Genomic DNA, 115,343 nt, shown 5'->3' on the forward strand with positions numbered 1-115,343 from the left:
CAACATATTTGGCGTTGACTTTTGGCACGCTGTTGAGTTCTCAAGGAACGGACGCTTCCTTCGTACTCACCCCTGCGGGCTTTCCTCCGGACGTTTTCGTTCGGTGTTTCTGTTGTTCTTGCGTCTCCGACTCTATCAGACTGTTTCCAGTGCCGATTTCCTCGGATTCTGCTCGATGCTTTCCAGGTTCTTCGCTTTCGCGTTTTCCCTTTCCGGCGGCTCCGACTCTATCAGAAGTATTTCGGCCGAGTTAATCGGCTTCGTGATTCTGAAAGGCAATCGGAAGACCCTCACGTGGAATCAATTTTCCAGGAGAGCGAGAGAGATGCTAACTGGCTGCCTCAGAGTTTGTCCAACTCGTGGCAACCGTTCGAATCTACCTCCCCCTTGAAGCCATGTCAATGACCTTGGGGCGAAGAGAAGACTAGCAGGTCAGACGGGGTGCCTGCACATCACGCGGCGGTCGGGAGCCCGGCACTGCGGTCAGCGAGTTCGACATCGCCCTGTTCGCCGGATCGGGCCGCGCGGCCTCCGCATACGTACACGTACACAAGGAAGGCCAGCTCTGCGACGACGCCGATGGTGATGCGGGCCCAGGTGGGGAGGCCCGAGGGGGTGACGAAGCCTTCGATCAGGCCGGAGACGAAGAGGACCAGGGCGAGGCCGAGGGCCATGCCCAGGGCTGCCCTGCCCTCTTCGGCCACGGCGGCGCGGCGGGTGCGGGGGCCTGGATCGATGAGGGTCCAGCCGAGGCGCAGGCCGGTGCCGGCGGCGACGAAGACGGCAGTGAGTTCCAGGAGGCCGTGCGGTGCGACCAGGCCGAGGAAGGTGTCGAGGCGTCCCGCGGAGGACATCAGGCCGATACCCACGCCGAGGTTGAGCATGTTGAGGAAGAGGACCCAGAGGACCGGAACACAGAGGAAGGCGCCCAGGACGAGACACATGGCTGCTGCCTGAGCGTTGTTCGTCCAGACCTGGGCGGCGAAGGAGGCGGCGGGGTGGCTGGAGTAGTACGTCTCGTACTGGCCGCCGGGGCGGGTCATCTCGCGGAGGTCGGCCGGTGCCCCTATCGAGGCCTGGACCTCGGGGTGGGCGGCGATCCACCAGCCGATGGCGGCGGCTACGGCTATGGAGAGCAGTGCGGTGGGGATCCACCAGCGGCGGGAGCGGTAGACGGCCGCCGGAAAGCCGTGGGTCAGGAAACGGGCCGCGTCGCGCCAGGAGGCGCGGCGGGTGCCGGTGACGGTGGAGCGGGCGCGGGCCACGAGCTGGGTGAGGCGGGCGACGAGAACGGGGTCGGGAGTCGTCGATTGGAGGAGGGAGAGGTGCGTGGCGGTGCGCTGGTAGAGGGTAACGAGCTCGTCGATCTCCGTGCCGTTCAGACGGCGGCTGCGGCCCAGGAGGCGGTCGAGGCGGTCCCACTCGGCGTGGTGGGCGGTCACGAAGACGTCGAGGTCCATGATCGGCTGCTGCTCCAGGCACTGGGTCCGGGTCCGACGGGATGGCACAGCACTGCGCGCGCTGGTTGTCAGCTTGGCAGACTGAGGATTTCAGGGGCGGGAAGGGCTGCGAGAGGTGGCACCGGTGAGCGGGTTCGTGACGGGCGATGCGGTCGTGCTGGGGGTGCGGCCCGCGCGTCTGCCGAGCCGGGCCCTGGCGCTGCTCATCGACATGGTGGTGATCTGGGCGCTGTATCTCGGCATTTCGCTGGGGCTGGTGCTGGCCACCGCGTCGCTGGACGAGGCGGCTGCGGCAGCGGTCATGGTCGGATCGTTTCTGCTGGTGCTCGTGGGGGTGCCGATCGCCGTGGAGACGCTGACCCGTGGGAAGTCCCTCGGAAAATTGGTCTGCGGGCTGCGGGTGGTCAGGGACGACGGTGGCCCGATCCGGTTCCGGCACGCGTTGGTGCGGGGAGCGGTGGGGGTCGTGGAGATCCTCGCGACGTTCGGGGTGGTGGCCTGTGTCGCGTCCCTGGTCTCCGAGCGGGGGCGGCGGATCGGGGATGTGTTCGCGGGGACGCTGGTGGTGCGGGAACGGGTGTCGGCGGGGCGGGTCGACGCGGTTCCGCCTCCTCCGCCGTGGCTGGCGGGGCGGTTCGCCTCGTTGGATCTGTCGCGGGTGCCTGACGGTCTGTGGCTTGCGGTACGTCAGTACCTGACCCGGATGCGGCAGTTGGACCCGCAGGTCGGGGCACGTATGGCGGAGCGGCTGGCCGGGGACCTCGCGGAGCGCACCGGGGTGGACATACCTCAGGGGGTGGCGCCGGCCGCGTATCTGGCGGCGGTGGTGCAGGAGCGGCAGATGAGGGACGCGCGGCGGGTGACGCGGGGGGCGGGGGCAGGTGCGGGGTTGCCGCACGCCGGTGTGGCGGCAGCGGATGTGCCGGGGGCGGCTGGTCAGGGTGGGATCGCCGGGCTGGGGGGTGCGTACGGCTCGGTGACGGATGGGGGGCCGGAGATGACCGGGCCCGGTGGGGCTCCGGGTGGCGGCTCGCCTGCTCCTGCTCCTGCTCCTGCTCCTGCTCCTGCTCCTGCTCCTGCTCCTGCTCCTGCTCCTGGAGGGTCTGTGATGGGGCGGGAGGGTGGGAAGTCTGCGGGAACGGGGTTTGTGCCGCCGGCTTAGGAGTTGGTGGGGGCCGGGTCTGTGGGCTCGGGGGGATCGGTGGGGAAGGCCGAGGGTGGGGTTTCCAGGTCCTCCAGCTCGATGCCCGGGGCGGAGAGGACGACGTCGCCCGCGATGTGGACCTGATGTTGTTCCCCGGTGTCCAGGTCGTTGACCTGGTATTCGTCCACGGTCAGGGGTCCGTTGTCAGTGGCGTGTGCTTCGCTTTTCACCAAGGACCAGGACTGGTCGAGCGTACGTGGTGCCAGGACCGGGTCCGTGAAGCAGACCAGACGGACGCGAGTGGCCGGGGAAGCGGGGGTGAGGCGCAGGAGACGGGAGAGGGCGACGAGGAACGCCGGGGAAGTGCCGGTGAAGGCGTGGGCGCGGACATTGCCTTCGGTGGCGTGAACCCCGGTCGGGTCGGTACGGACCCAGGTGACGCCGTCCAGGGCGGCGCCCCGGACCTGCCAGCTCGCGGCGTGGAGTTCGAGGCGGATGGGGCGGCCGAGGTCGTCGAGGGCGAGGTCGACGGAACCGGCGTGGTCGCCGGAAGGGGTGGTGGTCTGGGAGACGTAGCGCCAGCCGGAGGGGCCGGGTGCGCAGTGGAAATGTTCTTCGCCGAGGGGGCGGTGGTCGTGGGGATCGTGGAGCGAATATCGGCCGCGGGGCATGGGGTGTTTCGGGTCCTTCGGGTCGCTTGAGGGCCGGGCCCTGCGGGGGCGTGGGAGGGCCGGCGCGTCGGGGACGCGCGGGTCGTCGGGCGGAGAGGCGTGCGGGCCGCCGGTCGTGCGCAGTTCCGTCGGCGGGTCGCGGGGCTCCGGTGGGGGGCGGTGTGTCGGCCCGTCCGGTGCGGATCGTACGGGGAGGCGGGTCGTGGGGGCCGTGGTGCGTGCGGGGTCCGGTCCGGTGGTGGGCCGTAGGACGTGAAGGGGGTGGGGACTTCCGGTCGGCGGCGCGCGGGGTGCCCGGGGGGCGGGGGCTGGTGGGCCGGGGGCGGCCGTGGGGACGGGGCAGGCCCCCGGCACTGGGTGGCGGGGGCCTGCGGGACAGCTGGGCTGTCGGCTGCTGCTGGGGAGCGGCGTGCTGCCGGTCGGATCAGTAGCGGTAGTGGTCCGGCTTGTACGGGCCCTCGACCTTGACGCCGATGTAGTCGGCCTGCTCCGGGCGGAGGGTCGTGAGCTTGACGCCGAGGGCGTCGAGGTGGAGGCGGGCGACCTTCTCGTCGAGGTGCTTGGGGAGCACGTAGACGTCGGTCGGGTACTCCTCCGGCTTGGTGAACAGCTCGATCTGGGCCAGGGTCTGGTCCGCGAAGGAGTTGGACATCACGAAGGAGGGGTGGCCGGTGGCGTTGCCCAGGTTCAGGAGGCGGCCCTCGGAGAGGACGATGAGGACCTTGCCGTCGGGGAAGGTCCAGGTGTGGACCTGGGGCTTGACCTCGTCCTTGACGATGCCGGGGATCTTGGCCAGGCCGGCCATGTCGATCTCGTTGTCGAAGTGGCCGATGTTCCCGACGATGGCCTGGTGCTTCATCTTGGCCATGTCGGCGGCCATGATGATGTCCTTGTTGCCGGTGGTGGTGATGAAGATGTCGGCCGTCTCCACCACGTCGTCGAGGGTGGCGACCTGGTAGCCGTCCATCGCGGCCTGGAGGGCGCAGATGGGGTCGATCTCGGTGATGATGACGCGGGCGCCCTGGCCCCGGAGGGACTCGGCGCAGCCCTTGCCGACGTCGCCGTAGCCGAAGACGACCGCGACCTTGCCGCCGATGAGGACGTCGGTGGCGCGGTTGATGCCGTCGATCAAGGAGTGGCGGCAGCCGTACTTGTTGTCGAACTTCGACTTGGTGACGGCGTCGTTCACGTTGATCGCCGGGAAGAGGAGCGTCTGGTCCCGGTGCATCTCGTACAGGCGGTGGACGCCGGTGGTGGTCTCCTCGGTCACGCCGCGGATCTCGGAGGCGAGCTGGGTCCACTTCTGGGGGCTCTCACCGAGGGTGCGGTTGAGGAGCGTGAGGATGTGCGCGTACTCCTCGGAGTCCGCGGTGGACGGGTCCGGGGCGGCGCCCGCCTTCTCGAACTCGACACCCTTGTGGACGAGGAGGGTGGCGTCGCCGCCGTCGTCCAGGATCATGTTCGGGCCGCCGGTGGGGGTGTTCGGCCAGGTCAGGGCCTGCTCCGTGCACCACCAGTACTCCTCCAGGGTCTCGCCCTTCCAGGCGAAGACCGGGACGCCGCGGGGGTCCTCGGGGGTGCCTTCGGGGCCGACCGCGATGGCGGCGGCGGCGTGGTCCTGGGTGGAGAAGATGTTGCAGGAGGCCCAGCGGACCTCGGCGCCGAGGGCGACCAGGGTCTCGATGAGGACCGCGGTCTGGACGGTCATGTGGAGGGAGCCGGTGATGCGGGCGCCCGCGAGGGGCTGGGCGGCGGCGTACTCCTTGCGGATCGACATCAGGCCGGGCATCTCGTGCTCGGCGAGAGTGATCTCCTTGCGGCCGAAGGCGGCGAGGGAGAGGTCGGCGACCTTGAAGTCCTGGCCGGTGGCGTCAGTCGTCATGAAGTGCTGCTCCTCGTGAGGTCGTTCGAGGTGGTTGCGGCTGATCTGCGGCGACGGGCATGCGAACACACGAATGCCCGAGCACTCGCAGCGCAGTCCGTCGGAGGCCCTCTCTCCCTCGGCCGGTCCTGCGGACCGCCCGACCGCCATCAGCAGCGACGTCTGGCTAGGTCTACGAACTTACACCGATCGGCCCAGTCGGCCCCAGTCCGCCCCTGGGACCGGGCCCGGCGGAAGTCGCGTTGCGGGGCGGGGCATTTCGGGGTGTTCGGGGCCCGGGGGCGGGTTCGGTGCTGGTCACGAGGGGTGCGTGCCGTGGGTCGGCCGGGTGCGGGAGCGGCGTGGGGGCGGGGCCGAAAATCGTACGGTCGGACCAGGGAAAGGCCGAAGGCCCGCGCCGGGGGCGGCGGGGCCTTCGAGGGTGGGCGAGGTGCGGTCAGAGGGTCTTGTCGGGGGTGGGGCCGCCCGGCGTGCGGGCCGGGTTCCGGCCCGAGGCCGCGGCGGACTCGCTGTAGATGTCCGGCTCCAGGTAGATGACGCGGGCGATCGGGACCGCGGCGCGGATGCGGTCCTCGGCGGCGTTGATCGCGGAGGCGACCTCGGCTGCGGTGTCGTCGTGCTGGACGGCGATCTTGGCGGCGACGAGGAGTTCCTCGGGGCCGAGGTGCAGGGTGCGCATGTGGATGACGTCGGTGACGTTGTCGTCGGCGACGATCGCGGCCTTGATCTTGGCGACCTCCTCGGTGCCGGCGGCCTCGCCGAGCAGGAGGGACTTGGTCTCGGCGGCGAGGATGATCGCGATGGCGATCAGCAGGATGCCGATGCAGAGGGTGCCGATGCCGTCCCAGACGCCGTTGCCGGTGGCGAGGGCGAGGCTGACGCCGACCAGGGCGAGGACCAGGCCGACCAGGGCGCCGAGGTCTTCGAGCAGCACGACGGGGAGCTCGGGGGCCTTGGCGCGGCGGACGAAGTTCTTCCAGGACTGGTTGCCGCGGGTCTGGTTGGACTCCTTGATCGCGGTGCGGAAGGAGAAGCTCTCCGCGATGATCGCGAAGACGAGGACGCCGACCGGCCAGTACCAGGCCTCGATCTCGTGCGGGTCGTGGATCTTCTCGTAGCCCTCGTAGATGGCGAACATGCCACCGACGGTGAACAGGACGATGGAGACGAGGAAGGCGTAGATGTAACGCTCGCGGCCGTAGCCGAAGGGGTGTTCCGGGGTGGCTTCGCGCTTGGCCTTCTTGCCGCCGAGCAGGAGCAGGCCCTGGTTGCCGGAGTCGGCGAGCGAGTGGACGCTCTCCGCGAGCATCGAGGACGAACCACTGAAGAGGAACGCCACGAACTTTGCTACGGCGATCGCGAGGTTGGCTGCGAGTGCCGCCACGATTGCCTTGGTGCCGCCTGACGCGCTCATGGGTGCAGGGTTCCTTCCTGGATGTCCTGGGTGCTGCGGCCCGAGCGCCGCTGTGGGTGTGGCGGCACATTGTTGCAGCTTGGCGGGGCGAGGGGGGCCGGTGGTGCGTCAGACGGCGATGGTGGCCCGGAATACGGTGCCAGGGCCGGACAGTTCGGTCTTTTCGTCGGCCGGTACGAAGACGGACTCGCCCGGGGCCAGGGGGAGGTCGCCCGCGCGCGGGGAGCCGGCGGTGCACAGGAGGATCTGCGGGGCGCCGGCCGGGAGGCGGGCCGGGGCGGCGTCGGCGGCGAGGACGTAGCGGGAGAGCCGGAACTCGTCGATCGGGGTGTCGTACAGCTCCTCGCCGTCGGGGGCGGCTTCGGGGCGCAGGACTCCGGGGTCGGTGGCTTCGAAGCGCACGACGCGCAGGAGTTCGGGGACGTCGACGTGCTTGGGGGTGAGGCCGCAGCGCAGGACGTTGTCGGAGTTGGCCATGATCTCCACGCCGAGGCCGTCGAGGTAGGCGTGCGGGACGCCGGCGCCGAGGAAGAGGGCTTCGCCGGGCTGGAGCCGGACGTGGTTGAGGAGCATCGCGGCGAGGACGCCCGGGTCGCCGGGGAAGTGGTGGGCGAGGCCGGCGTAGGCCGCGTACGCGGCTGCTTCGGTGGGGGCGGTGGCGGGGTCGGCGGCCAGGCGGGCGGCGGCGTGGGCGGTCGCGGTGACGGTGGCGGCCATGTCGGCGGGGTCGGCGGTCAGTACGGCGGTGAGGACTTCGCGCAGGGCGGCTTCCTCGGGGTGGGCCCGCAGCAGGTCGGCGTAGGGCTTGAGGGAGTCGACGGCGAGGGCGTCGAGGAGGTCGGCCGATTCGGCGGGAACCCGGAAGCCGCACAGTCCGTTGAACCCGGTGAGCGCGCAGATGAGTTCGGGCTTGTGGTTGGCGTCCTTGTAGTTGCGGTCCGGGGCGTCGACGGGGACTCCGCGTCGTTCCTCGTCGGCGTATCCCTCCTGCGCCTGGGCGAGGTTCGGGTGGACCTGGAGCGAGAGGGGTGCCCCGGCGGCGAGCACCTTGAAGAGGAACGGCAGTCGCGGGCCGAACTTCTTCACCGCCGCCGGGCCGAGCTCGCCCTCGGGGTCGGCGGCGATGACGTCGGAGAGCGGCCGGAGCGGCCGGAGCGCCTGGGGGTCGCTGTCCGTGGGCCGGTCGACGGCGCCTGCGGCGTCGCGGGCGGCGGGTGTGCCGTGGGCGCCCCGGGTGGGGCGGGCGATGCGGGAGGGTGCGCCGGGGTGGGCGCCCATCCACAGTTCGGCCTGCGGTTCGCCGGTGGGCTCGGTGCCGAGGAGTTCCGGGATGGCGGTCACGGAACCCCAGGCGTAGGGGCGCACGGTGTTGGCGAGGCGATCCATGGTGGCTCTTTCCGGTCCGGGGCCGTGGTGCGGACTCGATCCTCGGGGACGACCGGGACGTCCCGGCGACGAGTCCGTGGAGCAGGAGAGAAGAGAGGGTTTTCTGGCGTTGCGTAAGCGGGGTCGGCGGCGGGTGCCGACGACGGGGTGCCGGTGGTCAGGCGGCGGGGGGTGCGGTGGCGGCGAGGGCGAGGTAGGCGGTCGCGAAGTCGGTGACGGCGAGGAGTTCGGCGAGGCTTTCCAGTTCGCCGCCCTCTTCGGGTTCGAGTTCGCTCAGGGGGGTGTCGTGGCCGAGGGCGAGCTCGCGGGCGGCGGGGGCGGCGGAGAGGCCTCCGGTGGGGCGGTCGCGGAGCAGGACCACGCGGGCGCGCAGGGCCTGCGGTTCGTCCACCCGGTCGCGGAAGAAGTCGTCCGGGTCGGCCCCGGCGGCGTACCCGCCGGTGAGGAGCATGCCGTGGGCGGGCAGCGCCTCGGGGAGTTCGGCGGCGAGGGCGGGGCGGCCGGCGAGTTCGGCCAGGACGGCGGCGAAGCGGCGGCCGGCCGGGGCCGCGAGGATGCCTTCGGTCCACACGAGCGGGAGGGCGTCGACGAGTTCGGAGGCGAGGGTCTTGGCGGGGTTGCTGTAGGTCACGATCGCGGGGCCGCAGCGTTCGGCGGTGCGGTCCAGGCGGTCGGCGACGCCCTGGAGGGTGTCCGGCGGGGCGGAGAGCAGGCCGACCCGGTCCAGCAGGACCAGGAGCGGGGTGAGGAGGGCCCAGAGCGGGCCGGGGCCCGCGGTCGAGCCGTCGTCGTACTCCTCCTCGTACGGGGCGACGGCCATCGGGACGAGGAGGCCGGTCGCGCCGTTGACGGACTCGCTCAGCGGGGAGCGCTGGGGGGCGACGGCGACGACGGTGCAGCCTCGGCGGTAGGCCTGCTCGGCGAGGAGGGCGAGGCCGGGTTCGGCGCCGTCCGTGGTGACGAGGAGGAGCAGGTCGACGGGGCCCGCCCAGCCGGGGAGGGACCAGCGCAGGGCGCCCGCGGCGGGGGCGACGCCGGTCGGGCGCAGGTGCGTCACCGGGCAGGTGGCGCCCGCGAGGGAGGCCAGCAGGTCGGCCACGCCGGTGGCGGCGACGCCGGGGCCCGCGATCAGTACGGCGCGGGGGCGGCCGTCGGGCTTGAGGTCGGCGAGGCCGGCTTCGGTGGCGTGCCGGACGGCGGTGCGGACCCGGGCTCCGGCTTCGGCGGCGCCGCGCAGGAGGCCGCGGTGGTCGGCGCGGGCCAGTGCTTCGGGGCTGTCGAGGAGCGAATCGTCAAGCATGGGGTGGGGCCTCCGATCGCCGTGCACGGATGAGGGCTTGGAGCTCGTGCGGAGGGGGATCGGGGTGCTGGGTCCCTGCTCCGGGTGGGCTGGGGGTGCGGGATGGGTGCCGGGTGGGCTGCGGGTGTGCTTGGGGTGTGCGCCCGATGTGCTGCGGACGGGTGGCCCGGCCGGGGCGCGCGGCGTCGGCCGGGGTCGGAGCGTGGCGGATCAGGCGGGGCGGCGGGCCTCGTCGACCAGGAGGACCGGGATGCCGTCGCGGACGGGGTAGGCGAGGCCGCAGTCCTTGCTGGTGCAGATCAGTTCCGGGGTGTCGGCGGCCGACTTGTCGCCGAGGGGGGAGTGACAGGCCGGGCAGGCGAGGATCTCCAGGAGGCCGGCTTCGAGGGGCATGGGGTGGTCCTTTCGGGGGGCGTGGGTGGGGTGGGGTCAGCTTATCGCTGGGGTGGGGTGGGGTGGGGGCCTGCCGGGGGTGAGGGGTGCGGGGTCGGGCCCGGGGCGGGGGGCGGGGCGCGGTGGGGAGGGTGCCCGGCGCAGGTGCTCGGGCAGGGGCGGCACCCGGGTGGGCCGGGAGCGGGAGGGGCCGCCCCCTTGCCCGCCCGTCCCGCCCCCTTGGGGCGGCCCCGTCGCCCAAGGGGGCTGGGGGGAGTGAGGAAGGCGGCCCGCCGCCCATAGGGGCGGGGGCAGGGCGGGCCCGTCGCCCACGTGGGGGGGGTGGCTCCCCGTCCGAAGGGGGTGGGGTTCTGGGGTCAGGTGCGGATCAGGGCGAGGACGTCGTCGCGGAGTTTGCGCATGGTGGAGTCGTCGCGGGCCTCGACGTTGAGGCGCAGCAGGGGCTCCGTGTTGGAGGCGCGGAGGTTGAACCACCAGTCGGTGCTGGAGACCGTGAGGCCGTCGAGGTGGTCGAGGGTGGTGTCCGGGAGGCCGGCGTAGGCGGCCTGCACGGCGGCGGTGCTGGCGGCCTGGTCGGCGACGGTGGAGTTGATCTCACCGGAGCCCGCGTAGCGGTCGTAGGAGGCGAGGAGCGCGGAGAGGGGGGTCTCCTGGCCGCCGAGGGCGGCGAGGACGTGCAGGGCGGCGAGCATGCCCGTGTCCGCGTTCCAGAAGTCCTTGAAGTAGTAGTGCGCGGAGTGCTCGCCGCCGAAGATGGCACCGGTGGTCGCCATCTCCTGCTTGATGAAGGAGTGGCCGACGCGGGTGCGCACCGGGGTGCCGCCGTGTTCGCGGACGACCTCGGGGACGGACCACGAGGTGATCAGGTTGTGGATGACCGTGCCCCGGCCGCCGTTGCGGGCGAGTTCACGGGCGGCGACCAGCGCGGTGACGGCGGACGGGGAGACGCCCACGCCCTTCTCGTCCACGACGAAGCAGCGGTCGGCGTCGCCGTCGAAGGCGAGGCCGAGGTCGGCGCCCTCGGCCAGGACGCGGGCCTGGAGGTCCACGATGTTCTTCGGGTCGAGCGGGTTCGCCTCGTGGTGGGGGAAGGTCCCGTCGAGTTCGAAGTACATCGGTACGAGGGTGACGGGCAGGGCGGCGAAGACGGTCGGGACCGTGTGCCCGCCCATGCCGTTGCCCGCGTCGACGACGACCTTCAGCGGGCGCATCGCGGAGAGGTCGACGAGGGACAGCAGGTGGGCCGCGTAGTCCTGCAACGTGTCGCGGGAGACGAGGGTTCCCGGGGCGTCCACCGGTGCCGGGGCTCCGGCCTGCGACCACTCCTCGACCAGGGCGCGGATCTCCGCGAGGCCGGTGTCCTGGCCGACCGGGGCGGCGCCCGCGCGGCACATCTTGATGCCGTTGTACTGCGCCGGGTTGTGCGAGGCGGTGAACATGGCGCCGGGGACGTCCAGGGTGCCCGATGCGTAGTACAGCTGGTCCGTCGAGCAGAGGCCGATCTCGGTGACGTCGGCGCCGCGGGCCGCCGCGCCGAGCGCGAAGGCGCGCGCGAGGCCGGGCGACGAGGGCCGCATGTCGTGGCCGACGGCGATCGATTCGGCGCCCGTGACCTGGACGAAGGCGGCTCCGAAGAGTTCCGCGAGGTGCTCGTCCCACTGGTCGGGCACCACCCCGCGTACGTCGTACGCCTTCACGATCTGCGACAGATCAGCAGCCACGTGCCACCCCTTGGAAAAGTCCTGTTCGGTCGCCCCAAACTACCCGTACGGGGGTTCTTCGGACCCTGCGGTGACGCATCGCGGGCGGAGCCGGCGCCTACTCGGGCGAGCGCAGGACCCGCAGGTGGCCGCGGCGGGCGGCGGAAGGGGAGGCCGGATTCACGGTGCGCGCGCCGGTGGCGTCGGGGTCGGCGGGGCGCTCGTGCGGCCGGGCGGCCTCGCGGACCGCGTTGGCCAGGGCTTCGAGGTCGTCACCGCTGGGGCGGGCCGGGGCGGAGCCGTCGGTGAGGCGCACGACCTCCCAGCCGCGGGGTGCGGTCAGGCGGTCGGAGTGCTCGGCGCACAGGTCGTAGCAGTGCGGCTCGGCGTAGGTGGCGAGCGGACCGAGGACGGCGGTCGAGTCCGCGTAGACGTACGTCAGTGTCGCGACGGCAGGACGACCGCACGCAGTGCGCGAACAGCGACGTACAGGGCTCACGACGTTGGACGGTACCGCACTCTTGAACGGGCCGCGACGACTCTCCCCCCACGTCACCCCACCGTGTCGTTCCCGGACGGCTGTGCCCGGCGTCGGCGGCGGCACCGTTGTGACCTGCGAGGAGACCGCCGCGGGCGGGAGCGGGGCGGCTTCCCGGGGGAGGCCGAGGGCGAGGAAACAGGTCGACTTCAGCGGGGCAAGAGGTCGCAGAGGTTATGAAAACGAGCCCGTGATTGGCTGAAATGATCATTCTGTTACGGCGAGGGCGGCTGAACGGAAGCCGGGCGGGTGATCGGCGGGAGCCCGGCGGAGCGCGCACGGGACGCGGACCGCCGTGCTGTGCGGAGGGCTACGCTGCGTCAGTGATGGACAGTTCCGGACCGCCCCGCTCCCCCGACCCGCACGCACCCGAGCCGTACGCCGTGGAACCGCGGCCCACGGGCCCCCGGCCGCGCAGGCGCGACCGCCACGGGCGCGGCATGCGCGGGCCCGTCGCACCGCCGCAGGTGCCGCTGTCGGCCAGCAGGGCGGAGGCCTTCGGCGATCTCGTGCAGGACTCGGTGGAGCGGCTGGAGCGGCGCTGGCCGCAGCTCGCCGAGGTCGACTTCCTGGTGCTCGACGTACCGCGCACGGCCACCGCGGACGGGCCCGAGGAGTGGTCGGACGAGCCCGTTCCGCTCGGCGGTGCGGTGCCTTCCCGGGAGGGCCGGCCGGCGTGCGTGGTGGTCTACCGGCGTCCGGTGGAGATCCGCACCAAGAGCCGTGACGAGCGGGCGATGCTGGTGCACGAGGTGGTCGTGGAGCAGGTCGCGGAGCTGCTGGGGCTGGCGCCGGAGTCGGTCGACCCGCGCTACGGGCAGGAGTGAGGGCGGTACGGGGGCGCGCCGGCGGCGGCCCCCGTGCGCAGCGGCGCGGGGACTGATCAGTCGCGTGCGCGCACGTCCAGGACCGACAGGTCGTTGCGGGCGCGCGGCACGACGACCGTGCCCTTGTCGTCCGGCATCGGCTGGACGGTGAACATCGGCACGCGGTCCTCCATGAGCGTCAGGATGCGGGCCGCGTGCACCGGGCCGCCCGAGACCGACTCCGCGGTGAGCGCGTACGAGCCCTTCAGGCCGGTCGGCACGGGGGCCGCCACCGACAGGGTCGCGCCCGCCTTGACCTTGAACGTCCTGGTGACGGGGGCTCCGCCCTGGCTGCCCGCCGAGGCCGTCACCCTGACCTCGCCGGCGGCGCCGGGCGCGGTGAGCGAGAGCACCGAGCCCTGCGCCCGGTTGTCGGCCACGCTGGAGCGCGCGCCGACGGGGGCGGTCGCGGGGACGTAGGCGACCTCCTGCTTGTCCTTCAGGCCCCGTACGACGCGCAGGGCGGCCACCACCGGGGTCCGCCTGGTGCCCTCCGAGGGGCTGAGCACCAGGGCGCCCGCCTCGCCCCGGGTGACGTTGCCCAGGTCCAGGGACGCCGTCATCCGGGACTTGACGTGCAGGGTCTCCGCCCCGGCCGGGGTGAGGGAGCCGTTGGCGCCCGCCAGTTTCACCTTGAGGTCGGCGTCGGCCTCGCCGGGGGCGAACACCACCAGGCGCACGGAGGTGGCGTCGGCGGGGACGGCCGGGAGCACGACGCCGGGCGCGGGGTCGGCGGAGGCGGTGAGCCAGTCGCCGCCGACCTTGTCCTCCAGCGCCTGCACCGCCGCCCCGACGCGGCCCGCGCGGGTGGTGACGTGCACGGTGGCGTCGTTGACCTTCGTCGCGGACAGGGTGGACAGCAGGACGGGGACGGTGGCGTGCGGCGGGACCGTGATGCCCTCCCCCGCGTCGGACTTGATGACGCCCTGCGGGCCATAGAGCTCGACGTCGGCGACCGCGGCGGAGTTGTCGGGGTTGGTGAGGTGGACGTAGTCCTGGCGGGTCTCGGCGGTGCTCACCCCCGGGAACCAGAATTCGGTGTCCGGCGCGGAGCAGCTCAGGCCGAACAGTCCGCGGCCCGCCCCCTCGCCGCTGACCTTGGTGGTCTGCTGGGCGGCCCAGCCGGGCGCGAGGGCGCCGTCCGCGGTGCCGACGAGGGCCGGGGACTCCCCGCCGTTCGCGGTGGCCGTGACGGGCCTGCCGGGCTCCTTGAGGGTGATGACGGGCTTCTTGGCGGGCTTGCCCGCGACCGTCACCGGCACCAGTTCCGCCGTGCCGGGCTTCGCGTTCGCCGCGCCGCCCCCGGGCGTGAAGGAGGTGTAGGCGGTCTCCGCGAGGTCGGAGGAGCTGGGCGCGGGGCACAGCAGGCCGGAGCGTTCCACGGGCAGCCGGGCGGCCGCCGTGCCGGTGCTCTTCGCGGTGCCGGTTCCGCCCGAGGGGGCGGTGACGGTGGCGAAGCCGGTGACGGCGGCCAGGGCGGCGACGGCGCCGAACAGGGAGAGGGTGCTGCGGTTCATCGGTTGTTGCTCCCGTCGGGGCGCTGCCGGTCGTGGTGCGGGTCGTACGGCCGTCCGTCGCCGGAGCTGATGCCGGTGCCGGTGCCGTGCGGGAAGTCGCCCTGCTCGTCGGCGTAGGGGTCGTACGGCCGGGGGCTGTGGACGGGCGGCTGCCGGAAGGCGGCGGGACCGCCGAAGTAGCCGCTGTCGCCGGCGTCGCGGCCGGCGGGCCCGTCGTCCGGGCCGGCCCGCCGGTCGCCGGGGCCGGCGCCCGCGTAGGGCTCGTACGACTGCTCCTGGCGGGGGGCGTCCTGCGCCTGCGGCTGGTAGCCGTACGGGTCGTGGTCGTATCCGGTGGTGTCGCCGTAGCCCTGCTGCTGCGGCTGCGGGTAGGGCGGCTGGGCGGCGTACTGGCCCTGCTGCCCGTACTCGGCCTCGGCGGCCGCGCCCGCGTACGCCTGGGCGTCCCATTCGCCGTACGCGCCCTGCTGGGGCACTGCCGGGTAGGGGGACTCCTGCTGGTCCGGGTACGGGGCGGCGTACGGGTCGGCCACCGGTACCGGTGCCTGCTCGCTCTCCGTCTCCGCCTCGGCGGCGGCGCGCAGGCGGCGTGCCCTGCGGCCCTCGCCCTCGACGGGGGCGGCCGGGACGTCGGGGGCGGCCGTCCGGTCGGCGTCGGGGAGGTCGTCGTCGATCTCGCGGCGGCGGCCCGGCAGGGCGAGCACCACGAGGACGACGGCGAGCGCGCCCTGGGTCCACAGCCAGGCGGTGTGGGCGAGCGGGGCCTCGTACGTCAGGTCCAGCCTGCCGCCCCCGGTGGGCAGTTCGAAGCCCTGCGCCCAGCCGTCGAGGGTCTTCCCGGTGAGTTCCCTGCCGTCCAGGGTGGCCTTCCAGCCGGGTGCGGCGGTGTCCGCGAGGCGCAGCACGCGGCCCGCTTCGCCGCCCTTGACGGTGGTGTGCGCCTCGATGCGCTGGGAGGCGACGGGGACGGGCTCGGCCCCCTCCTTCGGCGGGACGATCGTGAGGCGGGCCACCTGGCGTTCGACGCGCCACAGGGCGCTGCCGTCGAGCTGGCTGAGGCGGATGAGGCCGGGCGTGGAGTCCAGGACGCGGCTCATCTGCCGGGAGGCGGCGCCGTCGCGCACGAGGACGTAGCGCACGGCGTAGCCGCCGAGCTGTCCCGCCTGGTCGGCGCCGGAGCCCGCGACCAGGTTCGAGACGATCTTGTCGAGGCCGGGGGCGGCGCCGCCCGCCTCGGTGAGTTCGGCGTCGCCGAGGCGGCCGCCGGAGCCGCGCACCAGGGAGTACGCCACCTGGTCGGCGGAGTCGCCGCCGAGCACCAGGGTGCGCGGCTGGTCGCGGGTGGTGGACTCCTCGGCGACGAACGCGGGCACCTGCACCGGGTCGCGGCGGCCGAGGGGGTCCTGGGCGCCGACGAACATCCAGCCGACGGCGGCCAGGACCGGGCCCAGGGCGGCCGCGGCGGCGATCAGGACGGCGACGGGCTGGCGCCAGCCGAAGTTCTGTGAGGCGACGCGCTCCCGGGCGCCGTCGGCGCCGAGCACCGAGGCGGCGATCAGCGCGAGGCCGTACACGAGGGTGGCCGGTCCCGCCCAGCCGTCGCGGTTGGTCAGGACGGCGAGGACGAGGCCGAGGACGGCGACCGCCCAGGCGCTGCGGACGGCGGCCTGGCGCTCGCCGCGCAGCAGGGCGGCCAGCGCGGCCAGCACGATGCCCACCAGGAGCAGTCCGCCGGCGGTCTTGGGGCCGCCGGGGCTGATGCCCAGCAGGTCCAGCGGGGTGGCGGAGCCCGCCCCGAAGGGCCGTCCGGCCTCGCGCAGCAGGGCGGCGGGGTCGGTGAGCAGCGACAGCGACCAGGGCGCGAGCATCAGCACCGGGGTGCCGGCCGCCGCCACGAAGCGCAGGGCGTAGGCGGTGACGTCGTCGCGCCGCAGCACCAGGACCCCGATGCCCAGGAGCACCGCGAGGGGCCACACGACCGGGGTGAAGGCGGTGGCGACGGTCAGCAGGAGCGCGTACGACCACACCGAACGCCAGCTGGAACGCGCACCGGTGCGGGCGCCGCTCGCCGAGACGGCGCACCGGGCGATCAGCGGCAGCAGCACGGCGAGGACGGCGGTGCCGACCCGGCCGCCGGCGAGCGCGCCGGTGACGGCGGGCAGGAAGGCGTACGCGACGGACGCCCAGGCGCGCAGCAGCCGGGACTCCACCAGGGACCGGGAGGCGAAGTACGCGGTGAGTCCGGCCAGCGGCACGGAGCACACCAGGATCAGGGTCAGGGCGGCGTTCGTGGAGCCCAGGAGCAGGGTCGCGAGGGCGGCCAGGAGCGCCAGGTAGGGCGGGGCGGACTGGGTGCCGCCGACGCCGGTGGGGTGCCAGGAGTGGGCGTAGCGGGACCAGAGTTCGGAGGCGCCGTCGGGGGACGGCAGCAGGGCGCCGCCCGCGAGGGAGCCGCCGCCGAACAGGCCGCGGCAGGCGACCAGGGCGACCAGCAGCAGCAGCGCGAAGAGCACCGGGCCCGGCTTGCGGGCGACCTTCTTGACCCGGGCGAACTGCTCGACCTCCAGGAAGTCGGCGTCGTCGCCGCCGGGCCCGGACTCGACGGCGCCGTGCCGGGAGCCCCCGGACTCGGCCTCGCCCGCGCCGCCGAAGGAGCCGGCGACCTGTTCGACGGTGGCGCGCAGGGTGGCGCCGGGCGGCGGGAACAGGGGGCGCAGTTCGGCCGCTTCGACGTTCCCCCTGCCGCGGGCCTTGCGGGCGGCGAGGACGCGTCCGGGGCGCAGCAGGACGCCCATCAGGCCGGTGACTTCGTCGACGGCCTGTCCGGGCACCTTGCCGACGAGGTAGGCGAGGGTGCGCAGGAGGGTGCCGACGACGAGCCGCAGCAGGACGTAGGGGAGGACGGCGCCGCGGGCGTTGGCGAGCATCGTGTAGACGGCGCCGGCCTTGTCGACGCGGTGCGGGTTGGCGACGGAGCGGCCCGCGCAGTCGACGGTGCGGCGTTCGCGGGCGGCGGCCTCGGCGTGCCGGACGACGGCGTCGGGGGCGACCAGGACGCTGTGTCCCGCGGCGTGCGCGCGCCAGCACAGGTCGACGTCGTCGCGCATCAGGGGCAGGTAGCGGTCGAAGCCGCCGAGCTGGTCCCACACGTCGCGGCGGATCAGCATGCCGGCGCTGGAGACGGAGAGGACGGAGCGCACCTGGTCGTGCTGGCCCTGGTCCTGTTCGCGGCGGTCCAGGCCGGTCCAGCGGCGGCCGGAGTTGGCGATGGAGACGCCGACCTCCAGGAGCTGCTTCTTGTCGTACCAGCCGCGGAGCTTGGGGCCGACGACGGCGGCGGTGCGGTCGGAGTCGGCGACGCGCAGGAGCTCGGCGAGGGCGTCGGGGGCGGGGGCGCAGTCGTCGTGGAGCAGCCACAGCCACTGCACGGGTTCGCCGTGCGGGAGGTCGGGCAGGTCGTGGGCGTCGTCGCGCCACTGCCTGCTGACGGGGTCCCAGCCGCTGGGCTTCTTCAGGTACGGCAGTTCCTCGGGGGTGAGGACGGGCGCGGTGCGCACGGCCTCTTCGACGGCCGTGCCGAACCCGGTGCGGCGGGCGAGGTGCAGGACGCGCTCGTCGCCGAGGGCCTCGGCGACGAGGCGGGCGGAGTCGTCGGAGCTGCCGGTGTCGGCGGCGACGGCGTTCTGCACCGGGCGTTCCTGGCCGAGGAGCCCTCGCAGCGCGTCGGGGAGCCAGCGCGCACCGTCGTGGGAGACGAGTACGGCGGTGACGACGTGGCGGGGGAACTCGGGCGGGGTGGCGGCGGCCGCGTACGGGGCCGTTGGCTGACTGACGGACATCGACGTACGGGCCCTCCGGCCGGGGTCCGGGGGTCGCCCCCCGGAAGGCTGGTTAACGCTGACTGCGGCGCACGCGGGTGCCCGTGGGGCGCCGGGTGCGATCGCCGGACAGCGGCCCACACTAACGGCTGCGCATGCAGACGGTCCGCCGCCTGCGGGGAAGGGGCAGGCGGCGGACCGTTCGTTGTGTACTGCCTTGTGCTGTTTTGCTGGGGCGGTGCGGGCCGGGGCACCGCGCGGTGCGGCCGGGGCACCGTGGGCGGCGCGGCTGTTCGTCCGGGGGCCGCTCCGCGTATGCCGCTCAGACCGCGGCCTTCTTCAGTCTCCGGCGTTCACGCTCGGACAATCCGCCCCAGATTCCGAAGCGTTCGTCATTCGACAGGGCATATTCAAGGCATTCCGAGCGGACTTCGCAGGCGAGGCAGACCTTCTTTGCCTCACGGGTGGAACCACCCTTCTCGGGAAAGAAGGACTCGGGATCTGTCTGGGCGCACAATGCGCGCTCCTGCCAGCCGAGTTCCTCGTCCGCGTCCTCGACCAGCAGTTGCTGGAACAGCTCGGTCATGTGCGCCCCTCGTCTGTCTTTTGCTTCCCCGTGATGTTGCCGTCACCGAATCCGGCCGAACGACACGGGTGAAATTACAAGTGTGCAGCTCCGTGCCAGTCAAGCCGAGATCTGCTATTGGGCCCGTTATTCACTCTGCGGAACCAAGGCTATGCGGAAAGTGTTCAAATCGCCAAAAACCATGACACAAGACCTCGCCTCCTCAACGGGTACCCCCGACGGAGAGGAAGACGCGGTGAAGGTGGATCTTGTTGCGGTCCGCTCCGCGAAGCGACTCGGATCACAGTCGGATCACGGGACGGCAACGGTGCGCAGACGGTCGCGGCGCGCGGGCCGGTGACGCGGTGCGCGGGTCCCGGGACGGAACCACGGTCGGTTGCAGCGCGGTCTCTCCACGTCAGCGGCTGCACAAACCTTTCTCCGCCCGGGCTCACCGCATGAGGTGAAAGATTGCCGCCAAACCGGTCATCGAGTTGACAGCCACCGAGGCGGCCCGTCACCTTTGTTCCCATGCCAGCGACCGCAGTGCGCCCCGTACCCCACACCCGTGTGGTCCGCAGTGCTGCCCCGGCCCGCTGTCACTGTTGCTGTCACAGCTGTTGAAGCCACCCGCGCTCCAGCTCCGAGGCCCCGCCGCCGCGCTCTCGCACGCGCCGGCCGCCCGGTACGCCGCACACCCCACCCCGTGTGCACCGCGCCCGCCGCACCCCACGCCCCCGTGCGGCACCCGTTCTGCGACACCCCAGCACTGACTGCCGAGGAACCCCCGCACCATGAACAGCGACAGCGACCTCCAGATCGCCGGCGACCTCCTCGAGGTCCAGCACCTCCTGGCCCCCGCCCGCAAGCACCCCACCACCGTGGCCGGGTTCGCGGGCCTGGCCCGCTCCATCGCCGCCGACCGCTCCCAGTGGGCGCACCTCGTGCGGTACGACGCCACCACCCGCTGGTACCACCGGCTGCGCACCGGCCCCGGCTACGAGGTGTGGCTGCTGAGCTGGGTGCCCGGGCAGGGCAGCGGGGCGCACGACCACGGGGCGTCCTCGGGCGTGCTGACCGTCCTCGCGGGCGAGCTGACGGAGCGCAACGACAGGGGCGCGCGGACGCTCGGCGCCGGGGCGCAGTACGTGTCCGTGCCCGGCCACGTCCACGAGGTCGTCAACGACTCCCTGGAACCGGCCGTCAGCCTGCACGTCTATTTCCCCGGGCTCACCGAGATGCCGATGTACCCGGCGCCCTTCACGACCGCCCGACGGGATGTCAGCACCGCCTGACACACTGCTGCGTATGCGCATTGTGGTTCTTGCAGGCGGTATCGGCGGTGCCCGTTTCCTTCGCGGCCTCAAGGAGGCGGCCCCGGAGGCGGACATCACCGTCATCGGCAATACCGGTGACGACATTCATCTGTTCGGGCTGAAGGTCTGCCCCGACCTCGACACGGTGATGTACACCCTCGGCGGCGGCATCAACGAGGAACAGGGCTGGGGGCGCGCCGAGGAGACCTTCCACGTGAAGGCCGAGCTCGCCGCGTACGGCGTCGGGCCGGAATGGTTCGGCCTCGGCGACCGCGACTTCGCGACGCACATCGTGCGCACGCAGATGCTCGGCGCCGGATATCCGCTCAGCGCGGTCACCGAGGCCCTGTGCGAGCGCTGGCAGCCCGGCGTGCGGCTGATCCCGATGTCCGACGACCGCGTCGAGACGCACGTGGCGATCGAGGAGGACGGCGAGCGCCGGGCCGTGCACTTCCAGGAGTACTGGGTGAAGCTGCGCGCCTCCGTCGACGCGCAGGCCGTCGTGCCGGTCGGCGCGGAGCAGGCCAAGCCCGCGCCCGGCGTCCTGGAGGCCATCGCCTCCGCCGACGTCGTCCTCTTCCCGCCGTCCAACCCCGTCGTCAGCGTCGGCACGATCCTCGCCGTCCCCGGCATCCGCGAGGCCATCGCCAACGCGGGCGTCCCGGTGGTGGGCCTGTCCCCCATCGTCGGCGACGCGCCCGTGCGCGGCATGGCCGACAAGGTGCTCGCCGCGGTCGGCGTGGAGTCGACGGCCGCCGCCGTCGCCCGGCACTACGGCTCCGGGCTCCTCGACGGCTGGCTGGTCGACACGGTCGACGCGGACACGGTGCGGACCGTCGAGGAGGCGGGCATCCGCTGCCGCGCGGTGCCGCTGATGATGACCGACCTCGCCGCGACCGCCGCGATGGCGCGCGCCGCGCTGGAGCTGGCCGCGGAGGTGGGGGCGTGAGCGACTCCGTTACGGGTCCGGGCGCGCCGGAGTACCGCGTGTGGGCGGTGCCCGGCCTGCCGGAGGTCCGCCGGGGCGACGACCTCGCGAAGCTGATCGCGGACGCGGAGCCGGGGCTGGCCGACGGCGACGTCCTGCTCGTCACGTCGAAGATCGTCAGCAAGGCGGAGGGGCGAGTGCTGGCCGCCGACTCGCGCGAGGAGGCCATCGACGCGGAGACGGTACGGGTCGTGGCCCGCCGGGGCGCCCTGCGCATCGTGGAGAACCGGCAGGGCCTGGTGATGGCCGCCGCCGGGGTGGACGCCTCCAACACCCCCGCCGGGACGGTGCTCCTGCTGCCCGAGGACCCCGACGCCTCGGCGCGGGCGATCCGCGACGGCGTGCGGGACGCGCTGGGCGTCGAGGTCGGCGTCGTCGTCACCGACACCTTCGGGCGACCCTGGCGCAGCGGGTTGACGGATGTGGCGATCGGGGCGGCCGGCGTGCGGGTGCTCGACGACCTGCGGGGCGGGACCGACGCGTACGGCAATCCGCTGAGCGCGACGATCGTGGCGACCGCCGACGAACTGGCGGCCGCGGGCGACCTGGTGAAGGGCAAGGCGGACGGGCTGCCGGTGGCGGTCGTGCGGGGGCTCTCCCACGTGGTCTCCGCAGCGGCCGACGACGAGGGCGCGCGGGCGCTGGTACGGGGCGCGGCCGACGACATGTTCCGGCTCGGGACCTCGGAGGCGGTCCGGGAGGCGGTGACGCAGCGGCGCACCGTACGGGAGTTCACCGACGATCCGGTGGACCCCGGGGCGGTGCGGCGGGCGGTCGCGGCGGCGGTGACGGCCCCGGCGCCGCACCACACGACGCCGTGGCGGTTCGTGCTGCTGGAGTCGGAGTCCTCCCGGACCGGACTGCTGGACGCGATGAAGGACGCGTGGATCGCGGACCTGCGGGCGGACGGGAAGTCCGAGGAGTCGATCGCGAAGCGGGTGCGCCGGGGGGAGGTCCTGCGGAGGGCGCCCTACCTGGTGGTGCCGTGCCTGGTGACGGACGGCTGCCACACCTACGGGGACGCCCGGCGGGACGCCGCGGAGCGGGAGATGTTCGTGGTGGCCATGGGGGCCGGGGTGCAGAACTTCCTGGTGGCGCTGGCCGGGGAGCGGCTGGGCTCGGCGTGGGTGTCGTCGACGATGTTCTGCCGGGACGTGGTGCGGGAGGTGCTGGGGCTGCCTGCGGGGTGGGACCCGATGGGGGCGGTCGCGGTGGGACGGCCGGCGGGGACGCCGGGGGCGCGGGGGGAGCGGGAGGCGGAGGACTTCATCACGGTGCGCTGAGGCTTGCCGGGGCGGACGTCCGGCGCGGGCGCTTGCGCGAGGAGCGGCACCCGGGCGGGCCGGGAGCGGAAGGGGGCTGGGCGGGGGACGGCTGCCCGGAGGGCATGCCGTCAGGGGCGCGGGGAACTGCGCGACCAGCCACGACGCACCCGCACGGGACAGGGACCACGGACAGCCCCGCACGGGACAGAGACAAACAGCCCCGCACAGGACAGAGACAAAGGGCACACCCGCAGGAATCCCGTGCACACCTCGCGGCGCCGGCCGCCCCCGGGCACGGTCGGCCGGAGGCCCGCCACGCACCCCGTAGGGTCGAGGAGTGGCAGGAAGATTTCAGCGGCGGCTCGTCCTCGGTCCGCTGCGGCGCGGCGGGGCGGACCCCACGTACCGGGTGGCGCAGGACGGGTCCGTCTGGCGGGCCAGCCGTACCCCGGAGGGGCCCGGGACGCTGCGGGTGACCGAGACCGACGCCCGGGCGTGGGGCCCCGGCGGCGACTGGCTGCTGCGGCAGTTGCCCCTGCTGCTCGGCGAGGGCGACCGGCCGGAGGCGTTCGTGCCCCGCCACCGGGTCGTGGCCCAGTCCCGCCACCGCCACCCCGGGCTGCGGCTGTGCCGGACCGGGCTGGTGCTGGAGTCGCTGATCCCGTCCGTGCTGGAGCAGAAGGTGACGACCACCGAGGCGCACCGCTCGTGGCGGCACCTGGTGCGCACCTTCGGCGAGCCCGCGCCGGGGTCGGACTTCCCCGGCGCGCCGCCCGGCCTGTACGTGATGCCCGACCCCGGCGGCTGGGCCCGCATTCCCTCCTGGGAGTGGCACCTGGCCAACGTCGACGCCAAGCGGGCCGACACCGTCGTACGGGCGGCGCGCGTCGCGGCGCGGCTCGAAGAGGCCGCGCACATGCCGTACGAGCAGGCGAAGAAGAGGCTGGAGGCGGTGCCGGGCATCGGCCCGTGGACCTCGGCCGAGACCCTCCAGCGGAGCAACGGCGCCCCCGACGCCCTGACGGTCGGCGACCTGCACCTGCCGGGGATCGTCGGCTACGCCCTCACCGGCGAGCGGGGCGCGACCGACGCCGACATGCTGGAGCTGCTGGCCCCCTACGCGGGCCAGCGGCACAGGGCCGCCCGGTACATCCTGCTCACCGGGCTGACCCCGCCCCGGCGCGGCCCGCGCCGCGCCCCGGGGCGCTTCTCCCACCTGTGATCACTGGTCGGACGAGAAGCGGACCGAGGCGGCCGGCAGGACCGCGTCGCACCACACGCGCATGCCGTCGCGCAGCTCGTTGTCCGCTCCGACCCGCGCGCCGTCGCCGATGACCGCGCCCACCAGGTGCGTACGGGAGCCGATCCGCGCGCCCGCGCCGACCAGGGAGTCCCGGATCACCGCGCCCGGCTCGATCACCGCGCCCGCGAGGACCGTCGAGCCCTCGATGCGCGCCCCCTCACCGACGACCGCGTCCGCGCCGATCACCGTGCCGCCGGTCAGCTTGGCATCACCGGCGACGGCCGCGCCCGGCATGACCAGGCAGTCGCCGCAGCGGCCCGGGACGGCCGGGGACGGCGCACGCCCCTGGACCAGGTCGGCGGAACCGCGGACGAAGGCCTGCGGGGTGCCCAGGTCCAGCCAGTACGTGGAGTCGACCATGCCCTGGAGGTGGGCGCCGTTCGCCAGCAGGTCCGGGAAGGTCTCGCGCTCGACGGAGACCGGCCGACCGGTGGGGATGGTGTCGATGACCGAGCGGCGGAAGACGTAGGCGCCCGCGTTGATCTGGTCGGTGACGATCTCCTCGGGCGTTTGCGGCTTCTCCAGGAAGGCGGTGACCCGGCCCGTCGCGTCGGTGGGGACCAGGCCGAAGGCTCTGGGGTCCTCGACGCGGGTGAGGTGCAGGGAGACGTCCGCGCCCGACGCGGAGTGGGTGTCGACCAGGGCCTCGATGTCGAGGCCGGTGAGGATGTCGCCGTTGAAGATGAGGACCGGCTCGTCGGGGCCCGAGCGCAGGCGGTGGGCGACGTTGCGGATGGCGCCGCCGGTGCCCAGCGGCTCGTCCTCGGTGACGTACTCCAGGTGCAGGCCGAGGGAGGAGCCGTCGCCGAAGTGGGGTTCGAAGACCTCGGCGAGGTAGGAGGTGGCGAGCACGATGTGTTCGACTCCGGCGGCCCTGGCGCGGGCGAGCTGGTGGGTCAGGAAGGGCACGCCGGCTGCCGGGACCATGGGTTTGGGGGTGTTCACCGTGAGGGGGCGCAGCCGGGTTCCCTTGCCTCCGACCAGGAGGATCGCTTCAGTCACCTTGTCGTCTCTGCTTCCTGCTGGGGCCGGGCCGGATGTGGCTGGCCAGTGTATGCAGACTGTTCGATACGTCCCGGTCAGCGGCCCGCCCGAAGGGAGCGCCGGCGCCGCGGTGAACTTCCCGGCCTGCACTTCCGGCCCCGGACGGCGGGGCCCCGGGATCAGCGTCCCTGCAGGCGGGCCGCGGCCGAGCGGGTGGCGCCGAGCTTCTGGTAGAGGCGGCGGCCGGGGCATTCGGTGGCGAAGCCGTCCCGGTGGCCGGAGATGACGTTCAGCCGGACCTTCCTCCCCTTCTTGTAGAGGTTGCCTCCTCCCGAGGTGAGCTGGGTGACGCCCCGGGGGTTGGCGCCGTGCAGTCCGAGTTTCCAGGCGGTGAGCTTCGCGACGGCGTTGACCGCGGCGGCGGGCGGAGCGGTGCTGGTGTACGTCCCGAGGACGGCGATGCCCATGCTGTTGGTGTTGAAACCGAGAGTGTGCGCCCCGAGGACCGGCTTGGTCACACCTCCGGCGCGCCCTTCGTAGACGGTGCCGCACTTGTCGACGGCGAAGTTGTAGCCGAAGTCGCGCCAGCCGCTGCTCTTGACGTGGTAGCGGTAGATACCGCGCAGGACGGAGCCGGACTGCGAACACCGGTATGCGTTTCCGGACGCGCTGTGGTGGATGAAGGCGGCCTTGATGGTCCGGGTGTAGACGCTGCCCTTCTCCCTCAGCCGCTCGTCCGCGCCCCAGCCCTTGCGCAGGACGATGCGCGGCCGGGGCCCGATGCGCGGACCCCGTACCCCGGCCTGCGCTTCCGTTTCGGCCGCCCGCAGCCCGGCGGCGGCGGCCTCGGCCTCCGTCTCGGCCCGGGTCAGCTCCGGCAGTTCCCGGGACGCGGCGGACGCGCGGGAGGTGTTGCGGGGCGGTTCGGCGCCGGGGTCGACGAGGTCGAGCCGCAGGCCCTCGGGCAGGGGGCCGCCCGTGGGGCGGACCCGGGCCTGGACGGCGTCGGAGGCGCCGACCCACAGGGGCGCCGTCGAGCCGTGCGCACGGGTCTCCGCCGTGCCCGGGTCGGCCGCGTCGGCAGAGTGCGCGTCGAGCTCCTGCCAGCGCGACCACTCACCGGTGGCCACCGCTCTCGTACGCACCTGGACCTGCCCCTCCAGTACGGCACGGGGGTCGTCCCAGACCACGCCGACCAGCGAGAACGGGGCCACGTCACCGGAGTTGAGCCCGCGGGCGGCCGCCTGCGGCACGGCCCGGTCGAGGCTCCCGGCGAGCGGGGCCAGCGGCAGGGAGCGGGTCGAGCCGGGAAGCCCGGGGAGGTCCGCCGTCTGCGCGCCCGCCAACTGCCGCCGGTCCGCGGAGCCGTCCTCGGGCAGGACGAGCGGGAGCACGAGAAGGGCCGCGCAGGTGACGCCGATCGAGGAAGCAAGGAGTGCACGCATGCAGCCGATAGTGGTCATACCGGCATAAATCTGTCCATCGGTGAAAGGGCGGTCCATCCGCCGGACGGGTGGCCCCGGCCGCCCCGCCCACGCCGCCGGGGCCGCGCCGGGCGACGTACGCTCGCCAGATGAACTCCACCGACCGCACCCCTGCCGACCTGCTGCGTTCCGCGCTCGCGACGGACCCGGGCCGCCCCCTTGTCACCTTCTACGACGACGCGACGGGCGAGCGCGTCGAACTGTCCGTGGCGACCTTCGCCAATTGGGTGGCCAAGACCGCCAATCTGCTCCAGGGCGACCTGTCCGCCGGGCCCGGCGACCGGCTCGCGCTGCACCTGCCCGCGCACTGGCAGAGCGCGGTGTGGCTGCTGGCCTGCGCATCGGTGGGCGTCGAGGCGGACGTCGCGGGCGATCCGGCCGCGGCGGACGTCGTGGTCAGCGGCCCGGACACGCTGGAGGCGGCGCGCGCGTGCCAGGGTGAGCGGGTGGCGCTGGCGCTGCGGCCGCTGGGCGGACGCTTCCCGGCGGCCCCGGAGGGCTTCATGGACTACGCCGTCGAAGTCCCCTCCCAGGGCGACCGGTTCGCGCCCTTCGCCCCCGTGGACGCCGACGAGGCCGCCCTGTCCGTCGGGGGCACGTCGCTGAGCGCGGCGCAGGTCGTGGAGCGGGCGCGCGCGGACGCGGAGGCGCTCGGGCTGGGACCGGGGTCGCGCGTGCTGTCGGGGCTTCCGTACGACACGTGGGAGGGGCTGTCCTCCGGTCTGTACGCGCCGCTGGCGTCCGGCGCCTCGGTCGTCCTGGTCCGCAACATCGGCGAGCTGTCGGCGGCGGGGCTGGCCAAGCGCGTGGAGAGCGAGCGCGTCACGCACACGCGCGGGGCGTAGCGGCCGTACGCCCTCCGGCACGGCTCGGCAGGGCGGCCCAACCGGTGAACCGGGGCCCCGCTTCGCCGGCGCGCGACGGGGCACAGGACATGATCGATGGGACGCACAACCAAGCGCCGGGTTCAGCCGTCTACTCCTGCGATCGGCGGCCCAGCGCGCCGCCGACCCGTACGAGGATGGACGACGACGTGACCGAGACCGCTGGCACGCCCCCCGAACCGGACCGGCCGGCCGCGGCCCCGGAACCCGGGCCCGGAGAAGGGGCGCACCCGGCGGACGACACGCCGCGGACATCGGCACCGGCACCGGCACCGGCACTGGCAGGGGAGACAGCGGAAGCGCCGGCGCCGGACGCGGCAGGAGCCCCGGCACCGGACACGGCCTCCCCCGGCGCGCCGGACGCCCCCGCACCCGACGGCGGCGCGGGCGCCGGTGCCGGTGCCGGTGCAACTGCCGCACCCGCCGCCACCTCTGGCGCCACTGCCACCGCCGCCACCGCCGTCCCGGAGAAGGACGGCCTCCCGCACCACAAGCGGCACTGGGTGCGCCGGCTGGCCGCCGGGGCCGCGGTCGTGGTGCTCGCGGCGGCGGGGGCCGGCTGGTACTTCTACAACAAGCTCGACGGCAACATCACCACCGACACCGACGCCGCCGCCGAACTCCGCGCCTGGGACAAGGAGCGCCCCACCCAGGCCCCGGTGGCGCTCAACGCGCTGAACATCCTGCTGATCGGCTCCGACACCCGCGCGGGCGGCAACAAGAAGTACGGGCGCGACGAGGGCACCCAGCGCTCGGACACCACGATCCTGCTGCACCTGGCGGCCGACCGGAAGAGCGCGACCGGCGTCTCGCTGCCGCGCGACCTGATGGTCGACATCCCCAGTTGCACGAAGGCGGACGGCACCCGCACCCGGAAGATGTTCGCGCAGTTCAACTGGGCGTTCGAGATGGGCGGCACGGCCTGCACGATCCGTACCGTCGAGAAGCTGACCGGCATCCGGGTCGACCACCACATGGTGGTGGACTTCGAGGGCTTCAAGCACATGGTGGACGCGGTCGACGGCGTCGACGTCTGCCTGAAGGAGCCGATCGACGACAAGGACGCGCACCTGAAGCTGGCCGCGGGCCCGCAGACCCTCAACGGCGAGCAGGCGCTGGGTTATGTGCGCGCCCGCAAGTCGATCGGCGGCGGCAGCGACACCGAACGGATGGACCGCCAGCAGCAGTTCCTCGGCTCGCTCGTCAACAAGATGCAGAGCAACGGCGTGCTGCTCAACCCGACGAAGCTCTACCCGGTGCTGGACGCGGCGACGAAGTCGCTGACCACCGACCCCGGCCTGGCCTCGCTGCGCGACCTGTACGACCTGGCGTCGAGCATGCGGAACGTGCCCTCGGAGCGGGTGCAGTTCCTGACCGTGCCCAGACAGCCGTACCGCTACGACCGCAACCGGGACGAACTGGTCCGGTCCCAGGCCGAGAAGCTCTTCCGGCAGCTCCGCGAGGACGCGCCCGTCTCGGTGGCACCTCCCAAGTCGCCCGACAAACAGGGTGAATCGGGCGACGTTTCCGCGATCGATTCCCCGGGCGGGGGAACGGCCGAACCCGGGACCGAGGACGGCCGGAAGCCCGACGCCTCGGGAACGCCCACCCCCGTCCCGACCCCCACGTTCACCGGAACCAGCGCCGCCGCGGACCTGTGCGGGTAAAGCGATGTCCAAGTCCGGGGCGTCACCCGTTGCGCTTTGTGCGTATTGCCCGGTTGTAAGGGGCGTGCAATTTGTCACTGCCGTCGCTGGGCGCTGATCTGTCCCGATAGTGTGACGCGATCCAGTGCAACGAGCCGCTGCTCGGATCACGCACGCACGACTGGACCGAATGATGAGCCGCCTGGGGGGAGGCGCCTCGCGTGGGACCGACGGAGGACTCAGGCAACCGTGGACGCGCACAGCCGTGGGGCGGACGAGATCGACCCCGCCGACCAGTGGGTTCTCAACCCGCACACCGGCAACTACGAACTGCGACTGGACAATTCCGCAGGGTCCGCGCGAGGTGCGGGGCAGCCTCAGGGCAGTCCGCGCGGCCAGGTCCCGCGGAGCCGCGGCGACGGCGCCGCGCCGCGCCGTGACGTACCCGCGCAGCGGAACCGCGAAGGCGCGCCCCGCGGCGGAGCGCCCCGCGGCCGGGCGCCGCACGGCGAGGGCGCCGCCGCGCAGGCGGGCCGCCGCAAGCGCAAGCAGCCCAAGCAGGGCGGCAAGAAGGCGCTGAAGATCACCGGTGGTGTGGTCGGCGTGGTCCTGGTGGCGGGCTCGGCCGGCGCGTACGCGCTCTACCAGCACTTCAACGGCAACCTCAAGTCGGTGGAGATCTCCGGCGGTTCGGGCGGCTTCAAGAAGGACCAGGCCATCAACATCCTGGTCATCGGCACCGACAAGCGCACCGGCGACGGCAACGAGGGCTACGGCGACAAGAACAGCCCCGGCCACGCCGACACCACGATCCTCTTCCACGTCTCCAAGGACCGCACCAACGCGACGGCGGTGTCGATCCCGCGCGATCTGAAGACACGGATCCCGGACTGCCCCACCAAGCAGGAGGACGGTTCGGACAAGATCATTCCGGGCAGCGCCTTCGCCCGCTTCAACACCAGCCTCGGCCAGTCGGGCCGCGACCCGGGCTGCACGATGCGCACGGTCAAGGAGATCACCGGGCTGACCGTCGACCACTTCATGATGGTCGACTTCAACGCGGTGAAGTCGCTGACCACCGCGATCGGCGGCGTCGAGGTCTGCGTCGCCAAGGACGTGAACGACAAGAAGTCGCACCTGAAGTTGAGCAAGGGCAAGCACGTCATCGAGGGCGAGCAGGCGCTGGCCTTCGTGCGCACCCGGGGCGCGTTCGGCCTGGGCTCGGACCTCAGCCGCATCCAGACGCAGCAGCAGTTCCTGGGCGCGATGCTGCGCAAGATGAAGTCCAGCGAGACGCTGACCGACGTCGGCAAGCTCTACAGCCTGGCCGACGCCGCGACCAAGGCACTGACCGTCGACACGGGCATCGCGGGCCTCGGCAAGCTGAAGTCCCTCGCCGAGGAGGTCTCCGCCGTCGACCCGAAGAACATCACCTTCACGACCCTGCCGGTCGACGACAACCCCGACGAGCCGAAGGGCGCGAAGGCCACCGTCGTCGTCAACAAGGCCAAGGCCGACGCCCTCTTCTCGATGCTGCAGTCGGACGTCTCCCTCACCGAGGTGAAGAAGAAGGAGAAGGCCGAGCAGCAGGACCGGCAACAGGCCCTGCTCAAGGGCGAGAAGGCCGCCGCCGAGGACGTGCGGGTCAACGTCTACAACGGCAGCGGCAAGGGCGGCGCCGCCCAGGAGACCCTGACCTGGCTCCAGGTCGAGAAGGGCGCCAGGCTCGCCACCAACGGTGGCAATTCGCCGGAACCCGACGCCGCGAAAACCACTCTCACCTATGGAGAGAACCAGGCCGACCAGGCTCGCGCACTCGCCGCGATGATGGGCCTGCCCGGCTCGGCCCTCAAGCCGAACGGCAGGCAGGCCGGAGCCCGTGAGGCGATGACGCTCACGCTGGGCAAGGACTTCGGCGGCCCGGGCAAGCCGCTGGGCGCCCCGGCGAAGGCGCCCGAGGGCATCCAGCAGGCCAACGCCGGCACGTCGGTCTGCGCCCGATGACCTCGCGCCACCGGGTGCGGAACGGAAACTGAAGAGAAGTGAGTGGGGGCCCGGTGGGCAACAGCAGCGTGCAGGGGCAGGGGGCCCGGGCCCGCAACCTCGGCTGGGACGACAGTCTCTACGAGGACGCGGACCCGGACGCGGGACCGCGGTCGAACGGGGCGGCCGGCGTCGGCCACGGCGGAGGCCGCCGCGGCGGCTCGCGCCGGCGCGGCCCCGAGGGCGGCAGGGGCAAGCGGATCCTGCGCTGGGGAGCGGTGTCCCTCGCCGTGCTGATCCTCGGTACGGCCGGCGCCGGATACCTCTACTACCAGCACCTCAACAGCAACCTGCGCAGCAGCGCCCGCAGCGGCGGCGAGGGCCCGGACAAGCCGAAGGCGAACGCGGCCGGGCAGACCCCGCTGAACATCCTGCTGATAGGTTCCGACAGCCGCGCCGACCCCGAGAACGTCAAGCTGGGCGGCGGCAAGGACCTCACGAAGAACCCGCCGCTGGCCGACGTGCAGAAACTGCTGCACGTCTCCGCCGACCGCAAGCACGCCTCGGTGGTGAGCATTCCGCGCGACACCCGGGTGGACATCCCCGAGTGCAAGGACGAGAAGACCGGCAAGGTCTCCCCGCCCACGAACACCATCATCAACAGGGCACTGGCGCTCGGCGGCCCGAGCTGTGTGCTGGACACCTGGCAGAAGCTCACCAACATCTACATCGACCACTGGCTGATGATCGACTTCTCCGGTGTGGTGCAGATGGCGGACGCCGTGGGCGGCGTCGACGTCTGCCTCAACCAGGGCGTCTGGGACAAGGGGACGCGGGGCCAGAAGGGCGGCTCGGGCCTCAAGCTGGCCAAGGGCCCGCACACCATCCAGGGCGAGCAGGCCCTGCAGTGGCTGCGCACCCGGCACGCGTTCTTCAGCGACAAGGGCCGCGCGAAGGCGCAGCACATGTACATGAACTCGATGCTGCGCAAGCTCCAGGACGAGAACGCCTTCACCAACGTCGGCCGGATCACCGGACTCGCCGACACCGCGACGAAGGCCCTCACGGTGTCCACCGAGATCGGCACGCCCAAGAAGCTCTTCGACCTGGCGATGGAGCTCAAGAACGTCCCCTCGGACAGCATCACCATGACCTCGCTGCCGACCGTCGCGGACCCCCGGAACCCGCTCGCCCACTACGTCGTGGACCCCAAGGACTCCCCCAAGGTCCTCAAGCTGCTCCAGGACGACATCCCGTTCGACAAGAACGGCGGCGCGTCCGACGGCAAGGGGCAGAAGAAGCCCGCCGAGAAGCCCGCGAAGAAACCTTCGGCCGCCGTCGGCGAACTCGCGGTGACCGTGCAGAACGGCACCGGCGGCGACCCCCAGGGCCCCGCCACCGGCCGGGCGTCCGCCGTCGCGCAGATCCTCGCCGGCAAGGGCTACACCCGGGCCTCGGCCGCCAAGGGCGGCCCGAACCTCGAACGGACGAGGGTCAGCTTCCCCAGCGCCGAACTGGAGGGCGACGCCCAGGCCGTCGCCAAGGCGCTGGGCCTGCCGCCGTCCGCGGTCAGCCGCTCCACCGACGTCTCGGGCGTGACGCTGACCGTCGGCTCCGACTGGCGCAAGGGCACCAGCTACCCCAGGGCCGAGGTGCCGAAGGCGGGCGACGTCCCGCAGTCCGCCGAGGCGGTCAAGGGCAGCGACAAGGGCTGCATGGACGTGTACGGCCCGTACCAGTGGAGCGGCAGGGACTGACGCCGCGGCGCGCCTGAGCTCCGGCGCGTTACCGCGAACGGGGGACAGCCGCGCGCGGCGGCCGGGCGGGTCCGCCGGTCTGGAGATCGTATCGGCATACGGTACGAGGCGATCTGCGTCCTGTGCCCCCAGCGGAGGTGTCCCCCGTGCCCGTGCCGCCCCGACAGCCCGCCCGACGCCGCCCGCACCGCCCCCGCGACCGGCGCCGCAGGCAGGACGAGCGGCCGCACTGGGGGCTGCGGGTGGCGACCACCCTGTCCGTGCTGGTGCTGGCGGCGGGCGGGGTCGGGCACGCGGTGGTGACCGGCATGAACACCGGGATCGACCGGGTCGACCCGTTCAAGGACATGAAGAACCGGCCCGAGACGGAGCCGGGACGCGGCATGAACATCCTGCTGGTCGGCACCGACGGCCGGGACAGGATCACCCAGGAGGAGAAGGAGAAGTACCGGCTGGGCGGCGCCCCCTGCCACTGCACCGACACGGTCATGCTGGTGCACGTCTCGGAGGACCGGGAGCGGGCCAGCGTCGTCAGCCTCCCGCGCGACAGCTACGCCGAGATGCCCGAGCACACGGACGAGACCACCGGCGAGCACCACCGCGCCCACCCCGTCAAGCTCAACGCCGCGTACGCGGAGGGCGGGCCCGGCCTGACCACGCGCACCGTCGAGCACATGACCGGGGTGAAGATCGACCACTACCTGGAGGTCGACTTCACCAGCTTCATGAAGACGGTGGACGTGCTCGGCGGCGTCGACATCTGCACCACGACCACCCTCAAGGACAGCTACACGGGTCTGGACCTGGCCCCCGGCACCCACCGGCTGGGCGGCGGCCAGGCCCTCCAGTACGTGCGCTCCCGGCACGTCGACGGGGCCTCCGACCTGGGCAGGATGCAGCGCCAGCAGCGGTTCCTGGCCGCGTTCATCGCCAAGGTCACCGACAGCGGGGCGCTGCTCAACCCGGTGCGCTTCCGCGAGGTCGCCTCGACGCTGCTGGGCTCGGTGCGGGCCGACCAGGGCTTCGGGACGCGGGAGATGCTGGCCCTCGGGCAGGCGATGCGGGGCTTCACCCCGGCGTCCTCGGAGTTCACGTCGGTGCCGGTCGGCGAGATGAGCTTCCCGGTGAAGGGCATCGGCTCCACCCTGAAGTGGGACGACGCCAAGGCCGGGAAGCTCTTCCAGGCGCTGCGGGAGGACCGGCCGCTGGGCGTCCCGCGCCCCGCGAAGCACCGGGCGACCCCGGTGGACGTCTCCCCGGAGCAGATCCGGGTGCAGGTGGACAACGGGACGCGCGCCGCGGGCCTGGGCGGGCGCGTCGACGCGGCACTGCGGGCCACCGGCTTCCGCACCACGGGCACGCCCGGCAACGGGGTGCGCCGGGACCTGGCCCGCACCCTGCTGACGTTCGACCCGCGCTGGGACCGCAGCGCGCAGTCCCTGGCGGCGGCGCTGCCGGGCTGCGAGCTCAGGCCGGTCAGGGGGCAGGGCGGCCTGATGCGGGTCACGGCGGGGGCCGACTACCGGGGCGTGACGCCGGTGCGGGCGCAGGACGCGCACCAGGGCGAGTTCGGGGTGGTGACCGGGGACCAGGTGGTGTGCCCGTGACCCGGGGACCCGGCGGCACGTCCCCGGCGCCGCGGACCGGGCCTAGTCGTTCAGGCCCTCCGCCGCCCGCCGGTCCCGCAGCTCCTTGATGGCGCGGCGCCGGGCGAGCCGGTGGGTGCGCCGGATCTGGGCCTCCTGGTAGCGCCGCCGGTCGCGCTCCGTCTCGGGTATCACCGGAGGCACCGGGCGGGTCTTGCCGTCCGCGTCGACCGCGGCGAAGACCAGGTAGGCGGAGCCGACCTGCTGGGCGGGGGTGGACTCGTTCCACCGCTCGGCCAGGACCCGTACCCCGATCTCCATGGAGGAGCGGCCGGTCCAGTTGCACTGGGCCTTCACGTGCACCAGGTCGCCGACCTGCACCGGCTCCAGGAAGACCATCTCGTCCATGGAGGCGGTGACGGCGGGCCCGCCGGAGTGGCGGCCGGCGACCGCGCCCGCCGCATCGTCCACCAGCTTCATGATCACGCCGCCGTGCACCGTACCCAGCAGATTCGTTTCCGCAGCGGTCATGATGTGGCTGAGCGTGGTACGGGACGCGGAGGTGGGCTTGCCCGGAAAGAGATCTTCCGGGGCCTGGGCCTGATCTGTCATGCCCTCTACTTTATGCCGGTGCACAATGCATCAGCTCTGCAACAGCCCTGCCCCGAAATCCCACCCGCCCTGTGAGCCCGCCGCTCCCTGGCCGCACACTGAGGGCATGAGCGACTGGCCCAGTGCACGAAACGACGACCGCGACAACGGGTACGGCCGTGGTGCTGCGAGCCCGCAGCCCGAGGGCCCCCGGGTGATGCGGCATGTGCAGCGCGGCCAGGTACCGCCCCCCGCCGGCCGGCGCCCCGCGCCCCCGGCCCCGTCCGTCCCGCCGCAGCAGGCCCAGCGGTACGACGACCACGGGTACGGCCAGGACCCGGGCCCCCGCCACGACGACGGCTACAACACCGGCCAGGTCTACGGCGGCGGCCGCGGGGGCGGCGGCAACGGCGCGGGCCCCGGCGCCGCCCGCGGCCCGCGCCCCGCGCCGAACTGGGGCCGCCGCCTCAAGGTCGGCGCGATCGCCGTCGTCGCGGTCGTCGCGGTCACCTCCGTCGGCACGTACTTCTGGGCCGACTCCAAGGTCCGCCGCGAGGTCGACCTCGCCAAGGTCATCGACCGGCCGAAGGAGGGCGACTGCACGACGTACCTGGTGGTGGGCTCCGACAGCCGCGAGGGCATGACCGCCGAGGACAAGAAGCGCCTGCACACCGGCTCCGCGGAGGGCAAGCGCACCGACTCGATGATGATCCTGGCCTCCTGCTCCAGCGGCGACACCATGATCTCGCTGCCGCGCGACTCGGACGTGGAGATCCCCTCCTTCGTCGGCTCCCAGTCCGGCAAGCGCTTCGAGAACCGGCACCGCCGCGTCAAGCTGAACGCCGCCTACGCGGAGGACGGCCCCGAGCTCCTGGTGCGCACCGTCGAGCACAACACCGGCCTGCGCATCGACCACTACGCGGAGATCGGCTTCGCCGGGTTCGCCAACATCGTGGACGCGATGGGCGGCGTCGAGCTGGACATCCCCAAGGCCTTCAAGGACAAGAAGTCCGGCGCCGACTTCCAGGCCGGCAAGCAGACCCTCAACGGCGAGCAGGCCCTGGCCTTCGTCCGCACCCGGTACGCCTTCGCCGAGGCGGACCTGGCGCGCACGAAGAACCAGCAGAAGTTCCTGGCGGCCCTGGCGAGCCAGGCGGCCTCCCCCGGCACGCTGCTCAACCCCTTCTCCCTCTACCCGACGCTCGGCGCGGGCCTGGACACGCTGGTCGTGGACAAGGACATGGGCCTGTTCGACCTGGCCGGGATGTTCTTCGCGATGAAGGGCGTCAGCGGCGGCGAGGGCAAGTCCATGAACATGCCCAGCAGCGGCTTCCGCAACGGCAACGTGGTCTGGGACAAGGCGAAGGTGCGTCAGCTGGTCCAGCAGATCCAGAACGACGAGAAGGTCACGGTGACCTCGAACTGAGCGCACGCCGCTCCGCCACGGGGTGGCGGTGTCCCACGCGGGACGCCGCCACCCCGTCCGCGTGCCCCCGGACGCCGCCCCCGCCCCCGGTGGCTCAGGCCTTCGGGCGGCCCATCGCGCGGAAGGTCCAGCCCGCCTCGCGCCACGCAGCGGAGTCCAGGGCGTTGCGGCCGTCCAGGATGACGCGCTGGGCGACGGCCCGGCCCAGCTCCGCCGGGTCCAGGTCGCGGAACTCGCGCCACTCGGTGAGGTGCAGCACGATGTCCGCGCCGCGCACCGCCTCCAGGGCGGAGTCGGCGTAGCCGAGGGTGGGGAAGACCCGGCGGGCGTTGGCCATGCCCTTGGGGTCGTAGACGGTGACCTGGCCGCCCTGGAGGTGGATCTGGCCCGCGACGTTCAGGGCGGGCGAGTCGCGCACGTCGTCGGAGTCCGGCTTGAAGGTGGCGCCCAGGACCGCGACGCGCCTGCCGAGGAAGCCGGCGTCGCCCAGGGCCTCGCGGGCCAGCTCGACCATGTGGCCGCGGCGGCGCATGTTGATGGAGTCGACCTCGCGGAGGAAGGTCAGCGCCTGGTCGGCGCCCAGCTCGCCGGCCCTCGCCATGAACGCCCGGATGTCCTTGGGCAGGCAGCCGCCGCCGAAGCCGATGCCGGCGCGCAGGAACTTCGGGCCGATCCGCTCGTCGTACCCGATCGCCTCGGCCAGCTTCACCACGTCGCCGTCGGCGGCCTCGCAGACCTCGGCCATGGCGTTGATGAAGGAGATCTTCGTGGCGAGGAAGGAGTTCGCGGCGGTCTTCACCAGCTCGGCCGTGGGGAAGTCCGTCACCACGAACGGGGAGCCCTCGGCGATCGGCGTGGCGTAGACCTCGCGCAGGATCTTCTCCGCGCGCTCGCTCTCCACCCCGGCGACCAGGCGGTCGGGGTGCAGGGTGTCCTGGACGGCGAAGCCCTCGCGCAGGAACTCCGGGTTCCACGCCAGCTCGACGCCCTCGGGGGCCTGCTCGGCCAGCAGCCGCTTCAGCCGGGCCGCGGAGCCGACCGGCACGGTGGACTTGCCGACGACCAGCGCGTCGCTGCTCAGGTGCGGGGCGAGCGAGGTGAACGCGCTGTTGACGTAGCTCATGTCGCTCGCGTACTCGCCGTGCTTCTGCGGGGTGTTCGTGCACACGAAGTGCACGTCGCCGAAGGCCCCTGCCTCCGCGAAGTCCGTCGTGAAGCGCAGCCGTCCGCTCGACCCCGGCAGTCCCGCCACGTGCGCGCGCAGCAGCTCCTCGAGACCCGGCTCGTACATCGGCGCGCGCCCGGCGCCGAGCGTCTCGATCTTCTCGGGCACCACGTCGAGCCCCAGCACCTCGAACCCGAGCTCGGCCATCGCCGCGGCGTGGGTGGCGCCGAGGTAGCCGGTGCCGATCACGGTGATCCTGAGGGCCATGGGGTGCTCCTAGCGGTGCGGGCGGGACAACGCGCCCGAGCATATCCGGGCGCCCGTAAGGGGAGGTTCCGCCCGAGCTGTGCACCGGGTGCGCCCCTGTCGGGAAACTCACGTATCCAAGACCGGGCCCGCGCTCTAAAATCTTGGTTACTTAACGGTAGTTAGCAGCCGTGGATCCTTGGGGAGTGAGAAGCCTTGGCAGGTTCGCCCGATTTCGACCTGTACCGGACGTCCGAAGAGCACGACATGCTGCGGGAGTCGGTGCGCGCGCTCGCCGAGGCGAAGATCGCCCCGTACGCGGCCGAGGTGGACGAGCAGGCCCGCTTCCCCCGGGAGGCGCTGGACGCGCTGGTCGCGGCCGACCTCCAGGCGGTGCACGTGCCCGAGGCCTTCGGCGGCGCGGGCGCGGACGCCCTGGCGACGGTCATCGTGATCGAGGAGGTGGCCCGCGTCTGCGCGTCCTCCTCCCTGATCCCGGCCGTCAACAAGCTGGGCTCGCTCCCGGTGATCCTCTCCGGTTCGGAGGAGCTGAAGAAGAAGTACCTCGCCCCGCTCGCCAAGGGCGAGGCGATGTTCTCGTACTGCCTCTCCGAGCCGGACGCCGGCTCCGACGCCGCGGGCATGAAGACGCGCGCGGTCCGCGACGGCGACTTCTGGGTCCTCAACGGCGTGAAGCGCTGGATCACCAACGCGGGCGAGTCCGAGTACTACACGGTCATGGCGGTCACCGACCCGGAGAAGCGCTCGAAGGGCATCTCCGCCTTCGTGGTGGAGAAGTCCGACGCGGGCGTCTCCTTCGGCGCGCCGGAGAAGAAGCTCGGCATCAAGGGCTCGCCGACCCGCGAGGTCTACCTCGACAACGTGCGCATCCCCGCCGACCGCATGATCGGCGCGGAGGGCACCGGCTTCGCCACCGCCATGAAGACCCTCGACCACACCCGCATCACCATCGCCGCCCAGGCGCTGGGCATCGCGCAGGGCGCCCTGGACTACGCCAAGGGTTACGTCCAGGAGCGCAAGCAGTTCGGCAAGCCGATCGGCGACTTCCAGGGCGTGCAGTTCATGCTCGCCGACATGGCCATGAAGCTGGAGGCGGCCCGCCAGCTCACGTACGCGGCGGCGGCGAAGTCCGAGCGCGTCGCCGCCGGCGGCGAGAAGGAGGACCTCACCTTCTTCGGCGCGGCGGCCAAGTGCTACGCCTCCGACGCGGCCATGGAGATCACCCTGGACGCCATCCAGCTCCTCGGCGGCTACGGCTACACGCGGGACTACCCGGTGGAGCGGATGATGCGGGACGCGAAGATCTGCCAGATCTACGAAGGCACGAACCAGGTCCAGCGCATCGTGATGGCGCGCAACCTGCCGAAGTAGTCCGGCTGCGGAACAGCGGGGCGGGGGCGCCGTGCGCGGTGCCCCCGCCCCGCTTCCCGTGTCAGCCGTCCAACTGCTCCAGAGTCGCGTTGGACGGCCCCCGGCGGGTCTGGAGGTCGCGGGCGACCGATTCCGCGTCGCGCAGGGCGCGGACCGCGTTCTGCCAGGTGAGTTTGGCGAGGTCGGCGGTGGACCAGCCGCGGGTGAGGAGTTCGGCGATCAGGTTCGGGTAGCCCGTGACGTCTTCCAGGCCCGCCGGGGTGAAGGCCGTGCCGTCGTAGTCGCCGCCGATGCCGATGTGGTCGACGCCCGCGACCTCGCGCATGTGGTCGAGGTGGTCGGCGACCGTGGCGGCGGTGGCCATCGGGCGGGGGTGGGCGGCTTCGAAGGCGCGCTGGACCCTCATGCCCTCGGCGGTGGTGTCGAGGTGGTGCAGGCCGTGGGCGCGCATGTTGTCGTCGGCGCGGGCGGTCCAGGCGACCGCTTCGGGGAGGATGAACTTGGGGACGAAGGTGGCCATCGCCACGCCGCCGTTGGCGGGAAGCGCGGCCAGCACGTCGTCCGGGATGTTGCGGGGGTGGTCGCAGACCGCGCGGGCGGAGGAGTGGGAGAAGACCACCGGTGCCTCGGTGGTCTCCAGGGCCGCGCGCATCGTGCCGACGGCGACGTGCGAGAGGTCGACGAGCATGCCGACGCGGTTCATCTCGCGGACGACCTCGCGGCCGAAGGCGGTCAGGCCGCCGCAGGCGGGGGCGTCGGTGGCGCTGTCCGCCCAGGGGATGTTGTCGTTGTGGGTGAGCGTCAGGTAGCGCACGCCGAGCGTGTGCAGGGCGCGCAGGGTGGCCAGCGAGTTGTTGATGGAGTGGCCGCCCTCGGCGCCCATCAGGGAGGCGATGCGGCCGTCCTGGCGGGCCGCTTCCATGTCGTCCGCCGTCAGGGCCCGGACCAGGTGCTCCGGGTAGCGGGCGATCAGCTGCCCCACCACGTCGATCTGTTCGAGGGTGGCGCTGACCGCCTCGTCGCCGGTGAGGTCGGTGCGGACGTACACCGACCAGAACTGGGCGCCGACCCGGCCCGCACGGAGGCGGGCCAGGTCCGTGTGGAGGTGGGCGGACTGGTCGGCGGCGATGTCGAGGCGGTCCAGGTCGTAGCGGACCTGTTCGCGCAGCGCCCAGGGGAGGTCGTTGTGGCCGTCGACGACGGGGAAGTCGGCGAGGAGGGCATGGGCCCTGTCCAGCTCGTTCATGGGTGATGTCCTGCTCCCTGCCCGTCGTTGCCCGGGCGCTGTGCTGGTCTACTTCCCGAAGCCGAAGGAGTCCGGGGCGCCCATCGCCTTGGTGCGCAGGCGCTTGCCCTTCTCGGTGGCCTGGGCGTTCAGGTCCTGCTGGAACTCCCGCATGCGGGTCAGCAGGGCGGGGTCGAACGCCGCGAGCATGCGGGCCGCGAGGAGGCCCGCGTTGCGGGCGCCCGCGACGGAGACCGTCGCGACGGGCACGCCGGCCGGCATCTGGACGATGGAGAGGAGGGAGTCCATGCCGTCGAGGTACTTCAGGGGGACGGGGACGCCGATGACGGGGAGCGGGGTGACCGAGGCGAGCATGCCCGGGAGGTGGGCCGCGCCGCCCGCGCCCGCGATGATCGCCTTGAGGCCGCGGCCGGCCGCGTTCTCGCCGTACCCGATCATCTCGTGCGGCATCCGGTGCGCGGAGACGACGTCGACCTCGTAGGGGATCTCGAACTCGGCGAGCGCGGTGGCGGCGGCCTCCATGACGGGCCAGTCCGAGTCGGAGCCCATGACGATGCCGACCAGCGGAGCGGGTGCGTTACTCAACGATCGTTCCTCGGAGGTAGCCGGCGGCGTGGCGGGCCCGGTCGAGCACGTCGGCCAGGTCGTCGCCGTAGGTGTTGACGTGCCCGACCTTGCGGCCGGGGCGCACGTCCTTGCCGTACATGTGGATCTTCGCCTGCGGGTCGCGGGCCATGACGTGCAGGTACGGCTTGTACATGTCGGGGTAGTCGCCGCCCAGCACGTTGCACATGACCGTCCAGGCGGCGCGCGGGCGCGGGTCGCCGAGGGGGAGGTCGAGGACGGCGCGGACGTGGTTGGCGAACTGCGAGGTGATCGCGCCGTCCTGGGTCCAGTGGCCGGAGTTGTGCGGGCGCATCGCGAGTTCGTTGACGAGGATGCCGGGATTGCCGTCGGCGTCGCGGACCTCGAAGAGTTCGACGGCGAGGTGGCCGACGACGTCCAGTTCGGCGGCGATGCGCAGGGCGAGCTGCTGGGCCTCGCCGGAGAGGGCCTCGGAGAGGTCCGGGGCCGGGGCGATGACCGTGTCGCAGACGCCGTCGACCTGCTGGGACTCGACCACGGGGTAGGCGACGGCCTGGCCGTGCGGGGAGCGCACGATGTTGGCGGCCAGCTCGCGGACGAAGTCGACCTTCTCCTCGGCGAGGACGGGGACCCCGGCCCGGAAGGGCTCGTGGGCGTCGGCCTCGGAGCGGACGAACCAGACGCCCTTGCCGTCGTAGCCGCCGCGCACGGTCTTGAGGATGACCGGGTAGCCGTCGCCCTCTTCGGCGAAGACCGTCACGTCCGCCGGGTCGGCGACGATGCGGTGCCTCGGGCACGGGGCGCCGATCTCGGTCAGCTTCGCGCGCATCACCCCCTTGTCGTGGGCGTGGATCAGCGCGTCCGGGCCGGGGCGGACGGGGACGCCGTCGGCCTCCAGGGCCCGCAGGTGCTCGGTCGGTACGTGTTCGTGATCGAAGGTGATCACGTCGCAGCCGCGCGCGAAGGCGCGGAGCGTGTCCAGGTCGCGATAGTCGCCGACGACGACCTCGCTCACCACCTGGGCCGCCGAGTCCTGGGGGGTGTCGCTGAGCAGCTTGAACTTGATGCCGAGGGGGATGCCCGCCTCGTGGGTCATACGGGCGAGCTGGCCGCCGCCGACCATACCGACTACCGGGAACGTCACCCGTCCAGAGTATCCGTAGGCACGTACCACCCCGGACGCCCCCTCCTTCGTACGAACGCACAAGCAGGGTGGCGGGCCGTCCCGCCGGGGTGGCCGAACCGCGACCGGGCGGCGCACGCGCTCGGGCGGGGGCGCGGGGGTGATGGTTAGCATGGCCGGGTTGACGACATCAACCGAACGGGGTCGACACCGATTATGAGCGAGCCTGGCGGTACCGCGCTGCGCACACGTCTCGAACAGCTCGCGCGCGAGGTCGTCAAGTTCGGGGCGGTCGGGGGGCTCGGCCTCCTGGTCAACATGGCGGCGTTCAACGTGCTGCGGAACACCACCGACCTCCAGGTGGTGCGGGCCTCGCTGCTCGCGACGGTGATCGCGGTCCTCTTCAACTACGTCGGCTTCCGGTACTTCACCTACCGCGACCGCGACAAGAGCGGGCGGGCCAAGGAGCTGACGCTCTTCCTGCTGTTCAGCGTGGTCGGCGCGGTTATCGAGAACGGGCTGCTGTACGCGGCGACGTACGGCTTCGGCTGGAACACCCCGTTGCAGTCCAACTTCTTCAAGGTGTTCGGGATCGGGGTGGCGACCCTGTTCCGCTTCTGGTCGTACCGGACGTGGGTGTTCCGGGCGCTGCCGGCCAAGGAGGCGGTCGAGCAGGCCGAGCGGTTTCTCGACCAGGACGAGATGACCGCGGCGGGCGCGGCGCAGCCGGAACCGGAGCCCGTCGCCCCTCGCCTCACCTGATCGCCCCGCGCCGTCCCGCCCCGTTTTGCCCGGTCGCCTCGCCCGGTCGCGCCGCTCCGCCTCACCTGATCGTCTTGCGGGCCTCCTCGGTGTTCCTGCTGTCCGGCACCACCGTGCTGAGGAACAGCGCGAAGACGGCCGGTTTCTGCTGGAGGAGTTCCAGGCGGCCCCCGTCGGCCTCCGCGAGGTCGCGGGCGACGGCGAGGCCGATGCCGGTGGAGTTGCGGCCGCTGATCGTCCGCTCGAAGATCCGCGCGCCGAGGTCGACGGGGACGCCGGGGCCCTCGTCGGTGACCTCGATGACGGCCTGGTTGCCGGTGACGCGCGAGCGCAGGGCGACCGTGCCGCCGCCGTGCATGAGGGAGTTCTCGATGAGGGCGGCCAGCACCTGGGCGACCGCGCCCGGGGTGCCGACGGCGCGCAGGTCCTTCTTTCCGGAGCACACGATCGCCCGCCCGGCGCTGCGGTAGGCGGGCCGCCACTCCTCGATCTGCTGCTTGACGACCTCGTCCAGGTCGAAGGCGACGGCGGAGCCGGTGCGCGGGTCGCGGGAGTTGGTGAGCAGGCGCTCCACCACGTCGGTGAGGCGTTCGACCTGGGTGAGGGCGATGGTGGCCTCCTCCTTCACCGTGTCCAGTTCCTCCGTGAGGGTGATCTCCTCCAGCCGCATGGAGAGGGCGGTCAGGGGGGTGCGGAGCTGGTGGGAGGCGTCGGCGGCGAGCCTGCGTTCGGCCGTCAGCATCCGGGCGATGCGTTCGGCGGAGGAGTCCAGGACGTCGGCGACCCGGTCCAGTTCGGGAACTCCGTACCGCTTGTGGCGGGGGCGGGGGTCGCCGGAACCGAGGCGTTCGGCGGTCTCGGCGAGGTCGGTGAGCGGGGAGGCCAGCCGGTTGGCCTGACGCACGGCGAGCAGGACGGCGGCGATCACCGCCAGCAGGGCCACCGCGCCGATGATCAGCAGGGTGCGGCCGACCTCGCGGGTGACGGTGGACCGGGACTCCATGACGGTGACGGTCTCGCCCCGCTCGCCGGAGGCGCGGCCCTCGATGATGCCGTCGGTGGGGCGGGCGCCGATCTCGATGGGCGGCTGTCCGGGGAGGTCGATACGGGCGTACCGGTGGCCGCCGATCTGCTTGACCAGTACGTCCCGGCTCACGGTGCCCTCGCCGACGAGGCGGCCCTCGACGACGCTCACCAGCCGCAGCGCCTCGGAGTCGACGGACTCCTGGGCGCTGTTGCTGATGGTGCGGGTCTCGACGATGACGAGGGAGACCCCGAAGACGGCGATGACGACGAGCACCACGGCGAGCGTGGAATTGATCAGGCGGCGACGCATGCGTCAAGAATGCACGGTCGCCGGGTACGGCGTGCTGCTCAGCTCTTCTCGAAGCGGAAGCCGACGCCCCGCACCGTCGCGATGTAGCGGGGGTTGGCCGCGTCGTCGCCGAGCTTCTTGCGCAGCCAGGAGATGTGCATGTCCAGGGTCTTGGTGGAGGACCACCAGGTGGTGTCCCAGACCTCGCGCATCAACTGGTCGCGGGTGACGACCCGGCCCGCGTCGCGCACCAGCACGCGCAGCAGGTCGAACTCCTTGGCGGTGAGCTGGAGCTCCTCGTCGCCCATCCAGGCGCGGTGCGACTCGACGTCGATGCGGACGCCGTGGGTGGCCGGGGGCGGGGCGGGCTCGGAGGAGCCGCGCCGCAGCAGGGCCCGGACCCGGGCGAGCAGCTCGGCGAGGCGGAAGGGCTTGGTGACGTAGTCGTCGGCGCCGGCGTCGAGCCCGACGACGGTGTCGACCTCGTCGGCGCGGGCGGTGAGCACCAGGATCGGCACGGTGTGGCCGTCGGCGCGCAGCCGGCGGGCGACCTCCAGGCCGTCCATGCCGGGCAGGCCCAGGTCGAGCACGACCAGGTCGACGCCCCCCTGGAGTCCGGCGTCCAGGGCAGCGGGTCCGTCCTCGCGGACCTCGACCTCGTAACCCTCCCGACGCAGTGCGCGGGCCAGTGGCTCCGAAATGGATGCGTCGTCCTCGGCGAGCAGTACACGGGTCATGGGGGGAATGTTAGTCGGCGCGGCCGGTGCCCCGTCAGTGATCGTCCGGGAACCGACGGCGCCTGTGGCCCAAGGGCCCATTCCCATGAAGGACCTTTGAATATGGGGAATCAGTTCCATGAACGCCTGTGATCCATCTCTCAAGTCCTTCCATATGCCGCACTGTCGTGTCGTAAGGTGGCGAACACGTTTGTTGCACTAATCGGGGGCCTTTGGCGGCAATGACTGCCACGGGCCCTTTTGTGTGCATGATCGGGTCCACCGATCCTGACGGCACGTGAATGACCTAGGGCCGGGCTCCGCGCGCGACGATGCGCCGCGGGGCGTGGATCCCGGGGCGGCGACCCTCCGCTCCGGTGCCGGCTGCCCCCCACCCGGGCGCGTACCCGACAACTCCATCGCGGACGCGTCCCGAGCAAGCAAGGATCGACCATGGCGTCCAGCCTGACGAAGGAAACCCCCGGCGCACCCGCCGGGGACACGGCCTTCTTCGGCCACCCCCGCGGCTTGGCCATTCTGTTCATGACCGAGATGTGGGAGCGGTTCTCCTACTACGGCATGCGGGCCCTGCTCGTGCTGTACCTGGTCTCCGGTGGCGCCGACGCGGCGACCGGCAGCCAGGGCGGCGGCCTCGCGATGACCGCGGCCACGGCCACGGCCATCTACTCCGTCTACGTGGCCATGGTGTACCTCATGGCCATGCCCGGCGGCTGGTTCGGTGACCGCGTCTGGGGCGCTCGCAAGACCGTCCAGATCGCGAGCTTCGTGATCGTCGCGGGCCACCTGTCCCTGGCACTGCCGGGGCAGATCATGTTCTTCGTCGGTCTGTGCCTGATCGCGGTCGGCTCGGGCCTGCTGAAGGCCAACATCTCCACGATGGTCGGCCACCTCTACACCGACCCGACGGACGTCCGCCGCGACGGCGGCTTCACGATCTTCTACATGGGCATCAACCTCGGTGCCGTGCTCGCGCCGATCGCCATCGGCATGATCGGCGAGACGGTCAACTGGCACCTGGGCTTCGGTCTGGCGGCCATCGGCATGGCGATCGGCGCGATCACCTTCACGCTCGGCACCCGCGGTTTCAGCGAGCGGGACAACCGGGTCGCGAACCCGCTGTCGGCGCAGGAGAAGCGCGGCGTCGTCATCAAGGCGCTCTCGAGCGTCGCCGTGATCGCCGCCTTCTACCTGCTGGTGAACTTCACCGACGTCTTCAGGCTCACCCTGAACTGGGTGCTGGTCCCGATCATCCTGGCCGGACTGCTGATCCCGATCGCGGTACTGGTCAAGATCAAGCGCGACAAGGACCTGTCGGGCGAAGAGCAGACCAAGATGACGGCGTTCATCTACTTCTTCGTGGCCGCCGCCGTGTTCTGGATGATCTTCGACCAGGGCGCGTCGACGCTGTCGCTCTTCGGTTCCAAGCAGACCGAGCGCAACCTCTTCGGCTGGGAAATGCCGAACGTGCTCTTCCAGGTCCTCAACCCGGGCTTCATCATGCTGCTCGCCCCGGTCGCCGCCGCCATCTGGCTGGCGCTGGCCAAGCGCAACCGCGAGCCCAGCACCATCGTGAAGTTCTCCATCGCCCTGGCGGTGGCGGGCGCCTCGTTCTTCGTGTTCCTCATCCCGATGAACCTGGCCACCGACGGCACGAAGGTCACCATGTGGTGGCTGGTGCTCATCTTCCTGATGCACACCGTCGCCGAGCTGTGCCTGTCGCCGGTGGGTCTGTCGCTGACCACGAAGATGGCTCCCGCGAAGTACGCCTCGCAGATGATGGGCGTCTTCTTCCTGGCCGTCACCGCGGGTGACAGCGTGACGGGCATGCTGTCCGTCGCCGGTGTCGACCTGAACAGCCCGGGCGTCGTGGTCTTCGAGGCCGCCGCGGCCGTTGCGGCGGGCTTCCTGATCTGGATGTCGCGCAACAAGGTCCGCGCGCTGATGGGCGAGGTGCGCTGACCCGCGCGTCTCCGCTTCCGCGGTCCGTACGGAGGGCCGCCGCACCGGGATCGGTGCGGCGGCCCTCCGCCGTTTCCGCGGTCCGCGCCCGGTGGCTACCGGGTGCCCCTCAGCCGCCGCCACGGCGTGAAGGTGAAGACCGCGCCCCCGAGGAGGACGGCGGTTCCGGCGACCAGGGCCAGGGCGCGCAGGACGCCGTCCGACGAGGCGCCGGTCTCGGCGAGGTCGCCGCCGGCGGCCCCGCCGCCCGAACCCGAACCCGAACCCGAACCCGAACCCGAACCCGAGCCCGAGCCCGAGCCCGAACCGGAGCCTGCGGAGTCACCGCCCCCGGAGCCGGAGCCGGAGCCGCTGCCGCCGCTCGCGCCGCCCGGCTGGGCCGCCGTGTCGAGTTCGAGGGAGACGGGGGACGTGCCCTTGACCGCGCAGGGGATGGCGATCTTCTGGCCGCCCAGGGAGACGTCGATGGTGAGGGTGCCGGGGGAGAGCGTCGCTTTGCCGTCGGCGCCGGGCCGGTAGTTGCCGGTCATGTCGGGCAGGTCGACGGGTTTGCCCTGCTCAAGGGGGTCCTTGTTGCCGGGTCCCGTGACCTTGACGCTGCCCTTGTCGGCGCCGCCGAGGACGAGGTCCAGGGAGGGCTTGAGGGCGCCCGCGGGCAGGGCGGCGGGGCTGTTCATGACGCCCTTGGCGGTGGTGACGGTGAGGCCGTAGCCGCCGTCGTTCTTCTTGGCGTTGACGGTGACCCGGGTCTTGATGGCGGCCGGGCCCGGGGACTGGCAGGCGTACTCGACCGCGACCTCCTTGCCGGGGAAGTCGGTCCCGCCGTCGCCGCCGCCACCGGTGGTGGACGTGCCGCCGGAACCGGAGCCGCCCGTGGCGGAGCCTCCGGAGTCGCCGCCTCCGCCCGTGGTGGTCCCGCCCGTGGCGGTGGTCCCGCCGTTCGTGGACGTGCCTCCGCCCGTCGACGCACCTCCGTTGGACGACGTGCCTCCGTTGGACGACGTGCCTCCGCCCGACGACGTGCCACCGGAGCCGCCGCCCTCCGTCACCTTGATCGTCGCGGCGGGCCGGACCTCCTCCTTCGGTGTGCACTTGGTGTCCGTCGACAGCGGCTTGCTGACGTTGATGGTGTACGCGCCCGGGCTGAGCGTCACGTCGCCCGCCGCGGTCAGCCGCAGCTTGCCCTTCATCTCGGGCAGCACCATGGGGCTGTTCTTGGGGATCGGCGGGTTCTGCCGCGGGCCCTCCAGCTTCAGGTCGCCGGGCTGCGCTCCCCCGACCTCGATCGTGCCGGACGGCTTGACGGTGTCCTTGTCGAGATCGAGGACGTCGGGGTTCCTGGACGCGGCCTCGACCGTCTTCCAGACCACCTCCACCTCGTCGCCGACCTTCGCGGTCGCGGGCGCGGTCACGGACACCTTGGTGGTGCCCTGCACCGGCGGCAGGCCCGAGACGGGCGGCGGTACGCACTCGGTCCGGTACGACACCTCCGCGGCCGTCGCGGGGGGCGCGGCCAGCAGCAGTCCCGCACCGGTGAGCATCAGCGCGACGCCGGTCGCGCCCATCCTCCATTGCGTCTTCACGGATTGCCTTTCGGGGTAGGGGAGTCGGCGGTGCTCTCGTGCGGTGCGGAAACCTGTGCGTGCCCGTGCGCCGCCTGCTCGTACGTCCCCGGCGGCTGCTTGTGCGGGAAGGTCGGCGGCGGCGGTGCGGGCCGCGGCGCCGGGGCGCTGTCCGGGGTGAACCAGGGCAGCGGCAGCACGGCCGTCGGCCCACCGTCCGGCTCCTCGGCGCCCCCGGCCCCGGCCCGTGCCGACGGCCCCGGGTCCGTGGTCTTCACCGGGGCCTTCTGCCGTGCGGTCCTGTGCCGGGCCGGCGCCCGGCGCCTCCCCCCGGCGGCCCCGGCCCCCGTCCGCGGCCGCAGCCGGTCCACCACCGCCAGCCCGGCCCGGAACAGGCCCGCCGGGACCACCACCGCCGCCAGCACCCAGAACAGGACCACCCCCCACGGCCGGTCCACCCCCCAGGGCTGGGCGGCCATCACGGTCGTCCCGTACTTCACCGAGACCAGGTAGTCGCCGTACGCCCCCGCCGGCAGCGTCACGTCGAGCGCGACCTCCGCCTCCTTGCCGGGCCCGATCGTGCCCCGCCACCGGCGTTCCTCCCACAGCGGCGAGAACACCCCGTGCGAGGTGCCGACCTGGAAGACGGGGTCGACGACGGGCGCGGTCCCGAGGTTGCCCAGCTTCAGCACGACCCTGCGCGACTCCGGCGCGCCGAACCAGGTCAGCAGCGACCCCGACCCTTCGAGCCGTACGTCGGAGCGCATCACCGCGAGCCGCCCGGCGTCCGGCGCGGGTTTCGGCAGCGGCGCGACCGGATGTCCGGCGACCCTGAACTCGGCGTCCACGGCGGCCTGCCGCCCCTGCACGGTGGCGACGTGCACCACGCACGGGCAGGGCTTGGGCGGTTCGGCGACCTCCAGCACGCGGGTGAAGCGGCCCTCGGCGTCGGTGGTGACGGCCCGGCCGTCGGCGTTGGCACAGGAGTTGGTGCCGCCGGGCACACCGGCAGCCGGGGACGCCTCGCCGCAGATCAGCAGCATGAGCAGCGCCTCGGGCCGCCAGCCGCTGCCCCGGACGGTGAGCTCGCCGCCCTTGCCCGCCTCGCTCTTCGAGAGCGTGACGGCCGGTTTCTCCGCGGCCGACCCCGGACCGGCCCCGACGCCCAGCAGCAGCACCGCGGTCGCCACCGCCGCCGCCACGGCGGCCACCACACTCCGGCCGGTCCTCATCCGCGCTCCTCCTCCTGTGCCGCCCGCTTCCTGTGCCGTACGACCAGCGGCCCGCCCGCCGCCAGGAGCGCCGCCGCTCCCCCGCCGAGCCCCAGCGCCGGGCCCCAGGTCACGAAGGTCGCCGTCGCGGTGGCCTCCTCGCGGACGCCGGGGCCCGCCGTGACGGTGAGCCGGGCGCGGGCCCGGTCCAGAGCGGGGGTGTCGGTCCAGACCTCGGCGAGTTCGATGCGGCGGCCGGGCGGCAGGTCCCGCATCTCGCGGGCCCCGCGGCGCAGCAGTTCGCCGCCGAGCGCCCCGTCGGCGGCGACGGCGACGCGCGGGGTGAGGGTGGTGTTGCCCCGGTTGACCAGGGCGTAGCGGATGAGGCCGTCCTCGATCCGGACGTCCTCGACGGAGAGGGCCGCCAGGGTCGGGCCGCTGACCCGCAGCCGGACCTCGGTGCGCTGCTCGCGGCCGTCCGCCGAGGAGGCGACGAGCGCGCCGGGGTGGTCGCCGGGCTGGGCGGCGGCCGGGACGGTCACCGTGAAGGGCACGTCCGCCCGGGTGCGCGGCGGCACCCGCACCTGACGGGAGGCGAGCGCGATCCACGTCCCCTCGGCGTCCCGGGCGCGCAGCGTCACCGTGAGCGGGGCGCGGCCGGGGTTGACGACGGAGAGCCGGTCCTCGAAGACGGTGCCGGGCGCGCCCTGCAGGTAGAAGTACGGGCGTCCGCCGCTGCCGGGCCGGCTGCCGCCCCCGGCGGCGGGCGTCGCCGTCCACGCGTCGGCGGCGTGGACGGCGGGGGCGGGCCCGGTGGCGTACAGCAGTCCCAGCAGTGCGCCGGCGGCGAGGACGTGGCGGCGCACGGTCAGTGCGTCGAGCGCTGCTGGCCGCGGCGGGTGAGCCACAGGGCGCCCGCCGCCCCGGTGAGGAGGACGGTGCCGCCGAGGGTGCCGAGCGCGACGGCGGAGTCCAGCGGGCCGGTCCTGGGCAGTTCGCCGGTGCCGGACGGCGTGCCCTGCGAGGCGCTGCCGTCGGAGTCCCCCGACCCGCCGCCCGCTCCCCCGCCGGACGCCTTCACGTCCAGCTCCAGGGCCGGTCCGGGGTTGTTGGAGGGGGTGCAGGTGGTCGTCGTGCCGAGGGCCTTGATGGTGAGGACGCCCGCGGTGAAGGTGACCTTGCCGCTCTTCCTGGGGGTGTACGTACCGGACAGGTCGCTGATCTTGATGGGCGTGTTGGCGGGTATGGCCGCGGAGTTGGCGGGCCCGGCCATGGCGACCCGGCCGCTGTCCGCACCGCCCAGCTCGATCACCGCGCTCGGCTTCATGGCCCCCTTGCCCAGTTCCACCGGGCTGGAGGAGACGCCCTTCTGGAAGGACATGGTGAGGGTGTGGCCGTTGCCGCTGCTGACCGCCTTGATGTCGATCGGGGAGACCGCCCCCTTGTTCCCGATCGGCGTCCTGCACTGGTAGTTGACGTCGACGACGTCGGCCTGCGCGGCGGGGGCGGCGATGAGCACCACCGAGCTCGCGACCGCGACCGCCAGGGCGAGCGCGGCCGGCTTTCGGGTCAGCGTGCGGGTCTGCTTCTGGTACGACACCTCGTGATCCCCTCGTACGCCGGAGCACCGCGGGGCAACGGGCCGGGTACGGTCGGCCAAGTTACTGACGGCGCATCAGATTGGGCGCTCAAGGTACGCCGGTGGCCTTGTGAGGGGAAGACAAAGAGCACGCCGGTATCGACGTGCTCTCCCACTGCTGGGGCCGGCGGGGACTCGCCCGTTCCGGCGGCGGCCCCTAGGCGGGGGCCGCCAGTTCCGCCCAGACCGTCTTGCCGGGCACGCCGTCGGGCGCGCGGGAGACACCCCAGTCCAGGCAGAGGCGCTGGACGATGAACATGCCGTGGCCGCCGGGGCGGCCCGCACGGTGCGGGGTGCGCGGGGCGGGCTCGCCGCCGCTGCGGTCGGTGACCTCCAGGCGCAGCACCTTGCCGTCGCTGGCCACCCGCAGGGACTCGGGGCCCTCCGCGTGCAGGCAGGCGTTGGTGACGAGCTCGGAGACGACGAGGAGGACGTCCTCGGCGGCGGCGCGCCGGTCGGCGGTGGACGCCGGGAGCCAGCCCCAGTCGTACAGCGCCTGCCGGGTGAAGTCGCGGGCGAGCGGGACGATGCCGCTGGCCCCGTTCAGCGGGAGGGAGCGGAGCCGGCCGGAGGCCTCGGCGGCGGCGAGGGTGTCGGCGGCCTCCTCCTCCTGCGTGCGCGTGCCGCTGTCCGACGTACGCGTGTCACTGTCCGGCGCGGGCGTGCCGCTCGCGGTCGTACGCGTGTCGCCCGGGGCCTCGGACGAGCCGCCCCTGCCGGTGTGCGCCGAGCCCTGGGCGGCGGCGGGGCCGCCCGTGCCGCCCGCGGGCACGCCGAAGGAGCCGTCCGTCCCGTCGGGCCCGCCGGACCCCATGGGGTGGCCGCCCCGCACGGGGGCGTCGGCGAGGTGCGTGGCGGCATCGGCCACGCCCGGCGGACCGTCGCCCGGGACGGGCGCGGACGACAGGGGCACGGGCGGCGCTGGCGCGGCGGCCGTGCCCGTCGCCGGTGCAGCCCGCACCCCGGCAGGAACCTCGGACACGCCCTCCGCTGCCGCGGAAGCGTCGCCGGAGACATCGGAGGCGATGCCGTCCGGCTCGGGGCCGAGGTCGCCCGGCGGATGCTGCCGGGTGGTGCTCATCAGCGCTTCACCTCACCGATTCACCAAGTCGTCGTTTGCAGGGTCTGTGATTCCTCCTGCCCGACCGAACCGTGAGAACACCCACGATTCGTCACGGGCCGCACCACGCGCTTCACGCGTGGCGCCCGAGGAGGTCTGGCCGGTCAGCTTCCCGGGGTCGTGGCGAGGGCGTCCTGCAGCGTGTCGTGCACGGTGAAGACGGCCTCCGCCCCGGTGATCTCGAAGACACGCGCCACGACGGGCTGCATGCCCGCCAGGTGCACCTCGCCGCCCGCCGCCTCGGCCTTGAGCCGGGCCCCGAGCAGTACGTTCAGCCCCGTCGAGTCGCAGAACTCAAGGAGCGAGCAGTCGATCACGAGGCGTGTCCGCCCGTCGTCGAGCGCCTGCTCAAGAGGCTCCCGAAGCAGTTCGGCCGTGTGGTGGTCCAGTTCGCCTGCCGGAGTCACGATCTCGTTCCGGCCTTCGGTCCGCACTTCGACCTGAAGCCGGCCCCGGTTCGCGCTGCCGACCGTCCCGCGGTCCATGCCCGTCCCTTTTCGCCGTCGTGGTTCTGCTTGTTACGTGTCCTGCTCGATGGCGGCGGCCTTTACGCGCCCCGCCGATGTGTCCTGTCTAACTCAAGCGCACCTTAAGGCCGCGTCAAGGCTGCGCGGTATGCCCACGACAGCAGCAGAACACTACGCCTTCTTCACACGCACGGGTAGTCGAACAACGTCCTGAACTGGGCTTATTCGGACATAACGCACTTGCAACCGTCCATTGCGAGCAGGTAGGCCTAGGAGCGACACATCCGATCACCGCCCGCCCACCACCGGCTTCGGAGGCGCCGCTTCTCCGCAGGAACACGTATCGGCATCGGCAGCCATATGCCGAGAACGATGGAGGACACCATGTCACCCCGGCTCGACGAGACGCGTACCCACCTCAAGCAGGACGACGCCGCGTCGACACCCCCGCCCGAGCAGATCGAGACCGGAACCGGAAGAAGCACGGTGGCCGCCTGGGCCGCCACGGAGCGGCCCGACAGCCTCTCCGACCTTCCCGAGATTCCGCCGTACGACGAGGTGGGGCCGCTGGATGCCAGGGCCCTGTCGAAGACGCTCTTCGAGCGTCTCGAATCCCTCGAAGAGGGAACCCACGAGCACGCCTACGTCCGCAACACCCTGGTCGAGCTGAACCTGGCCCTGGTCAAGTTCGCCGCCTCCCGGTTCCGCACCCGCAGCGAGCCGATGGAGGACATCATCCAGGTCGGCACGATCGGCCTGATCAAGGCCATCGACCGCTTCGAACTCAGCCGGGGTGTGGAGTTCCCCACCTTCGCGATGCCGACCATCATCGGCGAGATCAAGCGCTTCTTCCGCGACACGTCCTGGTCGGTGCGGGTGCCGCGCCGCCTCCAGGAGCTGCGTCTGGACCTCGCCAAGGCGGGTGACGAGCTGGCCCAGCAGCTGGACCGCTCCCCGACCGTGGCGGAGCTGGCCGAGCGGCTCGACCTCAGCCGGGAAGAGGTCGTCGAGGGCATGGCCGCGAGCAACGCCTACACGGCGAGCTCGCTGGACGCCCAGCCCGAGGAGGACGACTCCGAGGGCGCGCTGGCCGACCGGATCGGTTACGAGGACCACGGCCTGGAGGGCATCGAGTACATCGAGTCCCTGAAGCCGCTGATCGCCTCGCTGCCGACCCGCGACCGCCGGATCCTCTCGCTGCGCTTCGTCGCCAACATGACGCAGTCGGAGATCGGCGACGAGCTGGGCATCTCCCAGATGCACGTCTCGCGCCTGCTCTCGCGCACGCTGGTCAAGCTGCGCAAGGCGCTGACCGTCGTCGAGTGACACCGCCGGCACGGCCGCCCGGTGCGCGTCGGGCGGGAACGTCGGGCTGCCCCAGGCCGTATCCGGGGCAGTCCGACGTTCTGTTGTGCGGGGTGCTGCACGGTCCGCCTACCCAGGACCTCACACCGCAAGCACGCCGTTCCGCCAGACGGCGCGGACCAGCGGAACACCGGGCCGGTAGGCCAGGTGCACGTGGCTGGGGGCGTCCAGCAGCGCGAGATCGGCGCGTGCGCCCGGCGTGACGCGCCCGATGTCCGTGCGCCGCAGCGCCCGGGCGCCGCCGGCCGTCGCCGACCAGACCGCCTCGTCGGGGGTCATCCCCATGTCCCGTACCGCGAGCGCGACGCAGAACGGCATGGACGAGGTGAACGACGACCCCGGATTGCAGTCCGTGGACAGCGCGACGGTGACGCCCGCGTCGAGCAGCCGCCGGGCGTCGGGCCAGGCAGCCCGGGTGGAGAACTCCGCCCCCGGCAGCAGGGTGGCGACGGTGTTCCCGGCGGCCAGCGCGTCCACGTCGGCGTCCGTGAGGTGGGTGCAGTGGTCGGCGCTGGCGGCGTCCAGCTCCACCGCGAGCTGCACGCCCGGCCCGTGGGAGAGCTGGTTGGCGTGGACGCGCGGGATCAGCCCCTCGGCCCTGCCCGCCGTCAGGACGGCGCGCGCCTGGTCGCCGTCGAAGGCGCCCTTCTCGCAGAACACGTCGATCCAGCGGGCGTACGGGGCGCACGCCCGCAGCATCTCGCCGGTGACCAGGTCGACGTAACCGGCCGGGTCGTCGGCGTAGTCGGGGCTGACGATGTGCGCGCCGAGGTAGGTGACCTCCGATGTCTGCTCGCTCGCGAGGCGCACGGCGCGGGCCTCGTCCTCGACGGTGAGCCCGTAGCCGGACTTGGTCTCGAACGTGGTCGTGCCCTGCTGGAGGGCCTCGCGGAGGTACCGGGCGAGGTTCGCGGCGAGCTCCTCGTCGCTCGCGGCGCGGGTCGCGGCGACGGTGGTGCGGATGCCGCCCGCCTCGTACGCCCGGCCGGACATGCGGGCGTTGAACTCCTGGGTGCGGTCACCGCCGAACACCAGGTGGGAGTGGGAGTCGACGAATCCGGGGAGGACCGCGCGGCCCCGGGCGTCGTGGGCGGCGTCGGCCTGCGGGGCCCTGTCGCCGGGGCCGACCCAGGCGATGTGCTCGCCCTCGATGACGACGGCGGCGTCCTCGACCAGGCCGAGGGGGCCCCGGCCGAGGGCGGGGTCGTTGGTGACCAGGGAGCGGATGTTGTGGATGAGGGTGGAGGGCATGTTCCTTGTCCGGGGTCGGGGGCGGGGCCCGGGGGCGGTCCGGGGCACGGATGGGGGGCGCGCCCCGGGTGCCGCTACCCGTGCAGGGCCGCGATGGAGGTGGCGAGGGCGTGCGCCGTGTCCGGCACGGACAGGTGGACCCCGTCGCGGACCACGTGGCGGCCGCCGACGATCGTGTGGCGGACGTCCGCGCCGGTGGCGGCGAAGACGGCCGTCTCCGCGCCCAGTATCGGAGCGGGGCCCGCCGTGCGGACGGTGTCCAGGGCGACGGTGGCGAAGTCGGCCGGCGCGCCGGGCTCGATGACGCCCGCGTCCGCCCAGCCGAGTGCCGCGTGGCCGTCGGCGCAGGCGGCGCGCAGCAGGGCCGCGGCCGTCCAGTGGCCCCGGGTGCGCGAACGCAGGCGCTCGTTCAGCTCCATGGCCCGCGCCTCCTCGAAGAGGTCGATCACGGCGTGGCTGTCGCTGCCCAGGGAGAGCGGGGAGCCCGCCCGCTGGAGGGGGCCGGCCGGCCCGATGCCGTCGGCGAGGTCGCGTTCGGTGGTGGGGCACATGCAGGTGCCGGTGCCCGAGTCGCCGAGGAGGGCGATGTCCGCGGGGGTGAGGTGCGTGTTGTGGACGCCGGTCGTGCCCGGCCCCAGCACCCCGTGGTCGGCCAGGAGCTGGGTGGGGGTGCAGCCGTGCGCGGCCCGGCAGGCGTCGTTCTCCGCCGTCTGCTCGGAGAGGTGGACGTGCAGCGGGGCCCGCCGGGCCTGCGCCCAGGCGGCGACCGTCGCCAGCTCGGCGGCGGGCACGGCCCGTACCGAGTGGATGGCCGCCCCGTGCCGGACGTACGCCGAGTCGGTCAGCGCCGACACCCGCTCCGCCCAGGCCTCGGCCGTGCCGTCGGAGAAGCGCAGTTGGTGGGAGCTGGGGGCCGCGCCGAAGCCGGAGGACAGATAGGCGGTGTCCAGCAGCGTCAGCCGGATGCCCGCGTCCTCGGCCGCGGCGACCAGGGCCTCCCCCATCGCGTTGGGCCGGGCGTACGGGATGCCGCCCGGCGCGTGGTGGACGTAGTGGAACTCGCCGACCGCGGTGATCCCGGCGAGGGCCATCTCCGCGTACACCGCCCGGGCCAGCGCGTAGTACGTGTCGGGGGTGAGCCGGGCGGCGACCCCGTACATGACCTCGCGCCAGGTCCAGAAGGTGCCGGAACCGACCTGCACGGCCCCGCGCAGCGCCCGGTGGAAGGCGTGCGAGTGGGTGTTGGCCAGGCCGGGGAGGGTGAGCCCGCGCAGGGTGACGGCGCCCGGCGGCGGGGCGGCGGCCCCCGGGCGGACGGCGGTGATCCGCCCGTCGGCCACGTCCACGGCCACGCCGGGCTCGACGTGGGTGTCGAGCCAGGCGTGTTCCATCCAGTAAGTCGTGGTGCTCGTCATGCGCAGGCGAGACCTTCCGTGACGTCGGCGAGCGCGCGGACCCCGGCGACGCAGTCGTCCTCGGCCGCGTACTCCGCCGGGGAGTGCGAGACGCCGGTGGGGTTGCGTACGAACAGCATGGCGGTCGGCACGGACGCGGAGAGGATTCCGGCGTCGTGTCCGGCGCCCGTGCCCAGGACCGGAATCCCGCCGCCGAGCAGCCGGCCGAGTTCGTCGCGCAGCGCGTGCTCGAACTCCACGACCGGGGTGAAGGACTCCCGGACGACCTTCAGGTCGATTCCGGCGCGGGCGGCCGCCTCGTGGGCGGCGGCCTCGATGCCCGCGACGACCCGGTCCAGGGTGTCCTGGTCGGCGGCGCGCGAGTCGAGCCAGCCGCGCACCAGCGAGGGGATCGCGTTGACGCCGTTCGGCTCGACGGAGATCTTGCCGAAGGTGGCGAGCGCGCCGGTGAGCCGGGCCTGGGCGCGGGCGGCGAGGACGGTCTCGGCGTACGTGAGCATGGGGTCGCGGCGGTCGGCGAGGCGGGTGGTGCCGGCGTGGTTGGCCTCGCCGTGGAAGTCGTACCGCCAGCGGCCGTGCGGCCAGATCGCGGAGGCGATGCCGACGGCGTCGCCCGACAGGTCCAGGGCGCGGCCCTGCTCGACGTGGAGTTCGACGAACGCGCCGATCCGGGCGAGGCGTTCGGGGTCGGGGCCGATGGCGGAGGGGTCGTAGCCGGCCGCCTCCATGGCCCGCGGGAGCGGGACACCGTCCCCGTCCGTCAGCTCGTACGCCTTCTCGGGGGTGAGCTGTCCGGCCGCGAGCCGGGAGCCGACGCACGCGAGCCCGAAGCGGGCGCCCTCCTCGTCGCCGAAGTTCGCGATGGCGACCGGCTTGGTGAACTCCGCTCCCCGGTGGCGGAGCTCGTCGAGCGCGGCGAAGGAGGAGACGACGCCCAGCGGCCCGTCGAAGGCGCCGCCGTCGGGCACGGAGTCCAGGTGGGAGCCGATGACGACGGCGTCCCCGGCGAGCGGATCGCCCTGCCAGGCCCACTGGTTGCCGTTGCGGTCGGTCTCGTACGTCAGACCGCGCGCCTCGGCCTGCGACCGGAACCAGGCGCGGCAGTCGGCGTCGGCGGCGGTCCAGGCGTAGCGGCGGTAGCCGCCGGAGGCGGAGCTGCGGCCGATCGGCAGCAGCTCCGCCCACAGCTCGTGGAACGAGGAGGTCACGCGCCGTCACCCGCACGCACGTCGTCGCCCTCGCGCATCGGGACGCGGACGCCCTGGGCGTCGGCGGTCCGCTCGGCGATGTCGTACCCGGCGTCGACGTGCCGGATGACGCCCATGCCGGGGTCGTTGGTGAGCACGCGGCGGATCTTCTCGCCCGCCAGCTCGGTGCCGTCGGCCACCGTCACCTGGCCGGCGTGCAGGGAGCGGCCCATGCCGACGCCGCCGCCGTGGTGGACGGAGACCCAGGACGCGCCCGATGCCACGTTCACCATCGCGTTGAGCAGCGGCCAGTCCGCGATGGCGTCGGAGCCGTCGAGCATGCCCTCGGTCTCGCGGTACGGAGAGGCCACCGAGCCGGTGTCGAGGTGGTCGCGGCCGATGGCCAGCGGGGCGGCCAGGGTGCCGTCGGCGACCATGTCGTTGAACAGCTCGCCGGCCTTGTCGCGCTCGCCCTGGCCGAGCCAGCAGATGCGGGCGGGCAGGCCCTGGAAGTGGACGCGCTCGCCGGCCATCCTGATCCAGCGGTGCAGGGACGCGTTCTGCTGGGAGTCGGCCTCCGGGAAGAGCTTGAGCAGCTCGCGGTCCGTCTTGTGGATGTCGGACGCCTCGCCGGACAGGGCGGCCCAGCGGAACGGGCCCCTGCCCTCGCAGAAGAGCGGGCGGATGTACGCGGGCACGAAGCCGGGGAAGTCGAACGCGCGCGCGTAACCGGCGAGTTTGGCCTCGCCGCGGATCGAGTTGCCGTAGTCGAAGACCTCGGCGCCGGCGTCCATGAAGCCGACCATCGCCTCGACGTGCCGGGCCATGGACTCGCGGGCGCGGGTGGTGAAGCCCGCCGGGTCCTTGGCGGCGGCGTCGGCCATGTCGTCGAAGTCGACGCCGACGGGGAGGTAGGCGAGGGGGTCGTGGGCGGAGGTCTGGTCGGTGACGATGTCGATGGGCGCGCCCTCGGCGAGCAGGCGGGGCAGCAGCTCGGCGGCGTTGCCCAGCAGGCCGATCGACAGCGGGCGGCGGGCGTCGCGGGCCTCCACGGCGAGCCGCAGGGCGTGCTCGGGCGAGTCGGCGCGCACGTCCAGGTACTTGTGCTCGATGCGGCGCTCGATGGCGCGCGGGTCGACGTCGACGCAGATCGCGACGCCGTCGTTCATGGTCACGGCGAGCGGCTGGGCGCCGCCCATGCCACCGAGGCCGGCGGTGAGGGTGATGGTCCCGGCGAGCGTGCCGTTGAACCGCTTCGCGGCGACGGCGGCGAAGGTCTCGTACGTCCCCTGGAGGATGCCCTGCGTGCCGATGTAGATCCACGACCCGGCGGTCATCTGCCCGTACATGGTGAGCCCGAGGGCCTCCAGGCGGCGGAACTCCTCCCAGTTCGCCCAGTCGCCGACCAGGTTGGAGTTGGCGATCAGGACGCGCGGGGCCCACTCGTGGGTCTGCATGACGCCGACCGGACGCCCGGACTGGACGAGCATCGTCTCGTCCTGCTTGAGCGTCCTGAGCGTGCGCACCATGGCGTCGAACGAGCGCCAGTCGCGGGCGGCCTTGCCGGTGCCGCCGTAGACGACGAGCTTGTCGGGGTGCTCGGCGACCTCGGGGTCGAGGTTGTTCTGCAGCATGCGCAGGGCGGCCTCCTGCTGCCATCCCAGGGCGCTGAGCTCCGTACCGCGGGGGGCTCGTACGGGTCGGGGTCCTGACATGGATGCCTCCTGGTCGTGACGCATGACGTTGCCATGATGTTGTTATTCACATCCTGAACTTCTGAATAGAACTAGTCAACACCCCCGTCCCGCCGACTCGCGGGCGCCGCGGGCCCCCCCGGGGGCACCGTTCAGCCGGACGCGGCAGGCACCCGAAGTGACAGATGTACATCCCGTACTCCCGGCACACTCGGCGCATGAGCGAGCCCGTCATCGAGTCCATGGCCGAAATCCGCAAGCACCTCGCCGACGCCATGGACCGCGCCCGCCGCGAGGACACCCCCACGGTCATCACACGGCGCGGCAAGGAGGAGGCCGTGCTGGTCGACATCGACGAGTACCGGCGTCTGCGCCGCATCGAGGAGCAGGCCGAGGAGGACTGGCTGAACCAGCTCGCCGACGCGGCCGAGGCCGAGGGCACGGAGGGGTCGGTCACTCTCGAAGAGATGGCCGCCCGGCTCCGGTCGCACCACGGCTGAGGCGATGGGACACGTCACGCGGTTCACTCCGCACGCCCAGCGCGATCTGCTCACGCTGCCCCAGCCCGACGCCCTGCGCGTGCTGCGCAAACTCGCCGACCTGCAGAAGGCCATGGACCGGGGCGACACCTCGGCCTTCGACATCAAGGCCTCCAGGGTCACTCCGCGCGTTGGAGACTGCGCACCGGCGACTGCCGGGCCGTCTACACGGTCGAGAACGGCCGGCTCGTCCTGTGGGTGCTGGCCGCAGCCAACCGCCGCGACGTGTACCGCGGAATGTGAACAGCCGGAGTTCTCCGCGCACAGGCTAGTGCGGAACGGCCCCCTCCGATGGAATATGCCAGAACTCCCCTCCCCCTCCCCCCAGTTGGTTAGTGTCAGCCCCACCACGCAAGCCCGGCGGGGACCCGGGAGGAGGGGAGTTCTGCGTGTCCGGAATCGACGCATGCCTGGTCGAAGCGATGGAGTTGCCCGGCGCACGCGGGGCGGCCGTCGTCGACTGGACCAGCGGACTCGCCCTCGGCACCGCCGGGGAGGCCGCCGGCGGCGACAGCGAGACCGCCGCCGCCGAATCCGCCGAGCTGGCCCGGATGGCCGCCGAGCACGGCACCTTCGCCCCCGGCCCCGGCCGGCACCGGCGCGACGACCCGGGACAGGCCGACAAGGGCCTGCCCGTCGAGGACGTCATCGTCACCACCCGCACCGACTACCACCTGCTGCGCTACGTGGAGACCTCCTTCGACAGCAGCGTCTTCCTCCACCTGTGGCTCGACCGCGAACAGGGCAACCTCGCCCTGGCCCGGCTGCGCCTGGCCGACCTCGCCGAACGGCTGGTGCTGGGATGACCGCCGCCACCCTGGTCCCGCCCCCGCCGCCGCTCTCCCCGATGCTGGCCCGCCTCGCCGACGAGCGCGCCACCGGCGCCCTGCTGCGCGACCACGGCACCCTCTACCTCGACGACGGCCAGGTGGTGCACGCCGAGAGCCCGGCCGCGCCGGGCCTGGAGGTCCTGCTGGACGGGCGGCTGCCCCGGGAGGGCTGGCAGGAGGCGTTCAACCTGGCCGGGCCCGACGGCCGGGTCGGCCGCTACCTGGTGGACAGCGGCCGCCTGGCCGACGGCGAGCTCGAACTCGCCCACCTGGGCGCCCTGTTCGACGCCGCCTACTTCGTGCTCGGCCCCGGCAGCGGACCGACCCGCTTCCGGCACGGCGTCGCGCACTGGATGGGCCCGGTGCGCCCCGTGCCGGCCCGGGCGCTGGCCCGTGAGTGCCTGCGCCGCAGGGAACTGCTGGACGCCCTGTGGCCGTACCCCGGCACCGACGACTCCCCCGTCGTGCGCACCGAGACCGACCTGCCGTACCCCGTCACCCGCCGCCAGCGGGACGTGCTCGACCTCGCCGACGGGGTGCGCACCCCCGCGGACATCGCCCGCCTGCTGGGCCGGGCCGCCTTCCACACCCTGGTCGACGTGCGGCGGCTCGCGGCGGCCGGCGCCGTGGCCACGCCGCACGAGGCCCCGGGCGCCGCCGCCGTCGCCCCGCCCCCGTGGCTGCCCCGGGTGACCGAGGACCCGGACGTCGCCCTGCTGCGCAGACTCCGCAACGCCCTGGAGGCACTGTGAAACGCGCCCTGCGCACGCGCGCGGTACGGGCCGACAAGCGCGCGGAGCGGAGGTCCGCGCCCCTGGACCGGCCCAGGCCCCCGGACCCGGAGGTCCTCGCGGAACTGGGCCGGCTGCGGGCCCGGCTGCCCCAGTTGACCGGCGCCGTCGCCGCCAGCGTGGACGGGCTCGTGCTCGCCGAGGACGCCCCCGGCGTCGAACCGGAGGGCGTCGCCGCCCTCACCGCCGCCGCCCTCGGGGTGTCCCTGCGGCTCACCGACGCCACCGGGCAGGGCGGCTTCCGGGAACTGCTGGTGCGCGGCGAGGACGGTTACGTCGCCACGTACGCGGCCGGGGCCTGCGCCGTGCTGACCCTGCTGGCCGAACCCCGGATCAACGTCGGCCGGCTGCACCTCGAAGCCCGCCGGGCGGGGGCCCGTATCGGCGAGCTCATGGACCGTGCGAACGCCCCCGGACCGGACCGGACCGCGACCGCGCACACCGGCACGGACACGACCACGACCACACGCCCCACCCCCAACTGACCACACGAAGGAAGTGCGAGCACCATGGCCACCACCGAAGCCGCCCTCAAGGAAGCAATGACCACCATCGAGGGCGCCGTCGGCGTCGCCCTCGTCGACTACACCAGCGGCATGGCCCTGGGCACCGCCGGCGGCACCAAGGACCTCGACCTCACGGTCGCGGCCGCGGGCAACACGGACGTGGTGCGCGCCAAGGTCCGCACCATGGAGCTCCTCGGCCTGAACGACGAGATCGAGGACATACTGATCACCCTGGGCACCCAGTACCACCTGATCCGCCTGATGCGGGGCCGCGGCGCCAACGGCCTCTTCCTGTACCTGGCGCTCGACAAGGGCCGCGCGAACCTGGCGATGGCCCGGCACCAACTCCGCAAGATCGAGACCGAGTTGGAGGTCTGAGCCGCCACCGGGACGGGGGGCGCGCCCCGGCACGCCGCCCCCGCCCCCCTGTCCCGCCCCGCGCCTACTCCACGAACAGCCCGCGCGCCGTCGCCCGTACGTCGAACTCCTCCAGCCGCGCCTGCGCCTGCGGGAGCCCGTCGCACATCGCCTCCAGCAGCACCCGCCCCAGCAGCATCGGCGCGCACGCCGTGTCGAAGGCGAGCCCGGTGCCCACGGCCGCCGGAATCAGCAGGTCGCTGTGGCGGGCGACCGGCGCGAAGGCGGAATCGGCGACGGTCACCACGACGAGCCCCTGCTCGCGGGCGTACGCCAGCGCCTCCACGACCTCCTTGGGGTGGCGCGGCAGCGCGAAGCACAGCAGGACGTCCGCCCCCGCCCGCCGGGCCGCGTCGATCCGGTCGGCGAGCATCGAGCCGCCCTCGTCGAGCAGCCGCACATCGGGGTGCACCTTCGCCGCGAAGTACGCGAAGCCGCGCGCCTGCGAGGACGCGGCCCGCAGCCCGAGCACCGGCAGCACCCGTGAGGACGCGAGCAGCCGGCCCGCCCGCTCGACGGGCGACGGGTCGGCGAGGACCTCGGCGAGGTGCCGCAGGTTCTCGATCTCGCCCAGCACGGCCTGCTGGTATTCGTTGTACGAGACCTCCTCGGCCCCCGCGCCGTCCGCCGGGGCGACCTCGCGCAGGTGCCTGCGCAGCGCCGGGTAGCCGTCGAAGCCGAGCGCGACCGCGAACCGGGTCACCGACGGCTGGCTGACCCCGGCCAGCTCCGCCAGCTCCACGCTGGACAGGAACGGCACCTCCCCGGCCCGCCGCACCATGCTGTGCGCGATGCGCCGCTGGGTGGGCGTGAGCCGCCGCCCCTCGAACAACTGCTGGAGCCGCCCGGCGGCGGACCCCGCTCCCCCGTCACCGGTGCCGGACCCGCCGCCCGCGCCGCCGTTCGCGGCCCCGACCGTCTCGCCCATGTCCGACCCCGCCTCCCTGTTCCTATTCAGCCGCCCAGTCGCCTGCATGACCATATACAGGACGCGGTGCGGGGGTGAAGGGACGCCGCCCCGGGCCGGGTTTCCGGGGGCGGCCCCCCAAGCGAAACCGGGGGTTACCCCCACTGCCCCGGCGACCCCGCGTCCGTACCGTCGAAGCATGGACGCAACAGGCCGCGCTCGCGATCCCGAGCTGAAGAAGGACCTCGACGCCACCGTGGACGCCCGGAGGGAACTCGGGGCGGACTACGAGGCGGCCCTGGTCGAATCGTTCCTGGAGAAGGTCGAGCAGCGCCTCGACGCCACGGTCGACCGGCGGGTGCGCCGGCAGCTCGCCGAGCAGCAGACGACCGTCACCCGCCATTCCTCCCGGCCCGCCCGGCCCGCCTCCGGCGACGGCGGCTTCGGCGAGCGCTTCGGCCTCGCCGTCGTCACGCTCGTCCTCGCCGTCCCGCTCTCCGCGATCGCCGTCGCCAACGCCGGGCTGCTCGGCCTGATCGTGTGCTGGCTCGGCATCTTCGGCGTGAACGCGGTGCACTCGACGTGGCGCGCGCCCTGGAGCGAGGGCCGCCGGAACCGCGCCGGGGCCTCCGACTGGGAGTGAGCCGGCGCGCCTAGCCGCCCTTGCGGTACGTGCGGGGAGCGCTGCCGTTCGGGTACGACCGGGTGAGCACCTCGCCCGAGGCCCGCAGGGTGGAGGAGGAGCCCGTCTCGCACCCCTTGGCCGATGTGCGCCGGTCCACCACGGCGGGACCGATGCGGGCGGCGCCGCCGGACGCGGTGAAGAGGTTGGCGTACGACACGCACTTCTTCCCCTCGTCGGAGGCCGAGACCAGGGTCACGGCCCGGGCGCCCGGGGCGGCCTGACGGACGGTCACCTTCTGGGTGCCGCCCGACGCGAGCTCGCGCGTCCACGTCCCGACGAGGTTCGCCGGGACCCTCTCGCTGCCGGGGGCGACGCGGCGCAGCGTGGCGGTCCGGTCCAGCCCCTTCCACACCAGGGTGTCGCCCGTCCCCCGGCGCAGGCTCTGCGCCGTGATGACGTTGCACCGGGAGCGCGGGACGCCGGACACGAAGCTGCCGGTCAGGGTGACGGTCCCCGCGCGCACGGACTTCAGCGTCCCGCTGCTGGTGCACTCGTACGCCGCGTCGATGCTCGTGCCGCGCAGGACGGCGTCGCCCGTCCCGCCCGCGGAGAGGGTGAAGCGGCGGTCCTGGCCGAGCGGCTTGCCGTCCTTGAGCACGCTGCCGATCCAGGTCCCGTGGAACTCCTCCGGCAGCCGGGCCCCGGCGGCGTCGGGGGTCTTCGTGCTCTTCGCGCCGCCGCTCGCGGACGGTGCGGGCGGGTCGAGGGCGGCCCCCGGCAGGGGAGCGGCCTCCTCGCCCCGGCCGGGCGGCGCGGTGGGCGCCGCCTGCGGACCGCGCGCGCCGGCGGGCTCCTCCTCCCCCTTCAGCAGGGGTACGGCGACGGCGGCGCCGACCGCCAGCACCCCGGCCACCGCGCCCCCGACGAGGAGCCCCCGCCGGGCGTGTTGGGCGGGCGGGGAGACGGGGGCGCTGCTGGTGACGACGGGGCCGACGGGGGGCGCGGGGGCCGAGGGCGGCCCGAACCGGCCGCCGTGACCCTGGCCGCCGTGACCCTGGCTGCCGTAGTCCGGGCTGCCGTAGTCCGGGCTGCCGTAGTCCGGGCTGCCGTAGTCCGGGCCGCCGTAACCCCGGCCGCCGGGGGCCGGGCCGCCGTGTCCCTGGCCGCCGTAGTCCGGGCCGCCGTGGCTCTGGTGGGGAGCGGGAGGACCGCTCCGATGCGTCGCGTCCGGCGTCCCCCCTCCCGGCGTCCCCCCTTCCGTCGGCTCCGCGTCCAGGAGCTGCGCCGCGCGCTGGCCCAGGTCCGCGATGAGGGCGGGCGGCAGCCACGGGGAGACGGCGGGGCCCGAGGCCGCCCGGCGGATCAGCTCGGCCGGTTCGGGGCGGTCCCGGGGCTCCTGGGCGCAGCAGGCCCGCACCAGGTCGGCCACCGGCTCCGGGACGCCGGTCAGGTCCGGCTGCCCGGCGGCGATGCGGAACATCACCGCGTGCAGCCCGCCCGTTCCGCTGCCGTCGCCGAACGGGAGCCGTCCGGTCGCCGCGTACGCCAGCACCGTGCCGAGGGCGAACACGTCGCTGGCCGGGCCGAGCCGCTCGTCGCGGATCTGCTCGGGCGACATGCAGCCGGGCGAGCCGACCACGACGCCCGTGCCGGTCGGGCCGGTGGCCGCGAGGCCGGTCCCGGCCATCCCCTTCGCGATGCCGAAGTCGATGACCTTGGGTCCGCCGATGGTGACGAGCACGTTGCCCGGCTTGAGGTCGCGGTGGACGAGCCCGGCGGCGTGGATGTCGGCCAGGGCGTGGCCGAGGCCGGCGGCCAGGGTGCGCACCGAATGCTCCGGCAGCGGCCCGTACGCGCCGACGACCTCGGCGAGCGAGGGCCCGGGAACGTATCCGGTGACCACCCACGGCACCTCGGCGTCGCAGTCCGCGTCCAGCACGGGCGCGGTCCACGCCCCGCCCACCCGCCGGGCCGACTCGACCTCCTGGCGGAACCGGCCGCGGAAGTCGGCGCGCCCCGCCAGCTCGGCCCGGATCAGCTTCACGGCGACGGTGCGCCCGGTCGCCGACCGGCCCAGGTACACGCACCCCATGCCGCCCTCACCGAGCCGCCCGAGCAGCCGGTACGTGCCGACGGCGCGCGGATCGCCGTCCCCCAGGCCCTCCACGACGCGACCGACCCCTTCCCCGAACCCCGAACGTGTGTCCCGCACGCGACAGGCCCGCATCGTACCGTGAGCCCCGGGCCGAGACCTGGGCGGCGCCGGTCGATCCGGGCCCGTGCGCGTGCCGGGAACGGACGGGGCGTCAGCTCTTCGCGAGGAAGGCCAGCAGGTCCTGCCTGCTCACCACGCCGGTCGGCTTGCCCTCGATCAGGACGATCGCCGCGTCCGCGCCGCCCTTGCCGCCGAGGACGCCCATCAGGTCCTCCACCGGCTCGCCGGAGCCCACCTGCGGCAGCGGCGCGGACATGTGCTTCTCCAGCGGGTCGGTCAGCGAGGCCCGCTGGGCGAACAGCGCGTTCAGCAGCTCGCGTTCCACGACCGAGCCGATGACCTCGGCGGCCATCACGTCCGGGTGGCCGGCGCCCGGCTTCACGATCGGCATCTGCGAGACGCCGTACTCGCGCAGCACCTCGATGGCCTGGCCGACGGTCTCCTCCGGGTGCATGTGCACCAGGTGCGGGATGGCCCCGCCCTCCTTGAACCGGAGCACGTCGCCCACCCGCGCCGACGGACCCGCGTCCTCCAGGAAGCCGTAGTCGGCCATCCACTCGTCGCTGAAGATCTTGCTCATGTACCCGCGCCCGCTGTCCGGCAGCAGCACGACCACCACGTCGTCCGGGCCCAGCCGCTCCGCGACCCGCAGCGCGGCCACGACCGCCATGCCGCAGGAGCCGCCGACCAGCAGGCCCTCCTCCTTGGCGAGGCGGCGCGTCATCTGGAAGGAGTCCTTGTCGGAGACCGCGACGATCTCGTCCGTGACGCTCTTGTCGTAGGCGGTGGGCCAGAAGTCCTCACCGACGCCCTCCACGAGGTACGGCCGCCCGGAACCGCCCGAGTAGACCGAGCCCTCGGGGTCCGCGCCGACCACCCGGACCCGGCCCTCGCTGATCTCCTTCAGGTAGCGGCCGGTGCCGGAGATGGTGCCGCCCGTGCCGACGCCCGCGACGAAGTGGGTGATCCTGCCCTCCGTCTGCTCCCACAGCTCGGGTCCCGTGGTCTCGTAGTGCGACCGGGGGTTGTTCGGGTTGCTGTACTGGTCGGGCTTCCAGGCACCCGGCGTCTCGCGGACGAGCCGGTCGGAGACGTTGTAGTACGAGTCCGGGTGCTCCGGGTCGACGGCCGTGGGGCAGACGACGACCTCCGCGCCGTACGCGCGCAGCACGTTGATCTTGTCCAGCGACACCTTGTCGGGGCAGACGAAGATGCACTTGTAGCCCTTCTGCTGGGCCACGATCGCCAGGCCGACACCGGTGTTGCCCGAGGTGGGCTCCACGATGGTGCCGCCGGGCCGGAGCGCGCCGCTCTGCTCGGCGGCCTCGATCATGCGGACGGCGATCCGGTCCTTCACGGAGCCGCCCGGGTTGAAGTACTCGACCTTCGCGAGAACGGTCGCCTGAATTCCTGCGGTCACTCTGTTCAGCTTCACCAGCGGGGTGTTGCCGACGAGGCTGATCATCGAGTCGTGAAAGTGCACGTCTTCTCCGGGGTTTCCGTGATGGTGCCGCCCAGAGTAGGCCCGCGCCGTACGACTGCTCCACTCCCCGTATTCACCGATGGCGGAGATTACGCAGCACCCGTTACCGGGCAGTTAGGAGATGTACGGACTGCTTTCCGTACGGATGTTCCACGGACATCCCCGCGGATGGCTCTACGAGGAGGTGGCTGCGACGGTGTCGAGAGCGAGGGTGGCACGGCGGATCGCCGCCGGCGCGGCGTACGGCGGCGGCGGGATCGGGCTGATCGGCGTCGCGGCGGTGGGGCTGGTGCTGGCGGAGGTGCAGTTGGCGAAACGGTCGGTGGGCGGCGGGGTGGCCCCGATCGCCCCGCCCGCGGACGGTCTGTACGGCACGGCCTTCGCGGGCCGGACCGGGCTGCCGGCGCTGCGGCTGGGCGTTCTGGGCGACTCCACCGCGGCCGGCCAGGGGGTGCGGCGGGCCGGGCACACGCCCGGGGCGCTGCTGGCCTCCGGTCTGGCGGCGGTGGCGGAGCGGCCGGTGGAGCTGCGCAATGTGGCGCTGCCGGGGGCCATGTCGGACGATCTGGACCGTCAGGTCTCGCTGCTGGTACGGGACCCGATCCGGCCGCCGGACGTCTGCGTGATCATGATCGGCGCGAATGACGTGACCCACCGGATGCCGCCCACCCAGTCCGTGCGCCACCTGGCCTCGGCGGTGCGCAGGCTGCGCACGGCCGGGGCGGAGGTGGTGGTCGGGACCTGCCCGGACCTCGGCACCATCGAGCCCGTCTACCAGCCGCTGCGGTGGCTGGCCCGGCGCGTCTCGCGGCAGCTCGCGGCGGCGCAGACCATCGGGACGGTCGAGCAGGGCGGGCGGACGGTGTCGCTCGGGGACCTGCTGGGCCCCGAGTTCGAGGCGAACCCGCGCGAGCTGTTCGGGCCCGACAACTACCACCCCTCGGCGGAGGGGTACTCCACCGCGGCGATGGCGGTCCTGCCCACCCTGTGCGCGGCGCTCGGCCTCTGGCCGGAATCCGATCGGCTGGACGGGGACCGCGAGGAGTCGATGCTGCCGGTGGCACGGGCGGCGACCCGGGCCGCGGCGGAGGCGGGCACGGAGGTCACGGGCGCCCGCGGCCCCTGGGCCCTCCTCAAGCACCGGCGCCGCCGCCGCATCCCCACCGCCCCGGACCCGGCCCACGCGCCGAGCGCGACGGGGTAGGGGGGCGGAGGGGGTGCCGCGAGGCTTGCGGGGCCGCGGGGCCGCACGAGGCCACGGGATGCGGAAGTCGCGGGGCCGCAGGAGGCCACCGGCCCGCACGGGGCCACGAGCCCGCACGGGGCCACGAGCCCGCACGGGGCCACGAGCCCGCACGGGGCCACGGGCCCGTACGCGGTGCGGGCCCCCGCGTACGGCCCCGCATGAGCGCCCGCTTAGAAGTGCGGCCCGTGTCACACCGCGCACCCGGTGACCTGCCCCGGTACGGGCCGGTAACTTCGGGGGCGGACCGGCCACTTCACCCCGCCCGGCCCGGAACGCGCCCCATCCCGCCCGGAACGCGCCCGCACCGCCCAGAACCTGGAGCCCCGATGCCCGAAGCCGTCATCGTCTCGACCGCCCGCTCCCCCATCGGCCGTGCCTTCAAGGGCTCCCTGAAGGACCTCCGCGCCGACGACCTCACCGCGACCATCGTCCAGGCCGCCCTGGCCAAGGTGCCCGAGCTGGACCCGCGCGACATCGACGACCTGATGCTCGGCTGCGGCCTCCCGGGCGGCGAGCAGGGCAACAACCTGGGCCGCGTCGTCGCCGTACGGATGGGGATGGACCACCTCCCCGGCTGCACCGTCACCCGCTACTGCTCCTCCTCGCTGCAGACCTCCCGCATGGCCCTGCACGCCATCAAGGCCGGCGAGGGGGACGTGTTCGTCTCCGCCGGCGTCGAGATGGTCTCCCGCTTCAGCAAGGGCAACTCCGACTCCCTGCCCGACACGCACAACCCCTTCTTCGCCGAGGCCGAGGCCCGTACCGCCGCCCGTGCCGAGCAGGAGGGCGCCGACTGGCACGACCCCCGCGAGGACGGTCTCGTACCGGACGCGTACATCTCCATGGGGCAGACCGCCGAGAACCTGGCCCGCCTCAAGGGCATCGGCCGCCGGGAGATGGACGAGTTCGGCGTCCGCTCGCAGAACCTCGCCGAGGAGGCCATCAAGAACGGCTTCTGGGAGCGGGAGATCACCCCCGTCACCACCCCCGACGGAACCGTCGTGGCCAAGGACGACGGCCCGCGCGCCGGTGTCACCCTCGAAGGCGTCCAGGGCCTCAAGCCCGTCTTCCGCCCCGACGGCCTGGTCACCGCCGGCAACTGCTGCCCGCTCAACGACGGCGCCGCCGCCCTCGTGATCATGTCCGACACCAAGGCGCGGGAGCTGGGCCTGACTCCGCTCGCCCGCATCGTCTCCACCGGCGTCTCCGGCCTCTCCCCCGAGATCATGGGGTACGGCCCGGTGGAGGCCAGCAGGCAGGCGCTGAAGCGCGCCGGGCTGACCGTCGGCGACATCGACCTCGCCGAGCTGAACGAGGCCTTCGCCGCCCAGGTCATCCCGTCCTACCAGGACCTCGGCCTCGACCTGGACAAGGTCAACGTCAACGGCGGCGCGATCGCCGTCGGCCACCCCTTCGGCATGACCGGCGCCCGGATCACCGGCACGCTGATCAACAGCCTCCAGTTCCACGACAAGCAGTTCGGCCTGGAGACCATGTGCGTCGGCGGCGGCCAGGGCATGGCCATGGTCATCGAACGCCTGAGCTGACCCGCCCGCTCCGAGCACGGAAACGCCCCGGCCCGCGACCGCGACGGCCGGGGCGTCCCCGTGCCCCCGGTTGTGGAACAGCTCACGAAACACCCCGATCAGCGAGCGCGCGAGCCCTCCCGAGCGCACAATCGGGTGAGCGCCCGAGGAGCGCGCCTTGCCCGCGCGCCCCTCCACTCGCCTCGCGTCCCAGTCGTGACCCAATCTCCCCCAGGCTGTGACCTGGCCCCGGAGAGGTGGGGAAACGTGCAGGTCACAGCGGGGACGGAGGGCGCACCAGGCCCAAAGACCTGTCCGTTTCGTGACGTTATGCCCTATGGGCGAGCGGACGGGCACGGGAAGCTGAGGTAGGAATTCCGGGGGATCGGTCGGGGGACCGATGCAGGCTGGGGTCCGCCCCGGAGTCCGCCCAGGGGATCGCGATGAATTCAGGAGTACGCACGTGAGCGCCATGTCTTTCGCCCTGCTGCTCGCCACCGCTGCCACGGCGGCCATCGGCGGCGCCGCCCTGCACACCGTGCGCGGTCTCCGCCAGGAGGTCGCCGCCCTGCGCGCCGACCGCGCCGCCGACCGGGCGGAGGCCGCGGAGCTGCGGGCGCGGGCTGCCTCGGCCGTGCTCCCGCAGCAGACCCGCGGCGACGCGTCCCCGGCCGCCGAGATACGGGCCGCGGTGACCGAGGCCCTGGCCGAGGAGCGCGAGCGCGAGCTGGCCGAGGCACGGGCCTTCTGGGCCGCGCAGGAGGCCCGTGACGCGGCCGACGCGCCCTCGCTGCTGGCCGGCCTGAGCACGGCCGAGCAGGAGTCCCTCGCGTACTACCTGCCGCAGCCCACGGACTTCACGGGCCTCAAGGAGAGCGACCTGGAGGCCTTCCTGGCCACCTCGCGCGGCGAGCTGAACTTCGCCGAGGAGTTCGACCTGCCGCCGTACGGCACCGCCCCCGAGGAGGAGGTCGCCACCGGCGACGAGCCGGACGACGAGCCGGAGGAGGACTCGGCCGCCCTGGCCGCCGCCCGCCGCCGGCACCCCTCGCACCCCGACTTCGTACCGGTGCAGACGTCCCGGACGACCGGCGACCACGCGTTCACGATGTCCCGTCTGGAGGACCTGGCCGCGGCCCGCGCCCCGCTCGCGGACGTGCGCCCCGGCCCGCTGGGCACCCTCGACATGTACGTCTTCGCGGACGGCACGACGCTGTGCATGACCCCGGGGCACCGCGAGACGGCGGAGCGGCTCGCCGAGGCCCTGCGGGCCGGCCACACCCCGGTGCTGCTGGGCGGCTCCGGGATCTCGGGGGCGTACGCACTGACCTTCTCCTGCGGCACGGAGAACGTCTACATCCTGGCCGACCGCGTCATCGCGTCGCTCCCGGACTAGGCCCTCAGGTCCTCCGGAGCCCGCGCTCCGCCGCTTCGACCAGCCGCACGGCCTCGTCCAGTTCCGCGGGCGGGGCCGTTCCCACGGCCAGCGCCAGGTCCCGGCCCGCGACGGCCAGTTGGTCGGCCACCGAGAAGAGGCCGGCGTCCGGGAGCACGCGCGGCGCCCGGCCGGGGAACTCCAGCCGCTGAGCGCGCAGGGCGAGTTCGCGGGCGAGGGCGAGTCCGTCGGCTGCGGCGCCGCGCCGCAGCCGGCTCTCGGGGGTGGACCGCAGGCGGTCGGCCAGCCGTTCGACGGCGGTCAGCAGGGGGGTCGTATCCAGCACGCCGCGACCCTACGCGCCCGTCCCGGACTGTTGCCAACGGGCCCTCGCTCAGGCACGGTGCAGTGGAGGACCTTCCGCCGAGCACAGCCTTCCGGAGGCGCCGATGTCCCAAGTCTTCTCCGACGAGACCCATCGCAACCTGCTCTCCCGCATCCCCCACTGCACCGGTCGTGAAGTGTCCGACTGGTTGCGCACCGTCGAGGACGGTCCCTCCCTCTTCCGCTTCGAGGAGAAGGTGAGCTGGCTCCGCAGCGAGCACAACCTGGCCCACGGGCACGCCAAGGCGATCATCCACGAGTACGACCTCAGGCGCGCCGCCCGCAACCTCCGCTGACCTCCACTCCTCCGCCCCCCTGTCGACGCGGAAGGGCCCGCGGACCGGATGAATCGGTCCGCGGGCCCTTCCCGTGCGTCAGCCGGTGCTGCCCGTCGGCTAGTCGTCGCCGCTCAGGATCGAGACGAGACGCAGCATCTCCAGGTAGATCCACACCAGGGTCATGGTGAGGCCGAAGGCCGCCATCCAGGACTCCTCGCGGGGCGCGCCGTAGGCCACGCCGTCCTCGACCTGCTTGAAGTCGAGCGCCAGGAAGAAGGCGCCGAGCAGGACGCCGACGAGGCCGAAGACGATGCCGAGGCCACCGCTGCGGAAGCCGAGGCCGTCACCGCCGCCGAAGACCATGAACAGCAGGTTCACGGCGGTGAGCACCATGAAGCTGATCGCGGCGATCATCAGGTAGCGGGTGAAGCGGGCGGTGACGCGCACGATGCGGGTCTTGTAGAGCACGAGCATCGTGGCGAAGACCGCCATGGTGCCCAGAACCGCCTGCATCGCCGCGCCGGGCGCGACGAACGTGTTGACGTAGTTGCTGAGCGCGCCCAGGAAGAGGCCCTCGAAACCCGCGTACGCCAGGATCAGCGCCGGGTTGGGCTTCTGCTTGAACGACTGGACCAGGCCGAGCACCATCGCGACGAGCGCGGCGCCGATGGCCAGGCCGAGGCCCATGTTGGTGATCCACGCGACGGCCGCGCCCGCGACCACGAGGCCGAGCGTGATGGCCGTGCGGGTGACGACGTCGTCCATCGTCATGACACTGCCGCGCGGCGGCGCCACGGGGGCGCCGTACTGGTCCTGCTGTGCGTACGGGTTCGTCGCGTACGGGTTGGTCGCGTCCTGGGCGTACGGGTTCCCCTGGGCGTAGGGGTTGCCCTGCGTACCAACGGCGGGGCCCCCGGCCTGCGGCTGCTGGGCGTTGAAGCCCGCGTGGCCGTTGTCGCGGCCGAACCCCCGTCGCGAGAAGACCGGGTTGCTGCTCCTCATCTCACTCCTCCATGGCCACCGTGTGCGACCTTGCTGTCAAGAGTAATGGGGTAGCAAAGAAACCACCCCTGTACCCAAGGAGGATCTTTCCCCGATCGTGACGAACCGGGGAAGGCCCGGAAATGTTCCGGCGGAGGAGTGCGCCGACCCGTTCGGCCCGCCCCCGCACGCCCGGCGCCCCGCGCTCGGACGCACTCGTACGGGGTCGAATCGCCTCCGGGGCATTAGCCGGGGCCATTCGCGGGGACCTGAGGGAGATGAACGTCAACCACGAAGGGCCGACCCCGGCCCACCAGCGCCCAGAGGGTGTCAGCGACGCGACGGTGGAGGCCCTGGGCTCCGTGTCCAAGGCCCTGGAAACGGTCGAGCGGGCCCGCGGCCACCTGTACGAGTTCCACCAGCTCACCGGCACCGCCGATCTCGAACTCGGCCGGGCGGTCGAACTGCTGCGCAAGGCCGGGCACGAGGACTGGGCGGACCGCGTCGACCGGGAACTCGTCGGCCGCAACGTCCTGGAAGGACGCTGGACCTTCCAGGTGGTCGAGGAGTACGACGCCGGTTTCTACGAGCCGTACAAGAGCGTGGAAGCGGAGCTGCGCGAGGACCTGGCGCAGGGCCGCAGCCACCTGTACGAGGCCGAGATGAAGGAGGCCCGCCGCACGAAGGGCGCTGCGCACCACGCGGCACACCCGTAGCACGGGCATCCCCGCGCGAGGGGCGCGTCCCCGGGGGGGGACCGGGCGTCACAGAACTGAGCCGGCCGCCGCCGGGGCGGCGCACGGGGAGGACCTGGCCGGTCGGGCCGAGTACCACGGGCCCGACACGGCCCGGGTCGCCGGCTCCGGGCGGCAGGCGCCCGTGACGGTCCGACATGGTGGTGCTGCTCTCGTGGCCCGAGGTGCACGAGTGGTGCCCGGAACCGGACTCGAACCGGTACGCCCCCGAGGGGCAGCGAGGTTTAAGCTCGCCGTGTCTGCATTCCACCATCCGGGCAGGCGCGCGGGCCGCGACAATGGCTCAGAGCCTATCCGCAGGCGTCCCCCGAACAGCGGTACTTCCGGCCTCATGCTGTCTTATTTTATGGGCGCTTGATGGTGCGTCAGCGATGCGACCGGTCCATTGGCACATGCCGGAGCAGGTGCGGAGTCGTGTCGTCCGGGTGTCGCAGCGTGCACGGGATTGACGGAAACTCGACGTCTTGTGCACGGCTGATCGCTCTTCGCGCACACCCGCCGGGTCCTCGGGGTCGGCGTCATCCTCAGGTAGGACGGCGGTGCGCACGGGTCAGACCGCAGACTGCCCCAGGACTGCCGTGCGGAGGGACTCGGGGACGTAAAAGCGCCGTGAGGATGGAAAGCGTCCCCCCAAGCGTCCCGACAGGAGCTCCACCGTGACCACGTACCCGTACCCCGCCGCGCACCAGACCACCGCGGTCGCCGCCCGCGCCACCGAGCTGTCGAAGGTCTACGGTCACGGCGAGACGCAGGTCGTCGCGCTGGACAAGGTGTCCGTCGACTTCCGGCGGGGCGAGTTCACCGCGATCATGGGCCCCTCGGGCTCCGGCAAGTCCACGCTGATGCACTGCGTGGCCGGACTGGACTCCTTCTCCTCCGGTTCGGTGCGCATCGGCGACACCGAGCTCGGCGCCCTGAAGGACAAGCAGCTCACCCAGCTCCGCCGGGACAAGATCGGCTTCATCTTCCAGGCGTTCAACCTGCTGCCGACGCTGAACGCCCTGGAGAACATCACGCTCCCCATGGACATCGCCGGCCGCAAGCCCGACGCGGCGTGGCTGGAGAAGGTCATCGAGATGGTCGGCCTGTCCGGGCGGCTCAAGCACCGCCCCTCCGAGCTGTCCGGCGGCCAGCAGCAGCGCGTGGCGGTGGCCCGCGCCCTGGCCAGCCGTCCGGAGATCATGTTCGGCGACGAGCCGACCGGAAACCTGGACTCGCGTTCCGGCGCCGAGGTGCTGGGCTTCCTGCGCAATTCGGTACGGGAACTGGGCCAGACCGTCGTCATGGTCACCCACGACCCGGCGGCGGCCTCCTACGCGGACCGGGTGGTCTTCCTGGCCGACGGCCGGATCGTGGACGAGATGCTGCACCCCACCGCGGACGGCGTCCTGGACCGGATGAAGGACTTCGACACCAAGGGCCGTACGAGCTGACGCCCCCGCTCCCGCCCTGCCCCCCGCCCTCTCTTCCTCACCCCAGGACGTAACCCCCATGTTCCGCACCGCCCTGCGCAACGTGCTCGCGCACAAGGCCAGGCTGCTGATGACCGTGCTCGCCGTCATGCTCGGCGTCGCCTTCGTCTCCGGCACCCTGATCTACAGCGACACCCTCTCCAACGCCTTCACCAAGCAGGCATCCAAGAGCCTCGGCAACGTCGCCGTCGGCGTCGAGACGTACCACAACAAGAACGACTCCAAGGGCGTCCCCGGCGTCAGCGAGGCCCTGGTGAAGAAGATCGGCGGGCTCGACGGCGTCGAGACCGTCACCCCCCGCGTCGACGGCTTCGCGGGCGCCGCCTCCCGCAAGGGCGAACTGCTCGCCCAGGGCTGGTCCAACCGGGGCGGCAACTTCGCCCCCGGCAAGGACGGCAAGGACCCGGCCTACACCTTCCGCGACGGCGCGGGCCCGGCGAACGGCACCGAGATCGCCCTCGACGCCAAGACCGCCGAGAAGGGCGGCTACAAGGTCGGCGACAAGGTGCGCGTCGCCACCAACCAGCCCGCCAAGGAGTTCACCCTCTCCGGTGTCTTCACCACGGAGGACGGCGAGGTGAACGCGGGCGGCTCGCTGGTGCTGTTCGACTCCGGGACCGCCCAGCGGCTCTTCCTGGAGCCCGGCTACTACGCGAACCTGACGCTCACCGCCCGGCCCGGCGCCGACAACGACAAGCTGGTCTCCGAGATCAAGCCGCTGCTGCCGGAGGCCGCGGACATCAAGACCGGCGCGGAGCTCGCCGCCGAGCAGACGAAGCACATCAAGGAGGCCACCAGCGGCCTCACCCAGGTGCTGCTCGGCTTCGCCGCCATCGCGCTGTTCGTGGGCGTCTTCCTGATCTCCAACACCTTCACCATGCTGGTCGCCCAGCGCACCAAGGAGGTCGCGCTGATGCGCGCCGTGGGCGCCTCGCGCAAGCAGATCACCCGTTCCGTACTGGCGGAGGCCCTGATCGTCGGCCTGATCGCCTCGGTCGTCGGCTTCTTCATCGGTGTCGGCATGGCCGCCGCCATGGGCCCGCTGCTGGACTCCATGGACGCGCAGATGCCCGCCGGGGACATGGTCGTCGGCGTCACCCCGGTCGTCTCCGCGCTGGCCGTCGGCGTGCTGATCACGATGCTGGCCGCCTGGCTGCCGGGCCGCCGCGCCGCGAAGATCCCGCCGGTCGCCGCGATGAACAGCCTGCACTCCACTCCCACCACCAAGTCCCTGGTCGTGCGCAACTCCATCGGCGCGGTCCTGGCCGCCGTCGGCGCGGCCCTGATCGTGCTCGGCTCGACCATGGGCGGCGACGGCAAGACGGTCATCGGCGGCGGCGCGTTCCTGGCGCTGCTCGGCGTCATCGTGCTGATCCCGCTGCTGTCGCGGCCGGTCATCGGTCTGGTGCAGCCGCTGCTGAACCGGGTCTTCAAGATCTCCGGCAAGCTGGCGGGCCTGAACTCGGTGCGCAACCCGCGCCGTACCGGCGCCACCGCCTCCGCCCTGGCGATCGGCCTGACCCTGGTGACCGGCCTGTCCGTCATCGGCGTCACCGTCGGCAAGTCCATCGACCGCTCGACCACCGAGCAGATCAAGGCCGACTACACGGTCCAGATGGCCAACCAGTCGGAGATCAGCCAGAGCGTCGTCGACGCCCTCGCCAAGGCCCCCGGCGTCACCGTCGCCACCCCGAAGCTGACCGCCGGTCTGGAGGCCGAGGGCGGCTACCTGGTCACCGACGGCGTCAACCCGAAGGCGCTGGGCCCGGTCCTGTCCTTCACGGTGCTCCAGGGCTCCGAGGACGCGCTCACCCGCGGCGAGGTCGCCGTGAACAAGACGCTCCGCGACAAGCAGGGCCTGCGGCTCGGCCAGCAGATCCCCGTGACGTACGAGGACGGCAAGAAGGACACCCTGAAGGTCGGCGCGGTCTTCGAGGACAGCGACAACTTCAACGAGGTCGTCATGGACGTGCGCACGCTCGCCACGCACTTCAAGACGCCGATGTACTACGCGATGTACGTGCAGATGGACGGCGGCGAGTCCGCCGCGAACAAGCAGGCGCTGGTCGACGCGACCGGCAAGAACCCGGCCATGGTGATCATGGACCAGGAGCAGGTGCGCGCCCAGGTCGGCGGCATGATCAACCTGATGCTGAACATCATGTACGGCCTGCTGGCGATGGCCCTGGTGATCGCGGTCCTCGGCGTCGTCAACACCCTCGCGATGTCCGTCTTCGAGCGTCAGCAGGAGATCGGCATGCTGCGGGCGATCGGCCTGGACCGCAGCCGGGTGAAGACCATGATCCGGCTGGAGTCCGTGGTGATCTCGCTGTTCGGCGCGGTCGTCGGCGTCGTCCTCGGCACCTTCATCGCGTGGGCCGTGGGCGAGACGTTCAAGGACAAGATCCCGGCTTACGCCCTGACCATCCCGTGGGACCGCATCGGGGTCTTCCTGCTGCTGGCCGGTGTGGTCGGCGTGCTGGCCGCCATGTGGCCGGCCCGCAGCGCGGCGAAGCTGAACATGCTCTCCGCGATCAAGGCCGAGTAGCCGGGGGAACGGGACGAGGGGGCGGCCCCGCCACGCACGACGTGGTGGGGCCGCCCCCTTTCTCGCGGTCCGCGTCCCAGGGGGTCATCCGCCCCACACGCGGGACCGCAGCGGCAGCCCGGACGCCCCCGAGGCGGCGGGCTTCACGGCGAGGACCTGGTTCACGCCGATCTTGTTGTGCTCGAAGGAGAGCGCGGAGGCGGCCATGTACAGCCGCCAGACGCGGGCCCGGCCGGGGGTGACCGTCTGCACGGCGGCCTCCCAGTTCTTCTCCAGGCGGGCCACCCAGTGGCGCAGGGTCAGGGCGTAGTGCTCGCGGATCGACTCCAGGTCGCGGACCTCGAACCCGGCCTCCTCCAGCAGGGCGACCGTGCGGCCGACCGGCGCCAGTTCGCCGTCGGGGAAGACGTAGGAGTCGATGAAGGCGTCGACGTGGTACGTCTCCTCGCTGGTGAGCGGGCGCCGGGCGATCTGGTGGTTGAGCAGCCTGCCGCCGGGCTTCAGCAGGGCGTACAGATCGGCCGCGTACTCCCCGTAGCGGACCGCTCCGACGTGCTCGGCCATGCCGATGGAGGAGATGGCGTCGTACGGGCCGAATGGGGCATCCCCTGCTTGAGCGGAGCCGAGAGCTTGGGGAAGGACGTCGCGGTAGTCCTGCACCCGGATCTCGACGCGGTCGGCGAGGCCCTCCTCGGCGACGCGCTCGCGGGCGTGGGCGGCCTGCTCGGCGGAGATGGTGATGCCGGTGACGTGGACGCCGTAATGGCGGGCGGCGTGCAGGGCCATGGAGCCCCAGCCGCAGCCGACGTCGAGGAGGCGCTGCCCCCGCTTCAGGTCCAGCTTGCGGGCGACGAGGTCGAGCTTGTCGCGCTGGGCGTCTTCGAGGGAGGCGTCGGGGTCGGGGAAGTAGGCGCAGGAGTAGACCATGGACGGCCCGAGGACCAGGGAGTAGAAGTCGTTGCCGACGTCGTAGTGGTGGCTGATGGCCTCCCTGTCGCGACGCCTGGTGTGCAGCCGGCCGGTGTGCCGGCGCAGTTCCTCGGGCGGCGGGGGCGGCGGCGGACAGGGACCGCCGAGCTTCAGCAGCTCGCGGGCCGCGGCGCGCAGGCGGGGGTCCCGCAGCGCACGGACGGCGCCCGGGCCGTCGCCCTCGCGCTCCCAGATGAGGTCGGCGAGCAGGTCCAGGGCCTCGTAGAGGTCGCCCTCCACGTCGATCTCGCCGGCCACCCACGCGCGGGCGAGCCCCAGTTCGCCGGGCTTCCACAGCAGGCGGCGCACGGCCCTGCGGTCGCGGATCGCGAGGACCGGGGCGCCCGGCGGGCCCGCCTCGCTGCCGTCCCAGGCCCGGATGCGGACGGGGAGCGGGACGGAGAGGAGTTCCTCGGCAAGTCTGGTCAGCCGCAGTGCGGCATCGGCCATGGTGCACACCTCCAGGATTCGCGATGACGTACGGGCATCGGCGTACTACCCGACATAACACCGGGGGGAGGGCGCCGCATCCCGGGTCCGGGTCACGGGAGGGCAAAGCGCATGGCCGCTACACCTGGTTGGGCGCGGAAACGCCGAAGGGGCCGCCCGCACCACGGATGGCGGGCGGCCCCTTCGGACCGGACGTACGGAGCGCGACTGCTGACGAAGCGTCAGGAGGCGTTCGCTTCGGCCTTCTTCGGCTCGGCGGCGGCCGGCACCTTCACCGCGTCGACCGGAGCCGGCGCGGGCTTGGCGGCCTCGTAGAACTCCTCGCGGGGAGTCTCCATGGCGCCGAGCGAGACGACCTCGCGCTTGAGGAACATCCCCAGCGTCCAGTCGGCCAGCACGCGGATCTTGCGGTTGAACGTCGGCATCGCCATGCCGTGGTAGCCGCGGTGGGCGTACCAGGCGAGACGGCCCTTGAGCTTGATCTTCATCTTGCCCATGACGATCATCGCGACGCCCTTGTGCAGGCCGAGACCCGCGACCGCGCCCTTGTTGGCGTGGCTGTACTCCTTCTGCGGGAAGCCCCGCATGCCGGAGACCACGTTGTCGCCGAGGACCTTGGCCTGGCGCAGCGCGTGCTGGGCGTTGGGCGGGCACCAGGCGTTCGGGTTGCCGTTCTTGCGGCCGACCAGGTCCGGGACCTGGGCGTTGTCGCCCGCGGCCCAGATGTAGTCGCTGCCCTGCACCTGGAGGGTGGCCTGGGTGTCCACGTGACCGCGCGGGCCGAGCGGCAGACCGTAACGCGCGAGAACCGGGTTCGGCTTGACGCCGGCCGTCCACACGATGGTGTTGGAGTCGACCTCGAGGCCGTTCTTCAGCACGACGTGGCCGTCGACGCAGGAGTCCATGGAGGTCGAGAGGTGGATCTCGACGCCGCGGGACTCCAGGTGCTCCTTGCCCCAGCGGCCCAGGTCCGGGCCCACCTCGGGAAGGATCTTGTCGGCGGCGTCGACGAGGATGAACCGCATGTCGTCGCGCGAGACGTTGGAGTACTGCTTGGCGGCGTCGCGGGCCATGTCCTCGACCTCGCCGATGGTCTCCGCACCCGCGAAGCCACCGCCGACGAAGACGAAGGTGAGCGCGCGGCGGCGGACCTCTTCGTCGTGCGTGGAGTCGGCCTTGTCGAGCTGCTCGATGACGTGGTTGCGCAGGCCGATGGCCTCCTCGACGCCCTTCATGCCGATGCCCTGCTCGGCGAGGCCGGGGATCGGGAAGGTGCGGGAGACGGCGCCGAGCGCGACGACCAGGTAGTCGAAGGGCAGCTCGTACGCCTCGCCGACCAGCGGGGAGATCGTGGCGACCTTGCGGTCCTGATCGATGGTGGTGACCCGGCCAGTAAGCACCTCGGCCTTGGGAAGGACGCGTCGCAGCGGTACGACGACGTGCCTCGGCGAGATGTTGCCGGCGGCGGCTTCGGGCAGGAAGGGCTGGTAGGTCATGTACGAGCGCGGGTCGACGACCGTGACGGTCGCTTCCGCATAACGCATCTTCTTGAGAATGCGCTGTGCCGCGTACAGGCCTACGTACCCACCGCCTACTACGAGGATCCTGGGACGCTCCGTGGTGCTCATGGAATCGAGTATCCACCCCGCCACGGGGGTCCCCTCGTGAGCCCCTTCACAAGGTCTTCGGCACCCTCTGCTACACTGCGCGGCCCACGTGACCCAGGTCATGCCCCGGGCGGGGAACCACTCCTCCTCCCGGCGCGTTGGAAACCCCTTCCCAACTGGCCCGATGGCCCCTTCCGGCGGGTGAACCACTTATCCGCCCCCTACCTCGGCGGCGCGCCCTGAAGCGTCCGTTATGCACACCCCCGGGCCCGAAGGCCCACCCCTTCGGCCCTCCGGCGCGAAAAAGGGGCCCATCGGGCCCCTTTTCCTTGTGAAGAACTTCACGAACTTCGTTCCGCGCCCGGCCGCGCCGCCCTCCGCAGGCGCCCGGATCAGGCGATGGACCAGCCGATCCCGTCCAGGATGTCGTGCTCGGAGACCACCACTTCCGAGGCCCCCACGCGCTCCATGAGGGCCAGCAGGATCAGGGCGCCGGGGACGATGACGTCGACGCGGCCGGGGTGCATCGCGGGCACGGCGGCCTTGTCGTCGTGCGTGGCGGACACCAGCCACTCGGTGATCTCGCGGACCTTCTCGTACGGGATCCGGGAGCGGTGGATGGCCTCGGAGTCGTACTCCTCCAGCCCCAGCGCGATCGCGGCGACCGTCGTCACCGAGCCCGCGAGGCCGACCAGCGTGCGGGGGCGGCCGGTGAGCGGCACGGTCTCGGCGGCCAGGTCCAGGGCGGCCGCGATGTCCGCGCGGATCGCGGCGACCTGCTCGGGGGTGGCCGGGGCGGACGGCTGGTGGCGTTCGGTGAGGCGTACGCAGCCGATGTCGACGGAGCGGGCCGCCTCGACGCCCTCCCGGCCGACCACGAGCTCCGTGGAGCCGCCGCCGATGTCCACGACGAGGTAGTCCTCGCCGGAACCGGTCAGCTCCTTGGTGGCGCCGGTGAAGGAGAACGCCGCCTCCTGGTCGCCGGTGATCACCTCGGGCTCGACGCCCAGGATGTCCAGGACACCGGCGACGAACTCGTCCCGGTTCTCGGCGTCGCGGGACGCGGAGGTGGCCACGAAGCGGACCTTCTCGGCGCCGTGCGCCGTGATGATCTCCGCGTACTCGCGGCAGGCGGCGAACGTCCGCTCCAGGGCCTCGGGGGCCAGCCGGCCGGTGCGGTCCACGCCCTGGCCCAGGCGGACGATCGTCATGCGCCGGTCCAGGTCGACCAGCTCGCCCGTCCTCGGGTCGGCGTCCGCGACCAGCAGGCGGATGGAGTTCGTACCGCAGTCGACGGCGGCGACCCGGGTCACCGGGCGGCCTCCGTGTCGGCGCACGGCGTCACGCAGGGGCCCTTGGCCCACCACTCCGGGAGCAGGGCCAGCGCCTCGTCGCCGAAGGGGTTCACGCCGGGGCCGGCCACCAGGGAGTGGCCGACCAGCACGTGCAGGCACTTCACCCGGTCGGGCATCCCGCCCGCGCTGGGGAAGCCCACCAGCTCCTCGATCGCGTCGCGCCGCTCGAGGTAGTCCTCGTGAGCGGCCCGGTACTGCTCGGCCAGCTCCGGGTCGGTGGCGAGCCGCGCCTGCATCTCCTTCATGAGGCCGGAGCCCTCCAGGGTGCCGATGGCGCCCGTGGCCCGCGGGCAGGTCATGTAGTAGAGCGTGGGGAACGGCGTGCCGTCCTCCAGGCGCGGGGCCGTCTCGACCACGTCCGGGTTGCCGCAGGGGCAGCGGTGCGCGATCGCGCGCAGCCCGCGCGGCGGGCGGCCGAGCTGGAGCTTGAACGCCTCGATGTCCCTCTCGGTGGGCTCGGTGCGCGGCGTGGTCGGGGGCGGGGTCTGCATGCGTGCCTTCTGTCGGTCTGTTCCGGTGACGTTCTGCGGTGCGGGTCTACGGTTCGCCGCGGTCGGCCCGGTCGACGCCGTCCCACACGTTGGAGTACCAGGGCCGGTCGGCGGCCCCGTTCCCGTCGGGGCGCCGGGCCGTGCCGGGGGCCTGGGGGTCGTACATGGTGAAACCGGTCTCGCCCGGCTTCACGTAGTGCAGGTGCTCGCGGGAGAGGCGGACGACGTACGCGTCGTCCATCAGGCGGGCCTTGGCGTCGCGGAGCTGCTCCACCCGCCGGTGCGCCTCGTTCCTGGCCCGCTCCTGGTCGGCGATCTCGGTCGCCTGCGAGAAGTAGCTCCGTATCGGATACGCGAGGGCCACCACCAGCGTGCACAGCACGAGCACCAGCAGGGCGGCCCGGCCGGTGAGCCGGGAGCGGCGGGCCTGGCGGCGGGTCTGGGAGCGGTAGACGCGGGCGGCGGTCTGCTCGCCGAGCAGCCGCAGCCGGGTGGTGGTCGAGAACCGGTCGCCCTTGTTGCGTGCGGCCATCCTTGAGTCCTCCCCGTTACGCGCCGACGTCCCCGCACACGGTACGGGACCGGGTACGGGGACGTACGGAGGCGTGGACCCCCGGCGGGGGGCCGGCCCTCGCCGCTGCTACTGGTTCGCGGCGCGGAACCGCGGGAACGCGGAGCGGCCGGCGTACACCGCGGCGTCGTCGAGGATCTCCTCGATGCGCAGCAGCTGGTTGTACTTCGCGACGCGGTCCGAGCGGGCCGGGGCGCCGGTCTTGATCTGGCCGCAGTTCACGGCGACGGCGAGGTCGGCGATGGTGACGTCCTCGGTCTCGCCGGAGCGGTGGCTCATCATGCACTTGAAGCCGTTGCGCTGCGCGAGCTCGACGGCGTCCAGCGTCTCGGTGAGCGAGCCGATCTGGTTGACCTTGACCAGGAGGGCGTTCGCGGAGCCCTCCTCGATGCCGCGGGCCAGGCGCTCGGGGTTGGTGACGAAGAGGTCGTCGCCGACGATCTGGACCTTGGAGCCGATGCGGTCGGTGATGACCTTCCAGCCCGCCCAGTCGTCCTCGTACAGCGGGTCCTCGATGGAGACCAGCGGGTACGCGGAGACGAGCTCCTCGTAGTACTCGGTCATCTCGGCGGCCGAGCGGGACTTGCCCTCGAACTCGTACTTGCCGTCCTTGTAGAACTCGGAGGCGGCGACGTCGAGCGCGAGCGCGATCTGCTCGCCGGGGATGTAACCGGCCTGCTGGATGGCCTCGACGATGAGGTCGAGGGCGGCGCGGTTGGACTCCAGGTTCGGCGCGAAGCCGCCCTCGTCGCCGAGGCCGGTGGACAGGCCCTTGGTCTTCAGCACCTTCTTGAGGGTGTGGTAGACCTCGGCGCCCCAGCGCAGGGCCTCGGAGAAGGACTCGGCGCCGATCGGCGCGATCATGAACTCCTGGATGTCGACGTTGGAGTCGGCGTGCGACCCGCCGTTGAGGATGTTCATCATCGGGACGGGCAGCAGGTGCGCGTTCGGGCCGCCGAGGTAGCGGAACAGCGGCAGGTCGCTGGCCTCGGAGGCGGCGTGCGCGACGGCCAGGGAGACGCCGAGGATGGCGTTGGCGCCCAGCGAGCCCTTGTTCTCGGTGGCGTCCAGGTCGAACATCGCCTGGTCGATCAGGCGCTGCTCGGTGGCGTCGTAGCCGACGAGCTCCGGGCCGATCTGCTCGATGACGGCGAGGACGGCCTTCTCGACGCCCTTGCCCAGGTAGCGGTTCGGATCGCCGTCACGGAGCTCGATGGCTTCGAAGGCACCGGTGGAGGCGCCGGACGGAACGGCAGCACGACCCGTGCTGCCGTCGTCGAGGCCGACCTCGACCTCGACCGTGGGGTTGCCTCGGGAGTCCAGGATTTCCCGGGCTACGACGACGTCGATGGACGGCACGAGCATCTCCTTATGGGATGTGACGCGAAGGTGGCGGGCCCCCGGAAGGGGCACACGGCGCAGGGTCTCTTTCGGCCTTGCGACAAGAGCCTAACCGGCTCCGGGGCATCGGCCAGCCGATCGACCGCACGCTGGGACGAAAAGATGCCCGAATGCCTGTAATACAGGACGAAGGACCCCGGTGACCTCACCGAGGGTCACGGATCCGTTCTCCCGCGAGCACGGCCCGTGCGCACGCCTGAGTGCTGACGCGCACGGGTGAGCCCTGTCGGGCCGACGCGGCCGGCGGCGCCCGCCCGTACAGGGGACGGCCCCGGCGGGACGCGTTCGGGGGGAAGTCGCGTCCGGCCGGGGCCGGGGGTGCGGAAGGGGGCGGGGGTGAGCCGCCCCCTTCCGCTGCGGACTCCGGGCGGGGGTGGGCCGCCGGAGGTCCGCGGTGCGGGAACCGGGCGGGGGTGGGCCGCCGGGGTTCCCGCGGGGCGGGGACGGACGGGGGTGGGCCGTCGGTCCCCGCTGGATCAGCGCAGGTGGAGCTGCTGACCCGGGAAGATGAGGTCGGCGTCGGAGACGACGTCCTCATTGAGGTCTGCGATGTGCTGCCAGCCGCCCTTGACGTTCTTCGCCTCGGCGATCTTCGACAGGGTGTCGCCGGCCTTCACCTGGTACTCGCCGTCACCCTTCTTGATCGGGCCACCGGCCTTGGACTCGACCTTCGGCACCGAGCGGGTCTGGCTGCGGGAGGCGGCCGGGGCCTCGCGCTTCTTCTCCGCCTTGGGGGCGGACTTCACGGACTTGGTGGACTTCGCGGACTTCTGCGAGGAGCCGGAGCCCGTGCTGACGCCCGGGTCGACACCGTCGTTGCTCAGGTTGCCCGCACCGGCGCAGGCCCAGGCGCCGGGGCCCTGGATCTTGAGCAGCTTCTCGGCGGTGGCGATCTGCTGGCCCTTGGTGGCCAGGTCGGCGCGCGGGGCGTACTTGGTGCCACCGGCGGCGGCCCACGAGGAGTTCGTGAACTGCAGGCCGCCGTAGTAGCCGTTGCCCGTGTTGATGGACCAGTTGCCGCCGGACTCGCACTGGGCAACGGCGTCCCAGGTGTCGACGGAGGCGGCGGAGGCCGAGGTGGCCCCCATCAGCGGGGCGGCGACCGCGACACCGGTGACGCCGGCGATGGCGGCGGCACGGGTGGCCTTGGACGGACGGCGGTGCTTGCCCTTGCTGCTGAAAAGCGACATGGATATTCCCTCACCGACGCCTTCGAGGTGAGCTGTCGGGTTCGGGCTGTGAGTTCGCCCGGCCTCCGGTCCGGATTTCCGCACACTGCTTGCTGCGGCATTCCGTTTCGGCGGCTTCACCCCAAGCCGTTCCCGTCACGTCTCTCAACGTCCGGGCCCGGCACTTACCTTGGGTCCCCCGCTCCTGCCTACGGCGCTTTCGCGACGACTGCTGCCGAGGCCCGCCGGCAGGATTCGGCGTGCGGGCTCCGGTGCTCACCGGTGGCGAGCGATGACGACCGTAATCACAGGTGCCCCGGATGTTCAAAGAGGCACATCCGGGACATCTGCCCCGTACTTGCCCTCTCCTCCCTTGCGTTTACGCAGGTCAGAGGGGGCTTACCGGGAGTCGCCCGAAGGGACGCGCCAGTTGGGGCGAAGAGACTCATGTCTCACTTGCGCAAATGTGGACACAAGCCCCCCAACCACCCCTACTTTTCGCTCTTCTCCGCGGTCTGACCCTCGCTCAGATCCAGGTGCTGACCAGGCTTGATGAGGTCGGGGTCGGTGCCGAGGGACTTCTTGTTGGCCTCGTAGAGGGCCGACCAGCCGCCGGGGACCTCCGCGGCGTCCGCGATGTGCCAGAGGTTGTCACCGGGGCGCACGGTGTACGACTCCTGCTCGGGCGCGCCGCCCGGCCCCTTCTCGCCGCCGCCCCGCGAGGCGTGCCGCCCGGCGTCCCGCTCGGCGAGTTCCCCTTCGGGCGAATCGTCCGGTACGAGGGAGGAGTTCTCCGGCGCGGGCACGCCGCGGTGCTTGCCGGTGCCGGACGTGCCCCGGTCCTCGGCGCCCGGGGCGCCGGTGGCGTCGGGCACGCCCGGGGGCGTGGTGGCGTCGCCGCCCGGCCCGGTGCTGGGCGAGACGCTGGAGCCGGGGGTGGGCTCGACGGGGACGGCGGTGCCGGCGTCGGGCGTGCCGGCGTTCGGGTCCGGGGTCGCGGAGGCGTCGCCGCTCGGGACGGCGCCGGGGGTCCGGTCGCCCGGGGCCTGGTCGCCCAGGGGCCGGTCGCCCGCCGGGGTGTCGTCGCCGGGCCCGGCGTCGGCCGCCGCGCCGTCCGCCGCGTCCGGCTTCGCGGAGTGCGCCGGGGGCGTGGGAGGCGTACGGGAGTCGATGCCGGCGATCGCGCCGGGGTCGGCGGCGTCCACTCCCGCCCCGCCGGAACCGGAACCGGACTGCCCGCCGCCGCCCGGGGCGAGCCCGGAGATGACGGCGCAGCTCGGCCAGGCCTGCGGGCCCTCGGCCCGGAAGACCTTCTCGGCCACCTCGATCTGCTGCGAGCGGCTGGCGAGGTCGGCCCGCGGGGCGTAGGCGTCGCCGCCGTACTGCTCCCACTTGTCCTGGGAGAACTGGAGCCCGCCGTAGTGCCCGTTGCCCAGGTCGGCGCTCCACGCACCGCCGCTCTCGCACTCGGCGACGCGGTCCCAGGCACCTGCCTCGACCGCTCCGGCGCTGGTGGCGCCGAGAAGCGGAATCGCGAGCGCGGAGCCGGTGACCCCGGCGGCGACGACGAGTGCGGGGGCCTGACGCGGGCGGCGGTGTTTACCGTTCCCGGAACGCATGCGGTTGCCTTTCGCTGACGGTGACTCGGCTTCTGGCGAAACAGCCGGGTCGCCCGTGAACGTAGCCGCAGTCGAACACCCGTCACAAGTCGGTGCAGCGGAGATCACGTAAAGGTCACATCGCTGCCGACCGGTCATTTCCGGTGCCCCGCACGCCGCTTCCGAACTCCACCGGCAGCGTGCGCAGTCCGCGCATGATGAGCCCGCCGCGCCACCGCAAATCAGCAGGTTCCGCCGCGAGTCGCAGGTCAGGAAGACGGGTCAGCAGGGTCGCCAGCGCGGTCTGCGCTTCGAGCCGCGCGAGGGGGGCGCCGAGGCAGTAGTGGATGCCGTGCCCGTACCCGAGATGCTGATTGTCCCGACGGCTGAGATCGAGGGTGTCCGGATCGTGGAACCGCTCGGGGTCGCGGTCGGCGGCCGCGAGCACGACGAGCACGGGGTCGCCCACCGCGATCGGCTGCCCGCCGAGGGTGAGCGGTTCGGTGGCGTACCGCCAGGTGGCGAGTTCGACGGGCCCGTCGTAGCGGAGCAGTTCCTCGACGCCGGTGGCGAGGAGGGCGGTGTCGCCCGCGGCGAGGGCCGCTTGGAGCCGCTCGCGCTGCTCCGGGTGGCGCAGGAGGGCGTACGTTCCGTTGCCGATCAGGTTGACGGTCGTCTCGAAGCCCGCGAAGAGCAGGATGAACGCCATCGCGGCGGCTTCGTTCTCGGTGAGGTGCTCGCCGTGGTCGCCGGCCCGGATGAGGTCGGAGATGAGGTCGTCCCCGAGGTCCTCGCGCTTGCGGTGGATCAGCTCGGCGAGGTAGTCGCGCATCTTCTTCACCGACCGGGCCACGCCCCCGCGCGGCCCGCCGCCGTGCCGGATCATCATCCCGGCCCAGTCCCGGAAGTCGTCCTGGTCCTCGCGGGGCACGCCCAGCAGGTCGCAGATCGCGTAGATGGGCAGGGGGAAGGCGAACTCGTGGATGAGGTCGGCGGACCCCCGGTCCGCGAAACCGTCGATGAGCCGGTCGGTGAGCTCCTGCACGCGGGGGGCGAACTCGGCGACCGTGCGCGGGGTGAACGCCTTGGACACGAGGCGGCGCAGCCGGGTGTGGTCCGGCGGGTCGATGTTGAGCAGGTGCGTCATGAGGTCGGCACTGCGCTCGCCGGGGATGCCCGTCTTGCCCTTGGCGTGCGCGGAGCCGGCGTGGTTCGCCGGGTTCTTGCTGAGCCGCTGGTCGGCGAGGGCCTGCTTGGCGTCGGCGTACCGGGTCACCAGCCAGGCCTCGACCCCGCTGGGGAGCCGGGTGCGGTGCACGGGCGCGTGCTCGCGGAGCCAGGCGTAGGCGGGGTAGGGGTCGGTGGCGAACTCCCAGGTGAAGAGTTCGGGGGCGGGGTCGGCGGGGGGTGCGGTGCTCACCCGTCGACGGTAGCCCCTGGCGTCCCCCGGGCGTTTTCCGAGCCCGGCGGGGCGGTCCCGGCAGCGCCGGGCGGGTCAGGCGGCCCCGGCCTCCGCCGCGAGGATCGCGTCCCGGTACGCGCGCGCGGCGGCGCGCAGGGCGGTTTCGGGGTCGACGCCGTCCGCCTCGGCGCGGGCGGCCAGGGCGAGGAGCTGGTAGCCGATGCCGCCGTCGCCCGGGGGAAGGGGGACGGCGAGGCCCGCCGTGCGGGTGCGGGACGCCAGCTTCGCGGCGAGGGCGAGGGCGGGCTGGGCCAGGGGGACGCCCTCCGTCACCGAGGTGCGCTGCTTCTCGACGGCCTTGGTGCGCAGCCAGGTGGCCTTCACGTCGGCCGGGGTGGCGGCCGTCTCGTCGCCGAAGACGTGGGGGTGGCGGTGGATCAGCTTGTCGATGAGGGTCGCGGCGACGTCGTCGATGGAGAAGGGGCCCTGGTCCGGGTCCGCGTCCGGGTCGGCGTCCGCGTCCGGGTCGGCACCGGCGTCGGCGGGGGCCGGGTCGGCGTCCTCGGCGATGCGGGCGTGGAAGACGACCTGGAGGAGCACGTCGCCGAGTTCCTCGCGGAGCTCGGTGCGGTCGCCCGCCTCGATGGCCTCGACGAGTTCGTACGCCTCCTCGATGCCGTACTTGGCGAGCCCCTCGTGCGTCTGCTGCGAGGACCACGGGCACTCGCGCCGGATGCGGTCCATGACCTGGACCAGGTCGAGGAGGCGGGCGCCGGGGAGGTCGTAGGAGCCGGGGAGCAGTTCCAGGTCGGGCATCTGGACGCGGTGGGAGCCCGCGAGGCGGGCCAGTCCGTCGGTGAGCCGGGCGTCGCCCTCGCCGGAGCCCTCGGAGGAGGGGACGACGACGACGGTCCGGGCGCCGTCGGCGCAGTAGGCGACCAGTTCCTCGGCGTCCGGCGTCTCCCGCGAGACGCGCACCCCGGCCTCGTACAGGTACGGCAGCTGCGGGTGCGCGGGGTCGGCGCACAGCACCCGGTCCGCGGAGCGCAGGGTCTGCCAGGCGGGCCAGGACAGCAGGCCGGGGGCGACCCGGTGGCTGGCGGTGAGCAGGACGATGCGGCCGGGGGCGGCGGGTGCGTCGAGGGGTGCTTCGGTGGTCACCCCACGACCGTACCCGCGCCCGCTCCCCCGCCGCCGCCCCGGTGCCGGGACCGGCCACCGCACCCGTCGCGGCACCGGTCGCCGCTTCGGCTACGGCACCTGCTGGGCCCCGGCGTCGGCGGCCGCCTGGGCCTCCTTGTCCTTGGTCTTCTGGACGATCCACGGCGTCTTCTTCGCGACCAGCATGATCTGCTCGTCGTTCCACGCGCCGAAGCGCGGGTTGACGTTGATCTTCAGGTCCTTGGACGCCTTCGCCAGGACGGCGGTCATCTTCTGCATGCCCTGGTTGGTGGAGAGGTCCGCCCGGTGGCGGGCCGCGAGCTTGGTGAGCTGGATGTCGCGGCGTACCGCGGACTCGATCTGCTCGGGGGCGTACCCCTGGCCGAGGAGGTCGGAGCGCAGGCGCTCCTCCGAGCCCTTCTGCTGCACGGCGGCGGCGCGGGCCTGCTGGACCTCCTTGCGGCTGACCGTGATGCCCGCGTCCTCGGCGGCGCGTTCGACGACCCGGCGGAAGAGGGTGATCTGCAGTTCGGCGCGGGTGAGCTGGCCGGTGCCGCTGATGACCTCCTTGCCCTGCGGGGTCTTCGCCTGGGCGGCGCGTACGGCGTTGGCCTGGCCCTGGAGGGCGGACACCTCGATCCGCTCGCCGCCGACGAGGGCCGCGGCTCCCGGGTGGGACTGGCTGCCGCAGGCGGTGAGGAGGGGGCCTGCGGCGAGCAGTCCGGCGGCGGCGAGGAGGGTTGAGCGGGTGCGCGTACGGCGGTGCAAAGGGTGCCTCCCGGGGGCGGTGATCGTGCGGCGTTGCACAACAGCCTTGCGGTTGTCGATGTTAGGCAGCCGGAGTGGTCCGGGCCACTGGTTCGACCAACGAGTCGCGGGTGAGGGGGGATGCGGCGGCGGGGGCCCCGGGCGCGTTCCCGGCGTCGGCGTCGGTCTCGCCGATGAGGAAGTGCGGGCGGCGCTTCGCCTCGTAGTAGATGCGCCCGACGTATTCGCCGACGACGCCGAGCAGCACCATCTGCACGCCGGAGAGCGCGGTGACGGCGACGAGCAGGGTGACGTATCCGGGAGTTTCCACGCCGTTGACGAGCGCGTCACCGACGATCCACGCGGTGTACGCCAGCGCGACGGCGAGGAGAAGGAGGCCGAGGTAGAGGGCGGCCCGGAGTGGTTTGTTGTTGAAGGAGATGACGCCGTCGAGACCGTAGTTGAGGAGTTTCCCGAAGGTCCATTTGGAACGCCCCTCTTCGCGCACCGCGTTCTCGTAGGCGAAGGTCTCGGTCGGATATCCGATCCAGGCGAAAATGCCTTTGGAGAAGCGGTTGTACTCGGTGAGGCGGAGCACGGCGTCGACCGCCCGCCGGGAGAGCAGCCGGAAGTCGCCGACGCCGTCGACGAGTTCCACGTCGACAAGTCGATTCACGAAGCGGTAGTAGGCACGGGCGGTCAGGGTGCGGGTGACGCGGTCGCCCGCCCGGGTGCGGCGGGCGACGACCTGGTCGTTTCCCCGTACGTGCAAGGTGATCATGCGGGCGATGAGCTCGGGCGGGTGCTGGAGGTCGGCGTCCATGATGACGACCGCGTCGCCGCGCGCGTGCCGCAGGCCGGCGAGCATGGCCGCCTCCTTGCCGAAGTTGCGGCTGAAGGAGACGTACCGGGCGCGGGGGTCGTCACCCGCGAGGGACCGGAGATGGCTGAGCGTTTCGTCACCGCTGCCATCGTCCACGTACACGAATTCAAAAGAGATCTCGAAGGGAAAGGCGGGCGCGAACGAGGCGATTTCCCGGGACACGTGCGCGTGGAATCGGCGCACGACTTCCGCCTCGTTGAAACAGGGCACGACGAGGGAGATGAGCATGTGCCATGGGAGCGCGGCCAGATGACGTTCTCTCAGGAGTCGGATGACGGGGAAAGGGCGGTTCGGTTAACGGAATCGCAGGGTGGTGGTGAAAGGGCCGGTGGCGTGTTTACGGTCGAGCCATGCTGAATCGGCTCCGGTTTTCCCGCCCGCGTGTTCGTCCCGCCGTCGCGTCGTCGCTGCTCGCCGCCGTCCTGGCCGCGTTCGCGCACTGCCTGGGGTCGGCGCTGGCGGGCAGCCGGCCCTTCGGCGCGATGAACCGGAACGTGAACGACCTGGGAACGCAGTTCGTCCCCTTCCACGCGCACCTGTGGGACGTGTTGCACGGGCGGGCGGACGGCGGCTGGCTGATCAACTGGCAGTCGGGGTACGGCTCCAGCTTCCTGCCCGACGTGGGTACCTACCTGTCGAGCCCCTTCTCGTGGCTGGTCGCCGTCTTCCCGCGCGAGGAGATCGATCTCGCGGTGTACGTGACGTCGGTGCTGCGGATCGCGGTGGCGGCGGCGGTGATGGCGTGGCTGCTGCTGCGCGTGCGGCCGGGCGGGCGGTGGTGGCTGGCGGGCACGCTGGGGGCGGCGTACGCGCTGTGCGGGTGGTCGGTGATCGAGGCGTCGTACAACCCGATGTGGCTGGACGGGCTGATCGCGTTCCCGCTGCTGTGCGCGGTGGGCGAGGCGATACGGGACGGCCGGCGGCCGGTGCGGTGGTTCTTCGGCGGCGTGCTGCTGGTGGCGTACGTGTGGGTGGCGAACTTCTACACGGCGTACATGGCGACGCTCGGCGCGGGCCTGGTGCTCGCGGCGCGCCTGCTGATGGACGGCGGCCCGTGGCGCCCCCGGCTGCGGGTGGCGGGGAAGGCGTGCGCGGTGGTGGGGCTGGGCGTCGGGCTGTCGGCGCCGCTGCTGCTGACGGTGTACGCGGGGACGCGGCACGCGTACCCGGGGATGGGGCTGACGTTCCGGCCGGCGGGGTGGGAGGACCTGCTGGGGCGGCTGCTGCCGGCGACGTACTCCTTCAGCTCGCCCGCGATGTACGTGAGCGGGGCGGTGCTGGTGCTGGCGTGTGCCCTGCCCTTCCACCGGGGGTTGGCGGCACGGGTGCGGGTGGGGTGGCCGGTGCTGGCGGTACTGGTGGTGCTGTCGATGCAGTGGGGGCCGACGCACTTGGCGTGGCACGCGTTCGCGGAGCCGAACGGGAGCCCGTACCGGCAGACGTTCGTGCTGAGCGGGGTGCTGGTGCTGGCGGGGTGGGCGGCGGTGGGCGAGGGGGCGCTGCCGCGCCGGGTGCTGTGGGGTGGCGTGGGGTGCGTGGTGCTGGTGGGCCTGGCGGGGGCCGGCAGTGCCTTCGTGGTGCGGTGGTCGTGGGCGGGCGCGGCCCTGGGACTGGTGGCGGTGGCGGGGGCGCTGGTGCTGCTGGGGCGGGAGCGGGGACAGGGGCGGGCGCGTCGCGGGTATGCGGTGGCGGCGGCGGTGCTGCTGATCGGCGTCACGGTGGGGCAGTCGGCGCTGACGACGGCGTGGGGGGCGAAGCGGAGGGTGGCGGCGCAGGACGACCACGCGCCGTACGGGCCCCGGCAGGTGGCGCACCGGGCGACGATCGCGGAGGTGGACGGCTGGCCCCGGTACCGGACGGACCCGGGCCGGACGCAGACGGTGCACAACGACGCGATGGTGGTCGGCGGCCAGGGCGCTTCGTACTACAGCAGCGTCACGTCGGCGGTGCTGACCCGCACGCTGTCCGCGCTGGGCGACGGCTGGAACGGCAGCGGGCGCGCCCCGCACAGCCTGGACAACCCGGTGACGGACGCGCTGTGGGGGGTGGGGGCGCGGCTGCGGTCGACGTACCGGCAGGGCGCGGACACGGAGTTCACGGTGGTGCGCGGGGAGGCGGCGCCGCTGGTGACGGTGCGCGACGCGCTGCCGGCGGGGGCGGGGTACGGGCGTTCCGCCTTCGCCAACCAGGAACTGCTGCTGGGGGCGCGGGTGTACGAGCGGGTGCCGGGGACGGCGGGGACGTGCACGCCGGGGGCGCCGGTGTTCGTGTGGGCGCCGGGGCTGAAGGGTTCGGCGCGGCTGGGCGCGGGGCAGCCGGTGGGCTTCGACGCCAGGCGGGGCCGGGTGCGGGCGCCGATGCAGCAGGTGGGAGTGGCCCCCGGGGACGGGCGGGTGCGGGTGCGGCTGGAGGGGTCGGGGAAGCGGGGCGCGGAGGTGGCGTGCCTGCGCGGGGACCGGCTGGCGGCGGCGGTGCGGGAGCTGCGCGGCGCGCCGGAGGTGTCGGGCGTCTCGTTCGGTGACGGAACGGTGGAGGCGCGGGTGCCGGGGGGCACGGGGAACCGGATGGCGGTGGTGGCGGCACCGAGGATCGCCGGGTGGCGGTGCGGCGTCGCGGGGGCGGAACCCGTCCCGGCCGCTTCCTACTTGGGGATGCTGGCGGTGCCGGTGGGACCGGGGGGCGGACTGGTGCGGTGCGAGTTCCACCCCCCGGGGCTGCGGGCGGGCTCGGCGGTGGGGGGTGCGGCACTCGTGGGTGCGGCGGGGACCGGGGCGGCGATGTGGTGGCGCCGGCGGCGGGGCGGGGCGTGGGGGACGGAGACGCGGACGGGGGCGGCCCCGGTGCGGGAGGGGGAGGTCGCGGGGGTGGGTGCGGGGGGCTGAGGGGGCTCCGGGGGCGGTGCGCACCGTCCGGCCGGGGCGGGAGCCGCCCTGCGCAGGGGGGGGGCGGCCGGTCAGCCGGGGCCCGGGCGGCCCGGCGCGGGGGTGGGACGGGCCGGTTCCGCAGGGGTGTCCGGGACGTCGGCGGCCGGGTCGCCCTCCGTCAGGAGGATGCGCCGGGACAGTACGTACGTGACCGGGATCGCGGCCGCCGCCGCCAGGAGCGGCGCGATCCGCTCCCCCACCCCGCACCACTCCACCAGCACGAACACCCCCACCGACGTCACCACGAAGTTCGTGAGGTTCGTCAGCGGGAAGAGCAGGAACTTCCGCCAGGTCGGGCGGGTCCGGTACGTGAAGTACGTGTTCAGGAAGAAGGAGCCCACCATGCTCACCCCAAACGCCAGCACGTACGCCGGGTAGTACGGCAGCCAGGCGTGCAGCGCGAGGTAACAGCCGTAGAAGGTGCCGGTGTTGACCCCGCCCACGAGGGCGAAGCGCGCGATCTGGAGGAGTTGCGGGTTCACTGTCCGGGACGCGCCCGCAGGAAGGCCGAGGTGGCCACCCGGCCCAGCAGTTCCAGGCGGGAGCCGCCGTCGGCGAGATGTTCCGCGAGGGCTTCGCCGACGCCCGGCCAGGCGGTGTCGCCGTAGTCGTCGAGGACGACGACGCCTCCGTCGGCGACGACCTCCTCGGCCCAGCGCAGGTCGGTGCGGACGCCCTCGCGGGAGTGGTCGCCGTCGACGATCACGACGCCGTAGCGCCGGTCGGACACCGCGGCCCGTACGTCCGTGTCCTGCGAGAAGCCCCGTTGGATACGGAAGTCGGCGTCGGCGAGCGCGAGGTTCGCCCGTACGACGTCCTCCCGGACGGGAGTGCCCGTGGGGTCGTCCGCCTCCCGCGCGGCGTCCGGCTGGAGCTGCGAGCCGATGAGCGGATCGATGACGGTGAGCCGCGCCTCGACGCCCTCGCGGTGCAGCATCCGCGTGAGGGCGGTGGCGAACAGGCCGTACAGGGTGCCGATTTCGAGTACGTCGGGGTGCTTGGGCGGTGCCAGCAGGGGGATGGTGGCGAGCTTGCCGCAGACGTTGGACGTGCCGCCCGCCATCCGGCCGACGCCGAGGGCCTCCAGGGCGACGACGGTACGGAACGCCGAGGTCACCGCCCGCCGGGCGTGCCCGCTGCCGCTCACGTCGGCCACCTGGGCGACGAGGATGTCGATCTGCCCGGCGGAGGGCATCCGGTGGGCGCCGCGGCCGGTGCGGTCGAGGAGCAGACCGACGGCCGTGCTCTGCTTCTTGAGGGCGTCCACCTCGGCCCGCAGCGCGTCGAGTTCGGCACGGGCCCCCCGCGTCTGGCTGCGTACGCGCTGGTCGACGAGGTCCGCGAGGGGGCGCAGGGCGCGCCGGGCGAGGGGATGCGTCAGCAGGGGCATGGCGGGGACGGTAGGGGATGCGGGGGTGCGGGGCGTGGCGGGCGGCTGTCGACGGGGCGAAGGGGAGGTGTCGGGGCGGGTCGCCGCACCGGGCCCCTGCGGGGGGCTCCGGGACGCCTCCTGGAGGCAGCCGCGATGCTCCCCGAGACCGCCGCGGCTCCCACGGGTCCCACGAGCCTCCCGGTGGGCACCGCGATCCTCCCGGTGGGCACCGCGACCCTCCCGGTGGGCGCCGCGCCCCACCCGGGGATCTCCGCACTCCTCCCGGAAGCGGAGGTTCCTCGACGGGCGCGGGGACCCGCGCGACCAGCCACGGCGCGTCCGCACGGCCCGGGGCCCGCCCCCCTCCGCTCAGCGGGGACCGCCGAACTGCCGCTGCCGGTCCAGCCCGCGCCGGATCTCGCCCACCAACGGGTGGTACGAGCCGTACACCCGCTCCACGTCGTGGAGCAGCGCCTGCGACTGCCGCCCCGCCTCCCCGTGGTCCCCCATCGCCAGCAGCAACTGCGCGATCCGGTGCCGGAGTTCGAAGGCCCGTGCCGGGTCGCCCCCGGAGACGTAGCCGTTCTCGTAGTACGGGAGCAGCACCCGGTACTCGCCGAGTGCCGCCGCCGGTTCGCCCAACTGCTCCAGGCACTGCGCCGCGTCGTACCGGAACTGGAGCGCCTGCGGGTCCGCCGGCCCCGATTCCGCCGCCCGTTCGTCGGCCAGGCGGCGCAGCTCGGGCAGCGCGCGCCGGTACTGACCGTCGTCCAGCAGGGTCGCCGCGTACTGCTTGCGCAGGATGCGCACCACCGGGGAGCGCTCGCCGTGCTCGGCGGCGGCCGCCGGGAGGATGTTGCCGAGCAGGTCGACGGCCTGGGTGATGCGGCCCTCGCCGAGGAGCTGCTTGACCTCGTCGACCGCTCCCGCCACGTCGGGTTTCGCGGGAGTCGGCGGCTGCACGGGCGGCGCAGGGGGCGGGGCCGCCGCCCGGTCCGGCCAGGGCGCCTGCGGCCGCAGGAAGGGGCGGGTCGGGTCGAGCGGCCCGGCCGGCAGGCCCCGCGCGGGCAGCAGCGGCGCCAGCCGCTCGTACACCTCGTGCACCGAACCGGGCCGGTGCTGCGGGTCCTTGGCGAGCAGGTGCAGGACGAGCGCCTCCAGGGCCGGCGGCACTTCGGGGCGCGTCCGCCGCACCGGCGCCGGCGCCTCGTACAGGTGCCGGTGCAGGATGCCGAGCGCGGTCGTCCCGGCGAAGGGGACGTCGCCGGTGAGCAGTTCGTGCAGCAGCACGCCGAGTGCGTACAGGTCGGTGTACGGCCCGACCGCGCCGCCCATCGCCTGCTCCGGCGCCATGTACGCGGGGGTGCCGATGGGAGTGCCGGTGTGGGTGAGGCGGGTGGTGTCGGTGTCGAGGACGGAGGCGACGCCGAGGTCGAGGACGGTGAGGGTGCCGTCGGGCTTGACCATGACGTTGCGCGGCTTGAGGTCGCGGTGGACGATCGGCACCGCGTGCACGGCGGCCAGCACCGCGCACAACTGGGCGGCGACGGACACGGTCCACTGCCAGGGGTACGGGTCGTCGTGCTCGGCGAAGTGGTCGGCGAGGTCGGCGCCTTCGACGTACTGCATGACGAGGTAGAGGTCGTCGTCGTCGCTGCCCGCGTCGTGCACGGTGACCAGGCCCGGGTGGTCGACCTGGGCGGTGACGCGGCACTCGCGCACGAAACGGCGGCGCATGTCCTCGGCCTCGGTGGCGGCGTGCATCCGGTCGGGGCGCAGCAGTTTGACGGCGACGCGCCGGTCGAGGCGCTGGTCGTACGCCGTCCAGACCTGGCCCATGCCGCCCTGGCCGATGAGGGTGGCGAGCTCGTAACGGCCCGCGATGACACGGCCGTTCACGGACGGCGTCCCCCGCCCTGGCCGTCCTGGCCGCCCGGACCGCCCTGGCCGTCCCGGGGGTCCTTGCGCAGCAGCTCGCTCAGTTCGTCCAGTTCGGCGCGCACCTGGTTGATCCGGGGCTGCGGCTGCCCGGACGGCTGGTACGGCTGCGGCTGCGACTGCCCGGACGGCTGGTACGGCTGCGGCTGCGACTGCGGCACGGGAGGCTGCTGATGCACGGGAGGACGTTGATGCACGGGAGGCTGCTGATGTGCGGGGGGCTGCTGGTGCACGGGCTGTTCCCGTACCGGCGGATACCCGTACGCGGGACCGGCGGTGGGCTGCTGCTGCGGGTATCCGTACGGGCCGGCCGGGTGCCCGGGGCCGGCGGGCGGCGGGGTCCCCCACCCGTACGCCGGGGCCGGCGGCTGCCGGAAGTGCTGGACGTCGGCGATCAGGAAGTGCGTCGCGGAGGCGATCGACACGGCGATCAGGATCGCCAGGCAGACGTAGTCGACGCCGTTGGACTGCGTCGGCACGTCCGGGTCGTCGGACGGCGGCGCGCCGAACGCCCCCATGACGATCACCGTGGTGATCACCACGACCAACTGGCCCGCGAACAGCAGCCAGTCCGAGGTCCGCTTGCGCAGGACGGCGGTGCGCAGGGGGGCCGCCCAGGAGAGCAGTCCGCAGGAGCCGAGGGCGAGCACCGTGAACACCACGCGGAGCGTGATCAGCCCGGCGGGCGTGGGCTGGCTGCGCGGCGGCGTGAGGCCGGGGCCGTGCATGGCTGCTCCTGGGGTGACGGCACGTGGCGGAACGTGCTGGGGGACGGACGACGAGCGTATACAGCGACTCCGACAACGGCCCCGGGGTTGTACGGATCGGACCACTATTCCGGGCGGCCGTGCCGACGGCAGCCCCGAGGCCCCCTACTGCTGCTCCGACGGCTGCTCCGGCGGAACCGTCCCGTCCGCCAGCCCGTCGTACCACCGCTGCACCAGCCGCTCCCCCAGCCTTCCCGCCAGCCGCAGCGCGTCCTCGAACGCGGCGAGCGCGCGGAAGCGGTCGCCGTAGCGGCGCTGGTCGGCGAGCGGCAGCCGGGGCAGTTGGAGGCGGCGCACGTCGAGCCGGGCGGCGGTGGAGGCGTAACTGCTGGCCTGCCGGTTGTTGGCGGTGCCGCGCAGGAACCCGGCGAGGAACCACGGGTCGAGGGCCGCCGGGTCCGGCCGCAGCAGGTGCAGGTTGCGCCCGAGCACGGCCCCCGCTCCCGCCCGGTCGATGACGCGGGCCACCGCGCCACCGCCCAGCACGGGTACGACGACGTCACCGGGCTCGGTCAGCACGGCGTCGCCGTCCCCGGCGTCGGCGGACGTACCGGACGCCGCGCTTCCGGTGAGCACGTCCTGCTCGGTGAGCACCCGCGCGCCGTCGGGGCCGCCACCGGCCGATCCGGTGCGCAGCACCAGCGCGCCCGCGCGGGCGAGTTCGCCGACGGTGGTGACGGGCCAGTGCGCGGGCGGCGCGCCCGCACCGGCTTCGGCGCCGGCCCCCGTGCCCGTGCGCGGCGTCAGCTCGGCCGTCAGCCGCAGGGTGTCCGCCAGTTCCTCCGTTGCGGTCGCCAGCTCGGCGGCGCCGCCGTCGGCGGCCGGGGGCGGCAGGTGCCGGGCGGGGGCGAGGTCGACGTCGTCGTCGAGGAGTTCGATGACGGGCACGGCGCGGCTCACACCGGGGCGTTCCTCGACGGTGCCCGCGCTGTCGAAGGCCTGCCAGGTGCCGAGCACGGCGGTGTGCAGGGCGGCCCAGTCGAGCCGGTCGCGCCCGGCTTCGGACAGGTCGGCGGTGTCGACGACGAGGAGTTGCGGGGCGTTGCGCGCACCGGGGCCGGTGCCGGCGGCCGGCTTGCGCAGGACCCACAGGTGCAGTGGGACTCCGTACGGCGGGGCCGCGCCCGCGGGCAGGGCGACGACGGCGCGCAGCGCTCCCCGGCGCAGCAGGTCGGCGCGGACGCGGCGGCCGGAACGGCGGGAGGCGGCGGCCGGGGGCATCAGCAGCACGGCGGTGCCGCCCGGACGCAGGCGGGCCAGCGCGTGCTGCACCCAGGCGAGTTCGGACTCGGTGCGGGCGGGGAAGCCGTACTCCCAGCGCGGGTCGTAGGCGAGTTCGTCGTGCCCCCAGTTGCGTTCGTTGAACGGCGGGTGGCTGACCACCGCGTCCACCGCGACCTGCCGGAACACGTCGGCGCGCAGGGTGTCGGCGGCGGCGGCCCGCACCTCGGTGGCGCGGGCGTCGGCGCACAGGGCGAGCCGCAGCGCGGCGAGGGCGGCGAGGTCGGGGTCGGCGTCCTGCGCGTACAGGGTGCTCGGCCGGTCCGCCTCGCCGCCCGCCTCCAGGACGGCGCGGAGCAGGGAGGCGGTGCCGCAGGCGGGGTCGAGGACGGTGCGGGGGCGGCCCGCGAGGGCGGCCATGAGGGCGGCGGGACCGGCGGGGGTGAGCGTGTACTGGCGCGGGTTGGCGTCCAGGTGCCGGCCGAGCAGGAACTCGTAGACCTGCGACGGCCCGTCCTGCGCGGCCAGTTCGGCGGCGGCCCGCAGCAGCGGCACGGAGGAGGCGAGAGCGGCCGGGTCCGGTGTGCGCACGGCCCGCAGCCACTCGCCGCCGAGCCGTCCGTCGAGGACCTGGGCCACGGCCAGGGGCAGGAGTTCGGCGCACCGGGCGTCGGATCCGGCGGCGGCGGTCTTCCACGCCGTCGGCCTCTCCCGTACGAGGAGGAGCGCGCATCCGGTGTGCACCAGGGCGGTGTTGGCACCGGCGGGGTGGCCCGCCACCTGCTGCCAGACGCGCTCGCGCAGGGGGACCTCGGCCAGCTTGCCCTGGGCGCGGAGCCAGGCCTCGACCTCGGCGAGCGCGAAGGAGGGGCTGGTCTCGGTGCCGCCGACCGGCTTGGGGAAGTCGCCGTGACGGCGCCGCCAGTTGCTCACGGCGGCCCTGCCGACTCCGGCCAGCCGGGCGATTCCGGCTGCGGTCACCTCTGTTGCGTTGTCCGGCACCGCGGTTGCCCCTCTCGGCGTATGAGCTGTGTTCCGAGCATACCGACAGTCGCGTTCACACCTCACTTCACAGCGTGAACACTCCCTTTCTCGTGAACTTGGTTGACTCGGTTCACAGCTTCTGTTGTCATTGACCCAACGCACCCCGTCCCCATCGAGGGCCACCGCCGGAGGGCATCCCATGTCTCAGTACTCGCACCAGCCGACGCACCCGCAGGGCCCCGAGCCGCAGTACTACGGCACGCCCGGAAGCCATGGCGGAGGCCACGACGGCGGGCCCTACGGCGATCACGGCGGCCCCGGCGGTCACGGTGGCCCCGGTGGTCACGGCGCGCCCCGCGCCGCCCGCAACGGCCTGGGCACCGCGGCCCTGATCCTCGGCATCGTCGGCGCGCTGTCGGGCCTGATCCCGCTGATGTTCTGGCTGGCCGGAATCCTCGGCCTGATCGCGCTGATCCTGGGCCTGACGGGCCACGGCCGGGTCAAGCGCGGCGAGGCGACGAACAAGGGCGTGACCCTGACCGGCGCGGCGCTCGGCCTGGTCTCGCTGATCCTGTCGGTAGTGGGCGCGGTACTGCTGTTCAAGGCGGTCGACGAGGGGATCAAGGAGGTGGACAAGGCCCTGTCGGGGCAGGAGGCCACCAAGAAGGACGGCACGGCCGGCGGGGCGAAGGCCGACGGCAAGGGCGGGGACGACGGCACGGGCGGGTCCGGCGAGAAGGCCACCGACAAGGCGCTCGGCGCGGGCGACTCCGCCGAGTACGGCGACAAGCTGACCGTCACGGTGTCGGCGCCGGTGAAGTACACGCCCAGCGCGTACGCGGCGGGTCACACCAAGGGCAACAAGGCCCGTCTGGTGACGGTGGTCATCCACAACGCGGGGACGAAGAAGTTCGACGCCACGGGCGTGCTGGCGACGGCCCGCGCGGGCAAGGACGGCACGCAGGCCGAGCAGATCTTCGACGAGAACGCCGGCACGATGTTCCAGGGCGGCATCCTGCCCGGCAGGAAGGCCACCGTGAAGTACGCCTTCAGCGTCCCGGCCGACGCGAAGAACCTGACCGTCGAGATCACCCCGGGCTTCGAGCACAAGGCGTCGCAGTGGGAGCTCACGCTCTGAGCTCCGGCGGCAGCACGCGCCGCGCTCCGGCAGGGCCCCTGGAGGGGGGCGGCCCTGCCGGAGCGCAGTGCGTGCGTCACCGTCCGGCGGGGGCCTCGGTCGGGTTGCCGCCGCTGGGCAGCCCCTGCCGCGGGCAGTCCTTGAGCACCGCCTTCATGGCGTCGCGCTCGCCCGGGGTCACCCACAGCCCGTACTTCTTCTTCACCGCGACCTGCGAGGCGACGTACGCGCACCGGTAGCCCTTGTTCGGCGGGAGCCAGGTGGCGGTGTCGCCGTCGCCCTTCCTGCGGTTCGCGGAGGCCTCGGCGGCCAGCAGGTTCAGCGGGTCGTTGGCGAAGGCCAGCCGCTTGCCCTTGCTCCACTGCTGGGCGCCCTTCTGCCAGGCGTCCGACAGCGCCACCAGGTGGTCGATGTCGACCTTGCTCGCACCGCGCCGGTATTCGACGCGGGTGCCCGTGTACGGGTCGTCGGCCAGCACACCGGAGGAGACCTTGCACTTCCTGGCGTCGCCGAAGGCCACGTCCTTCAGATCGCGCTTGAGGATGTCGTCGCGGGTTCCGCAGCCGTTGTCGTCGGTGTCGGCCCAGGCGCGCCCGAACGAGGCGCGCTGGTAACCCGTCTTCGGGGCCCGGCCCTTGACGGCGAGGTCGTCCACGGCGGCCAGCGCGGAGCCGGGCTTCCCGACGGTGCCGCCCGGCCCAGAACCCGAACCCGCCCCCGAACCGGGCCCCGTGCCGGACCGCACGGCGTCGCAGCCGACGCCGCCGAGCAGCAGGGCGGCCCCAAGTCCCGCCGCGGACACGGCTTTCCAGGCACTCCTGGACGTACGAGCTGTCACGACGAACCCCACCCCACGACTTCTTCGGCTGTTGCGCACCGGCGGACGGCCCACGCGCTGTCGCACACCGCGAACGGCCCACGCGCGGTCGCACTCCGGCGAGCGGCCCACCTTAGGAATGCCTGCCCCGAACGGACGGACCGACCCGCGACGTACCACCGAAATGTGTCCCGCTCCACATGTCGCGCCGGCGGCTCCCGGCGCGCGTGATCCTGTCCCCGGGCGTAGCGTCTGAAAGGTCCCGTTCGTCCGCACCGCAGGCGTCCGGCACCGGACGGCACCTCCGGACCCCCGCCCGCGAGGCCGCTCTTCGCGGTCTCGCGGGCGGTGTCTTGCCCGGCCCCCCTGCGGGGGCGGGCCGGTCAGCCCAGGATGGTGGTGAGGAACTCGCCCGTCCAGGACAGCAGCTCGCGGCCCACCACCGGCTTTCCGCCGATCTTCCCGCCGGTCGGCCGCGGCACCAGGATCTGGTGCGCGGTCGGCTTGATCACCGTCCGCGGGTACAGCCGCTTCAGCCGCAGCTCCTGCGACTCCCTCAGCTCCACCGGCGCGAACCGGATGTTCGGGCCCTGGAGGACGATCTCCCCGACCCCGCAGGCCCGGGCCAGCATCCGCAGGCCCGCGACCAGGAGCAGGTTCTCCACCGGCTCGGGCAGCTTGCCGTAACGGTCGGTGAGTTCCTCCCGCACCGCCGCGATGTCCGCCTCCGTCGTCGCCGCCGCGATCGCCCGGTACGCCTGGAGGCGCAGCCGCTCACCCGGCGCGTAGTCGTGCGGAACGTGCGCGTCCACCGGGAGTTCGATCTTGACCTCCAGCGGGGCCTCTTCCTCCTCCGTCCCGTCGACCGCCGCCCGGTAGTCGGCCACCGCCTCGCCGACCATGCGGATGTAGAGGTCGAAGCCGACGCCCGCGATGTGGCCGGACTGCTCGCCGCCGAGCAGGTTGCCCGCGCCGCGGATCTCCAGGTCCTTCATCGCCACGTACATGCCCGCACCCATCTCCGTGTGCTGGGCGATCGTCGCGAGCCTCTCGTGCGCGGTCTCCGTGAGCGGCTTCTCCGGCGGGTAGAGGAAGTACGCGTAACCGCGCTCGCGGCCTCGGCCGACGCGGCCGCGCAACTGGTGGAGCTGCGAGAGACCGAAGTTGTCGCCGCGCTCCACGATCAGGGTGTTCGCGTTGGAGATGTCGATGCCGGACTCGACGATCGTCGTCGACACGAGCACGTCGAACTTCTTCTCCCAGAAGTCCACGACGACCTGTTCGAGCGCCGTCTCCGACATCTGGCCGTGCGCGGTGGCGATGCGCGCCTCGGGCACGATCTCGCGCAGCTTGGCCGCCGCCCGGTCGATGGACTCCACCCGGTTGTGGATGTAGAAGACCTGGCCCTCGCGCAGCAGTTCGCGGCGGACGGCCGCGCCGATCTGCTTCTCCTCGTACGGACCGACGAAGGTCAGCACGGGGTGCCGCTCCTCGGGCGGGGTGGTGATGGTCGACATCTCGCGGATGCCGGTGACCGCCATCTCCAGCGTACGGGGGATGGGTGTGGCCGACATGGTCAGTACGTCGACATTGGCCCTGAGCTTCTTGAGCTGTTCCTTGTGCTCGACGCCGAAGCGCTGCTCCTCGTCCACGACGACCAGCCCCAGGTCCTTGAACCTGGTCTCCTGGGAGAAGAGCCGGTGCGTACCGATGACGATGTCGACCGAGCCGTCCGCGAGCCCCGCGAGGGTGGCCTTCGACTCGGTGTCGGTCTGGAAGCGGCTCAGCGCCCGCACGTTGACGGGGAACTGCGCGTACCGCTCGGTGAACGTGCCGAAGTGCTGCTGCACCAGCAGCGTCGTCGGCACCAGCACCGCCACCTGCTTGCCGTCCTGCACGGCCTTGAAGGCGGCGCGCACCGCGATCTCGGTCTTGCCGTAGCCGACGTCGCCGCAGATCAGCCGGTCCATGGGGACGGACTTCTCCATGTCCTCCTTCACCTCGGCGATGGTGGACAACTGGTCGGGCGTCTCCACGTACGGGAAGGCGTCCTCCAGCTCGCGCTGCCAGGGGGTGTCGGGGCCGAAGGTGTGGCCGGGCGCGGCCATGCGCGCGGAGTACAGCTTGATGAGGTCGGCGGCGATCTCCTTGACGGCCTTCTTGGCCCGCGCCTTGGTCTTCGTCCAGTCGGCGCCGCCGAGCCGGTGCAGCGTCGGGGCCTCGCCGCCGACGTACTTCGTCACCTGCTCCAGTTGGTCGGTGGGGATGTACAGCCGGTCGCCGGGCTGGCCGCGCTTGGCCGGCGCGTACTCGACGAGCAGGTACTCGCGGGTCGCGCCCTGCACCGTGCGCTGCACCATCTCGACGTACCGCCCCACACCGTGCTGCTCGTGCACGATGAAGTCACCGGCCTGGAGGGTGAGCGGGTCGACGGACTTGCGGCGGCGGGCGGGCATCCGCCCGAGTTCCTTGGTGGCGGTGCGCTGGCCGGTCAGGTCCGTCTCGGTGAGGACGGCGAGCTGGAGCGCCGGGTCGACGAAGCCGTTGTCGAGGCCGCCGCAGGCGACGTGCACGACGTTCGGGGAGAGCTCGGCGAGGCCGGATTCCAGGCGTGCGGCGATGCCCTCCCCCGACAGGACCTCGACCGTACGGGCGGCGGTCCCGTGCCCCTCGGTCACGAACACCACGCGCCAGCCGTCGGCCAGCCACCCCTTGGTGTCGGCGAGGGCCTTGGCCGTGTCGCCCCGGTACAGCTCGGGGGCGTGCATGCCGAGCTTGAGGGTGTCGTCCTCGAACTCCGCGTCGTCGGCGGCGAACGGCGAGACCGACCACCACATCATCCCGAGCTCGCGCGCCCGGTCCCGGACGTCGGCGATGCCCCACAGCGAGGCCGCGCCGACGTCGATCGGCGCCTCGCCGCCGCCGGCGGTGGCCGCCCACGACGCCTGGAGGAACTCCTGGCTGGTCGCGACGAGGTCCGCGGCCCGCGTCCGCACCCGCTCGGGGTCGCAGACGACCGTCATCGAGCCGCCGGGCAGCACGTCGAGCAGCAGCTCCATGTCGTCGACGAGAACCGGGGCGAGGGACTCCATGCCCTCGACCGCGATGCCCTCGGCGATCTTGTGCAGCAGCTCGCCCAGCTCGGGGTGCTCCTCGGCCAGCGCGGCGGCCCTCTGCCGCACGTCGTCCGTCAGCAGCAGCTCCCGGCACGGCGGCGCCCACACCCCGTGCTCGGCGACCTCCAGGGACCGCTGGTCGGCGACCTTGAAGTACCGGATCTCCTCGACGTCGTCGCCCCAGAACTCCACCCGCAGGGGGTGCTCCTCGGTCGGCGGGAACACGTCCAGGATTCCGCCCCGTACGGCGAACTCGCCGCGCTTCTCGACCAGTTCCACCCGCTGGTACGCGGCCGCCGCCAGCGCGTCGGTGACCGCTCCCAGCTCGGCGGTCTGCCCGGACCTGATGGACACCGGCACGAGATCGCCGAGCCCCTTGACCTGCGGTTGCAGCACGGACCGTACGGGAGCCACGACGACGCTGACGGGTCCCGCAGCCGGGTCGTCGGGGCTCGGGTGGGCGAGCCTGCGCAGGACGGCGAGCCGCCGCCCCACGGTGTCCGACCGGGGGGAGAGCCGCTCGTGCGGCAGGGTCTCCCAGGCCGGGAACTCCGCCACGGAGTCCTCCGGCAGCAGGGTCCGCAGGGTGGCGGCCAGCTCCTCGGCCTCCCGCCCGGTGGCGGTGACGGCCAGCACGGGCCGCCCGGCGTCACGGGCGAGGGCGGCGAGGGCGAAGGGGCGGGCGGCGGAGGGTCCGACGAGGTCGACGTGCATGCGGTTGCCGTCGACGGCGGCCTTGACCGCTTCGGCGAGCGCCGAGTCTCGTACCACTGCATCCAGCAGGCCGTGCAGGCTCATGAAAGGCATCCATCCGAACGCTTGGATCACTGAGGTGGACCGCGCACGCCCGGGGGCCGGGGGCCGAAGGGGCAACGCGAGCCGCCCGACACGTCGCACGGGCCGGGGCCTCCCAGCCTACGACGCCGTCCGCCGGCCCGCTGGCCGAAGCGGGCCGGCCCTCCGGGGCGAGGGCGCTAAGGCCCTGGGCCCCTTGCGGCACGGGCGCTGGGGCGGGGCGGAGCCCCGGGGGGGCGGGAGCGGGCGGGGCCGCCCCCCTCGCCCGCCCCTCCCCCCCCGGGGGGACCCCGGTGCCGGGGTCAGTCCGTGGCGATGGCGTTCAGGATGTTGAGGCGGCCGGCGCGGAAGGCCGGGACCAGGGCGGCCAGCAGGCCCACCAGGGCCGACGCCGCGAAGACGGCCAGGATGGTGTTCCAGGGGATCTCCAGGATCCCGATCCCCTCCAGCGCCAGCAGCTTCTGCGCCGCCGTCCCCCACGCCAGCCCGAGCCCGAGCCCCAGCACCGCCCCGAACAGGGCGATCACCACCGACTCCAGCCGGATCATCCGCCGCAGTTGCCGCCGCGACAGCCCGATCGCCCGCATCAGCCCGATCTCCCGGGTCCGCTCGACCACCGACAGGGCGAGGGTGTTCACGACCCCCAGCACGGCCACCACGATCGCGAGCCCCAGCAGCCCGTACACGATGTTGAGGAGCTGATCGATCTGCGCCTTCAGGTCCTTCTTGTAGTCCGTGGAGTTCAACACCTTGTACTGCGGGTACGGCTCCACGGCCTTCTTCATCGCCGCGTACGCCGCGTCCGCCTGCCCGTCCGCCGCCTTCGCGAAGAGCATCATGTCCTGCGGCATGGACCGGGCCGGTATGTGCCGGGCGGCGGTCGCGATGCTCAGATACATCGCCCCCCTGTCGACATTGACGTCGTCCGACGTCACCGCCGCCACCTTCAGCCGCACGCTCCCGCCCCCGGGGAAGACGACTCCCAGCTCGTCGCCGACCCGCACCCCGTGCCGTTTCGCGTACTCCTCGCCCACCGACATCGCCCCGGGCTCGTACGCCTTCGCCAGCTCGCCGGAGACCGTCGCCCGCTTCAGGTCCCGCAGGTAGGAGGGGTCGGTGGCCGACAGCACGTGCCGCCCGGAGGTCCCGTCCGGGGCGGTGACCCGGGCGTCGACGCCCTTGTAGTGGGTGACGTGGGCGAGCCCGGCCACCTTCTCGACGGCCTCGCGCGCCTGCGGCAGCACCGGCTGCCCGTTGGTGGACCGTACGGTGAAGTCCGCCCCCACCGAACGGTCCAGCTCGTCCGTGGCCGAGGCGACCATCGAGGACGCCCCCACCGACAGGCACGCCACCAGCGCGAGCCCGATCATCAGTGCGGACCCGGTGGCTCCGGTGCGCCGGGGATTGCGCAGCGCGTTGCGCTCGGCCATCCGCCCCACCGGCCCGAACACCCGCAGCACCACCGCCGACAACCCCTTGACCAGGAACCCCACCAGCAGCGGCCCGATCACCACGAACCCAATGAGGCTGCACACCACGCCCACCCCGAGCAGCAGCGCGCCCTCGCCCGACTTCGTCGCCTGCGCCGCCGCGTACAGCCCCGCGCCGCCCGCGAGGGTCAGCACCGCGCCCAGCACGGTCCGTACCCGGCCGGACTTCCCGTCCGCCGGCACGCCGACCTCCCGCAGGGCCGCCATCGGCGACACCTTTCCGGCCCGCCGCGCGGGCAGGTAGGCCGCCACGACGGTGACGACGATGCCCAGCACCACCCCGATCACCGGGGTCGGCCACCGGAAGGTGAGGTCGGTGGTGGCCAGCCTCATGCCGATCGCGCCCATGAACTTCATCAGTCCGACGGCCAGCCCCACCCCGGCGGCGACGCCCAGCAGCGAGCCGACGACGCCGAGCAGCAGCGCTTCGAGCAGCACCGACCGGTTGACCTGTCGGCGGCTCGAACCGAGCGCCCGCATCAGCCCGATCTCCCGGGTGCGCTGGGCGACCAGCATGGAGAAGGTGTTGATGATCAGGAAGACGCCGACGAGGAGGGCGATCCCGGCGAAGCCGAGCATCGCGTACTTCATGACGTCGAGGAACGAGGCCAGGTCGCTCTTGTTCGCCGCCGCCTCTTCCGTCTTGGTCTGGTACGTGTACGTGCCCGCCCCCAGCGCGGCGCTCACCGTGGCCTTGAGCCGGGTCTCGGAGAGGCCGTCGCCGGCGGTGACGTTGATCCCGGTGAACCGGCCGGTGCCGCCGAGCAGTTGGCGCTGCGCGGTCGCGGTGTCCAGGAAGACGAGGGTGGCCCCCGGGTTGGTGGTACGGAAGGTGGCTATCCCGCTGATCCGCGCGGTGTGGTCGCCGGTCACGGCGATGGTCCGCAGTTCGTCGCCGAGCTTCAGCCCGTGCTTGTCGGCGGTGTCGGCGTCGACCATGACCTCGGTGGGGCCGCGCGGAGCGTGCCCGGAGGTGATGTCGAGGGAACGGGCGTCGCTGGAGGACCAGTTGCCCGCGAAGGTGGGGGCGCCGCTCTCGGAGCCCACGTTCTTGTTGTCGCCGTTGACGACGGTGACGGAGCCGCTGCTGACGGTGCCTTCGGCGTCCTTCACCCCGTCGGTCCGCTTCAGCGTGTCGACGGCGGCGGCCGGAACGGTGAGCGGGCGGCCGGCGTTCTCCGCGGACCGGTCGCCCTTCTCCTTCTTCGGCGTCACGGTGACATCGGCGGTGGTGCTCGCGAAGAGCTTGTCGAAGGTGGTGTTCATGGTGTCGGTGAACACGAGCGTCCCGCAGACGAACCCGACCGACAGCAGGACGGCGACGGCGGAGAGCGCCATGCGCCCCTTGTGCGCGAAGAAGTTGCGCAGCGAGGTCTTCCAGACGGTCATGACGTCCGCCCCCGCCCGTCGAAGGCCTTCATGCGGTCCAGTACGCGTTCGGCGGTGGGCCTGCGCATCTCGTCGACGATCCGGCCGTCGGCGAGGTACAGCACGCGGTCCGCGTACGAGGCGGCCACCGGGTCGTGCGTCACCATCACGATGGTCTGGCCCAGCTCGTCCACGGACAGCCGCAGGAAGTCCAGCACCTCGGCCCCGGACCGGGAGTCCAGGTTCCCGGTCGGCTCGTCACCGAAGATGATCTCCGGCTGGGCCGCCAGCGCCCGCGCCACCGCGACGCGTTGCTGCTGGCCGCCGGAGAGCTCGGTGGGCCGGTGCTTCAGCCGGTCCCCCAGCCCCACCGTCTCCACGACCCGCCGCAGCCACGCGGCGTCGGGCCTGCGCCCGGCGATGTCCATGGGCAGCGTGATGTTCTCCAGCGCGTTGAGCGTGGGCAGCAGGTTGAACGACTGGAAGATGAACCCCACCCGGTCCCGCCGCAGCCGCGTCAGCCGCTTGTCCTTCAGCCCGGTGATCTCGGTGTCGGCGAGGTGGATCTCGCCCGAGGTCACCGTGTCCAGTCCCGCGAGGCAGTGCATCAGTGTGGACTTGCCCGACCCCGAGGGGCCCATGATCGCCGTGAACTCCCCCCGCACGATGTCGACGTCGACATGGTCGAGCGCCACGACACGGGTCTCCCCCGTCCCGTACGCCTTCACGACCTGCCGTGCCCGCGCGGCGACGGCCGCGTTCCCGTGTGCGTCCCCCTGCTGGGGTTTGCCTACCGCCGTTGTCATGCCGAGTCCCCCTGTGCGCTCCCGAACTTCACCTGAAACCAAGCTAGGGAGGGGACCGTCCGGGCACGTCGCCCCTGGGTACCAAGCACGGGCTGGACCCAAGGGGGGAATCCGGCCCCTGCTTCTCAACCCTGGGGTGGAGCACGGGGTCCGGGGTTCTCCACCCGCTGCGCGCCCTCCCCCGCCCGACCTGCGGGTGAGACGCTGTGCCGAGAAAATACGTGCAGGGGGAAGGGAACGCGGTGGCCGACAAAGATGTAAGTGGCACGGGCAACGCCCCGGCCCGCGGCGGCACTTCGGGCATCGACGGCAACGCCCCCGACGGCGCTCCGGGCGTCGACGCCACCACCCCCGACGGCGCTCCGGGCGGCAACGACAATGTCCCCGCCGGTGCCCCCGGAGCGGACGCGGGCCGTCGCGGGCCGGTCGTCGCCGCGCTCATGCTGGGCATGGCGCTGGCCGCCCTGGACGGCACGATCGTCTCGACCGCCGTACCGCAGATCGTCGCCGACCTGGGCGGTTTCACCGTCTTCTCCTGGCTCTTCGCCGGCTATCTCCTCGCGGTCACCGTCACCCTCCCCGTGTACGGCAAGCTCTCCGACACCTTCGGCCGCAAGCCGGTCCTGATCACCGGCACAGCCCTCTTCCTGCTCGGCTCCCTGCTCTGCGCGCTCGCCTGGAACATGCCGGCACTGATCGCGTTCCGCATCGTGCAGGGCCTGGGCGGCGGGGCGATACAGGGAACCGTCCAGACCATCGCCGCCGACCTCTACCCCCTCAAGGAACGCCCCAAGATCCAGGCCAAGTTGTCCACCGTCTGGGCGGTGTCGGCGGTGGCGGGCCCGGCGGTCGGCGGCGTCCTGGCCACGTACGCCGACTGGCGCTGGATCTTCCTGGTCAACCTGCCGGTGGGGGCGCTGGCGATATGGCTGGTCGCGAAGTACCTGCGGGAGCCCGGCCGGGTCCGGGAACCCTCCGCCGCGCCCGTCCGTTCTCGTGTCGACTGGCCCGGTGCGCTCGCCGTCTTCGCCTGCGGCGGGCTGCTGCTGACGGCGCTGGTGCAGGGCGGGGTCGCCTGGCCGTGGCTCTCCGCCCCGTCCCTCGCGCTGCTGGCGGCGAGCGCCGTGCTGGTGGTCGTGGTCGTGCTGGTGGAACGGCGCGCCGCCGAGCCGATCCTGCCCGGCTGGGTGTGGCGCCGGCGGACGATCGCGGCGGTGAACGTCGCCCTGGGCATGCTCGGGCTGCTGATGGTGGCCCCGATGGTCTTCCTGCCGACGTACGCCCAGTCGGTGCTGGGGCTGGGCCCGACGGCGGCCGGCTTCGTGCTGTCCGTCATGACGCTGAGCTGGCCGTTGTCGGCGGCGCTGAGTCAGCACGTGTACGGGAGGATCGGCTTCCGTCAGACGGCGGTCGTCGGGATCTCGCTGGCGACGGTGATCCTGCTGGCGTTTCCGCTGCTGCCCTTCCCCGGCTCGGCGTGGATGCCCGCGCTGATCATGCTGCTGCTGGGCGGGGCGCTCGGCCTCTTCCAGCTCCCGTTGATCGTCGGGGTGCAGTCGACGGTGGGCTGGTCGGAACGGGGGACGGCGACGGCGTCGATCCTCTTCTACCGGCAGTTGGGCCAGAGCGTGGGGGCGGCGGTCTTCGGGGCGGTGGCGAACGCGACGCTGGCGGGGCGGCTGGAGTCCGCGCCGGCGTCGCTGCGGGACGGGCTGCCGGGGGACCTCGACTCGGTGTCCCACGCGTTGAGCGACCCGGACTCGACGCTGGGGGCCGGGGCGGCGGAGTACCTGCGCAGGGCGGTGGACGCGGCGGTGGACCACGTGTACGTGGGAGCGGCGGCGGCGGGGTTCCTGGCGCTGGTGGCATTGCTGGTACTGGCGCCGAGGAGGTTTCCGGTACTGGGGGACGGGGCGGGGGGCCCGGGGGCGGCCGAGGGGAGCCGGCCGGGGGCGGTCGACGGGGCGGGTGCGGGGTAGGGGGTGCGGGGCGCTGAGGGCCGGCGGCCGGGCCGCGGCCTCGTTGCGGAGGTGCCCGGTGTCGGGGTGGGGATTTTCCCCTGCCCGCCCCTTCCCGTAACCCTGCGGGGCTGGGAGGGGGCCTGGGCGGTGAGCGGTGTCGTGCGGGTGCATCGTGGCTGGTCGCGCGGTTCCCCGCGCCCCTTGCAGGGGCAGCCCAGCAGGGGGCCCAGCAGGGAGGGCGGGCAGCCGAGCGGGAAACCCAGCCGCGCAGCCGTGCATCGTGGCTGGTCGCGGCAGTCCCCCGCGTCCCTTGCAGGGGCGTCCCGGCAGGGGGCCCAGCAGGGGTGCCCCGTCAGGGACGCGGGGGACCGAGCGGGAACCCCCGGTCGTGCGGCCGGCGGAGGTCAGCCCTCCGTGGTCGCGCGGCCCGTCAGGGTCGCCAGGCTGTTGCGGACGTGGGCCATGTGCGCCTGCACCTCCTCGCGGGCCTCGTCGTGCTCCCGCAGCACCCGCTCCGTCTCCCGTTCGATCCGCGCCTCGACCCCCCGCGCCTCCGCCACCAGTTCCGCGGCCCGCGCCTCCGCGTCCTCCTGACCGTGGCGGGCCTCCTCCTCGGCCTCCGCCAGGTCCTTGCGGGCCGCCGCCAGCACCGCCTCCGCCCGCGAGGTGAGCGCCGCGAAACGTTCGTCGGCCTCCGCCTCGCGCTCGGCGACGGCCCGCTCGGCCGCCTCCCAGCGTGCGGCGTGCTCCTGCTCCTGATCGGTACGGATGCCCTCGCTCCGCTTACGGGTCTCCTTGAGGGCGGCCTGCGCCTCGGCCCCCCACTCCTCGGCGTCCCGGCGGGCGGCGGTCCGTACCCCGTCGGCCGCCGTGGCCGCCTCCGCCAGCAGCCGCGACGCCGTCTCCTCGGCCTCCGCGCGGACCCGCTCGGCCGCCGCCCGCGCCGCTTCCCGTACCGCCGAACCCTCCGCCACGGCCGTCGCCCTCAGCTCCGCGGCCTCGTCCTCGGCCTGCGTCCGCAGCTCGTCCGCCGACTCGCGCGACAGCGCCAGGATCGTCTGCGCCCGCTCGCCCAGCGACTCGTACGTCTGCGGCGGCAACTGCGCGACCCGCTCCCGCAGGGCTGCCGCCTCCGCCTCCATCTGCTTGGCCAGCACGGTCAGCCGCGCCGCCCGCTCCCACGCGTCGTCACGGTCGCGGAACAGCGCGTCGACACGGCGGTCCACCTGTTCCGGACGGTAGCCGCGGCCCCGCACCGTGGTGAAACCGTGGGGTGACGTCGATGCGTTCATCCTGTTTTCCCCTTTTCTCTGCGGCGACCAGGAAACAGGCCAGCACATTGCGACAGATCCTGATGTATCGGACTCAAGTGTCCGTAACCGAACACTCTGCCTGATGGCCACCCCCGTTCGAGAGAGGAGAACGACCGGGGCGTACGACCCGGTTCCTCAGGTCGTACGCCCCGGTCCCGCGACGGCCGCGCCCTACAGCAATCCGTCCCACATCTGTTCCAGCAGCACCGACCACCAGCTCTCCGGCGACGCCAGCGCCGCCGGGTCCAGCGCCGCCAACTGTGCCTGGAAGTCCACGGTCCAGCGCCCGGCCTGCTCGGGATTGAGCCCGAACCGCAGCCGCCACATCCGTCCCAGCAGGGCAAGCGACCGTACGAACTCGGGCAGGCCGGTGTTCACGAACTGCGGCGGCACCGGCGCACCGCCGGGGCCCGCCTCGACCGGCACGGCCACGATGTTCGCCGAGCCGTACTGCACGCACAGCGCACGCCCGAAGTCCGACCCCATGACCAGGTACGACCCGGCGTCCGACGCGGGCTGCACCCCGCGCTGCTGGGCCAGCTCGGCCAGCGTCGGCACCGGCTGCCCCGGCACGGCCTGCGCCCAGAAGAACGGCCCGAAGTCGACCGGCAGCCCGGCCCACATCAGCGTCACCGCCACCGCCTCCGGCACGCCCTGGCGCGACACCGCGTTCTGGTCGAAGCGGAAGACCGCCTGCGGCCCGAACGCCGAGACCAGCTCGTGCGCCACCCCGTCCGGACCCACCGGCGGGATCTGCGGCAACTGGCTCGGGTGCGGCAGCGGCGCCCGCACAGGGGCCGGCCGCGCCGGACCGTCGGCGACCTGGTGCAGCTCGCCCTGGTGGGTGAGCAGGTGCCGCATGCCCTGCTGGCGCGAGGTGTGGTCCGTACCGTACGGAGCGACGCTCGTGATCCGCACCTGCGGCCAGGTCTCGCGGATCATCCGCGCGCAGTAGCCGCCCGGCAGCTCGCAGGACGCCAGCTCCGTGTGCAGTTCGAGCACCTGCTGCGGCGGGACCTGCATCGCGCGCAGCTCGTGCAGCATCTGCCACTCGGGGTGCGGGGTGCCGGGCGCGCTGCGGCGGATGAGCTGCTGCTCGGAGCCGTCCTGGGCGCGGTAGCGCAGCACCGCCTGGTAGCCGGGGCCGACCGTGGGCAGTCCGGGCGGGGGCTGCTGCGGGTAGCCGTAGGCGGGCGGCGGCTGGTGCACGGCGTGCGGGGGCGGCATGTTCGGCGGCGGCATGTTCGCGGGCGGCGGCTGCAACGAGCCGTGCGGGGGCGGCATCGCACCGGGCGGGCCGGGCGGCTGCGGAGCCCCGGGACCGCCGGGCGGCGGACTGGCCA

91 protein-coding genes, 1 tRNA gene and 1 riboswitch (1 of these 93 running past the window's edge) are annotated in these 115,343 nt (G+C 73.0%); of the genes, 32 read left to right on the plus strand and 60 right to left on the minus strand.

Annotated features, from left to right (window positions below; all coding sequences use genetic code 11):
* Positions 1–452: 452 nt before the first annotated feature.
* The gene (locus ACIP93_RS00005) at positions 453–1,460 is read right to left on the minus strand and encodes a stage II sporulation protein M (protein ID WP_401753917.1); all 1,008 of its coding nucleotides are present in this window, start codon (positions 1,458–1,460) and stop codon (positions 453–455) included.
* A gap of 124 nt (positions 1,461–1,584) precedes the next feature.
* Between ACIP93_RS00005 and ACIP93_RS00010 the strand changes: the two genes are divergently transcribed.
* Positions 1,585–2,622, plus strand: coding sequence for an RDD family protein (locus ACIP93_RS00010; RefSeq protein WP_401753920.1), 1,038 nt, complete (start codon positions 1,585–1,587; stop codon positions 2,620–2,622).
* On the opposite strand, the gene ACIP93_RS00015 is transcribed toward ACIP93_RS00010, so the two are convergent.
* The 8 genes from ACIP93_RS00015 to ACIP93_RS00050 form a co-directional block, all read right to left on the minus strand.
* Positions 2,619–3,275, minus strand: a complete 657-nt coding sequence (locus ACIP93_RS00015) for a hypothetical protein (RefSeq protein ID WP_401753923.1) — start codon at positions 3,273–3,275, stop codon at positions 2,619–2,621. The two genes, ACIP93_RS00010 and ACIP93_RS00015, sit on opposite strands and share 4 nt — an antisense overlap.
* Before the next feature lie 424 nt (positions 3,276–3,699).
* Positions 3,700–5,157 (minus strand): adenosylhomocysteinase, encoded by a 1,458-nt coding sequence (ahcY, locus tag ACIP93_RS00020; RefSeq protein ID WP_345222347.1) that lies wholly within the window; start codon positions 5,155–5,157, stop codon positions 3,700–3,702.
* Between the two features lie 436 nt (positions 5,158–5,593).
* On the minus strand, positions 5,594–6,571 hold the full coding sequence (locus tag ACIP93_RS00025; protein WP_345222345.1) for a cation diffusion facilitator family transporter: 978 nt from the start codon (positions 6,569–6,571) through the stop codon (positions 5,594–5,596).
* Positions 6,572–6,679: 108 nt separating this feature from the next.
* The gene (manA, locus tag ACIP93_RS00030) at positions 6,680–7,957 is read right to left on the minus strand and encodes a mannose-6-phosphate isomerase, class I (protein ID WP_401753927.1); all 1,278 of its coding nucleotides are present in this window, start codon (positions 7,955–7,957) and stop codon (positions 6,680–6,682) included.
* Between the two features lie 157 nt (positions 7,958–8,114).
* Positions 8,115–9,257, minus strand: coding sequence for an SIS domain-containing protein (locus ACIP93_RS00035; RefSeq protein WP_401753930.1), 1,143 nt, complete (start codon positions 9,255–9,257; stop codon positions 8,115–8,117).
* A 210-nt stretch (positions 9,258–9,467) separates the two neighbouring features.
* Positions 9,468–9,650, minus strand: a complete 183-nt coding sequence (locus tag ACIP93_RS00040) for a Trm112 family protein (RefSeq protein WP_345222338.1) — start codon at positions 9,648–9,650, stop codon at positions 9,468–9,470.
* A gap of 356 nt (positions 9,651–10,006) precedes the next feature.
* Positions 10,007–11,371: a phosphomannomutase/phosphoglucomutase gene (locus tag ACIP93_RS00045; RefSeq protein WP_401753935.1), complete on the minus strand. Its 1,365-nt coding sequence runs from the start codon at positions 11,369–11,371 to the stop codon at positions 10,007–10,009.
* A gap of 97 nt (positions 11,372–11,468) precedes the next feature.
* Positions 11,469–11,906 carry a DUF3499 domain-containing protein gene (locus ACIP93_RS00050; RefSeq protein WP_345222333.1) on the minus strand — a complete coding sequence of 146 codons (438 nt, stop codon included), beginning with the start codon at positions 11,904–11,906 and terminating at the stop codon, positions 11,469–11,471.
* A gap of 308 nt (positions 11,907–12,214) precedes the next feature.
* Here ACIP93_RS00050 and ACIP93_RS00055 point away from each other — a divergent pair, with 308 nt between their 5' ends.
* Positions 12,215–12,715, plus strand: a complete 501-nt coding sequence (locus ACIP93_RS00055; RefSeq protein WP_380836835.1) for a metallopeptidase family protein — start codon at positions 12,215–12,217, stop codon at positions 12,713–12,715.
* Between the two features lie 56 nt (positions 12,716–12,771).
* Here the strand turns inward: ACIP93_RS00055 and ACIP93_RS00060 are convergent, their stop codons facing one another.
* The 3 genes from ACIP93_RS00060 to ACIP93_RS00070 form a co-directional block, all read right to left on the minus strand.
* Positions 12,772–14,271, minus strand: a complete 1,500-nt coding sequence (locus ACIP93_RS00060; RefSeq protein WP_401753938.1) for a DUF5719 family protein — start codon at positions 14,269–14,271, stop codon at positions 12,772–12,774.
* Entirely contained in the window at positions 14,268–18,110 is a 3,843-nt protein-coding gene (locus tag ACIP93_RS00065; protein WP_401753941.1) for a glycosyltransferase, read from the minus strand. The genes ACIP93_RS00060 and ACIP93_RS00065 overlap by 4 nt, the downstream gene beginning before the upstream one ends.
* 301 nt (positions 18,111–18,411) lie before the next feature.
* On the minus strand, positions 18,412–18,675 hold the full coding sequence (locus tag ACIP93_RS00070; RefSeq protein WP_030927001.1) for a WhiB family transcriptional regulator: 264 nt from the start codon (positions 18,673–18,675) through the stop codon (positions 18,412–18,414).
* Positions 18,676–19,448: 773 nt separating this feature from the next.
* On the opposite strand from ACIP93_RS00070, the gene ACIP93_RS00075 reads away from it, so the two are divergent.
* The 4 genes from ACIP93_RS00075 to ACIP93_RS00090 all read left to right on the plus strand — a co-directional run bounded on the left by ACIP93_RS00075 (position 19,449) and on the right by ACIP93_RS00090 (position 23,445).
* On the plus strand, positions 19,449–19,949 hold the full coding sequence (locus ACIP93_RS00075) for a cysteine dioxygenase (RefSeq protein ID WP_401753944.1): 501 nt from the start codon (positions 19,449–19,451) through the stop codon (positions 19,947–19,949).
* A 13-nt stretch (positions 19,950–19,962) separates the two neighbouring features.
* Entirely contained in the window at positions 19,963–20,919 is a 957-nt protein-coding gene (gene cofD, locus ACIP93_RS00080) for a 2-phospho-L-lactate transferase (RefSeq protein WP_345222323.1), read from the plus strand.
* Positions 20,916–22,241, plus strand: coding sequence for a coenzyme F420-0:L-glutamate ligase (locus ACIP93_RS00085; RefSeq protein WP_401753946.1), 1,326 nt, complete (start codon positions 20,916–20,918; stop codon positions 22,239–22,241). Before cofD ends, ACIP93_RS00085 begins: the two co-directional genes overlap by 4 nt.
* Before the next feature lie 319 nt (positions 22,242–22,560).
* Complete coding sequence (locus ACIP93_RS00090) at positions 22,561–23,445, plus strand: DNA-3-methyladenine glycosylase 2 family protein (RefSeq protein ID WP_345222318.1); 885 nt, start codon at positions 22,561–22,563, stop codon at positions 23,443–23,445.
* On the opposite strand, the gene ACIP93_RS00095 is transcribed toward ACIP93_RS00090, so the two are convergent.
* Positions 23,446–24,528: a sugar phosphate nucleotidyltransferase gene (locus ACIP93_RS00095; RefSeq protein ID WP_401753949.1), complete on the minus strand. Its 1,083-nt coding sequence runs from the start codon at positions 24,526–24,528 to the stop codon at positions 23,446–23,448. It abuts the gene before it with no gap.
* Between the two features lie 161 nt (positions 24,529–24,689).
* A complete protein-coding gene (locus ACIP93_RS00100; protein ID WP_401753952.1) occupies positions 24,690–25,955 on the minus strand; it encodes a peptidoglycan recognition protein in 1,266 nt (421 codons plus the stop codon).
* Between the two features lie 128 nt (positions 25,956–26,083).
* Here ACIP93_RS00100 and ACIP93_RS00105 point away from each other — a divergent pair, with 128 nt between their 5' ends.
* From ACIP93_RS00105 to ACIP93_RS00125, 5 genes are all read left to right on the plus strand, one after another.
* A complete protein-coding gene (locus ACIP93_RS00105) occupies positions 26,084–26,839 on the plus strand; it encodes a TIGR03089 family protein (protein ID WP_401753955.1) in 756 nt (251 codons plus the stop codon).
* 188 nt (positions 26,840–27,027) lie between these two features.
* A complete protein-coding gene (locus ACIP93_RS00110; protein ID WP_401753958.1) occupies positions 27,028–28,545 on the plus strand; it encodes an LCP family protein in 1,518 nt (505 codons plus the stop codon).
* Positions 28,546–28,773: 228 nt separating this feature from the next.
* Positions 28,774–30,528 carry an LCP family protein gene (locus ACIP93_RS00115; protein WP_345222307.1) on the plus strand — a complete coding sequence of 585 codons (1,755 nt, stop codon included), beginning with the start codon at positions 28,774–28,776 and terminating at the stop codon, positions 30,526–30,528.
* A 53-nt stretch (positions 30,529–30,581) separates the two neighbouring features.
* Positions 30,582–32,264, plus strand: coding sequence for an LCP family protein (locus ACIP93_RS00120; RefSeq protein WP_401753961.1), 1,683 nt, complete (start codon positions 30,582–30,584; stop codon positions 32,262–32,264).
* A 146-nt stretch (positions 32,265–32,410) separates the two neighbouring features.
* Positions 32,411–33,871, plus strand: coding sequence for an LCP family protein (locus ACIP93_RS00125; RefSeq protein WP_345222302.1), 1,461 nt, complete (start codon positions 32,411–32,413; stop codon positions 33,869–33,871).
* 42 nt (positions 33,872–33,913) lie between these two features.
* On the opposite strand, the gene ACIP93_RS00130 is transcribed toward ACIP93_RS00125, so the two are convergent.
* On the minus strand, positions 33,914–34,462 hold the full coding sequence (locus tag ACIP93_RS00130) for an acyl-CoA thioesterase (RefSeq protein WP_345222300.1): 549 nt from the start codon (positions 34,460–34,462) through the stop codon (positions 33,914–33,916).
* Positions 34,463–34,568: 106 nt separating this feature from the next.
* Between ACIP93_RS00130 and ACIP93_RS00135 the strand changes: the two genes are divergently transcribed.
* Complete coding sequence (locus ACIP93_RS00135) at positions 34,569–35,867, plus strand: LCP family protein (protein WP_401753966.1); 1,299 nt, start codon at positions 34,569–34,571, stop codon at positions 35,865–35,867.
* A 94-nt stretch (positions 35,868–35,961) separates the two neighbouring features.
* On the opposite strand, the gene ACIP93_RS00140 is transcribed toward ACIP93_RS00135, so the two are convergent.
* A complete protein-coding gene (locus tag ACIP93_RS00140) occupies positions 35,962–37,299 on the minus strand; it encodes a UDP-glucose/GDP-mannose dehydrogenase family protein (protein WP_345222296.1) in 1,338 nt (445 codons plus the stop codon).
* A 195-nt stretch (positions 37,300–37,494) separates the two neighbouring features.
* Here ACIP93_RS00140 and ACIP93_RS00145 point away from each other — a divergent pair, with 195 nt between their 5' ends.
* The gene (locus ACIP93_RS00145) at positions 37,495–38,670 is read left to right on the plus strand and encodes an acyl-CoA dehydrogenase family protein (protein WP_345222294.1); all 1,176 of its coding nucleotides are present in this window, start codon (positions 37,495–37,497) and stop codon (positions 38,668–38,670) included.
* 61 nt (positions 38,671–38,731) lie between these two features.
* On the opposite strand, the gene ACIP93_RS00150 is transcribed toward ACIP93_RS00145, so the two are convergent.
* From ACIP93_RS00150 to ACIP93_RS00160, 3 genes are read right to left on the minus strand one after another with little or no spacing between them, the layout of a single operon-like run.
* Positions 38,732–39,916: a dipeptidase gene (locus tag ACIP93_RS00150; RefSeq protein ID WP_401753970.1), complete on the minus strand. Its 1,185-nt coding sequence runs from the start codon at positions 39,914–39,916 to the stop codon at positions 38,732–38,734.
* A 48-nt stretch (positions 39,917–39,964) separates the two neighbouring features.
* Positions 39,965–40,465, minus strand: a complete 501-nt coding sequence (gene purE / locus ACIP93_RS00155; RefSeq protein WP_345226428.1) for a 5-(carboxyamino)imidazole ribonucleotide mutase — start codon at positions 40,463–40,465, stop codon at positions 39,965–39,967.
* A 28-nt stretch (positions 40,466–40,493) separates the two neighbouring features.
* Positions 40,494–41,624 carry a 5-(carboxyamino)imidazole ribonucleotide synthase gene (locus ACIP93_RS00160; protein WP_345226427.1) on the minus strand — a complete coding sequence of 377 codons (1,131 nt, stop codon included), beginning with the start codon at positions 41,622–41,624 and terminating at the stop codon, positions 40,494–40,496.
* Positions 41,625–41,840: 216 nt separating this feature from the next.
* Here ACIP93_RS00160 and ACIP93_RS00165 point away from each other — a divergent pair, with 216 nt between their 5' ends.
* Complete coding sequence (locus ACIP93_RS00165) at positions 41,841–42,386, plus strand: GtrA family protein (RefSeq protein WP_401753973.1); 546 nt, start codon at positions 41,841–41,843, stop codon at positions 42,384–42,386.
* A gap of 61 nt (positions 42,387–42,447) precedes the next feature.
* Here the strand turns inward: ACIP93_RS00165 and ACIP93_RS00170 are convergent, their stop codons facing one another.
* Together ACIP93_RS00170 and ACIP93_RS00175 are read right to left on the minus strand one after the other, a co-directional pair.
* Positions 42,448–43,722, minus strand: coding sequence for an ATP-binding protein (locus ACIP93_RS00170; RefSeq protein ID WP_345222289.1), 1,275 nt, complete (start codon positions 43,720–43,722; stop codon positions 42,448–42,450).
* Positions 43,723–43,760: 38 nt separating this feature from the next.
* Complete coding sequence (locus tag ACIP93_RS00175) at positions 43,761–44,438, minus strand: response regulator transcription factor (protein WP_345222288.1); 678 nt, start codon at positions 44,436–44,438, stop codon at positions 43,761–43,763.
* A gap of 432 nt (positions 44,439–44,870) precedes the next feature.
* Here ACIP93_RS00175 and ACIP93_RS00180 point away from each other — a divergent pair, with 432 nt between their 5' ends.
* The gene (locus ACIP93_RS00180; RefSeq protein WP_345222287.1) at positions 44,871–46,397 is read left to right on the plus strand and encodes an oligopeptide:H+ symporter; all 1,527 of its coding nucleotides are present in this window, start codon (positions 44,871–44,873) and stop codon (positions 46,395–46,397) included.
* Between the two features lie 95 nt (positions 46,398–46,492).
* Here the strand turns inward: ACIP93_RS00180 and ACIP93_RS00185 are convergent, their stop codons facing one another.
* The 6 genes from ACIP93_RS00185 to ACIP93_RS00210 all read right to left on the minus strand — a co-directional run bounded on the left by ACIP93_RS00185 (position 46,493) and on the right by ACIP93_RS00210 (position 52,414).
* On the minus strand, positions 46,493–47,962 hold the full coding sequence (locus tag ACIP93_RS00185; protein ID WP_401753978.1) for a hypothetical protein: 1,470 nt from the start codon (positions 47,960–47,962) through the stop codon (positions 46,493–46,495).
* A gap of 14 nt (positions 47,963–47,976) precedes the next feature.
* On the minus strand, positions 47,977–49,191 hold the full coding sequence (locus ACIP93_RS00190) for a hypothetical protein (protein WP_401753981.1): 1,215 nt from the start codon (positions 49,189–49,191) through the stop codon (positions 47,977–47,979).
* The gene (locus ACIP93_RS00195; RefSeq protein WP_401753984.1) at positions 49,188–50,036 is read right to left on the minus strand and encodes a hypothetical protein; all 849 of its coding nucleotides are present in this window, start codon (positions 50,034–50,036) and stop codon (positions 49,188–49,190) included. The genes ACIP93_RS00190 and ACIP93_RS00195 overlap by 4 nt, the downstream gene beginning before the upstream one ends.
* A 2-nt stretch (positions 50,037–50,038) precedes the next feature.
* Complete coding sequence (locus ACIP93_RS00200; RefSeq protein ID WP_345222282.1) at positions 50,039–50,770, minus strand: peptidase; 732 nt, start codon at positions 50,768–50,770, stop codon at positions 50,039–50,041.
* Between the two features lie 196 nt (positions 50,771–50,966).
* On the minus strand, positions 50,967–51,623 hold the full coding sequence (locus ACIP93_RS00205) for an ATP-binding protein (RefSeq protein WP_401755574.1): 657 nt from the start codon (positions 51,621–51,623) through the stop codon (positions 50,967–50,969).
* A gap of 410 nt (positions 51,624–52,033) precedes the next feature.
* The gene (locus tag ACIP93_RS00210; RefSeq protein ID WP_345222281.1) at positions 52,034–52,414 is read right to left on the minus strand and encodes an STAS domain-containing protein; all 381 of its coding nucleotides are present in this window, start codon (positions 52,412–52,414) and stop codon (positions 52,034–52,036) included.
* Positions 52,415–52,768: 354 nt separating this feature from the next.
* Between ACIP93_RS00210 and ACIP93_RS00215 the strand changes: the two genes are divergently transcribed.
* A complete protein-coding gene (locus ACIP93_RS00215) occupies positions 52,769–53,722 on the plus strand; it encodes an RNA polymerase sigma factor SigF (protein ID WP_345222280.1) in 954 nt (317 codons plus the stop codon).
* Positions 53,723–53,842: 120 nt separating this feature from the next.
* On the opposite strand, the gene hutI is transcribed toward ACIP93_RS00215, so the two are convergent.
* The 4 genes from hutI to hutU form a co-directional block, all read right to left on the minus strand.
* A complete protein-coding gene (gene hutI, locus ACIP93_RS00220) occupies positions 53,843–55,012 on the minus strand; it encodes an imidazolonepropionase (RefSeq protein WP_345222278.1) in 1,170 nt (389 codons plus the stop codon).
* A gap of 74 nt (positions 55,013–55,086) precedes the next feature.
* Complete coding sequence (locus tag ACIP93_RS00225) at positions 55,087–56,427, minus strand: formimidoylglutamate deiminase (protein WP_401753988.1); 1,341 nt, start codon at positions 56,425–56,427, stop codon at positions 55,087–55,089.
* Entirely contained in the window at positions 56,424–57,635 is a 1,212-nt protein-coding gene (locus tag ACIP93_RS00230; RefSeq protein WP_345222272.1) for an allantoate amidohydrolase, read from the minus strand. Before ACIP93_RS00230 ends, ACIP93_RS00225 begins: the two co-directional genes overlap by 4 nt.
* Positions 57,632–59,329, minus strand: coding sequence for a urocanate hydratase (hutU, locus tag ACIP93_RS00235; RefSeq protein ID WP_345222270.1), 1,698 nt, complete (start codon positions 59,327–59,329; stop codon positions 57,632–57,634). Before hutU ends, ACIP93_RS00230 begins: the two co-directional genes overlap by 4 nt.
* Before the next feature lie 197 nt (positions 59,330–59,526).
* Here hutU and ACIP93_RS00240 point away from each other — a divergent pair, with 197 nt between their 5' ends.
* The 5 genes from ACIP93_RS00240 (at position 59,527) to ACIP93_RS00260 (ending at position 62,352) form a co-directional block, all read left to right on the plus strand.
* Entirely contained in the window at positions 59,527–59,808 is a 282-nt protein-coding gene (locus ACIP93_RS00240; protein WP_345222269.1) for a type II toxin-antitoxin system Phd/YefM family antitoxin, read from the plus strand.
* A 428-nt stretch (positions 59,809–60,236) separates the two neighbouring features.
* Entirely contained in the window at positions 60,237–60,653 is a 417-nt protein-coding gene (locus tag ACIP93_RS00245; RefSeq protein WP_345222264.1) for a hypothetical protein, read from the plus strand.
* Complete coding sequence (locus ACIP93_RS00250) at positions 60,650–61,429, plus strand: DUF4388 domain-containing protein (protein ID WP_345222261.1); 780 nt, start codon at positions 60,650–60,652, stop codon at positions 61,427–61,429. The genes ACIP93_RS00245 and ACIP93_RS00250 overlap by 4 nt, the downstream gene beginning before the upstream one ends.
* Positions 61,430–61,491: 62 nt before the next feature.
* A complete protein-coding gene (locus ACIP93_RS00255) occupies positions 61,492–61,953 on the plus strand; it encodes a roadblock/LC7 domain-containing protein (protein ID WP_345226425.1) in 462 nt (153 codons plus the stop codon).
* 24 nt (positions 61,954–61,977) lie between these two features.
* Entirely contained in the window at positions 61,978–62,352 is a 375-nt protein-coding gene (locus tag ACIP93_RS00260; protein ID WP_345222260.1) for a hypothetical protein, read from the plus strand.
* Positions 62,353–62,416: 64 nt separating this feature from the next.
* On the opposite strand, the gene ACIP93_RS00265 is transcribed toward ACIP93_RS00260, so the two are convergent.
* Positions 62,417–63,319, minus strand: a complete 903-nt coding sequence (locus ACIP93_RS00265; RefSeq protein WP_345222258.1) for a MurR/RpiR family transcriptional regulator — start codon at positions 63,317–63,319, stop codon at positions 62,417–62,419.
* Positions 63,320–63,497: 178 nt separating this feature from the next.
* On the opposite strand from ACIP93_RS00265, the gene ACIP93_RS00270 reads away from it, so the two are divergent.
* Entirely contained in the window at positions 63,498–63,941 is a 444-nt protein-coding gene (locus ACIP93_RS00270; protein WP_345222256.1) for a hypothetical protein, read from the plus strand.
* A gap of 10 nt (positions 63,942–63,951) precedes the next feature.
* Here ACIP93_RS00270 and ACIP93_RS00275 read toward each other — a convergent pair whose 3' ends face one another.
* Positions 63,952–66,090, minus strand: coding sequence for a protein kinase (locus tag ACIP93_RS00275; protein WP_401753995.1), 2,139 nt, complete (start codon positions 66,088–66,090; stop codon positions 63,952–63,954).
* A gap of 139 nt (positions 66,091–66,229) precedes the next feature.
* A complete protein-coding gene (locus ACIP93_RS00280) occupies positions 66,230–67,621 on the minus strand; it encodes a cystathionine beta-synthase (protein ID WP_345222254.1) in 1,392 nt (463 codons plus the stop codon).
* Between the two features lie 211 nt (positions 67,622–67,832).
* Between ACIP93_RS00280 and ACIP93_RS00285 the strand changes: the two genes are divergently transcribed.
* The 3 genes from ACIP93_RS00285 (at position 67,833) to ACIP93_RS00295 (ending at position 71,789) form a co-directional block, all read left to right on the plus strand.
* On the plus strand, positions 67,833–68,825 hold the full coding sequence (locus tag ACIP93_RS00285) for an SGNH/GDSL hydrolase family protein (RefSeq protein ID WP_345226424.1): 993 nt from the start codon (positions 67,833–67,835) through the stop codon (positions 68,823–68,825).
* A gap of 368 nt (positions 68,826–69,193) precedes the next feature.
* Entirely contained in the window at positions 69,194–70,414 is a 1,221-nt protein-coding gene (locus ACIP93_RS00290; RefSeq protein WP_401753998.1) for an acetyl-CoA C-acetyltransferase, read from the plus strand.
* A 451-nt stretch (positions 70,415–70,865) separates the two neighbouring features.
* Entirely contained in the window at positions 70,866–71,789 is a 924-nt protein-coding gene (locus ACIP93_RS00295) for a hypothetical protein (RefSeq protein ID WP_401755578.1), read from the plus strand.
* A gap of 4 nt (positions 71,790–71,793) precedes the next feature.
* Here the strand turns inward: ACIP93_RS00295 and ACIP93_RS00300 are convergent, their stop codons facing one another.
* Entirely contained in the window at positions 71,794–72,114 is a 321-nt protein-coding gene (locus ACIP93_RS00300) for a hypothetical protein (protein WP_345222252.1), read from the minus strand.
* A gap of 103 nt (positions 72,115–72,217) precedes the next feature.
* On the opposite strand from ACIP93_RS00300, the gene ACIP93_RS00305 reads away from it, so the two are divergent.
* Positions 72,218–72,448 (plus strand): DUF4287 domain-containing protein, encoded by a 231-nt coding sequence (locus ACIP93_RS00305; protein ID WP_345222251.1) that lies wholly within the window; start codon positions 72,218–72,220, stop codon positions 72,446–72,448.
* Positions 72,449–72,547: 99 nt separating this feature from the next.
* On the opposite strand, the gene ACIP93_RS00310 is transcribed toward ACIP93_RS00305, so the two are convergent.
* Positions 72,548–73,432, minus strand: a complete 885-nt coding sequence (locus ACIP93_RS00310) for a Bax inhibitor-1/YccA family protein (RefSeq protein ID WP_345222250.1) — start codon at positions 73,430–73,432, stop codon at positions 72,548–72,550.
* Between the two features lie 257 nt (positions 73,433–73,689).
* On the opposite strand from ACIP93_RS00310, the gene ACIP93_RS00315 reads away from it, so the two are divergent.
* Positions 73,690–74,127 (plus strand): hypothetical protein, encoded by a 438-nt coding sequence (locus ACIP93_RS00315; RefSeq protein WP_345222248.1) that lies wholly within the window; start codon positions 73,690–73,692, stop codon positions 74,125–74,127.
* Positions 74,128–74,339: 212 nt separating this feature from the next.
* On the opposite strand, the gene ACIP93_RS00320 is transcribed toward ACIP93_RS00315, so the two are convergent.
* Positions 74,340–74,425: transfer RNA gene (locus ACIP93_RS00320), tRNA-Leu, on the minus strand.
* Between the two features lie 397 nt (positions 74,426–74,822).
* Here ACIP93_RS00320 and ACIP93_RS00325 point away from each other — a divergent pair.
* A complete protein-coding gene (locus ACIP93_RS00325; RefSeq protein WP_401754004.1) occupies positions 74,823–75,599 on the plus strand; it encodes an ABC transporter ATP-binding protein in 777 nt (258 codons plus the stop codon).
* A gap of 58 nt (positions 75,600–75,657) precedes the next feature.
* A complete protein-coding gene (locus ACIP93_RS00330) occupies positions 75,658–78,186 on the plus strand; it encodes an ABC transporter permease (RefSeq protein ID WP_401754007.1) in 2,529 nt (842 codons plus the stop codon).
* 84 nt (positions 78,187–78,270) lie between these two features.
* Here the strand turns inward: ACIP93_RS00330 and ACIP93_RS00335 are convergent, their stop codons facing one another.
* From ACIP93_RS00335 to ACIP93_RS00390, 12 genes are all read right to left on the minus strand, one after another.
* Positions 78,271–79,605 (minus strand): cyclopropane-fatty-acyl-phospholipid synthase family protein, encoded by a 1,335-nt coding sequence (locus ACIP93_RS00335; RefSeq protein WP_345222234.1) that lies wholly within the window; start codon positions 79,603–79,605, stop codon positions 78,271–78,273.
* Positions 79,606–79,826: 221 nt separating this feature from the next.
* Positions 79,827–81,233, minus strand: a complete 1,407-nt coding sequence (locus ACIP93_RS00340) for an NAD(P)/FAD-dependent oxidoreductase (RefSeq protein WP_345222232.1) — start codon at positions 81,231–81,233, stop codon at positions 79,827–79,829.
* 371 nt (positions 81,234–81,604) lie between these two features.
* A complete protein-coding gene (locus ACIP93_RS00345; protein WP_345222229.1) occupies positions 81,605–82,525 on the minus strand; it encodes a Ppx/GppA phosphatase family protein in 921 nt (306 codons plus the stop codon).
* Positions 82,522–83,058 carry a DUF501 domain-containing protein gene (locus ACIP93_RS00350; RefSeq protein ID WP_345222226.1) on the minus strand — a complete coding sequence of 179 codons (537 nt, stop codon included), beginning with the start codon at positions 83,056–83,058 and terminating at the stop codon, positions 82,522–82,524. Before ACIP93_RS00350 ends, ACIP93_RS00345 begins: the two co-directional genes overlap by 4 nt.
* 46 nt (positions 83,059–83,104) lie before the next feature.
* Complete coding sequence (locus ACIP93_RS00355; RefSeq protein WP_345222224.1) at positions 83,105–83,590, minus strand: septum formation initiator family protein; 486 nt, start codon at positions 83,588–83,590, stop codon at positions 83,105–83,107.
* A 108-nt stretch (positions 83,591–83,698) separates the two neighbouring features.
* On the minus strand, positions 83,699–84,994 hold the full coding sequence (gene eno / locus ACIP93_RS00360; RefSeq protein ID WP_345222221.1) for a phosphopyruvate hydratase: 1,296 nt from the start codon (positions 84,992–84,994) through the stop codon (positions 83,699–83,701).
* Between the two features lie 512 nt (positions 84,995–85,506).
* Positions 85,507–86,220 (minus strand): transglycosylase family protein, encoded by a 714-nt coding sequence (locus ACIP93_RS00365; RefSeq protein ID WP_345222219.1) that lies wholly within the window; start codon positions 86,218–86,220, stop codon positions 85,507–85,509.
* 2 nt (positions 86,221–86,222) lie between these two features.
* Positions 86,223–86,426, minus strand: a riboswitch (cyclic di-AMP (ydaO/yuaA leader).
* 264 nt (positions 86,427–86,690) lie between these two features.
* On the minus strand, positions 86,691–87,818 hold the full coding sequence (locus ACIP93_RS00370) for a transglycosylase family protein (RefSeq protein ID WP_401754014.1): 1,128 nt from the start codon (positions 87,816–87,818) through the stop codon (positions 86,691–86,693).
* A 115-nt stretch (positions 87,819–87,933) separates the two neighbouring features.
* Positions 87,934–89,217 (minus strand): cytochrome P450, encoded by a 1,284-nt coding sequence (locus ACIP93_RS00375; RefSeq protein ID WP_401754017.1) that lies wholly within the window; start codon positions 89,215–89,217, stop codon positions 87,934–87,936.
* A 75-nt stretch (positions 89,218–89,292) separates the two neighbouring features.
* Positions 89,293–90,360: a nucleoside triphosphate pyrophosphohydrolase gene (locus ACIP93_RS00380; protein ID WP_401754020.1), complete on the minus strand. Its 1,068-nt coding sequence runs from the start codon at positions 90,358–90,360 to the stop codon at positions 89,293–89,295.
* A gap of 90 nt (positions 90,361–90,450) precedes the next feature.
* On the minus strand, positions 90,451–91,128 hold the full coding sequence (locus ACIP93_RS00385) for a SurA N-terminal domain-containing protein (protein WP_401754023.1): 678 nt from the start codon (positions 91,126–91,128) through the stop codon (positions 90,451–90,453).
* A gap of 61 nt (positions 91,129–91,189) precedes the next feature.
* Complete coding sequence (locus ACIP93_RS00390; protein WP_380836801.1) at positions 91,190–92,218, minus strand: glycosyltransferase family 2 protein; 1,029 nt, start codon at positions 92,216–92,218, stop codon at positions 91,190–91,192.
* Positions 92,219–92,340: 122 nt separating this feature from the next.
* Here ACIP93_RS00390 and ACIP93_RS00395 point away from each other — a divergent pair, with 122 nt between their 5' ends.
* Positions 92,341–94,872 carry a YfhO family protein gene (locus ACIP93_RS00395; RefSeq protein WP_401754027.1) on the plus strand — a complete coding sequence of 844 codons (2,532 nt, stop codon included), beginning with the start codon at positions 92,341–92,343 and terminating at the stop codon, positions 94,870–94,872.
* Positions 94,873–94,943: 71 nt separating this feature from the next.
* On the opposite strand, the gene ACIP93_RS00400 is transcribed toward ACIP93_RS00395, so the two are convergent.
* From ACIP93_RS00400 to ACIP93_RS00420, 5 genes are all read right to left on the minus strand, one after another.
* Positions 94,944–95,396, minus strand: a complete 453-nt coding sequence (locus ACIP93_RS00400) for a GtrA family protein (RefSeq protein WP_401754030.1) — start codon at positions 95,394–95,396, stop codon at positions 94,944–94,946.
* Complete coding sequence (locus tag ACIP93_RS00405) at positions 95,393–96,304, minus strand: class I SAM-dependent methyltransferase (protein WP_401754033.1); 912 nt, start codon at positions 96,302–96,304, stop codon at positions 95,393–95,395. The genes ACIP93_RS00400 and ACIP93_RS00405 overlap by 4 nt, the downstream gene beginning before the upstream one ends.
* Positions 96,305–96,655: 351 nt before the next feature.
* Complete coding sequence (locus ACIP93_RS00410) at positions 96,656–98,185, minus strand: protein kinase (RefSeq protein ID WP_401754036.1); 1,530 nt, start codon at positions 98,183–98,185, stop codon at positions 96,656–96,658.
* The gene (locus ACIP93_RS00415) at positions 98,182–98,952 is read right to left on the minus strand and encodes a hypothetical protein (RefSeq protein ID WP_401754039.1); all 771 of its coding nucleotides are present in this window, start codon (positions 98,950–98,952) and stop codon (positions 98,182–98,184) included. The genes ACIP93_RS00410 and ACIP93_RS00415 overlap by 4 nt, the downstream gene beginning before the upstream one ends.
* Before the next feature lie 144 nt (positions 98,953–99,096).
* Positions 99,097–101,193, minus strand: coding sequence for an N-6 DNA methylase (locus tag ACIP93_RS00420; RefSeq protein WP_401754042.1), 2,097 nt, complete (start codon positions 101,191–101,193; stop codon positions 99,097–99,099).
* Positions 101,194–101,395: 202 nt separating this feature from the next.
* Between ACIP93_RS00420 and ACIP93_RS00425 the strand changes: the two genes are divergently transcribed.
* Positions 101,396–102,334 (plus strand): hypothetical protein, encoded by a 939-nt coding sequence (locus ACIP93_RS00425; RefSeq protein WP_401754045.1) that lies wholly within the window; start codon positions 101,396–101,398, stop codon positions 102,332–102,334.
* Positions 102,335–102,410: 76 nt separating this feature from the next.
* Here ACIP93_RS00425 and ACIP93_RS00430 read toward each other — a convergent pair whose 3' ends face one another.
* The 4 genes from ACIP93_RS00430 to ACIP93_RS00445 form a co-directional block, all read right to left on the minus strand.
* Positions 102,411–103,172 carry an HNH endonuclease family protein gene (locus ACIP93_RS00430; RefSeq protein WP_401754048.1) on the minus strand — a complete coding sequence of 254 codons (762 nt, stop codon included), beginning with the start codon at positions 103,170–103,172 and terminating at the stop codon, positions 102,411–102,413.
* A gap of 362 nt (positions 103,173–103,534) precedes the next feature.
* Complete coding sequence (mfd, locus tag ACIP93_RS00435) at positions 103,535–107,065, minus strand: transcription-repair coupling factor (protein WP_401754051.1); 3,531 nt, start codon at positions 107,063–107,065, stop codon at positions 103,535–103,537.
* Positions 107,066–107,364: 299 nt separating this feature from the next.
* Complete coding sequence (locus ACIP93_RS00440; protein ID WP_401754054.1) at positions 107,365–109,941, minus strand: ABC transporter permease; 2,577 nt, start codon at positions 109,939–109,941, stop codon at positions 107,365–107,367.
* Positions 109,938–110,726, minus strand: a complete 789-nt coding sequence (locus ACIP93_RS00445) for an ABC transporter ATP-binding protein (RefSeq protein WP_345222179.1) — start codon at positions 110,724–110,726, stop codon at positions 109,938–109,940. The genes ACIP93_RS00440 and ACIP93_RS00445 overlap by 4 nt, the downstream gene beginning before the upstream one ends.
* 242 nt (positions 110,727–110,968) lie before the next feature.
* Here ACIP93_RS00445 and ACIP93_RS00450 point away from each other — a divergent pair, with 242 nt between their 5' ends.
* On the plus strand, positions 110,969–112,705 hold the full coding sequence (locus tag ACIP93_RS00450) for an MDR family MFS transporter (protein WP_401754059.1): 1,737 nt from the start codon (positions 110,969–110,971) through the stop codon (positions 112,703–112,705).
* 386 nt (positions 112,706–113,091) lie between these two features.
* Here ACIP93_RS00450 and ACIP93_RS00455 read toward each other — a convergent pair whose 3' ends face one another.
* Entirely contained in the window at positions 113,092–113,979 is an 888-nt protein-coding gene (locus tag ACIP93_RS00455; protein WP_401754062.1) for a cellulose-binding protein, read from the minus strand.
* A gap of 192 nt (positions 113,980–114,171) precedes the next feature.
* Positions 114,172–115,343 carry the 3' portion of an SUKH-4 family immunity protein gene (locus tag ACIP93_RS00460; RefSeq protein WP_401754064.1) on the minus strand. It continues 1,468 nt past the right edge of the window, so only the last 1,172 of its 2,640 coding nucleotides appear in the window; the start codon falls outside the window, past its right edge; its stop codon occupies positions 114,172–114,174.

Source organism: Streptomyces sp. NPDC088745, from assembly GCF_044751045.1.
In the GTDB taxonomy this organism is placed as follows: domain Bacteria; phylum Actinomycetota; class Actinomycetes; order Streptomycetales; family Streptomycetaceae; genus Streptomyces; species Streptomyces cremeus.

Coding starts and splice junctions, on each gene's coding strand:
- ACIP93_RS00035 (WP_401753930.1), bottom strand. CDS start 9,257: ATGCTTGACGATTCGCTCCTCGACAGCCCCGAAGCACTGGCCCGCGCC.
- ACIP93_RS00340 (WP_345222232.1), bottom strand. CDS start 81,233: ATGAGCACCACGGAGCGTCCCAGGATCCTCGTAGTAGGCGGTGGGTAC.
- ACIP93_RS00190 (WP_401753981.1), bottom strand. CDS start 49,191: ATGAGGACCGGCCGGAGTGTGGTGGCCGCCGTGGCGGCGGCGGTGGCG.
- ACIP93_RS00185 (WP_401753978.1), bottom strand. CDS start 47,962: ATGGGCGCGACCGGCGTCGCGCTGATGCTCACCGGTGCGGGACTGCTG.
- eno (WP_345222221.1), bottom strand. CDS start 84,994: ATGCTCGTGCCGTCCATCGACGTCGTCGTAGCCCGGGAAATCCTGGAC.
- ACIP93_RS00105 (WP_401753955.1), top strand. CDS start 26,084: ATGAACTCCACCGACCGCACCCCTGCCGACCTGCTGCGTTCCGCGCTC.
- ahcY (WP_345222347.1), bottom strand. CDS start 5,157: ATGACGACTGACGCCACCGGCCAGGACTTCAAGGTCGCCGACCTCTCC.
- ACIP93_RS00070 (WP_030927001.1), bottom strand. CDS start 18,675: ATGACCGAGCTGTTCCAGCAACTGCTGGTCGAGGACGCGGACGAGGAA.
- ACIP93_RS00330 (WP_401754007.1), top strand. CDS start 75,658: ATGTTCCGCACCGCCCTGCGCAACGTGCTCGCGCACAAGGCCAGGCTG.
- ACIP93_RS00205 (WP_401755574.1), bottom strand. CDS start 51,623: ATGGGGTCCGGCGGGCCCGACGGGACGGACGGCTCCTTCGGCGTGCCC.
- ACIP93_RS00210 (WP_345222281.1), bottom strand. CDS start 52,414: ATGGACCGCGGGACGGTCGGCAGCGCGAACCGGGGCCGGCTTCAGGTC.
- ACIP93_RS00015 (WP_401753923.1), bottom strand. CDS start 3,275: ATGCCCCGCGGCCGATATTCGCTCCACGATCCCCACGACCACCGCCCC.
- ACIP93_RS00290 (WP_401753998.1), top strand. CDS start 69,194: ATGCCCGAAGCCGTCATCGTCTCGACCGCCCGCTCCCCCATCGGCCGT.
- purE (WP_345226428.1), bottom strand. CDS start 40,465: ATGGGCTCCGACTCGGACTGGCCCGTCATGGAGGCCGCCGCCACCGCG.
- ACIP93_RS00390 (WP_380836801.1), bottom strand. CDS start 92,218: ATGCTCATCTCCCTCGTCGTGCCCTGTTTCAACGAGGCGGAAGTCGTG.
- ACIP93_RS00455 (WP_401754062.1), bottom strand. CDS start 113,979: ATGAACGCATCGACGTCACCCCACGGTTTCACCACGGTGCGGGGCCGC.
- ACIP93_RS00005 (WP_401753917.1), bottom strand. CDS start 1,460: ATGGACCTCGACGTCTTCGTGACCGCCCACCACGCCGAGTGGGACCGC.
- ACIP93_RS00440 (WP_401754054.1), bottom strand. CDS start 109,941: ATGACCGTCTGGAAGACCTCGCTGCGCAACTTCTTCGCGCACAAGGGG.
- ACIP93_RS00215 (WP_345222280.1), top strand. CDS start 52,769: ATGGAGGACACCATGTCACCCCGGCTCGACGAGACGCGTACCCACCTC.
- ACIP93_RS00250 (WP_345222261.1), top strand. CDS start 60,650: ATGACCGCCGCCACCCTGGTCCCGCCCCCGCCGCCGCTCTCCCCGATG.
- ACIP93_RS00130 (WP_345222300.1), bottom strand. CDS start 34,462: ATGACAGATCAGGCCCAGGCCCCGGAAGATCTCTTTCCGGGCAAGCCC.
- ACIP93_RS00025 (WP_345222345.1), bottom strand. CDS start 6,571: ATGAGCGCGTCAGGCGGCACCAAGGCAATCGTGGCGGCACTCGCAGCC.
- ACIP93_RS00240 (WP_345222269.1), top strand. CDS start 59,527: ATGAGCGAGCCCGTCATCGAGTCCATGGCCGAAATCCGCAAGCACCTC.
- ACIP93_RS00180 (WP_345222287.1), top strand. CDS start 44,871: ATGGCGTCCAGCCTGACGAAGGAAACCCCCGGCGCACCCGCCGGGGAC.
- ACIP93_RS00040 (WP_345222338.1), bottom strand. CDS start 9,650: ATGCCCCTCGAAGCCGGCCTCCTGGAGATCCTCGCCTGCCCGGCCTGT.
- mfd (WP_401754051.1), bottom strand. CDS start 107,065: ATGAGCCTGCACGGCCTGCTGGATGCAGTGGTACGAGACTCGGCGCTC.
- ACIP93_RS00100 (WP_401753952.1), bottom strand. CDS start 25,955: ATGCGTGCACTCCTTGCTTCCTCGATCGGCGTCACCTGCGCGGCCCTT.
- ACIP93_RS00265 (WP_345222258.1), bottom strand. CDS start 63,319: ATGGGCGAGACGGTCGGGGCCGCGAACGGCGGCGCGGGCGGCGGGTCC.
- ACIP93_RS00445 (WP_345222179.1), bottom strand. CDS start 110,726: ATGACAACGGCGGTAGGCAAACCCCAGCAGGGGGACGCACACGGGAAC.
- ACIP93_RS00395 (WP_401754027.1), top strand. CDS start 92,341: ATGCTGAATCGGCTCCGGTTTTCCCGCCCGCGTGTTCGTCCCGCCGTC.
- hutI (WP_345222278.1), bottom strand. CDS start 55,012: ATGCCCTCCACCCTCATCCACAACATCCGCTCCCTGGTCACCAACGAC.
- ACIP93_RS00135 (WP_401753966.1), top strand. CDS start 34,569: ATGAGCGACTGGCCCAGTGCACGAAACGACGACCGCGACAACGGGTAC.
- ACIP93_RS00315 (WP_345222248.1), top strand. CDS start 73,690: ATGAACGTCAACCACGAAGGGCCGACCCCGGCCCACCAGCGCCCAGAG.
- cofD (WP_345222323.1), top strand. CDS start 19,963: ATGCGCATTGTGGTTCTTGCAGGCGGTATCGGCGGTGCCCGTTTCCTT.
- ACIP93_RS00175 (WP_345222288.1), bottom strand. CDS start 44,438: ATGACCCGTGTACTGCTCGCCGAGGACGACGCATCCATTTCGGAGCCA.
- ACIP93_RS00150 (WP_401753970.1), bottom strand. CDS start 39,916: ATGAACGAGCTGGACAGGGCCCATGCCCTCCTCGCCGACTTCCCCGTC.
- ACIP93_RS00270 (WP_345222256.1), top strand. CDS start 63,498: ATGGACGCAACAGGCCGCGCTCGCGATCCCGAGCTGAAGAAGGACCTC.
- ACIP93_RS00260 (WP_345222260.1), top strand. CDS start 61,978: ATGGCCACCACCGAAGCCGCCCTCAAGGAAGCAATGACCACCATCGAG.
- ACIP93_RS00060 (WP_401753938.1), bottom strand. CDS start 14,271: ATGAACCGCAGCACCCTCTCCCTGTTCGGCGCCGTCGCCGCCCTGGCC.
- ACIP93_RS00350 (WP_345222226.1), bottom strand. CDS start 83,058: ATGCAGACCCCGCCCCCGACCACGCCGCGCACCGAGCCCACCGAGAGG.
- ACIP93_RS00140 (WP_345222296.1), bottom strand. CDS start 37,299: ATGGCCCTCAGGATCACCGTGATCGGCACCGGCTACCTCGGCGCCACC.
- ACIP93_RS00370 (WP_401754014.1), bottom strand. CDS start 87,818: ATGCGTTCCGGGAACGGTAAACACCGCCGCCCGCGTCAGGCCCCCGCA.
- ACIP93_RS00405 (WP_401754033.1), bottom strand. CDS start 96,304: ATGCCCCTGCTGACGCATCCCCTCGCCCGGCGCGCCCTGCGCCCCCTC.
- ACIP93_RS00225 (WP_401753988.1), bottom strand. CDS start 56,427: ATGACGAGCACCACGACTTACTGGATGGAACACGCCTGGCTCGACACC.
- ACIP93_RS00415 (WP_401754039.1), bottom strand. CDS start 98,952: ATGCACGGCCCCGGCCTCACGCCGCCGCGCAGCCAGCCCACGCCCGCC.
- ACIP93_RS00065 (WP_401753941.1), bottom strand. CDS start 18,110: ATGTCCGTCAGTCAGCCAACGGCCCCGTACGCGGCCGCCGCCACCCCG.
- ACIP93_RS00160 (WP_345226427.1), bottom strand. CDS start 41,624: ATGGTCGGCGGCGGCCAGCTCGCCCGTATGACCCACGAGGCGGGCATC.
- ACIP93_RS00295 (WP_401755578.1), top strand. CDS start 70,866: ATGTCTTTCGCCCTGCTGCTCGCCACCGCTGCCACGGCGGCCATCGGC.
- ACIP93_RS00355 (WP_345222224.1), bottom strand. CDS start 83,590: ATGGCCGCACGCAACAAGGGCGACCGGTTCTCGACCACCACCCGGCTG.
- ACIP93_RS00075 (WP_401753944.1), top strand. CDS start 19,449: ATGAACAGCGACAGCGACCTCCAGATCGCCGGCGACCTCCTCGAGGTC.
- ACIP93_RS00305 (WP_345222251.1), top strand. CDS start 72,218: ATGTCCCAAGTCTTCTCCGACGAGACCCATCGCAACCTGCTCTCCCGC.
- ACIP93_RS00170 (WP_345222289.1), bottom strand. CDS start 43,722: ATGCGTCGCCGCCTGATCAATTCCACGCTCGCCGTGGTGCTCGTCGTC.
- hutU (WP_345222270.1), bottom strand. CDS start 59,329: ATGTCAGGACCCCGACCCGTACGAGCCCCCCGCGGTACGGAGCTCAGC.
- ACIP93_RS00165 (WP_401753973.1), top strand. CDS start 41,841: ATGAGCGAGCCTGGCGGTACCGCGCTGCGCACACGTCTCGAACAGCTC.
- ACIP93_RS00365 (WP_345222219.1), bottom strand. CDS start 86,220: ATGTCGCTTTTCAGCAGCAAGGGCAAGCACCGCCGTCCGTCCAAGGCC.
- ACIP93_RS00055 (WP_380836835.1), top strand. CDS start 12,215: ATGGACAGTTCCGGACCGCCCCGCTCCCCCGACCCGCACGCACCCGAG.
- ACIP93_RS00425 (WP_401754045.1), top strand. CDS start 101,396: ATGTCTCAGTACTCGCACCAGCCGACGCACCCGCAGGGCCCCGAGCCG.
- manA (WP_401753927.1), bottom strand. CDS start 7,957: ATGGATCGCCTCGCCAACACCGTGCGCCCCTACGCCTGGGGTTCCGTG.
- ACIP93_RS00335 (WP_345222234.1), bottom strand. CDS start 79,605: ATGGCCGATGCCGCACTGCGGCTGACCAGACTTGCCGAGGAACTCCTC.
- ACIP93_RS00310 (WP_345222250.1), bottom strand. CDS start 73,432: ATGAGGAGCAGCAACCCGGTCTTCTCGCGACGGGGGTTCGGCCGCGAC.